The 115,343-nt window shown below is 64.1% G+C and carries 85 protein-coding genes, 2 tRNA genes, 3 rRNA genes and 2 pseudogenes (2 of these 92 running past the window's edge); 59 read left to right on the top strand and 33 right to left on the bottom strand.

The features are described 5' to 3' along the window. The 7 genes from ACTYOL_RS24340 to ACTYOL_RS24310 form a co-directional block, all read right to left on the bottom strand. Nucleotides 1–1,834, bottom strand: the 5' portion of a protein-coding gene (locus ACTYOL_RS24340) for a pilus assembly protein TadG-related protein (RefSeq protein WP_444757222.1). It extends 131 nt beyond the left edge of the window; only the first 1,834 of its 1,965 coding nucleotides appear in the window; it begins with the start codon at nucleotides 1,832–1,834; its stop codon lies beyond the left edge, outside the window. 204 nt (nucleotides 1,835–2,038) lie between these two features. Continuing rightward, nucleotides 2,039–2,599: a DUF4136 domain-containing protein gene (locus ACTYOL_RS24335; RefSeq protein ID WP_054895201.1), complete on the bottom strand. Its 561-nt coding sequence runs from the start codon at nucleotides 2,597–2,599 to the stop codon at nucleotides 2,039–2,041. Nucleotides 2,600–2,617: 18 nt separating this feature from the next. After that, nucleotides 2,618–3,250: a DUF4136 domain-containing protein gene (locus tag ACTYOL_RS24330; protein ID WP_063546260.1), complete on the bottom strand. Its 633-nt coding sequence runs from the start codon at nucleotides 3,248–3,250 to the stop codon at nucleotides 2,618–2,620. Nucleotides 3,251–3,272: 22 nt separating this feature from the next. Then, nucleotides 3,273–4,022, bottom strand: a complete 750-nt coding sequence (locus ACTYOL_RS24325) for a methyltransferase domain-containing protein (RefSeq protein ID WP_197892393.1) — start codon at nucleotides 4,020–4,022, stop codon at nucleotides 3,273–3,275. Continuing rightward, nucleotides 4,019–4,324, bottom strand: coding sequence for a MazG-like family protein (locus ACTYOL_RS24320; protein ID WP_054895198.1), 306 nt, complete (start codon nucleotides 4,322–4,324; stop codon nucleotides 4,019–4,021). The genes ACTYOL_RS24325 and ACTYOL_RS24320 overlap by 4 nt, the downstream gene beginning before the upstream one ends. Before the next feature lie 110 nt (nucleotides 4,325–4,434). Next, complete coding sequence (locus ACTYOL_RS24315; protein ID WP_200604004.1) at nucleotides 4,435–5,286, bottom strand: MaoC family dehydratase; 852 nt, start codon at nucleotides 5,284–5,286, stop codon at nucleotides 4,435–4,437. A gap of 2 nt (nucleotides 5,287–5,288) precedes the next feature. Further along, nucleotides 5,289–6,641 carry a 3-oxoacyl-ACP reductase gene (locus ACTYOL_RS24310; protein ID WP_054895197.1) on the bottom strand — a complete coding sequence of 451 codons (1,353 nt, stop codon included), beginning with the start codon at nucleotides 6,639–6,641 and terminating at the stop codon, nucleotides 5,289–5,291. 162 nt (nucleotides 6,642–6,803) lie between these two features. Here ACTYOL_RS24310 and ACTYOL_RS24305 point away from each other — a divergent pair, with 162 nt between their 5' ends. The 3 genes from ACTYOL_RS24305 (at nucleotide 6,804) to ACTYOL_RS24295 (ending at nucleotide 11,195) form a co-directional block, all read left to right on the top strand. After that, nucleotides 6,804–8,081, top strand: a complete 1,278-nt coding sequence (locus ACTYOL_RS24305; protein ID WP_444757221.1) for an acetyl-CoA C-acetyltransferase — start codon at nucleotides 6,804–6,806, stop codon at nucleotides 8,079–8,081. Between the two features lie 39 nt (nucleotides 8,082–8,120). Beyond that, nucleotides 8,121–8,909 (top strand): AraC family transcriptional regulator, encoded by a 789-nt coding sequence (locus tag ACTYOL_RS24300; protein WP_153774057.1) that lies wholly within the window; start codon nucleotides 8,121–8,123, stop codon nucleotides 8,907–8,909. A gap of 150 nt (nucleotides 8,910–9,059) precedes the next feature. Then, nucleotides 9,060–11,195, top strand: coding sequence for an autotransporter outer membrane beta-barrel domain-containing protein (locus ACTYOL_RS24295; protein WP_444757220.1), 2,136 nt, complete (start codon nucleotides 9,060–9,062; stop codon nucleotides 11,193–11,195). A 43-nt stretch (nucleotides 11,196–11,238) separates the two neighbouring features. On the opposite strand, the gene ACTYOL_RS24290 is transcribed toward ACTYOL_RS24295, so the two are convergent. The 5 genes and pseudogenes from ACTYOL_RS24290 to ACTYOL_RS24270 form a co-directional block, all read right to left on the bottom strand. Next, nucleotides 11,239–11,967 carry a methyl-accepting chemotaxis protein gene (locus tag ACTYOL_RS24290; RefSeq protein ID WP_371105613.1) on the bottom strand — a complete coding sequence of 243 codons (729 nt, stop codon included), beginning with the start codon at nucleotides 11,965–11,967 and terminating at the stop codon, nucleotides 11,239–11,241. A 129-nt stretch (nucleotides 11,968–12,096) separates the two neighbouring features. Beyond that, nucleotides 12,097–13,029, bottom strand: a pseudogene (locus ACTYOL_RS24285) (HAMP domain-containing protein); the annotation flags it as partial. 346 nt (nucleotides 13,030–13,375) lie between these two features. Beyond that, nucleotides 13,376–13,780 (bottom strand): Cu(I)-responsive transcriptional regulator, encoded by a 405-nt coding sequence (cueR, locus tag ACTYOL_RS24280; RefSeq protein WP_054895192.1) that lies wholly within the window; start codon nucleotides 13,778–13,780, stop codon nucleotides 13,376–13,378. After that, nucleotides 13,777–16,179, bottom strand: coding sequence for a heavy metal translocating P-type ATPase (locus tag ACTYOL_RS24275; protein ID WP_200604000.1), 2,403 nt, complete (start codon nucleotides 16,177–16,179; stop codon nucleotides 13,777–13,779). Before ACTYOL_RS24275 ends, cueR begins: the two co-directional genes overlap by 4 nt. Before the next feature lie 53 nt (nucleotides 16,180–16,232). Then, a complete protein-coding gene (locus ACTYOL_RS24270) occupies nucleotides 16,233–16,619 on the bottom strand; it encodes a hypothetical protein (protein ID WP_054895190.1) in 387 nt (128 codons plus the stop codon). Between the two features lie 147 nt (nucleotides 16,620–16,766). Here ACTYOL_RS24270 and ACTYOL_RS24265 point away from each other — a divergent pair, with 147 nt between their 5' ends. Then, the gene (locus ACTYOL_RS24265; RefSeq protein WP_153774053.1) at nucleotides 16,767–16,964 is read left to right on the top strand and encodes a heavy-metal-associated domain-containing protein; all 198 of its coding nucleotides are present in this window, start codon (nucleotides 16,767–16,769) and stop codon (nucleotides 16,962–16,964) included. 128 nt (nucleotides 16,965–17,092) lie between these two features. Next, a complete protein-coding gene (locus ACTYOL_RS24260) occupies nucleotides 17,093–18,274 on the top strand; it encodes a multidrug effflux MFS transporter (RefSeq protein WP_054895188.1) in 1,182 nt (393 codons plus the stop codon). Here the strand turns inward: ACTYOL_RS24260 and ACTYOL_RS24255 are convergent. After that, entirely contained in the window at nucleotides 18,225–18,422 is a 198-nt protein-coding gene (locus tag ACTYOL_RS24255; protein WP_081255318.1) for a hypothetical protein, read from the bottom strand. The two genes, ACTYOL_RS24260 and ACTYOL_RS24255, sit on opposite strands and share 50 nt — an antisense overlap. 510 nt (nucleotides 18,423–18,932) lie before the next feature. Here ACTYOL_RS24255 and ACTYOL_RS24250 point away from each other — a divergent pair. Next, nucleotides 18,933–19,646 (top strand): ArsR/SmtB family transcription factor, encoded by a 714-nt coding sequence (locus ACTYOL_RS24250; protein ID WP_063546244.1) that lies wholly within the window; start codon nucleotides 18,933–18,935, stop codon nucleotides 19,644–19,646. Nucleotides 19,647–19,678: 32 nt separating this feature from the next. Here ACTYOL_RS24250 and ACTYOL_RS24245 read toward each other — a convergent pair whose 3' ends face one another. From ACTYOL_RS24245 to ACTYOL_RS24220, 6 genes are all read right to left on the bottom strand, one after another. Beyond that, nucleotides 19,679–20,626, bottom strand: coding sequence for an adenosine deaminase (locus ACTYOL_RS24245; RefSeq protein ID WP_063546242.1), 948 nt, complete (start codon nucleotides 20,624–20,626; stop codon nucleotides 19,679–19,681). Between the two features lie 94 nt (nucleotides 20,627–20,720). Next, nucleotides 20,721–22,076, bottom strand: coding sequence for an 8-oxoguanine deaminase (locus ACTYOL_RS24240; protein ID WP_125931350.1), 1,356 nt, complete (start codon nucleotides 22,074–22,076; stop codon nucleotides 20,721–20,723). A 120-nt stretch (nucleotides 22,077–22,196) separates the two neighbouring features. Next, nucleotides 22,197–22,883 carry an SDR family oxidoreductase gene (locus tag ACTYOL_RS24235; RefSeq protein WP_153774049.1) on the bottom strand — a complete coding sequence of 229 codons (687 nt, stop codon included), beginning with the start codon at nucleotides 22,881–22,883 and terminating at the stop codon, nucleotides 22,197–22,199. Nucleotides 22,884–23,248: 365 nt separating this feature from the next. Continuing rightward, a complete protein-coding gene (locus ACTYOL_RS24230) occupies nucleotides 23,249–23,833 on the bottom strand; it encodes an IMPACT family protein (protein ID WP_197892375.1) in 585 nt (194 codons plus the stop codon). Between the two features lie 9 nt (nucleotides 23,834–23,842). Next, nucleotides 23,843–24,505 carry a TetR/AcrR family transcriptional regulator gene (locus tag ACTYOL_RS24225; RefSeq protein ID WP_054895183.1) on the bottom strand — a complete coding sequence of 221 codons (663 nt, stop codon included), beginning with the start codon at nucleotides 24,503–24,505 and terminating at the stop codon, nucleotides 23,843–23,845. A 72-nt stretch (nucleotides 24,506–24,577) separates the two neighbouring features. Continuing rightward, nucleotides 24,578–25,495, bottom strand: a complete 918-nt coding sequence (locus ACTYOL_RS24220) for a LysR family transcriptional regulator (protein ID WP_054895182.1) — start codon at nucleotides 25,493–25,495, stop codon at nucleotides 24,578–24,580. A gap of 118 nt (nucleotides 25,496–25,613) precedes the next feature. Here ACTYOL_RS24220 and ACTYOL_RS24215 point away from each other — a divergent pair, with 118 nt between their 5' ends. From ACTYOL_RS24215 to ACTYOL_RS24155, 13 genes are all read left to right on the top strand, one after another. Then, a complete protein-coding gene (locus tag ACTYOL_RS24215; protein WP_125931351.1) occupies nucleotides 25,614–26,960 on the top strand; it encodes an aspartate aminotransferase family protein in 1,347 nt (448 codons plus the stop codon). Between the two features lie 66 nt (nucleotides 26,961–27,026). Beyond that, nucleotides 27,027–28,520, top strand: a complete 1,494-nt coding sequence (locus ACTYOL_RS24210) for a CoA-acylating methylmalonate-semialdehyde dehydrogenase (RefSeq protein ID WP_063546230.1) — start codon at nucleotides 27,027–27,029, stop codon at nucleotides 28,518–28,520. Nucleotides 28,521–29,455: 935 nt separating this feature from the next. Next, nucleotides 29,456–30,992 (top strand): 16S ribosomal RNA (locus ACTYOL_RS24205). Nucleotides 30,993–31,079: 87 nt separating this feature from the next. Next, nucleotides 31,080–31,156, top strand: a tRNA-Ile gene (locus tag ACTYOL_RS24200). 96 nt (nucleotides 31,157–31,252) lie between these two features. Beyond that, nucleotides 31,253–31,328: transfer RNA gene (locus tag ACTYOL_RS24195), tRNA-Ala, on the top strand. 222 nt (nucleotides 31,329–31,550) lie between these two features. Further along, nucleotides 31,551–34,443, top strand: a 23S ribosomal RNA gene (locus ACTYOL_RS24190). 133 nt (nucleotides 34,444–34,576) lie between these two features. Continuing rightward, nucleotides 34,577–34,692, top strand: a 5S ribosomal RNA gene (gene rrf, locus ACTYOL_RS24185). The 16S, 23S and 5S rRNA genes sit together here with 2 tRNA genes alongside, the layout of an rRNA operon. A gap of 166 nt (nucleotides 34,693–34,858) precedes the next feature. Then, a complete protein-coding gene (gene recC / locus ACTYOL_RS24180) occupies nucleotides 34,859–38,341 on the top strand; it encodes an exodeoxyribonuclease V subunit gamma (protein WP_444757219.1) in 3,483 nt (1,160 codons plus the stop codon). Next, a complete protein-coding gene (recB, locus tag ACTYOL_RS24175; protein WP_444757218.1) occupies nucleotides 38,338–42,015 on the top strand; it encodes an exodeoxyribonuclease V subunit beta in 3,678 nt (1,225 codons plus the stop codon). The genes recC and recB overlap by 4 nt, the downstream gene beginning before the upstream one ends. Beyond that, nucleotides 42,012–44,087 carry an exodeoxyribonuclease V subunit alpha gene (gene recD / locus ACTYOL_RS24170; RefSeq protein ID WP_444757217.1) on the top strand — a complete coding sequence of 692 codons (2,076 nt, stop codon included), beginning with the start codon at nucleotides 42,012–42,014 and terminating at the stop codon, nucleotides 44,085–44,087. Before recB ends, recD begins: the two co-directional genes overlap by 4 nt. Nucleotides 44,088–44,163: 76 nt before the next feature. Further along, entirely contained in the window at nucleotides 44,164–44,739 is a 576-nt protein-coding gene (locus ACTYOL_RS24165; protein WP_232233629.1) for a YfiR family protein, read from the top strand. Further along, nucleotides 44,736–45,980, top strand: a complete 1,245-nt coding sequence (locus tag ACTYOL_RS24160) for a diguanylate cyclase domain-containing protein (protein ID WP_444757216.1) — start codon at nucleotides 44,736–44,738, stop codon at nucleotides 45,978–45,980. The genes ACTYOL_RS24165 and ACTYOL_RS24160 overlap by 4 nt, the downstream gene beginning before the upstream one ends. A 72-nt stretch (nucleotides 45,981–46,052) precedes the next feature. Continuing rightward, on the top strand, nucleotides 46,053–46,511 hold the full coding sequence (locus ACTYOL_RS24155; RefSeq protein WP_197893298.1) for an OmpA family protein: 459 nt from the start codon (nucleotides 46,053–46,055) through the stop codon (nucleotides 46,509–46,511). A 32-nt stretch (nucleotides 46,512–46,543) separates the two neighbouring features. Here the strand turns inward: ACTYOL_RS24155 and ACTYOL_RS24150 are convergent, their stop codons facing one another. After that, nucleotides 46,544–47,494, bottom strand: coding sequence for a LysR family transcriptional regulator (locus ACTYOL_RS24150; RefSeq protein WP_054894277.1), 951 nt, complete (start codon nucleotides 47,492–47,494; stop codon nucleotides 46,544–46,546). Between the two features lie 131 nt (nucleotides 47,495–47,625). Between ACTYOL_RS24150 and ACTYOL_RS24145 the strand changes: the two genes are divergently transcribed. Both ACTYOL_RS24145 and mmsB read left to right on the top strand, forming a co-directional pair. Beyond that, entirely contained in the window at nucleotides 47,626–49,149 is a 1,524-nt protein-coding gene (locus tag ACTYOL_RS24145) for a CoA-acylating methylmalonate-semialdehyde dehydrogenase (RefSeq protein WP_402766881.1), read from the top strand. A gap of 10 nt (nucleotides 49,150–49,159) precedes the next feature. Further along, on the top strand, nucleotides 49,160–50,047 hold the full coding sequence (gene mmsB, locus ACTYOL_RS24140) for a 3-hydroxyisobutyrate dehydrogenase (protein ID WP_054894279.1): 888 nt from the start codon (nucleotides 49,160–49,162) through the stop codon (nucleotides 50,045–50,047). Between the two features lie 103 nt (nucleotides 50,048–50,150). Here the strand turns inward: mmsB and ACTYOL_RS24135 are convergent, their stop codons facing one another. Continuing rightward, nucleotides 50,151–50,834 (bottom strand): FadR/GntR family transcriptional regulator, encoded by a 684-nt coding sequence (locus ACTYOL_RS24135; protein WP_444757215.1) that lies wholly within the window; start codon nucleotides 50,832–50,834, stop codon nucleotides 50,151–50,153. A 341-nt stretch (nucleotides 50,835–51,175) separates the two neighbouring features. Between ACTYOL_RS24135 and ACTYOL_RS24130 the strand changes: the two genes are divergently transcribed. Together ACTYOL_RS24130 and gudD are read left to right on the top strand one after the other, a co-directional pair. Then, nucleotides 51,176–52,528, top strand: coding sequence for an MFS transporter (locus ACTYOL_RS24130; RefSeq protein WP_444757214.1), 1,353 nt, complete (start codon nucleotides 51,176–51,178; stop codon nucleotides 52,526–52,528). Nucleotides 52,529–52,548: 20 nt separating this feature from the next. Further along, nucleotides 52,549–53,898, top strand: a complete 1,350-nt coding sequence (gene gudD, locus ACTYOL_RS24125; protein WP_197893271.1) for a glucarate dehydratase — start codon at nucleotides 52,549–52,551, stop codon at nucleotides 53,896–53,898. Between the two features lie 97 nt (nucleotides 53,899–53,995). On the opposite strand, the gene ACTYOL_RS24120 is transcribed toward gudD, so the two are convergent. Beyond that, nucleotides 53,996–55,102, bottom strand: coding sequence for a peptidase C39 family protein (locus tag ACTYOL_RS24120; protein ID WP_444757213.1), 1,107 nt, complete (start codon nucleotides 55,100–55,102; stop codon nucleotides 53,996–53,998). 200 nt (nucleotides 55,103–55,302) lie between these two features. On the opposite strand from ACTYOL_RS24120, the gene ACTYOL_RS24115 reads away from it, so the two are divergent. The 16 genes from ACTYOL_RS24115 to ACTYOL_RS24040 all read left to right on the top strand — a co-directional run bounded on the left by ACTYOL_RS24115 (nucleotide 55,303) and on the right by ACTYOL_RS24040 (nucleotide 74,432). Next, the gene (locus ACTYOL_RS24115) at nucleotides 55,303–56,781 is read left to right on the top strand and encodes a RimK family protein (protein ID WP_231100340.1); all 1,479 of its coding nucleotides are present in this window, start codon (nucleotides 55,303–55,305) and stop codon (nucleotides 56,779–56,781) included. Nucleotides 56,782–56,793: 12 nt separating this feature from the next. Then, the gene (locus ACTYOL_RS24110) at nucleotides 56,794–57,726 is read left to right on the top strand and encodes a magnesium transporter CorA family protein (protein WP_054894285.1); all 933 of its coding nucleotides are present in this window, start codon (nucleotides 56,794–56,796) and stop codon (nucleotides 57,724–57,726) included. 418 nt (nucleotides 57,727–58,144) lie between these two features. Then, nucleotides 58,145–59,536, top strand: a complete 1,392-nt coding sequence (gene gabP / locus ACTYOL_RS24105; RefSeq protein WP_444757212.1) for a GABA permease — start codon at nucleotides 58,145–58,147, stop codon at nucleotides 59,534–59,536. Between the two features lie 290 nt (nucleotides 59,537–59,826). Next, nucleotides 59,827–60,852 carry a PDDEXK nuclease domain-containing protein gene (locus tag ACTYOL_RS24100; RefSeq protein WP_444757211.1) on the top strand — a complete coding sequence of 342 codons (1,026 nt, stop codon included), beginning with the start codon at nucleotides 59,827–59,829 and terminating at the stop codon, nucleotides 60,850–60,852. A 249-nt stretch (nucleotides 60,853–61,101) separates the two neighbouring features. After that, nucleotides 61,102–62,451 (top strand): NAD(P)/FAD-dependent oxidoreductase, encoded by a 1,350-nt coding sequence (locus ACTYOL_RS24095; protein WP_153774147.1) that lies wholly within the window; start codon nucleotides 61,102–61,104, stop codon nucleotides 62,449–62,451. A 12-nt stretch (nucleotides 62,452–62,463) separates the two neighbouring features. Beyond that, nucleotides 62,464–63,894 (top strand): gamma-aminobutyraldehyde dehydrogenase, encoded by a 1,431-nt coding sequence (locus tag ACTYOL_RS24090; protein ID WP_234465104.1) that lies wholly within the window; start codon nucleotides 62,464–62,466, stop codon nucleotides 63,892–63,894. A 114-nt stretch (nucleotides 63,895–64,008) separates the two neighbouring features. Further along, complete coding sequence (locus ACTYOL_RS24085; RefSeq protein ID WP_197893275.1) at nucleotides 64,009–65,037, top strand: ABC transporter substrate-binding protein; 1,029 nt, start codon at nucleotides 64,009–64,011, stop codon at nucleotides 65,035–65,037. A 50-nt stretch (nucleotides 65,038–65,087) separates the two neighbouring features. Further along, nucleotides 65,088–66,119 (top strand): ABC transporter substrate-binding protein, encoded by a 1,032-nt coding sequence (locus ACTYOL_RS24080; RefSeq protein ID WP_151925017.1) that lies wholly within the window; start codon nucleotides 65,088–65,090, stop codon nucleotides 66,117–66,119. A 69-nt stretch (nucleotides 66,120–66,188) separates the two neighbouring features. After that, nucleotides 66,189–67,271 (top strand): ABC transporter ATP-binding protein, encoded by a 1,083-nt coding sequence (locus ACTYOL_RS24075; protein WP_063546196.1) that lies wholly within the window; start codon nucleotides 66,189–66,191, stop codon nucleotides 67,269–67,271. Then, nucleotides 67,268–68,152 carry an ABC transporter permease gene (locus ACTYOL_RS24070; RefSeq protein ID WP_153774146.1) on the top strand — a complete coding sequence of 295 codons (885 nt, stop codon included), beginning with the start codon at nucleotides 67,268–67,270 and terminating at the stop codon, nucleotides 68,150–68,152. Before ACTYOL_RS24075 ends, ACTYOL_RS24070 begins: the two co-directional genes overlap by 4 nt. A 4-nt stretch (nucleotides 68,153–68,156) precedes the next feature. Further along, nucleotides 68,157–68,978, top strand: coding sequence for an ABC transporter permease (locus ACTYOL_RS24065; protein WP_054894290.1), 822 nt, complete (start codon nucleotides 68,157–68,159; stop codon nucleotides 68,976–68,978). Further along, nucleotides 68,975–70,438, top strand: a complete 1,464-nt coding sequence (locus ACTYOL_RS24060) for a 2Fe-2S iron-sulfur cluster-binding protein (protein ID WP_197893276.1) — start codon at nucleotides 68,975–68,977, stop codon at nucleotides 70,436–70,438. Before ACTYOL_RS24065 ends, ACTYOL_RS24060 begins: the two co-directional genes overlap by 4 nt. After that, nucleotides 70,435–71,604 (top strand): NAD(P)/FAD-dependent oxidoreductase, encoded by a 1,170-nt coding sequence (locus tag ACTYOL_RS24055; protein WP_054894292.1) that lies wholly within the window; start codon nucleotides 70,435–70,437, stop codon nucleotides 71,602–71,604. Before ACTYOL_RS24060 ends, ACTYOL_RS24055 begins: the two co-directional genes overlap by 4 nt. A gap of 89 nt (nucleotides 71,605–71,693) precedes the next feature. Continuing rightward, nucleotides 71,694–72,485 carry an IclR family transcriptional regulator gene (locus tag ACTYOL_RS24050; protein ID WP_054894293.1) on the top strand — a complete coding sequence of 264 codons (792 nt, stop codon included), beginning with the start codon at nucleotides 71,694–71,696 and terminating at the stop codon, nucleotides 72,483–72,485. Nucleotides 72,486–72,574: 89 nt separating this feature from the next. Further along, complete coding sequence (locus tag ACTYOL_RS24045) at nucleotides 72,575–72,934, top strand: RidA family protein (RefSeq protein WP_054894294.1); 360 nt, start codon at nucleotides 72,575–72,577, stop codon at nucleotides 72,932–72,934. Nucleotides 72,935–72,938: 4 nt separating this feature from the next. Further along, the gene (locus tag ACTYOL_RS24040; protein WP_444757210.1) at nucleotides 72,939–74,432 is read left to right on the top strand and encodes a CoA-acylating methylmalonate-semialdehyde dehydrogenase; all 1,494 of its coding nucleotides are present in this window, start codon (nucleotides 72,939–72,941) and stop codon (nucleotides 74,430–74,432) included. 150 nt (nucleotides 74,433–74,582) lie between these two features. Here ACTYOL_RS24040 and ACTYOL_RS24035 read toward each other — a convergent pair whose 3' ends face one another. Genes ACTYOL_RS24035 through ACTYOL_RS24020 form a run of 4 tightly spaced genes read right to left on the bottom strand, consistent with a single transcriptional unit; the run spans nucleotide 74,583 to nucleotide 84,368 of the window. Continuing rightward, nucleotides 74,583–76,424 (bottom strand): peptide transporter, encoded by a 1,842-nt coding sequence (locus ACTYOL_RS24035; RefSeq protein ID WP_444757209.1) that lies wholly within the window; start codon nucleotides 76,422–76,424, stop codon nucleotides 74,583–74,585. Between the two features lie 8 nt (nucleotides 76,425–76,432). Continuing rightward, the gene (locus ACTYOL_RS24030; RefSeq protein WP_444757208.1) at nucleotides 76,433–80,266 is read right to left on the bottom strand and encodes a two-partner secretion domain-containing protein; all 3,834 of its coding nucleotides are present in this window, start codon (nucleotides 80,264–80,266) and stop codon (nucleotides 76,433–76,435) included. A 10-nt stretch (nucleotides 80,267–80,276) separates the two neighbouring features. After that, a complete protein-coding gene (locus ACTYOL_RS24025; protein ID WP_444757207.1) occupies nucleotides 80,277–83,309 on the bottom strand; it encodes a porin in 3,033 nt (1,010 codons plus the stop codon). A gap of 42 nt (nucleotides 83,310–83,351) precedes the next feature. Beyond that, entirely contained in the window at nucleotides 83,352–84,368 is a 1,017-nt protein-coding gene (locus ACTYOL_RS24020) for an alpha/beta fold hydrolase (RefSeq protein WP_234465103.1), read from the bottom strand. Nucleotides 84,369–84,653: 285 nt separating this feature from the next. Here ACTYOL_RS24020 and ACTYOL_RS24015 point away from each other — a divergent pair, with 285 nt between their 5' ends. From ACTYOL_RS24015 to ACTYOL_RS24000, 4 genes are all read left to right on the top strand, one after another. Beyond that, nucleotides 84,654–86,246 (top strand): argininosuccinate lyase, encoded by a 1,593-nt coding sequence (locus ACTYOL_RS24015; RefSeq protein WP_414154303.1) that lies wholly within the window; start codon nucleotides 84,654–84,656, stop codon nucleotides 86,244–86,246. A gap of 1,147 nt (nucleotides 86,247–87,393) precedes the next feature. Then, complete coding sequence (locus tag ACTYOL_RS24010) at nucleotides 87,394–87,642, top strand: hypothetical protein (RefSeq protein ID WP_200603058.1); 249 nt, start codon at nucleotides 87,394–87,396, stop codon at nucleotides 87,640–87,642. Nucleotides 87,643–87,766: 124 nt separating this feature from the next. Next, nucleotides 87,767–87,898: a hypothetical protein gene (locus ACTYOL_RS24005; RefSeq protein ID WP_444757206.1), complete on the top strand. Its 132-nt coding sequence runs from the start codon at nucleotides 87,767–87,769 to the stop codon at nucleotides 87,896–87,898. A gap of 172 nt (nucleotides 87,899–88,070) precedes the next feature. Then, the gene (locus tag ACTYOL_RS24000; RefSeq protein WP_444757205.1) at nucleotides 88,071–90,977 is read left to right on the top strand and encodes an RHS repeat-associated core domain-containing protein; all 2,907 of its coding nucleotides are present in this window, start codon (nucleotides 88,071–88,073) and stop codon (nucleotides 90,975–90,977) included. A gap of 93 nt (nucleotides 90,978–91,070) precedes the next feature. Here ACTYOL_RS24000 and ACTYOL_RS23995 read toward each other — a convergent pair whose 3' ends face one another. Beyond that, nucleotides 91,071–92,285 (bottom strand): cation:dicarboxylate symporter family transporter, encoded by a 1,215-nt coding sequence (locus ACTYOL_RS23995; protein ID WP_444757204.1) that lies wholly within the window; start codon nucleotides 92,283–92,285, stop codon nucleotides 91,071–91,073. A gap of 101 nt (nucleotides 92,286–92,386) precedes the next feature. Between ACTYOL_RS23995 and ACTYOL_RS23990 the strand changes: the two genes are divergently transcribed. The 11 genes and pseudogenes from ACTYOL_RS23990 to ACTYOL_RS23940 all read left to right on the top strand — a co-directional run bounded on the left by ACTYOL_RS23990 (nucleotide 92,387) and on the right by ACTYOL_RS23940 (nucleotide 105,144). Then, nucleotides 92,387–93,334, top strand: a complete 948-nt coding sequence (locus tag ACTYOL_RS23990; protein ID WP_063546177.1) for a LysR substrate-binding domain-containing protein — start codon at nucleotides 92,387–92,389, stop codon at nucleotides 93,332–93,334. 242 nt (nucleotides 93,335–93,576) lie between these two features. Continuing rightward, complete coding sequence (locus tag ACTYOL_RS23985; protein WP_444757203.1) at nucleotides 93,577–95,100, top strand: MFS transporter; 1,524 nt, start codon at nucleotides 93,577–93,579, stop codon at nucleotides 95,098–95,100. 95 nt (nucleotides 95,101–95,195) lie between these two features. Beyond that, a pseudogene (locus tag ACTYOL_RS23980) lies at nucleotides 95,196–95,732 on the top strand (MCP four helix bundle domain-containing protein); the annotation flags it as partial. Nucleotides 95,733–95,798: 66 nt separating this feature from the next. Next, a complete protein-coding gene (locus ACTYOL_RS23975) occupies nucleotides 95,799–96,860 on the top strand; it encodes a methyl-accepting chemotaxis protein (RefSeq protein ID WP_371926312.1) in 1,062 nt (353 codons plus the stop codon). Between the two features lie 179 nt (nucleotides 96,861–97,039). Next, a complete protein-coding gene (locus ACTYOL_RS23970) occupies nucleotides 97,040–97,951 on the top strand; it encodes a LysR family transcriptional regulator (RefSeq protein WP_054895270.1) in 912 nt (303 codons plus the stop codon). A gap of 131 nt (nucleotides 97,952–98,082) precedes the next feature. Beyond that, complete coding sequence (locus tag ACTYOL_RS23965; RefSeq protein ID WP_232233634.1) at nucleotides 98,083–99,540, top strand: gamma-aminobutyraldehyde dehydrogenase; 1,458 nt, start codon at nucleotides 98,083–98,085, stop codon at nucleotides 99,538–99,540. Between the two features lie 83 nt (nucleotides 99,541–99,623). Beyond that, nucleotides 99,624–100,769, top strand: a complete 1,146-nt coding sequence (gene ydcS / locus ACTYOL_RS23960) for a putative ABC transporter substrate-binding protein YdcS (RefSeq protein WP_054895268.1) — start codon at nucleotides 99,624–99,626, stop codon at nucleotides 100,767–100,769. A gap of 141 nt (nucleotides 100,770–100,910) precedes the next feature. Then, nucleotides 100,911–101,936, top strand: a complete 1,026-nt coding sequence (locus tag ACTYOL_RS23955) for an ABC transporter ATP-binding protein (protein ID WP_444757202.1) — start codon at nucleotides 100,911–100,913, stop codon at nucleotides 101,934–101,936. A gap of 1 nt (nucleotide 101,937) precedes the next feature. Continuing rightward, a complete protein-coding gene (locus tag ACTYOL_RS23950) occupies nucleotides 101,938–102,888 on the top strand; it encodes an ABC transporter permease (protein ID WP_054895266.1) in 951 nt (316 codons plus the stop codon). Continuing rightward, nucleotides 102,878–103,684: an ABC transporter permease gene (locus tag ACTYOL_RS23945; protein WP_063546171.1), complete on the top strand. Its 807-nt coding sequence runs from the start codon at nucleotides 102,878–102,880 to the stop codon at nucleotides 103,682–103,684. Before ACTYOL_RS23950 ends, ACTYOL_RS23945 begins: the two co-directional genes overlap by 11 nt. Before the next feature lie 35 nt (nucleotides 103,685–103,719). Then, complete coding sequence (locus ACTYOL_RS23940) at nucleotides 103,720–105,144, top strand: gamma-aminobutyraldehyde dehydrogenase (protein ID WP_444757201.1); 1,425 nt, start codon at nucleotides 103,720–103,722, stop codon at nucleotides 105,142–105,144. Nucleotides 105,145–105,338: 194 nt separating this feature from the next. Here ACTYOL_RS23940 and ACTYOL_RS23935 read toward each other — a convergent pair whose 3' ends face one another. The 3 genes from ACTYOL_RS23935 to ACTYOL_RS23925 form a co-directional block, all read right to left on the bottom strand. After that, complete coding sequence (locus tag ACTYOL_RS23935) at nucleotides 105,339–106,727, bottom strand: class II fumarate hydratase (RefSeq protein ID WP_444757200.1); 1,389 nt, start codon at nucleotides 106,725–106,727, stop codon at nucleotides 105,339–105,341. A 15-nt stretch (nucleotides 106,728–106,742) separates the two neighbouring features. Beyond that, nucleotides 106,743–108,044, bottom strand: a complete 1,302-nt coding sequence (gene dctA / locus ACTYOL_RS23930) for a C4-dicarboxylate transporter DctA (RefSeq protein WP_054895262.1) — start codon at nucleotides 108,042–108,044, stop codon at nucleotides 106,743–106,745. Nucleotides 108,045–108,110: 66 nt separating this feature from the next. Continuing rightward, nucleotides 108,111–109,466 (bottom strand): class-II fumarase/aspartase family protein, encoded by a 1,356-nt coding sequence (locus tag ACTYOL_RS23925; protein WP_444757199.1) that lies wholly within the window; start codon nucleotides 109,464–109,466, stop codon nucleotides 108,111–108,113. Nucleotides 109,467–109,590: 124 nt separating this feature from the next. Here ACTYOL_RS23925 and ACTYOL_RS23920 point away from each other — a divergent pair, with 124 nt between their 5' ends. Beyond that, nucleotides 109,591–110,325 (top strand): GntR family transcriptional regulator, encoded by a 735-nt coding sequence (locus tag ACTYOL_RS23920; RefSeq protein ID WP_197893292.1) that lies wholly within the window; start codon nucleotides 109,591–109,593, stop codon nucleotides 110,323–110,325. A 172-nt stretch (nucleotides 110,326–110,497) separates the two neighbouring features. Here ACTYOL_RS23920 and ACTYOL_RS23915 read toward each other — a convergent pair whose 3' ends face one another. Both ACTYOL_RS23915 and ACTYOL_RS23910 read right to left on the bottom strand, forming a co-directional pair. Then, nucleotides 110,498–110,959, bottom strand: a complete 462-nt coding sequence (locus ACTYOL_RS23915; RefSeq protein ID WP_054895259.1) for a hypothetical protein — start codon at nucleotides 110,957–110,959, stop codon at nucleotides 110,498–110,500. Between the two features lie 132 nt (nucleotides 110,960–111,091). Then, nucleotides 111,092–112,036, bottom strand: coding sequence for a helix-turn-helix transcriptional regulator (locus ACTYOL_RS23910; protein WP_125931386.1), 945 nt, complete (start codon nucleotides 112,034–112,036; stop codon nucleotides 111,092–111,094). A gap of 177 nt (nucleotides 112,037–112,213) precedes the next feature. On the opposite strand from ACTYOL_RS23910, the gene ACTYOL_RS23905 reads away from it, so the two are divergent. Genes ACTYOL_RS23905 through ACTYOL_RS23895 form a run of 3 tightly spaced genes read left to right on the top strand, consistent with a single transcriptional unit; the run spans nucleotide 112,214 to nucleotide 113,939 of the window. Next, entirely contained in the window at nucleotides 112,214–112,660 is a 447-nt protein-coding gene (locus tag ACTYOL_RS23905) for a hypothetical protein (protein WP_200603047.1), read from the top strand. Nucleotides 112,661–112,663: 3 nt separating this feature from the next. Further along, nucleotides 112,664–113,314, top strand: a complete 651-nt coding sequence (locus ACTYOL_RS23900) for a hypothetical protein (protein ID WP_151925041.1) — start codon at nucleotides 112,664–112,666, stop codon at nucleotides 113,312–113,314. After that, entirely contained in the window at nucleotides 113,307–113,939 is a 633-nt protein-coding gene (locus ACTYOL_RS23895; RefSeq protein ID WP_444757198.1) for a hypothetical protein, read from the top strand. The genes ACTYOL_RS23900 and ACTYOL_RS23895 overlap by 8 nt, the downstream gene beginning before the upstream one ends. Before the next feature lie 141 nt (nucleotides 113,940–114,080). Here the strand turns inward: ACTYOL_RS23895 and ACTYOL_RS23890 are convergent, their stop codons facing one another. Continuing rightward, entirely contained in the window at nucleotides 114,081–114,986 is a 906-nt protein-coding gene (locus ACTYOL_RS23890; protein ID WP_444757197.1) for a LysR family transcriptional regulator, read from the bottom strand. A gap of 127 nt (nucleotides 114,987–115,113) precedes the next feature. On the opposite strand from ACTYOL_RS23890, the gene ACTYOL_RS23885 reads away from it, so the two are divergent. Then, nucleotides 115,114–115,343 carry the 5' portion of an FAS1-like dehydratase domain-containing protein gene (locus ACTYOL_RS23885; protein ID WP_054895271.1) on the top strand. Its footprint extends 610 nt past the window's final position, so 230 of the gene's 840 nt are visible here — the first part of the coding sequence; its start codon is at nucleotides 115,114–115,116; its stop codon lies beyond the right edge, outside the window.

The following is a 115,343-nucleotide window of genomic DNA, read 5'->3' as shown; positions in this document are numbered from 1 at the left end:
TGATCAGCGGCTCGAGTATCGCCTTGACGCCATCAAGCACCCCGCCCACCAGCACCAGCACCTGGCCCAGGCCGCTGTTGTTGGCGGTCGGCCGGTAGGCTTCCAGGTGAATGCCCAGCAGGGTATCGCTGAGGCTGCCGACCACGTTGTCGTTGGCGGTTCTCATGGGTAGAAAGGCAGGCTTGAGGCCGATGTTCGGCGGTACGCTGTCGGGGGCCTGGAAGGTCAGCGCGCGCTCCAGTGCGCCGCTACCCAGCACCTTGCTGTCCACCCGCAGGCCGATGCCGCCGCCGACGAAGGGGATGCGCTCCTCGCACTGTCCGAGCGGCAGGATCAACAGCCGGGTGCAGCGCTTGGTGCCGATGTCGATCAGGGGCAACGCCTTCACCGCAGTGGTGCCGTTGGTGAAGAACTCATCCGGTGAGGCGAACTGGCCTACCGCGATCTTGACCGCCGAGCTCTGGTTGCGGGTGGTCAGGCGCTTGGGTGAGCAACTGAAGGTATCGGGGGCTGCAGGATTGAGGCGGGTGCTGGCTTCGGCGACTTCCAGGCCGATGTCCAGGTGCAGCTTGCCGGGCACCAGGACGATATCGCTGACCGTACAGGGCACGCCGAGCAGGCAGAGCACCGATTGCACGGTGGCGGCGAGGTTCAGGCTGAGCAGGTTGTTGATCACGTTGGTCAGCGGCGCGGCGAGGTCGAGCACGGCGTTGACCAGGCCGAAGATGCCATCGAGCAAGGGCAGGTCGAGGGAGATCATCGCCCGCACCTGGGCAGTGTGCACACGCAGTTCGTCGGTACGCGGGTCGCCGACCGAGGAGATCTGCTGCGGCTCGATGACCTTCAGGCGAACTCGTCCGTTGACCAGGCCGAGCACGTTGAGCGGCAGGTCGACGTTGGCGGCGCTTTCGCTGGCGGCCAGCTGGATCACCCCTTGCACCAGTTGCAGCAACTGGATGCTGGCATCCAGGCCAGCCTGGGCGGTGCCGTTCTGGATGTCGAGGATATCGCCCAGGCGCACCAGCGTGCCGTTGCCGGCCCCCAGGGCGACCTTGCCCAGGTTGGTCACCACCTCCAGCGCCGCACCGCTTTGTTGCAACACCTTGACCGCCGCCTGCAGCAGTTGGGTGGCGGTGGCGTTGGCGTTGAGCAACTGCTTGTAGTCGCCGACCGTGAGGTTGAGATCGACTGCCAGTTGATCGAGATAGCTGAGCAACTTGATGTCGGTGGCGGCGATGCCTTTCCAGCCGGCGAGGTCCAACTGCACACCACCACCGAGGGCGCCGAGCAGGGCGTTGAGCAGTACCGACTGGCGCGAATCGACCGTGGCCAGGGTGGTGCGGATGCTAAGCATCGCCTGCGGCGGCAGTGGCGCGGAGGCGACAGCGTGGGCCTGCAAGGTTGTGGTCAGCGGCACGCCGTTGCCCTGGACCAGGGCATACACCCCCGCCGCGACGCTGGTGGTGACGGTGTTGCTGACATCGACCCGGATCGCTTCGTTGCGGTTGTCGTCACGGGTAAAGCTGCGCAGGCTGTTGGCGCCGGTCTGCACGTAGCCGCAACTGGCCTGCAGCGGGTTGCCGGGGGCGTGCCCGTTGCGGGTGGCGGCATTGCGGGCGATGGCATTGGCCTGTGGGCCGGTGCCGATGCACACGGCGAACTGCCCGGCGGCTTCCAGCGCAGCCATGTCGGCGATGCGCTGCAGCTTGCGTTGTTCGAGGTAGAGCCGCCCACTGTCGATTGCCAGCAACAGGAACAGCAGGGCCATACCGAGGGTGATCACGGCCATCAGGCCGATCGCGCCGCGTTGGCGCGCAGCGGAAGAGGAAACCACGGGCACTCCTTTGCAGGCCGAAGGCCAGGCATCGCGGCTGCGGTCAAAGGAGTGTAGTCAGGATGATGGCATCTTGCCTCTTCTCAGCCTTCACGCCACCTGGTTGTAGGAGCGGGCTTGCCCGCGAAAAAAACACCGCGCTGCCTGGCACGGGCTACGCCCGTGTTCGCGGGCAAGCCCGCTCCTACAGATAGGCGTTGGGTCTCAACGCGGTGGGTAGTTGCTCATCACCTGGGTCACTGTCTTCTGGATCGCGGCATTGCGCTCCTGCGGGCTTGGCGGGTAGCTGTTCATGATCTGCTCGGCACTGCCGCGCCAGACCAACTTGCCGTCACGGCCATCGAACAGGTCGACCTGGATGGTCGCCACCTTGTAGTCGACGCTGCGGGTCTCGTTGTACATCGGCCCACCCCAGTAACCGCCCCAGTAGCCACCCCAAGCCCCGCCATAGTTGGTGGTGACCTGCTGCTGGCGGTCTTCGACGATCAGGTAGGCGCGCACTTTCACATCGGGCCGGGCGCTGCCTTGTGCCGGACGCAGGCCGCGTTGGTCGAGCTGGTCGGCCACGGCCTGGCGGATGCGCTGCTCGGTGAGATCGCTCTTGATCCGCGGATCGTCCGGGCGGTATTGCAGGGCCGGTTCCTGCCAGGCCCAGCTGCGGTAGGCGGCGAAGTCACGGCTGGCATCGAAATCCTGGGTGACGTTGTTGCTGGAGCAGGCGGCGACCAGCAGCGCGAAGGACAGCAGAACGAGGCGGCGCAACATGATGATTCTCCTGACGCGTTAACTGGGAGGGTAGCCACTGAGGGCCTTGCGCACCGACTCGCGCAAGGCATTTTCACGGTCGCGCGGCGAACCTTTTTCGCTGCCGCTTTCGGCGCTGGCACTCCACACTGGCTGGCCGTTGCGAGCATCGAACAGGTCGATGCGCACCACCATCACCTCGACTTCGTAGGTGCGCACGATCGGTACACTGCCGTAGGCACCATAGCCGTTGCGGTAGCCGCCATAGCCGATGCCGCCGTAGGGAGCGGGGCCGTAGTAGGGATCGTAGTCGTAATCGCGGACCTGGCGCAGGCGACGTTCCAGACGCAGGTTCGCGCTGACCAGCAGATCGCCGCTGGCGCCGCGTGCCGGGCGCAGGCCATGCTGGTCGAGCGCACCGCTGATGGCATCGGCCAGTTGCGCAGGATCGGCATTGGCACTGCCGCTGGGTAACTGGCCGTTGCGCCAGCTCCAGCTGCGATAGCGCCCATAGTCGCGTGGCGCGGCCGGGTAGGCGCTGGCATCGAAGGTGGTCGCAGCCTGGGGCGGCGCCGGTGGCAGTGGCCGGGAACTGGCGACATAGGGATTGCTGCTCTGGCACGCCGCCAGGGCGAAGGGAAGCAAGGCCAGGCACAACAGACGGTAAGGCATGTATTCCTCCCGGCAGGCGAGATCAGCGTGGGCGACAGGTCCAGTGCAGGTAACGGCCGAGCCCGGCGAAGCTCGGATGACGGCGGTGGGCCAATTCCATTTCCAGCAGGTCGAGCAGCTCGGCCTTGTCCTGGAATTCCTTGGGCATGTAGTCGTGGAAAACCCTGACCCCACTCTCGCTTTCGACCTGCCACATGGGTTCAAGTTGCGCGCGCAGTTCTCGCGGATCAAGAGGTTTTTGCGGGGTGAGACTCTGTTTTTCGCCGGCCAGGCGGTCGCTGCGCAGCTTGCGGAAGTGACCCTTGAGCAAGTTGCGGTAGACCAGCGCATCGCGGTTGTAGAACGCCAGCGACAGCCAGCCGCCCGGTGTGGTCAGCTGGTGCAGCACCGGCAGGATGCTGTGTGGTTCGGCCAGCCATTCGAGCACGGCGTGGCACAGCACTACATCGAAGGGCTCGGTGAGCTGACCGAGCAGGTCCTGCCAGGGGGCCTGGATGAAGGTGGCGGCTTGGTTGGCCTCGGCGAAGCGCGCGCGGGCGCCGTCGAGCATCGGCGCGGCGGGCTCGGCCAGGGTCACCTGGTGCCCCCGCTGTGCCAGCCACAGCGCCATGTGGCCCAGGCCCGCGCCGATGTCGAGGATGCGCAGGGGGCGGTCGGGCAGGCTTTCGGCGAGGTCCGCCTGCAGCACCGCCAGGCGGATCGCGCCTTTGGCACCGCCGTAGATCTTCTCGGCGAAGCGGCTGGCCAGCTCATCGAAATGACGGTCGTTCATCGGGCGAAGCGCCTCTCGCTGTCGGCGAGCTTGGCCCGCACCACGGTTTCCATGTCCAGCCCCAGCTCGCTGCACAGCAGCAACAGATAGAGCACCACGTCGCCGACTTCCTGGCCGGCGTGGGCGAGCTGCTCGGGAGCGAGCTGGCGTGACTGGTCTTCACTCAGCCACTGGAAGATTTCCACCAGCTCGGCCATCTCGACGCTGGCGGCCATGGCCAGGTTCTTCGGGCTGTGGAAGCCGCGCCAGTCGTTGTTGTCGCGGATCCGGTGCAGGCGGTCGGTCAGTTCTTGCAGGTTCATCGAGGGCTCTCCTTCTGGCGCATAGCTTCGGGTGCGCCAGGGAGCAAATCAAGTGAATTGGCGGCCATTGTTGAAGCCGAGGGAGCGGCCCTGGCGCGTGCTTGATTTGGTTACAGGGCGCTCCATTTGCCGGTCATGTGCAGCAGGCCCCCGTGCCCGGTCAGATTCAGTTGCCCTTGCGGCCCAGCGGCAGTCGCGCCGAGTATCACCTCCGAGGGCAGGCGCACCGGCTTGTGGAAGTCCACCGCGAACCCATAGCCCGCCACCGGCAGGTGCCCGCGCAGTGCCGCCAGCGCCATGGCCTTGTTCCACATGCCGTGGGCGATGGCCTTGGGGAAGCCGAACAGCCGGGCACTCGCCGCGCTCAGGTGGATGGGGTTGTAGTCGCCGCACACCTTGGCGTAGCGGCGGCCGATATCGCTGTCGGCATACCAGCGCGTCACTTCCGGCGTTTCGATGGCTGGCTCATCGTTGGCCCCGTGCGTTTCGCCTTCGAGCTTCAGCCCCCGCACCAGCATGCGGCTGGTTTCGCGCCAGAGCAGACCCAGCCCGTCCTGGGCCTCGGTGACCAGGTCGAAGGTGCCACCCTTGGGATGTGCCTGCAGGTTGTCGGCATGCACGGCAAAACGCAGGCCTTCGATGGCGCCCAACGGGCGCAGCACCTGGATCTCGTTGTGCAGGTGCACCAGCCCGAGCAGGGGGAAGGGGAAGTCGCTGGCGGTCAGCAGTTGCAACTGCAGGTTGAACGCGATCACGTGCGGATAGGTGGGCGGCAGGCGACCATCGTCGCTGAAGTGGCACAGGCGACGATAAGCCGCAAGGTTTGTCGGGTCGACCCGCAGGAAACAACGCAGGCCACCAGTGGGCAGGCGGTCGCCACTGATCTTGCGCTTGCCGAGCGCTCGCAGGTAAAGCCGGGTGCGGGTATCGGGGGTGTGCAGGTCCTGCCATGTCCGGTTCATGTTCATGCCCCCATCAGTGCTTGCCCACAGACGCGCAGGTACTGGCCGCTGACCGCACCAGTGCCGGGCTGGGCGAGCCAGGCGACAGCCTCGGCGACGTCTTGTGGGCGTCCGCCCTGGCCCAGCGAACTCAGGCGACGGCCAGCCTCGCGCAGTCCCATGGGCATGGCGGCGGTCATGTGGGTTTCGATGAAGCCGGGTGCCACTGCGTTGATGCTGATGCCGTGCGCGCCGAGTTTAGGCGCCCATGCCTGGGCGAAACCGATCAGGCCGGCCTTGCTCGCGGCGTAGTTGGCCTGGCCCCGGTTACCGGCGATGCCACTGACCGATGCGAGCAACACGATGCGCGCGTTGTCGTGCAACTGGCCGGCGTCGAGCAGGGCCTGGGTCAGCACCTGGGGAGCCTTGAGGTTCACTGCCATGACCGCGTCCCAGTATTCCGGGGTCATGTTGGCGAGGGTTTTGTCGCGGGTGATGCCGGCGTTGTGCACCACGATGTCGATGCCCTCAGGTAACCCTTCGAGCAGTTTGGCCGAGGCATCGCTGGCGCAAATGTCTAGGGCCAGGGCGTGGCCGCCGATACGTGCGGCGAGGGCATCGAGGTCCTTCTGCGCTGGCGGCACGTCCAGCAGGATCACCTCGGCGCCGTCACGGGCGAGGGTTTCGGCGATGGATGCACCAATGCCGCGGGCAGCTCCGGTGACCAATGCGCGTTTGCCTGCCAGCGGTCGCGTCCAGTCCTGCACCTGGCTTGCACAGGCTTCAAGACGTAGCACCTGGCCGGAAATGAACGCGCTCTTGGGTGAAAGGAAGAACCGCAGCGCGCCTTCGAGCTGATCCTCTGCGCCGGACGCGACGTACAGCAGTTGCGCCGTTGCGCCGTTGCGCAGCTCCTTGGCCAGCGAGCGGCTGAAGCCTTCGAGGGCGCGCTGGGCGACGCTGGCCTGGGGCGCTTCGACCTGTTCAGGGGGGCGCCCGAGGATCACCACGTGGGCACAGGGTGCCAGGCTGCGCAGCAGCGGCTGGAAGAATTCGCGCAACTGCCGAAGCTCGTCGCTGTCGGACAGATGACTGGCATCGAACACCACTGCCTTGAGTTTCGGGCCGAGCCCGGCGACCCAGGCGGGAGCCTCGAGGTCCTCGCCGGCAAAGCTGTAGCGCTCGTCGGTGAGTGCCGGGGCGATGGCTTCGACTTTGCGTACCAGCGGCCCGCCGCCCAGCACCAGCGCGCCTTCGATCGGGCGCAGGCGTCCGGCCTGCCAGCGCTCCAGCGGCGCCGGCCGCGGCAGGCCGAGGGCGTCGACCAGGCGGCGGCCGAGGTTGGAGTTGGCAAAGCCGAGATAGCGGTCACTCATGGTGCGGGTCTCCCTGAAGGCAAGCATGCAAGTGTGGACCATGTTTGTGGCAAGGTCGTTCGAATGCGGCAAAAACGCCTAGGCTGTAGCCAACCTAGCCGAAGTGACAGGGCTTGAGCCCGTCATCCAATCGGATCAAATTGTTTCAGGAGGAATCAGCGCATGCATTCACCTCGACGGGTCGCGATCCTGGGGGGCAACCGTATCCCCTTCGCCCGCTCCAATGGCGCCTACGCCACTGCCAGTAACCAAGCGATGCTCACTGCCACCCTGGAAGGCCTGGTGGAGCGTTATCGCCTGCATGGCCAGCGACTGGGCGAGGTGGTGGCGGGGGCGGTGCTCAAGCATTCGCGGGACATGAACCTGACCCGCGAGTGTGTGCTCGGTTCACGCCTGTCGCCGCACACCCCTGCCTACGATATCCAGCAAGCCTGTGGCACGGGCCTTGAGGCAGCACTGCTGGTGGCCAACAAGATCGCCCTAGGGCAGATCGACAGCGGCATTGCTGGCGGCGTGGATACCACCTCGGACGCGCCGATCGCCATCAATGAAGGGCTGCGCCGAGTCTTGCTGCAGGCGAACCGGGGCAAGCAGTTGAGCGAGCGCCTGAAGCCCTTCCTGAAGGTGCGTCCGAGCTTCCTGAAACCTGAGTTTCCACGCAACGGCGAGCCACGCACTGGGCTGTCGATGGGCGAGCACTGCGAGCGCATGGCGCAGACCTGGCAGATCGGTCGTGCCGAACAGGACGAACTGGCACTGCTCAGTCATCGCCATCTGGCTGCGTCCTACACCGAAGGCTGGCACGACGACCTGCTCACGCCCTACCTCGGCCTGACCCGCGACAATAACCTGCGCCCGGACCTCACCCCTGAGCAGTTGGCCAAGCTCAGACCGGTGTTCGACAAGGGCGCTCAAGGCACCCTGACCGCCGGCAACTCCACGCCGCTGACCGATGGCGCCTCGCTGGTGTTGCTGGGCAGCGAGGCCTGGGCCGAGGCGCGCGGGTTACCCGTACTCGCCTATCTGGTCGATGGCGAGACCGCGGCGGTGGACTTCGTCAAAGGCCAGGAGGGGCTGCTGATGGCGCCGGTTCATGCCATGCCGCGGCTGCTGGCGCGCAATGGCCTGAGCCTGCAGGACTTCGATTACTACGAAATCCACGAGGCCTTCGCGGCCCAGGTGCTCTGTACACTCAAGGCCTGGGAGGACGAGCGCTACTGTCGCGACACCCTGGGGCTGGAGGGCGCGCTAGGCTCGATCGATCGCAGCAAACTCAACGTCAAGGGCAGCTCGCTTGCGGCAGGGCATCCGTTTGCCGCTACCGGCGGGCGCATTCTGGCCAACATGGCCAAGCTGCTGGCCACGGCGGGCAAGGGGCGTGGGCTGATCTCGATCTGCGCGGCGAGCGGGCAGGGGGTGACTGCGATCGTCGAGCGTTGAGGTGTTAACCTTGTCGGACCCACGACAATAAACAGTGCCATGCAGACCCTCGGACAGATTTCCGCCCCCCGCGCCATCCCCGACCTCGAGCAACTGCCCAGGCCACTTTACGCCCGTGCCGAAAGCCTCGGCGCGGGTTCCTGGACCACGCGTCACCGACATGATTGGGTGCAGTTTTCCTATGCGATCAGCGGTGTGCTGGGGGTCTACACCAGCGATGGCAGCTACTTCGCGCCACCGCAGTGGGGGGTGTGGATCCCGGCCGGTCTCGAACACGAAGTGGTGACCTCGATGCAGGCCGAGATGCGCAGCCTGTATGTGCGTCGCGATGCCTGTACCTGGGCTGCCGACGAATGCCGGGTACTCGAAGTGACTCCGCTGGCTCGGGAGCTGATCAAGCAGTTCTGCCAGATGCCAGCGTCGTATCCCGAAGGCGACAGCGCCGAGGCGCGCCTGGTAGCCGTCTTGCTCGACCAGTTGCAGGCGTTGCCGCAGGTGGGATTTTCGCTGCCGCTGCCGCGTCATGCCGGGTTGCTTGCGCTGTGCAATCAGTTGATCGCCGCGCCCGACCAGGCGCAGACCCTGCAGCAATGGGCACTGCAGTTGGGCTGCTCGGAGAAGACCCTGATGCGCCTGTTCCAGCGCGAAACGGGGCTGAGCTTCCGTAACTGGCGCCAGCGCATGCGGCTGTTGTCATCGCTGGCGTTGCTGGAGGCGGGGGAGAGCGTGACCGATGCAGCACTAGGCTGCGGGTATGACTCGACATCGGCCTATATCGCGGCGTTCAAGCAACTGTTCGGTGCGACGCCTGGGGAGCTTCGTTTCTAGCGACGACCGACCCAGTCTTATCCGACGTTATTTCGAACGGTCAATGCGAACAACTCGCTTCTCACGATCCATACGGAACTGTCTGACCGATCTTCTTTTTGCTCCAACGTAACGTCCGCCTCTCGAGCCAATATCCTGAGAGGCATTTCCATGACTGGATCACTGATTTTACTGCGGCGCCATCCGCTGGCGGTAACCCTGACGTTCACTTTGGCCGCAAGTCTGGCTGCCAATGCCGCGGACTTGGGGCCTGGCGAGTTTGCGCTGGTCTCCCCTGGAGACCCTGTCGAGGATTGGCACCTGGGCAGCGGAGCGCGTCTTGACGTGCGCCCGGGCGCCGAGACCGGGCGTATCACTGGATTCGACGGCGGTCAGGTCAACGTCGAGGGAGCCAAGGTGAGTTCGACCGACAGGGCTGCGATCAGCATCGTGGATGGTGCGGTCAACCTGACCAATGCCACGGTAGTCAGCACAGGCTCCATCGGTATGGCCCTTGGAACGCTGGGCGATGGCACTTTGACGTCTACGGCAATCTTGAGCGGCAGCAGTGTGCGCGGTGCCACCACTGGGGTGGAGTTGGACTCGGCTGATCTGCACGCGCGCAGTTCGCGCATCCACGGTGACAGAGCAGGTGTTGTACTCAAGGGCGGAACACTTGCGTTGCATGAAGGGACCGTGGTGTCGGGGGGCGTCGGCCTGGAAGTCGGTACACCGGAGTTCTGGCAAAAGGATCTGTCCAATCAGGTCGTTGTTCAAGCAAGTCTGATCGAGGGTCTGCAGGGTAGTGCGGTAGTGGTTCGTGACGCACAGGTGGACATCCGGGTGGCCGAGGGAGGCCAACTCAAAGGCGCTAACGGCGTGCTGCTTGAGGTCATCGAGGGGGGCGAGGCCTCGCTTCACGTGAGCAACAGTCGCCTGGAAGGCGACATCCGCGTCGAGCAGGGTGCCAGTGCTGATATCACCCTGGACAATGCGGCGCAGTTACGAGGCCAGCTACATAATGTCCAGCAGTTGCAGATTGGCGCGCAGTCCAGGTGGGAGACGGTAGCGGACGCTCAGGTCGGGACTCTCGACTTGCGCCAGGGTTCGGTGGTCGTGCAGTCAGGCAGTAGCCTGCGAGCCGACACCTTGCAAGGAGAAGGTACGTTCTGGCTCGACTATAGCCGCTTGCAGATAGACAGTCATGCGAGCGGCAGCTTTGCCTTGCACCTGGCAAGTTCTGGCCATGAGCCACAAGGGCCGGTGGTCGGAATCGGCAGTGGTGATGCGACGTTCGATCTGGCATCCGGCCCGGTCGATGCAGGGGCCTTTGCTCACGAGTTGGTCCGCGAAGGTGACCAGTGGAGTTTGCGGCCACAGGTCGACATGCGGGGCAAGGCGAGACTGAGCAATGCCGGTGAGACGGCGATGGCGTTCGACAGTTCGCTTGAAGCCGCGTCGCAGGTCGAGTCCCGATGGGTTGTCGGACGCCTCGAAAAACTGCGGACCAATGGTGGTTCAGCCGGGTTGTGGATGCATACCGGCACGACCGGCTTTGATGTCGACAGTGCAGTCGGCACCCGCTATACCCAGCGCGTTGGTGGCTTTGCCCTGGGCGCTGATACTTTGCTCGATGATACTTGGCGGGTCGGTGCGGCAGTGGGGCTCAGTCATTCGGCGATTGGCCTGCAGCGCGGCTCATCTGCAACACTGAACAGCTACTTCTCCGCGTTGTATGCCGGTTGGGGCGACAACTCCGGTTACTACGCCGATGCTGCGCTCAAGCTCAACCTGTTCGATGGCACCCTCGATGCCCGGGCTCACGATGGACGCAAGGTGTCCGGCAATCGCCGTCAGGGGGGGTATGGGCTCACGCTGGAGACTGGTCGTCGCTTGAGCCTTGATCAAGGTTGGTATGTGCAGCCTTTTGTACAACTGAGTGCCGCGATCGTGCAGGGGCAGCGCAGCAGCTTGAGTAATGGGCTTGAGGTCGAGTCATCCAACCAACACCTGAATATGGGGACGCTCGGTATCAAGGGGGGGCGCGCCATCGTCTTGAACAATGGTCTGGAACTGTCGACCCATGGCCGCATCGCGGTGATGGACAACCTGGGCGGCACGCGCAGGGTCAGCCTCAACGGTCATGAACTCGACAACAGGTTCAGCAGCGGGCGCACCGAGATGGCATTGGGCGTATCGTCCGAGGTGCTGTCAGGCTGGACAATCAGCACGGAGGTTGAGGCTGCCCGCGGGCGCAATGTTGATCAGCGTTATGGGATCAACCTCGGCCTGAGCCACTCATTCTGAGTGAGGCGCGCCACACCGAGGGTTGCGGTGTGGCGCGTGAACTTCAGGTCCTGAACCGCCGCACCAACGCATCCAGCTCGTTGGACAACCCTTCCAGGCTCTGGGAGTCCTGCCGCGCCGCTTGTGCAAGCTCGGCCACCAACTGCGCATCGCCGTGAATCTGGCTGATATGCCGATTGATGTCCTCGGCCACCTGGTGCTGCTCTTCGGCGGCGGTGGCGATCTGGGTGTTCATGTCACGGATGATGTCTACCGACTCGCGGATCTGCCCGAAGCTGTCGCGCGCCAGGCCGATGCGGTTGACCGACTGCTGCGACACCTCAAGGCTGGCATGCATCTGCTCGGCCACCTCGGCGGTACGGTTGGCGAGGTTGCCCAGCAGCCCGTCGATCTCGGCGGTGGAGTCGGCGGTGCGCTTGGCCAGGGCGCGGACTTCGTCGGCTACCACGGCAAAGCCACGGCCCTGCTCTCCGGCGCGGGCCGCTTCTATGGCGGCGTTGAGGGCCAGCAGGTTGGTCTGCTCGGCGATCGAGCGGATGGTGCCGAGGATCGACTGGATCGCGTTGCTGTCGCGCTCCAGTTGCTGGATCGACTGCGCCGATTGCTCGATCTCCTGGCTCAGGCGGTCGACGCTCTGCACGGCCGCATCTATCTGCTGTTGCCCTTCGCGTGCCTGTTGCTGACCGCTGTCGGCCGACTGCGCGGCCTGACTGCAGGAGCGCGCCACTTCGTTGGCGGTGGCGACCATTTCATGGAAAGCAGTGGACACCATGTCCACCGCCTCGCGCTGACGGCCGGCGGCTTCGGCCATGTCGCCGGATACCCGGGTGGAGCTGGCCGAGGTGCTGAGGATCTTGCCGGCGGCGCCGCCGATATGCTGGATCAGGCTGCGGATCGCCCCCAGGAACTGGTTGAACCAGTTGGCCAGTTGCGCGGTTTCGTCGCTGCCTCGCACTTCGAGATTACGGGTCAGGTCGCCTTCGCCCTGGGCGATGTCTTCCAGGCCGCTGGTGACGCTGTTGATCGGCCGTACGATGAGCTTGGCGAAGGCAGCGCCAGCCACGGCGAAGACTGCCGCCAGCACCAGTGCGAGGGTGCCGATCAGCCAGGTCAGGCGGGTGGTGGTCTGCATCACCTCGTCCTGGCGGATGAGGCCGATGAAAGTCCAGCCCAGGCGCTCGTCGGGGTAGATGTTGGCCATGTAGCGCTCGCCGTCGAGTGTCACTTCGGCCAGGCCCTTGCCGGCCTTGGCCAGCTCGGCGTAGCCGCCGCCGAAGCTTTCCAGCTGCTTGAAGTTGTGGCTGGCGTCACGTGGGTCGACCATGACGTTGCCGTTGTTCTCCATCAGGATGAGGTAGCCGCTGTCACCCAGCTTGATCTGCTTGACGATCTCGGTCAGCCCCTTGAGCGAGACGTCGATGTTGACCACGCCGCCCGGGCTACCGAGCTGGTTGGCCACGGTGCGCACGGTGCTGACCAGCACGGCGTCGTCGCCGGCCCAGTAGTAGGGCGCGGTGCGCAGGGTCTTGCCGGGGCTGGCCATGGCAGCCTGGAACCAGGGGCGGGTGCGTGGGTCGTAGCTGGCCATCTTCGGATCGCCCGGCCAGAACGCATAGCCGCCGTCTTTCACGCCGTAGGACACGTACGCGTAGTCGGGGTGGCTCTGGGCCAGGCGGGTGAACTGGTCGTACAGCGCCTTGTCCTGCTCGCCCAGGGGAATCTGCGCGGCGTCGGCGGCAATGTACTTCTTGAGGTTGTCGGCGCTGGCGGTGACCAAGGGCTGGCTGGCGAGGTACTCGACGTTCTGCGCAATGCCCTGGAAGAAGATGTTCATCGCGTTGCCGACCTGGCGGATCTCCCGGCTGCTGCCATCCAGGAAGTCGTCCTGCGCTTCTTCACGCAGGTTCAGCACCACTACGGTGGCGACCAGAACGATAGGCAGGCCGGCAATGACGGCGAAGGCCCAGGTCAATTTTTGCTTGATGTTCATCCACGCTCCCGGATTTTTTCTTGTCGACGCATGAAACTGGTATACAGGGCATCGGCAGGGCGCAGGAATTTCTGAGTGAAACTCCCGTATTTATTGGATGAAACTTGATATTGAGGTCGGTTCGGCCAGGGATGGCTAATATGGCATACCAAAATGCTGCTGCGGGCCGCCGAGCAGCCCCCGGCAGCGCTCAGTGGCAGCATTCACCTTCGTTCGCCAGGTCCCTGAGAATCGGGCAGTCGGGCCGATCATCGCCCTGGCAGTGTGCGACCAGCTCGCTCAAGGTGTCGCGCAGGCTCACCATCTCTTCGATCCGCCGGTTCAGTTCGTCGATATGCTGTGTCGCCAGCGCCTTGACGTCGGCGCTGGCGCGCTGGCGGTCCTGCCAGAGCGTCAGCAGCCGGGACACTTCTTCCAGGGAAAATCCCAGGTCGCGCGAGCGCTTGATGAACGCCAGGCTGTGCAGGTCTTCCTGCTGGTACAGCCGATAGCCGCTGTCGCTGCGCAGCGCCGGCTTGAGCAATCCGATGGACTCGTAGTAGCGGATCATCTTGGCGCTGAGCCCGCTGCGCCGGGCGGCTTGGCCGATGTTCATGGCGTCTCCTTCGAAGCGATGCCGGTGGGCTTCCAGGTCTTGAGCCACAGGGCGTTGCTCACCACGCTGACGCTGGAGAGCGCCATGGCCGCGCCAGCCAGAACCGGGTTGAGGAAGCCAAAGGCGGCAAGCGGGATACCGATCAGGTTGTAGATGAACGCCCAGAACAGATTCTGACGGATCTTGGCGTAGGTCTTGTTGCTGATTTCCAGGGCCGCAGGTACCAGGCGAGGGTCGCCGCGCATCAGGGTGATGCCGGCGGCCTGCATTGCTACGTCCGTGCCGCCTCCCATGGCGATGCCGATGTCGGCGGCGGCCAGGGCCGGGGCATCGTTGATGCCGTCGCCGACCATGGCCACCACGGCGTTCTCCTTGAGTGCGTTGACGGTGGCCGCTTTGTCGGCTGGCAAGACTTCGGCGTGCACATCGTCGATGCCCAGCGCCTCGGCGACCACCTTGGCGCTGCCGCGGTTGTCGCCGGTCAACAGGTGACTGCTGATGCCCTGTGCGTGCAGTGCCGCGATCGCTTGCTCGGCGCCGGGCTTGAGGCTGTCACCAAAAGCGAACAACCCGAGCACGCGGGCATGCGGTGTGCGCTCGATCAACCACGACAACGTGCGACCTTCGGCTTCCCAGGCCTGGGCCTTATCGAGCAGGGCGCCGGGCTCGAGGCCGCTTTCGTCGAACAGGCGCCGGTTGCCCAGGGCCAATACCCGGCCTTCGACCGTACCGGCGATACCACGCCCGGTGAGCGACTGGCTATCGCTCACCAGGGGAATCTGCAGAGCGTGCTCGGCGCCGGCATCCAGCACGGCCTTGGCCAGCGGATGCTCGCTGCCGCGTTGCAGGGCTCCGGCCAGGCGCAGCAGGTCGTGTGCATCGCCGACGGCGGCTTCGCTGTGGACGATGCGGGGGCTGCCGGAGGTCAGGGTGCCGGTCTTGTCGAAGACCACGCGATTGACCGCATGGGCTCGCTCCAATGCTTCGGCGTCCTTGATCAGGATGCCATGGCTGGCTGCCACACCCGTGCCGGCCATGATCGCCGCTGGTGTGGCCAGGCCCAGAGCGCAAGGGCAGGCGATCACCAGCACGGCCACGGCGTTGATCAGTGCGCTTTCCAGCGGTGCGCCGGCCAGCCACCAGCCGACCAGGGTGATCAAAGCCAGCACCAGCACTGCCGGGACGAACACTTGGCTGACCCGGTCGACCAGCTTCTGGATCGGTGCCTTGGCGGCCTGGGCGTCTTCGACCAGGCGAATGATCCGCGCAAGTACGGTTTCGGTGCCCAGGGCCAGGGTGCGCACCAGCAGGCGTCCTTCACCGTTGATCGCACCGCCGGTGACCTTGTCGCCGGGCTGTTTGGGCACTGGCAGGCTTTCGCCGCTGATCAGCGCTTCGTCGGCGTGACTGCTGCCTTCGATCACCTCGCCGTCGACCGGGAAGCGCTCGCCGGGCTTGACCAGCACCAGGTCGTCCAGGCGCAACTGGCTGATCGCTACGTCTTCCTCTCGGCCTTCCACCACGCGCAATGCGCGTTCGGGGCGCAGGGCTTCCAGGGCGCGAATGGCACTGGCGGTCTGGCGCTTGGCACGGCTTTCCAGGTATTTGCCCAGCAACACCAGGGCGATTACCACGGCCGAGGCTTCGAAGTAGAGGTGAGGCTCCATGCCCACATGGGCCTGGGACCATTCGTACAGGCTCAGGCCATAGCCAGCGCTGGTGCCGAGCGCTACCAGCAGGTCCATGTTGCCTGCGCCGGCACGCACGGCTTTCCAGGCGGCCTTGTAGAAGCGTGCGCCGAGGATGAACTGCACCGGTGTCGCCAGTACGAACTGAGCCCAGGCCGGCAGCATCCAATGCAAGCCGAACGGCTGCACCAGCATTGGCAGTACCAGGGGCAAGGCCAGCAGCAGGGCGGCGATCACCGCGAGGCGTTCGTTGCGCAGGCGTCGCTGCGCGTCATGGCGATCGTCCTGGGCGGTACGTGGCAGGCTGGCGCTGTAGCCGGCCTTTTCCACGGCGCTGATCAAGGCGTTGTCGCTGACGCCCTCGAGTACCCTGAGGTGAGCGCGTTCGCTCGCCAGGTTCACGCTGACCTGCTCGACGCCGGACACCTTGCCCAGGGCGCGCTCGACGCGGCCGACACAGCTGGCGCAGGTCATGCCGCCCACCTGAAGTTCAAGGGTGCGGCTCGGCACGCTGTAGCCGGCCTTGCGCACGGCCTCGAGCAGGTCCGGCAGGCTTTCGGCCGGAGCCTGGACCCTGGCCTGTTCGGTGGCAAGGTTGACGCTGACCTGTTCGGCGCCGTTGACCTTACGCAGCGCGCGCTCGACGCGGCCGACGCAACTGGCGCAGGTCATGCCGCTGATCGGCAGGTCGAAGGTGGTTGATGCGGACATGGGCTTTCCTCCGTGATCGAGCCTGCAGCATCAAGCTTGCCATGTTGGTAAGGTCAATACCCCAGGCCGGCTCGCTTCAATTCCAGTCCATTCTGGCCCACGGCGATCCGGTATTTGTTGATCTGGCCCGCCTGCAGGTTGAGGCGGGTGCTGCGCTGGTCTTCGACGCCGGGTGCACAACCGGGCACCTGCCCGGGCAGCAGGCGCAGGCGCACGTCCACCGGTCCAGGCGGCAGGTTGAACGAGGTCGATTGTTCCTGGAACACACGGCCGGAAAGCTGGTCGTTGAGATACACACCGATTTCGCAGCTGGTGGCCACTTCCAGGCGTTCCCGGGAAATGATCAGCACGCTGTAGTCCGAATTGCCCTCGGCGCTGACCGGTGGCACGACGGCCACGGCACTCAGCAGTCCGACGAGGCCCAATGCTGCCCTGATCATGAAACTTCTCCTGGTTGGCGAGTCGTCAAAAGCGCAGCTTGGCCGAGCCGCTCGCGGATTTCCAGCCCGGCCGTTTTGTGGAGAACTTGACCTTGCCATGATGGCAAGCTTGAAACTCTCCGCAAAACCCAGATGGAGGTAGTTCCAATGCAAGTCTTCAATGTGCAGGGCATGAGCTGCGGTCATTGCGTCAAGGCAGTGACCCGTGCGGTTCAGGAGCAGGATGCGACGGCGCAGGTGGAAGTCGACCTGGGCGCCAAACAGGTGCGGGTGCAGAGCCAGCTCGGGGCGCAGCAGATCCTGGAGGCGATCCGTGAAGAGGGTTACCAGGCTGAGCCGGCCTGACGACGATGAACGGTGGTACCTGCTGCGGGTATCACCGTTTTCGCGCGTAACTGTTACAAAGCTTTTCATACCAGGCCGACCCCAGTGCAGTTAGACTAGTCCGTTGCTTAGCCTGCTATGGATTCCCGATGAACCTGCGCATTTTGTTGATCCTCGGCGCTCTCTCGGCCTTCGCGCCATTGGCGATCGACTTCTATCTCCCCGCGTTCCCTGCCATGGCCCAGGCCTTCGGCACCGATGAACAGCACGTCCAGACGACCCTGGCTGCCTATTTCCTTGGTTTGTCGCTTGGCCAACTGGCCTATGGTCCGATCGCCGACCGTTTCGGCCGACGCAAGCCACTGTTGTTCGGTATCAGCCTTTTCACCCTGGCGTCGCTCGCCTGCGCCTACGCCCCGGACCTCGACACTCTTGTGGTGGCGCGGTTCATCCAGGCATTGGGTGGGTGTGCGGGCATGGTGTTGTCGCGTGCCATCGTCGTCGACAAATGTGACGCGGTGGGGGCAGCCAAAGCGTTCTCGCAACTGATGCTGGTGATGGGGCTCGCGCCGATTCTCGCGCCAATGCTCGGTGGCGTGCTGATCAATGTGTCTGGCTGGCAGTCGATCTTCCTGGTGCTCAGCCTGTTCAGCGCCGCCTGCCTGCTGGCCGTGAGCCTGGGGCTGCCGGAAAGCCTGCCAGCTCATGTGCCCCGCCAGCCGCTGTCGGGTGCCTTGCGTCAGTACCTGCGGCTGCTGGGCGATCGGGTGTTCCTGGGGCATGCGCTGACGGGCGGCATCGCCATCGCCGGCATGTTCGCCTATATCGCCGGATCCCCGTTCGTGTTCATCAAGCTCTATGGTGTGCCGGCCGAACATTACGGCTGGCTGTTTGGCACCAATGCTGCCGGTTTCATCCTCTGCGCCCAGGTCAACGCCCGACTGCTGGCCAAGCGCGGCCCCGCCTTCCTGCTGGCCCGAGCGGTATGGCTCTACCTGGCTGCCGGGTTGGTACTGCTGGGGGTGGCGCTGTTGCGTCCGACGCAGTTGTGGCCATTGCTGGTGCCGCTGTTCGTGTGCATCGCCAGCTTGGGTTGCATCATTCCCAACGCCTCGGCCTGTGCCATGAACGGGCAAGGGGCCAGGGCCGGCAGCGCATCGGCATTGATGGGCAGCCTGCAGTTCAGCGTCGCCGCAGGGGCGGCAGCGCTGGTGGGGGTTCTGCATGATGGCAGCGCAGTGCCGATGGCCTTGGTGATCAGCTTGTGCGGTGTGCTGGTAGTCAATGTCGCGATGCTGACTCGACGCCTCCAGTCCAGGCAGGCTGCATGAGGGGGTGAGGGGCCTTCAGGCGTGTCTCCAGAACGGCGACGAATGCCCGGGCCTCCGCCTCGCTGCGAAAACTCACCACATGTTGATCGAGCTGTACCTGCCAGGGGCAGTTGGGGTGGCGGTTCGATGTACTGACGACAATCTTCATCGCGGCATCCTCCAGTCGGGGTGAGAGCGGAATCAGTGTAGCGCCGTCCCTATTGCCCGCCAGGTGCCGGGGTGACGTTCTGACTGACGGTCACCCGAGGGACGAAAGGCTGATTCAACCAAGATGCGAACCTTCGCTTTTTCTTGCCCTACTTGTGGAACTCGACTGTCGGCATTGTTCCTCTATTGTGGCCTTTATCTGGCAAGGAATCTGGCCAGGTCCGGGATGTTAGAGGGGATGCTGATAGCGCTTGTCATTTACCGGCTTTTTTCGATTTCGCGAAGGGTGCTACTACCCTCGGTCTTGTGTCGCGAAACGTTGGCCAAACCCAGCTAGTACAGGGCTTTCAGCGGCTTATACTTGCCCCCAGGAGCGGTTTCCCCACCAGGCGGTGCTTCCCACACTGCCTGACAGGCTGCAACCCACACTATCTGCTGCAACCTCTGGCCATTCCCACTGCCATGATGGCCATTGGATAAAAAACGGACCTTGCAATGGAGTTGATAGAGTATGAAAGCAGTCAGCAGTATCAGTCAGATCGCCGGTCTGATGGCCGAGCCCAAGCGCAGTGCCATGCTCTGGGCCCTGATCGATGGATCTTCTCGGCACGCTGACGAGTTGGCACTCATGATTGGCGTTACGCCGTCATCGGCCTGCGCGCACTTGTCCTTGTTGTCGGCTGCCGGCCTGCTGCGCCTCGAGGCACGTGGGCGCAAGCGCTATTTTCGACTGGCCACCCCCGAGGTGATCGCCGCGGTCGAGGCACTGGCCAGCGTGCAGCTTGGCGGTCGTGGCGAATGCCAGGGATCGGTCAGGCCGTTGCAGGTGCCGCTGTCGTTGCGCAGGGCGCGACGTTGTGGCGATCACCTGGGTGGCGAAATTGCGGTAGACCTGTATCGGCGCATGGTGTCCGCTGGTTGGTTGGAGGGCAATGACCTGCACCCTACCGTGAGCCTGGAAGGGCGTGTGCAACTGGCCGCGATTGGCGTCTACATCGATGCGCTGGCGCCGCGCCAGCGCGGTGCCTGTGTGGTCTGCCACAGCAGCGAGTGGAGTGACAACGGCCCCCACCTGGGCGGTGGTGTTGGGCAAGCGATGCTCAGGTTGTTCATGCAGTCTGGCTGGATACGCGAGCAGGAGGGGTCCCGCGTGATGCAGATTTCTTCCCTGGGTATTCAAGAGATCAACCGTATCGCGCGGGTGCCGGCATTGCAGGTGGGCTGAAGTGCCCCTGTAATGCCGGCTGTGCTCGTCACTCAAACCAGACGTGCATCCAGGCTGTTCTGTGCCAGGCGCATTGCCTGCTCTTGGGACATGCCCAGATGCTGGTACAAGGCGTGGAAGTTTTCCGTGACATATCCGCCGAAGTAGGCCGGATCATCGGAGTTCACCGTGACTTTGACCCCACGCTCGAGCATGTCGAGGATGTTGTGCTGGCTCATATGATCGAACACGCAGAGCTTGGTGTTCGACAGCGGGCAGACGGTCAGCGGAATCTGCTCGTCGATGATGCGTTGCATCAGCCGCTCATCTTCGATAGCTCGCACGCCGTGGTCAATGCGCTTGATTTTCAGCAGGTCGAGGGCTTCCCAGATGTACTCGGGCGGCCCTTCCTCGCCGGCGTGGGCAACGGCGACCAGGCCTTCGTTGCGGGCTCGGTCGAAGACGCGCTGGAACTTGCTTGGTGGATGGCCTTTCTCGGAGCTGTCCAGGCCCACGGCAATGAAGGCATCGCGGAATGGCAGGGCCTGGTCGAGGGTCTTCTCGGCCTCCGCCTCGCTGAGGTGACGCAGGAAGCTCAGGATCAGGCCGCTGCTGATACCCAACTGCTCGCGACCATCCTTGAGCGCCTGGTTGATTCCGCCGAGCACCACCTCGAAGGGGATACCCCTGTCGGTATGGGTCTGTGGGTCGAAGAAGGGTTCGGTGTGAATGACGTTCTGCGCCTTGCAGCGTTGCAGGTAGGCCCAGGTCAGGTCGTAGAAGTCCTGCTCGGTGCGCAGTACATCAGCGCCCTGGTAGTAGAGGTCGAGAAACTCCTGCAGGTTGTTGAACGCGTAGGCGCTGCGCAGCGTCTCCACGTCGGCCCAGGGCAGGGCGACCTTGTTGCGTTCGGCCAGGGCGAACAGCAGTTCCGGCTCCAGCGAACCTTCCAGGTGCATATGCAGTTCGGCCTTGGGCAAGGCATTGAGCCAGTCATACATAGGGTGTGATCTCGAATCAGGTACGGTTGGCCGACATTCTACAGGGCTATGCGCTATTCGGTAGGGCGGGGCTGACCGACAGCCCCGCTGTGCTTCAACCGGCGATCAGTGCGGCTGCCGCCTGACGATGGTCGGCGATCAGGCCCTGGACATCGAGTCCCTCGATCTGGCCATCGATCACGCGCCAGTGACCGCCGACCATGACTCGGTCAGCCCGGTCCGCCGCGCACAGCAGCAGCGCCGACAGCGGATCGTGGCTTCCGGAGAAACGCAGTTCGTCGAGCTTGAACAACGCCAGATCCGCCTGCTTGCCCACCGCCAGCTCCCCAATGTCGCTACGGCCCAGCAGTTGCGCCGAGCCACGGGTTGCCCAGCCCAGCGCGCGCTCGGGCGTGATCTGCTCGGCGCCGTAGCGCAGGCGTTGCAGGTAGAGGGCCTGGCGCGCTTCGAGGATCATGTTCGAGGCATCGTTGGACGCCGAGCCGTCTACACCCAGGCCGACTGCGGCCCCGGCAGCTTCGAGCTCGATGGTCGGGCAGATTCCCGAGGCCAGGCGCATGTTCGAGCTCGGGCAATGGCAGATGCCGGTACCGGCAGCGCCCAGGCGCGTGATTTCGTCGGGGTTGAAATGGATACCATGTGCCAGCCAGGTGCGTGGGCCGAGCCAGCCGACACTGTCCAGATAGTCCACGGTGCGCAGGCCGAAGCGCTGCAGGCAGAAGTCTTCCTCATCGAGTGTTTCGGCCAGGTGGGTATGCAGGCGCACGTCCAGCTCTTCGGCCAGGCTGGCGCTGGCGCGCATGATCTCTGGCGTGACCGAGAAGGGTGAGCAGGGCGCCAAGGCTATCTGGATGCGCGCGCCTTCGCCACGCTCATGATAACTGTGGATAAGTCGCTGACTGTCGGCCAGGATCACTTCGCCTTGTTGCACTGTCTGCTGCGGGGGCAAGCCGCCGTCCGCTTCACCCAGGCTCATCGAGCCGCGGGTCAGCATGGCGCGCATGCCGAGCTTGCGTACGACCTCTACCTGTACGTCGATGGCGTGGTCCAGACCTTCCGGGAACAGGTAATGGTGATCGGCGGCGGTGGTGCAACCCGACAGCAGCAGTTCGGCCAGTGCAACCTCGCTGGCGAGCGCCAGTTTGGCCGGCGTCAGCCGTGCCCACACCGGGTAGAGGGTCTTGAGCCAGGGAAACAGTGGTTGGTTGACCACAGGAGCCCATGCGCGGGTAAGGGTCTGGTAGAAGTGGTGGTGAGTGTTGATCAGGCCAGGCAGCACAACGTGCTCACGGGCATCGAACACTTGGTCACAGGCGGTGTTGGGTTGTTCGCCGAGGGCGAGCAGTTGGCTGATGCGGCCGTTTTCAATGACCAGGCCACCGCGGGCATCGGTGCCGTTGGCAGTGAAGATGGCAAGGGGTGATTTCAACCAGATACGGGTCGCAGGCATGGTGCCGGCTCCTCTGAAAGTGGGTTCAGGGTTAGCCAGCTCAGTGTTGCCCTGTCTGCTGATCCAGGTCCGCCGCGAGGCGAGGCATCGAGTCTACTGCCTCGCCACGTGGCTTTCAATTCACCAGGTCAGGGCGTCACCCTTGTAGTTGATAAAGCGCAGGCCGCCCTGGCCGCTTTGCTCGTTGATCCGGTCGAGCATGCCGCGTGTGCTGGTGAACACGTCGATTTCCGCGTTCTCGCCGCCCATGTCGGTCTTCACCCAGCCTGGGTGCATGGCCAGCACGCTCAGGTCGGACCGCTGCAACTCAATCACGAAGCTGTTGATCATCGAGTTGAGTGCGGCCTTGCTGGCCTTGTACAGGCAGATCTCGTTGCCATCCGGGCTGGTCACGCTACCCAGGCCCGAGCTCATGAACGCCAGCACCCCGGTGTTTTCGCGGATCTGCCCGACCAGGCGACGCGCCACACGGATGGGCGCAACGGCATTGGTCATGAACAGGTCGCCGATCTGCGTGTCTTGCACGGTTTCCAGGTCTTGTGGCAACGGTCCCATGACTCCGGCATTGACGAAGACCAGGTCGAAAATCTCGCCTTGCACACGCTGCTTGAGGTCGTCGAGCAAGGCGGTATCGTTCATTTCCAGGGATTCGATGCGCACACCTGCGACATCTTTCAGGGCACCCGGCTTGCTTGCATCGCGCACGGTGGCTGTCACGTTCCAGCCGTCTTCACGCAGACGTTGTACCAAGCCCAGTCCCAATCCGCGGGAGGCGCCGATGATGAGGGCGTTTTTGCTTGTGGACATGTGGATGCTCCGAGGTCGCTTGAAGAAGGGTATCGAGGATACTCCAGGCGGGGGCGACTCGCCTGCGTTGCGTTTGTACAAAAAATGATCAGACGCTCCGCGCCGTGTGCTGGTGGGCGCCCTGCCTGTTGGCGCACGGGTTATCCACAGGCTGTTCCACAGTTATTGTGTGCAAGCGTGTGGGCAGCGGGAAAGCTCGTGAAAACCGGGCGATGGGGATAACTCTCCGGGTTTCAGTAGTTTGCGGGTGTCATCAAACAGTGATCAAAATATGCTCAATCGGCTGAAAGCCATACGTGGCAAGGCTTGCCAAAGAATGCCCCAAGCTTATCCACAGGCAGGCCCACAGTAGTTGTGGGCACCTTTCAGCGAGGTTCGAGACGAATCCGGCCACGGCTGAGGTCGGCCAATTGCTGCTGGAAGGTCTGTACGTGCTCTTCGCCCAGCGCCAGGAGTAGATCGACGCCGTTTGCCGTGAACTGTTCGTCCAGCACCAGCCCGTCGGCCTCGGCCAGGCGCAGCTTGAGCAAGGCCAGTTCGCTGAACGTGCAACTGCAGGTGAATTCGCTGCGCTGTACCAGCAGCCGTTTCGGCGCCTGTTGCAAGCACTTGTTGGCACCCCCGCCATAGGCACGGGCCAGGCCTCCGGTGCCGAGCTGGATACCGCCATACCAGCGGATGACCAGCACCACCACCTGATCGCAGTCCTGGGCTTCGATCGCCGCAAGAATTGGACGTCCGGCGGTGCCGCCCGGCTCGCCATCATCGCTGCTGCGGTATTGCGCGCCTATTTTCCAGGCCCAGCAATTGTGGGTGGCGGCCAGGTCGCTGTGACGTTCGATGAAGCTCATCGCCTCGGCGGCACTGCTGACAGGGCCGGCGAGGGTTATGAAACGGCTCTTGCGGATGTCTTCGCGGAACTCGCAGAGCTCAAGCAGGGTAGAGGGCATAGGTCCGGGTCAGGCGGGCGGGGTGATGCCGCAGCCTTTGAGAATGATGTGGATAAGGTTGTTGCTGGCGTCTTCCATGTCCTGCTTGGTCAGGCGGCTGCGGCCGGTGACCTGGCAAATCTGGGTGGCGAAGTCGGCGTAGTGCTGGGTGCTCCCCCAGAGCAGGAAGATCAGGTGCACAGGGTCTACCCGGTCCATCTTGCCGGCCTCGATCCAGGCCTGGAACACTGCGGCTCGGCCGCGGAACCACTCGCGGTAGTCGGCGCTGAAGTATTCGCTCAGGCACTGGCCGCCGCTGATCACCTCCATGGCGAAGATCCGCGATGCCTGCGGGTTGCGCCGGGAGAACTCCATCTTGGTGCGAATGTACTGGCTCAACGCCACGGCTGGGTCGTCCTCGACGCTCAAGGCGTTGAAGGTGCTGTCCCACAATTCGATGATGTTGCTGAGCACGGCAATATAAAGGCCGAGCTTGTTGGTGAAGTAGTAGTGCAGGTTGGCTTTGGGCAGGTTAGCCTTCAGCGCGATGGTGTTCATGCTGGTGCCCTTGAAGCCATGGCGGGCAAATTCGTCCTCGGCGGCTTGGATGATGGCCTGTTCGTTCTTTTGGCGAATGCGGCCGGCGGGCTTGCCCGAGGCGGAGAGGCGATGCGCAGGGACTTCAAAGGTCATGGACGTTTCCGTACGGGGTCTGTGGGCAACGGATGTCGGACAGATTACCTGCCTGTGCCGAAGTGACAAGCATTAGCGCGTTGCCGCGAGGCTTTCGAGAAAACTTTCCAGCACCAGATTCGGACGCCGTCCCTTGCGCGTCACCCAGCTCAGGCTCAGGTCATAGAAGCGTTGCGTCGGTTTCAGTGCCCGCAGGCGGCCCTGTTGGACCCAGAACATGGCGTAATGATCGGGCAGGTAGCCGATGTAGCGCCCGGTGAGGATGAGAAAGGCCATGCCCTCGCGGTCCGAGGCGCTGGCGGTGCAGTTCAGTGCCTGGTAGTGCGCCTGGATATCGGCTGGCAAGCGGAAGGTCGGGGCGATGGCTTCCTGGCTGTTGAGGCGCTGATCGTCGATTTTCTGGTCCTCGGCATAGAACAGGGGGTGGCCGACTGCGCAGTAGAGCAATGAACGTTCGCTGTACAGGGGCTGGTATTCCAGGCCCGAGAGCGGGCTGGTCTGCGGCACGACGCCGACATGCAGGCTGCCGTCCAGCACCCCTTGTTCGACCTGGCTCGGGGCGATCATGCGAATCTGAATGCGCACATCCGGCCCACGATCCTTGAGCTCAGCCAGCGCGTGGGTGATGCGCATGTGAGGCAAGGTAACCAGATTGTCGGTCAGGCCGATATTGAGTTCGCCACGCAGGTGCTGGTGCAGTCCGTTGACCTCGGTGCGAAAGCTCTCAAGGGCGCTGAGCAGTTGCAGCGCCGAGTGGTAGACCTCGCGGCCTTCTTCGGTGAGCGAAAAGCCTGCCCGGCCACGCTGGCACAAGCGCAAGCCCAGGCGCTGTTCCAGGTCGTTCATCTGCTGGCTGATGGCAGAGCGCCCGATACCCAGTACGTTTTCCGCCGCCGAAAAGCCGCCGCACTCGACGACACTGCGGTAAATCTTCAGCAGACGAATATCGAAATCGCTGACTTGCGCGAGAGGATCTGGGCGACGACTCATAAGTTTAGTCCGCTGCTAACTGAAGATTAGAAATGTTGGCTTTTTCAGACTTTATCCCCGTGACAATTTAGCTGCAACAACACCCATCGTTGCCTAGTCGTCTTCCGAGGAACCGCCGATGAACATGCCCGAAACCGCCCCGTCCGGCCTGGCCAGCCAGCTCAAGCTGGATGCTCACTGGATGCCCTACACCGCCAACCGCAACTTCCAGCGTGATCCACGCCTGATCGTGGCCGCCGAAGGCAATCACCTGGTTGACGACAAGGGGCGCAAGATCTTCGACGCACTGTCGGGCCTGTGGACCTGCGGCGCCGGGCATACCCGCAAGGAAATCACCGACGCGGTGACGCGCCAGCTGAGCACACTGGATTATTCGCCGGCCTTCCAGTTCGGCCATCCGCTGTCGTTCCAGCTGGCCGAGAAGATCGCCGAGCTGACGCCTGGCGACCTCAACCATGTCTTCTATACCAACTCCGGCTCCGAGTGCGCCGACACCGCGCTGAAGATGGTGCGTGCCTACTGGCGCCTGAAAGGCCAGGCAACCAAGACCAAGATCATCGGTCGTGCCCGTGGTTACCACGGCGTGAACATCGCTGGCACCAGCCTGGGTGGGGTCAATGGCAACCGCAAGATGTTCGGCCAACTGCTGGATGTCGACCATCTGCCTCACACCGTACTTCCGGTGAACGCTTTCTCCCGCGGCATGCCGGAAGAGGGCGGTATCGCCCTGGCCGAAGAGATGCTCAAGCTGATCGAATTGCATGACGCTTCGAACATCGCCGCTGTGATCGTCGAGCCGCTGGCCGGCTCCGCTGGCGTGCTGCCTCCGCCGAAGGGTTATCTGAAGCGTCTGCGTGAAATCTGCACCCAGCACAACATCCTGCTGATCTTCGACGAAGTGATCACCGGCTTCGGTCGTATGGGTGCGATGACCGGCTCCGAAGCCTTCGGCGTCACTCCGGATCTGATGTGCATCGCCAAGCAGGTGACCAACGGCGCCATCCCGATGGGGGCCGTGATCGCCAGCAGCGAGATCTACCAGACCTTCATGAACCAACCGACGCCGGAGTACGCCGTGGAATTCCCCCATGGCTACACCTATTCGGCTCACCCTGTGGCCTGTGCTGCCGGTATCGCTGCGCTGGACCTGCTGCAGAAGGAAAACCTGGTGCAATCCGCCGCCGAACTGGCGCCGCACTTCGAGAACCTGCTGCACGGCGTCAAGGGCACCAAGAATGTCGTCGATATCCGTAACTACGGCCTGGCTGGCGCGATCCAGATCGCAGCGCGCGATGGCGATGCGATCGTGCGTCCATACGAGGCGGCCATGAAACTGTGGAAGGCCGGCTTCTATGTTCGCTTCGGGGGTGACACCCTGCAGTTCGGCCCAACCTTCAATACCAAGCCGCAGGAACTGGATCGCCTGTTCGACGCGGTAGGCGAAGCCCTGAACCAGATCGACTGATCTTTCCGACGCTGACGACAGGCGCCTGACCGCGCCTGTTCCAACCTTCTTTATCTGGAGTTCTGCATGAGCATCGTTCAGCACCTGATCAATGGTGAGCTGGTTTCCAAGGGCGGTCGTACCGCCGATGTCTTCAACCCGTCGACCGGCCAAGCTACGCGCAAGGTCGAACTCGCCAGCCGCGCCACCATCCAGGAAGCCATCGACTCGGCCAAGGCTGCATTCCCGGCCTGGCGCAACACGCCACCGGCCAAGCGCGCGCAGGTGATGTTCCGCTTCAAGCAATTGCTGGAGCAGAACGAGGCGCGCATTTCGCAGATGATCAGCGAAGAGCACGGCAAGACCCTCGAGGATGCCGCCGGCGAGTTGAAGCGCGGTATCGAGAACGTAGAGTTCGCCTGTGCTGCGCCCGAGATTCTCAAGGGTGAATACAGCCGCAACGTCGGCCCGAACATCGACGCCTGGTCGGACTTCCAGCCGCTGGGCGTAGTGGCCGGCATCACCCCGTTCAACTTCCCGGCGATGGTTCCGCTGTGGATGTACCCACTGGCGATCGTCTGTGGCAACGCCTTCATCCTCAAGCCGTCGGAGCGTGACCCGAGCTCGACCCTGTTCATTGCCCAACTGTTGCTGGAGGCCGGCCTGCCCAAGGGCATCCTCAACGTGGTGCACGGTGACAAGGAAGCGGTGGACGCGCTGATCGAAGCACCTGAAGTCAAGGCCCTGAGCTTCGTGGGTTCGACGCCGATCGCCGAATACATCTATGCCGAAGGCACCAAGCGCGGCAAGCGCGTGCAGGCGTTGGGCGGTGCGAAGAACCACGCAGTGCTGATGCCCGATGCCGAGCTGGACAATGCGGTGAGCGCCCTGATGGGCGCGGCCTATGGTTCGTGCGGCGAGCGCTGCATGGCGATCTCGGTGGCGGTGTGCGTAGGTGACCAGGTTGCCGATGCGCTGATCGCCAAGCTGGAGCCACAGATCAAGGCGCTGAAGATTGGTGCCGGCACTTCTTGCGGGCTGGACATGGGGCCGTTGGTCACTGCTGCTGCACGTGACAAAGTCGTAGGCTATATCGACGATGGCGTGGCTGCGGGTGCCAAGCTGGTGGTGGATGGCCGTGGCTTCCGCGTTGCGGGCAATGAAGACGGTTACTTCGTTGGGGGGACGCTGTTCGACAACGTCACTCCGGAGATGCGCATCTATAAAGAGGAGATCTTCGGGCCGGTGCTGTGTGTGGTTCGGGTGCAGAGCCTGGAAGAGGCGATGCAGCTGATCAACGATCACGAATACGGCAACGGCACTTGCATCTTCACCCGTGACGGTGAAGCGGCGCGTTTGTTCTGCGACGAGATCGAAGTGGGCATGGTGGGGGTGAACGTGCCGCTGCCAGTGCCGGTGAGCTATCACAGCTTTGGCGGCTGGAAGCGTTCGCTGTTTGGTGACCTGCACGCCTATGGGCCGGATGGGGTGCGCTTCTATACCCGTCGCAAGGCGATTACCCAGCGTTGGCCGCAGCGCAAGAGCCATGAAGCGTCGCAGTTTGCGTTCCCGAGCTTGTAAGGTTGTGGTGATGTGAGAAGCGGGGAGGCCGACAGGCCTCCCCGTTTTGGTTTGTGGGCGGTAGGGTAGGCTTGGGAGTGTTGTTGCTGGCTTGGGGGCGGGCTGGGGGCTGAGAGGGGCCTGCCTTGATGTTTCTGGCGCCCTTGAGATCGAGCGCCGCCCGCGCGGCGCTTCGCGGGCAAGCCCGCTCCTACAGTTTGTTTCGGGCCATTGAGTCCTGTGGCATTTTCGCGCGACCCCTTTGGCGCACGGCGCGTTACCGAGTCGTACACACCAGGCGTCGAGCGCCTATGGCACAGGCATAACTGGCCCGAAACAAATGTGGGAGCGGGCTTGCCCGCGAAGCGCCGCGCGGGCGGCGCTCGATCTTGTAGGCGCAGCAGAGTTTGAGGCAGGCACTTGGTGGCCTATATAAGGTCTGCGCCGAGGGTCTTTCAAATATCTGAAATAAAAGGTTGACGCCCTCTCAGATCCCCTTATAATGCGCCCCACTTCCGCAGCAAACGGAACGCAAAACTTCTTGTTAATCAACGAGTTAAGCGAATTCGGTGAAGTGTGAAGGGCTTCGATCACCTGATCGGCAGCGGTGAAAAAGGCAGTTGACAGCATCTTTGAGTGCTGTATGATTCGCCTCCCGCTACGAGAGATCGCAGCGAGTCAAGTGTTTGAAGCTAAACGAGTTTCTCGCGAAAAACTTCAAAATAAACGCTTGACAGCAAGTGAGGAAAGCGTAGAATGCGCGCCTCGGTTGAGACGAAAAGCTCTTAGCCAACCGCTCTTTAACAAATCGAATCAAGCAATTCGTGTGGGTGCTTGTGAGTACGGACTGATAGTCGCCAAGATTATCAGCATCACAAGTGGCCATGCGAGAAATCACATAGTCATTTGAGATTGCTGAGCCAAGTTTAGGGTTTCTTAAAAACCCAAGCAGTATTGAACTGAAGAGTTTGATCATGGCTCAGATTGAACGCTGGCGGCAGGCCTAACACATGCAAGTCGAGCGGATGACGGGAGCTTGCTCCTTGATTCAGCGGCGGACGGGTGAGTAATGCCTAGGAATCTGCCTGGTAGTGGGGGACAACGTTTCGAAAGGAACGCTAATACCGCATACGTCCTACGGGAGAAAGCAGGGGACCTTCGGGCCTTGCGCTATCAGATGAGCCTAGGTCGGATTAGCTAGTTGGTGAGGTAATGGCTCACCAAGGCGACGATCCGTAACTGGTCTGAGAGGATGATCAGTCACACTGGAACTGAGACACGGTCCAGACTCCTACGGGAGGCAGCAGTGGGGAATATTGGACAATGGGCGAAAGCCTGATCCAGCCATGCCGCGTGTGTGAAGAAGGTCTTCGGATTGTAAAGCACTTTAAGTTGGGAGGAAGGGCAGTAAGTTAATACCTTGCTGTTTTGACGTTACCGACAGAATAAGCACCGGCTAACTCTGTGCCAGCAGCCGCGGTAATACAGAGGGTGCAAGCGTTAATCGGAATTACTGGGCGTAAAGCGCGCGTAGGTGGTTCGTTAAGTTGGATGTGAAAGCCCCGGGCTCAACCTGGGAACTGCATCCAAAACTGGCGAGCTAGAGTATGGTAGAGGGTGGTGGAATTTCCTGTGTAGCGGTGAAATGCGTAGATATAGGAAGGAACACCAGTGGCGAAGGCGACCACCTGGACTGATACTGACACTGAGGTGCGAAAGCGTGGGGAGCAAACAGGATTAGATACCCTGGTAGTCCACGCCGTAAACGATGTCAACTAGCCGTTGGAATCCTTGAGATTTTAGTGGCGCAGCTAACGCATTAAGTTGACCGCCTGGGGAGTACGGCCGCAAGGTTAAAACTCAAATGAATTGACGGGGGCCCGCACAAGCGGTGGAGCATGTGGTTTAATTCGAAGCAACGCGAAGAACCTTACCAGGCCTTGACATGCAGAGAACTTTCCAGAGATGGATGGGTGCCTTCGGGAACTCTGACACAGGTGCTGCATGGCTGTCGTCAGCTCGTGTCGTGAGATGTTGGGTTAAGTCCCGTAACGAGCGCAACCCTTGTCCTTAGTTACCAGCACGTTATGGTGGGCACTCTAAGGAGACTGCCGGTGACAAACCGGAGGAAGGTGGGGATGACGTCAAGTCATCATGGCCCTTACGGCCTGGGCTACACACGTGCTACAATGGTCGGTACAGAGGGTTGCCAAGCCGCGAGGTGGAGCTAATCTCACAAAACCGATCGTAGTCCGGATCGCAGTCTGCAACTCGACTGCGTGAAGTCGGAATCGCTAGTAATCGCGAATCAGAATGTCGCGGTGAATACGTTCCCGGGCCTTGTACACACCGCCCGTCACACCATGGGAGTGGGTTGCACCAGAAGTAGCTAGTCTAACCTTCGGGAGGACGGTTACCACGGTGTGATTCATGACTGGGGTGAAGTCGTAACAAGGTAGCCGTAGGGGAACCTGCGGCTGGATCACCTCCTTAATCGAAGACATCAGCCTGCTGATGAGCTCCCACACGAATTGCTTGATTCATTGTATAAAGACGATCAAGACCCAAAGTTTTACCCTTAGGTCTGTAGCTCAGTTGGTTAGAGCGCACCCCTGATAAGGGTGAGGTCGGCAGTTCAAATCTGCCCAGACCTACCAATTTTGGTTGGAATGATGAGCACCCCATGCCTCTGGATAAAGGGCGGTGAGGACGGCTCTTCTGCAGTTCAAATCTGCCCAGACCTACCAATATGCGGGGCCATAGCTCAGCTGGGAGAGCGCCTGCCTTGCACGCAGGAGGTCAGCGGTTCGATCCCGCTTGGCTCCACCACTTACGCTGTACCTTGATCAGAACCTAGAAATGAACATTCGTTGATGAATGTTGATTTCTGGCTTTTGTCAGATCGTTCTTTAAAAATTCGGATATGTGATAGAAATAGACTGAATGCCAGTTTCACTGCTGGTAGTTCAGGCTAAGGTAAAATTTGTGAGTTCTCACGAATTTTCGGCGAATGTCGTCTTCACAGTATAACCAGATTGCTTGGGGTTATATGGTCAAGTGAAGAAGCGCATACGGTGGATGCCTTGGCAGTCAGAGGCGATGAAAGACGTGGTAGCCTGCGATAAGCTTTGGGGAGTCGGCAAACAGACTGTGATCCAGAGATCTCTGAATGGGGGAACCCACTCAGCATAAGCTGAGTATCTTGTACTGAATCCATAGGTGCAAGAGGCGAACCAGGGGAACTGAAACATCTAAGTACCCTGAGGAAAAGAAATCAACCGAGATTCCCTTAGTAGTGGCGAGCGAACGGGGACCAGCCCTTAAGTTGATTTGAGATTAGTGGAACGCTCTGGAAAGTGCGGCCATAGTGGGTGATAGCCCCGTACACGAAAGTCTCTTTTCAATGAAATCGAGTAGGACGGAGCACGAGAAACTTTGTCTGAACATGGGGGGACCATCCTCCAAGGCTAAATACTACTGACTGACCGATAGTGAACCAGTACCGTGAGGGAAAGGCGAAAAGAACCCCGGAGAGGGGAGTGAAATAGAACCTGAAACCGTATGCGTACAAGCAGTGGGAGCCTACTTTGTTAGGTGACTGCGTACCTTTTGTATAATGGGTCAGCGACTTATATTCAGTGGCGAGCTTAACCGAATAGGGGAGGCGTAGCGAAAGCGAGTCTTAATAGGGCGCTTTAGTCGCTGGGTATAGACCCGAAACCGGGCGATCTATCCATGGGCAGGTTGAAGGTTAGGTAACACTGACTGGAGGACCGAACCGACTACCGTTGAAAAGTTAGCGGATGACCTGTGGATCGGAGTGAAAGGCTAATCAAGCTCGGAGATAGCTGGTTCTCCTCGAAAGCTATTTAGGTAGCGCCTCATGTATCACTGCTGGGGGTAGAGCACTGTTTCGGCTAGGGGGTCATCCCGACTTACCAAACCGATGCAAACTCCGAATACCAGCAAGTGCCGAGCATGGGAGACACACGGCGGGTGCTAACGTCCGTCGTGAAAAGGGAAACAACCCAGACCGTCAGCTAAGGTCCCAAAGTCATGGTTAAGTGGGAAACGATGTGGGAAGGCTTAGACAGCTAGGAGGTTGGCTTAGAAGCAGCCACCCTTTAAAGAAAGCGTAATAGCTCACTAGTCGAGTCGGCCTGCGCGGAAGATGTAACGGGGCTCAAACCATGCACCGAAGCTACGGGTATCACCTTTGGTGATGCGGTAGAGGAGCGTTCTGTAAGCCTGTGAAGGTGAGTTGAGAAGCTTGCTGGAGGTATCAGAAGTGCGAATGCTGACATGAGTAACGACAATGCGAGTGAAAAACTCGCACGCCGAAAGACCAAGGTTTCCTGCGCAACGTTAATCGACGCAGGGTTAGTCGGTCCCTAAGGCGAGGCTGAAAAGCGTAGTCGATGGAAAACAGGTTAATATTCCTGTACTTCCAGTTATTGCGATGGAGGGACGGAGAAGGTTAGGCCAGCCTGGCGTTGGTTGTCCAGGTTTAAGGTGGTAGGCTGAAATCTTAGGCAAATCCGGGATTTCAAGGCCGAGAGCTGATGACGAGCGCTCTTTAGAGTGCGAAGTGGTTGATACCATGCTTCCAAGAAAAGCTCCTAAGCTTCAGATAACTGGGAACCGTACCCCAAACCGACACAGGTGGTTAGGTAGAGAATACCAAGGCGCTTGAGAGAACTCGGGTGAAGGAACTAGGCAAAATGGCACCGTAACTTCGGGAGAAGGTGCGCCGGCGAGGGTGAAGGACTTGCTCCGTAAGCCCATGCCGGTCGAAGATACCAGGCCGCTGCGACTGTTTATTAAAAACACAGCACTCTGCAAACACGAAAGTGGACGTATAGGGTGTGACGCCTGCCCGGTGCCGGAAGGTTAATTGATGGGGTTAGCGCAAGCGAAGCTCTTGATCGAAGCCCCGGTAAACGGCGGCCGTAACTATAACGGTCCTAAGGTAGCGAAATTCCTTGTCGGGTAAGTTCCGACCTGCACGAATGGCGTAACGATGGCGGCGCTGTCTCCACCCGAGACTCAGTGAAATTGAAATCGCTGTGAAGATGCAGTGTATCCGCGGCTAGACGGAAAGACCCCGTGAACCTTTACTATAGCTTTGCACTGGACTTTGAGCTTGCTTGTGTAGGATAGGTGGGAGGCTTTGAAGTGGGGACGCCAGTTCTCATGGAGCCATCCTTGAAATACCACCCTGGCAACCTTGAGGTTCTAACTCAGGTCCGTGATCCGGATCGAGGACAGTGTATGGTGGGTAGTTTGACTGGGGCGGTCTCCTCCCAAAGAGTAACGGAGGAGTACGAAGGTGCGCTCAGACCGGTCGGAAATCGGTCGTAGAGTATAAAGGCAAAAGCGCGCTTGACTGCGAGACACACACGTCGAGCAGGTACGAAAGTAGGTCTTAGTGATCCGGTGGTTCTGTATGGAAGGGCCATCGCTCAACGGATAAAAGGTACTCCGGGGATAACAGGCTGATACCGCCCAAGAGTTCATATCGACGGCGGTGTTTGGCACCTCGATGTCGGCTCATCACATCCTGGGGCTGAAGCCGGTCCCAAGGGTATGGCTGTTCGCCATTTAAAGTGGTACGCGAGCTGGGTTTAGAACGTCGTGAGACAGTTCGGTCCCTATCTGCCGTGGACGTTTGAGATTTGAGAGGGGCTGCTCCTAGTACGAGAGGACCGGAGTGGACGAACCTCTGGTGTTCCGGTTGTCACGCCAGTGGCATTGCCGGGTAGCTATGTTCGGAAGAGATAACCGCTGAAAGCATCTAAGCGGGAAACTTGCCTCAAGATGAGATCTCACTGGGATCTTGAATCCCCTGAAGGGCCGTCGAAGACTACGACGTTGATAGGTTGGGTGTGTAAGCGCTGTGAGGCGTTGAGCTAACCAATACTAATTGCCCGTGAGGCTTGACCATATAACACCCAAGCAATTTGCCTTGCAGATTGTGGTGGTGAAGACGAAACGAACCGAAAGTTCGAAGCGACTCACAAAGATCACATATCCGAATTGGCTGGCGTGTCTGCAAAGACGCACTGGCAACCGAATTTCTTGACGACCATAGAGCATTGGAACCACCTGATCCCATCCCGAACTCAGCAGTGAAACGATGCATCGCCGATGGTAGTGTGGGGTTTCCCCATGTGAGAGTAGGTCATCGTCAAGATTCATTTCGCAAAACCCCTATCTGCGCGAGCAGGTAGGGGTTTTGTCTTTCTGGCGTTCGCCAGGTCGCATCGCTCCCCCACGCCGACACCATGCACGCCACGGGACAAGCCTGCCTCTACAGGGTATGGTTCCGTCAGCGCACACCGTCTTCCAGAGAGCACCCAATGACCAACACCACGCCACTGCATCCAGGTTTCATGATCGTCCAAGGCAACCGCCTAGACGATTTGCGCAACCTGGTCGTGAGCGTGATGCGCAACTATCCCCTGGCGCCTCTGGAGAACGAAATCGCCCTGGTGCAGAGCAACGGTATTGCCCAATGGCTCAAGCTCGCACTGGCCGAAGATCCGCAGGACGATGATCAAGGCGGCTGCGGTATCGCGGCGGCCATCGACGTCCAGTTGCCCGGCACTTTCATGTGGCAGCTCTATCGCCTCGTGCTGGGCCGCGACGAGATTCCCGAGGTGTCGCTGCTCGACAAGACACCGCTGACCTGGCGCCTGGTGCGCTTGCTGCCAGCACTGATCGAGCGACCGCACTTCGAGCCACTCAAGCGCTTTCTCACCGACGACAACGACCTGCGCAAGCGCTACCAGCTCGCCGAACGTCTGGCTGACTTGTTCGACCAATACCAGGTGTACCGCGCCGACTGGCTCAAGGACTGGGCCGCTGGAGAGCACGTGCTCAACACCGCCCGCGGCGAGCGCAAGCCCCTGGCGGATGGCAACCGCTGGCAGGCCGAGTTGTGGCGTGCATTGCTCGACGATGTCGGTGCAGAGGGGATGGCGCAGAGCCGTGCCGGCGTCCATCAGCGTTTCATCGCGCGCATCGATACCCTTGAGCAAGCTCCCGCGGGCCTACCGTCGCGGGTAATCGTCTTTGGTATCTCGTCGCTGCCCGCCCAGGCCCTTGAAGCCCTGGCCGGGCTGGCCCGCTTCAGCCAGGTATTGCTGTGCGTGCACAACCCTTGCCGCCATCATTGGGGGGATATCGTCGCGGACAAAGACCTGCTCCGGCACCAGTACAAGCGCCAACAGCGCAAGCACGGCATGCCCCTGCAACTGGACGACGAATCGATGCACCAGCACGCTCATCCGCTGCTGGCCGCCTGGGGCAAGCAGGGCCGTGACTACATCAACCTGCTCGATAGCTACGATGATCCCAGCAGTTACCGTGGTGTCTTCAGCGACGGGCGCATCGACCTGTTCAGCGACGCCCAGCCCACCACGCTGCTCAACCAGTTGCAGGACGACATCCTCGAACTGCGTCCCCTGGCTGAAACCCGTGAGGCCTGGCCTGCCATCGATGCCACCCGCGACCGTTCGGTACGTTTCCACATCGCCCATAGTCCGCAGCGCGAAGTGGAGATCCTCCACGACCAGTTGCTTGCGCGCTTCAGCAGCGATCCAACCCTGCGGCCGCGCGATGTCATCGTCATGCTTCCGGCCATCGATGACTACGCCCCGCATATCCGCGCTGTCTTCGGCCAACTCGACCGCCATGATCCGCGCTACATCCCCTTCACCCTCACCGACCAGGGCCAGCGCGGCCGCGATCCATTGCTGATCGCCCTGGAGCATCTGCTCAAGCTCCCCGACAGCCGTTTCGCCGTGAGCGAGATCCTCGACCTGCTCGACGTCCCCGCCGTGCGCGCCCGCTTCGGGATCAAGGAGAGTGACCTGCCGACCCTGCACCGCTGGATCGAGGGGGCCGGCATCCGTTGGGGCCTGAGCGGTGAACAACGTGCCCGCCTCGGGTTGCCCGAAGGCCTGGAGCAGAACAGTTGGCGGTTCGGCCTGCGTCGGATGCTGCTGGGTTACGCCGTCGGTGTCGGCGAGGCCTGTGACGGCATCGAGCCCTATGACGAGATCGGTGGCCTCGACGCGGCCCTTATCGGCCCGCTGGTGGCCCTGCTCGATGCCCTGGACGTCGCGTTCCAGACGCTCGCCGAGCCGGCCAGCCCCGTGGCATGGGGCGCGCGCCTGCATGCGCTGTTGCAGGTGTTCTTCCTCGCCGAGGAGGAGCACGACGAGCTGCTGCTGGTGCAGTTGCAGGACCTGCGTGATACCTGGCTGGAAACCTGCGAGACCGTTGGCCTGCACGATCCATTGCCGCTCACGGTCGTGCGCGAGGCCTGGCTGTCGGGGCTGGACCAGGGCAAGCTGTCCCAGCGTTTCCTGGCCGGCTCGGTGAACTTCTGCACCTTGATGCCCATGCGCGCCATCCCATTCCGCGTAGTCTGCCTGCTGGGCATGAACGACGGCGACTATCCTCGCGCCCAGCCGCCGTTGGACTTCGATCTGATGGCCAGCGATTACCGTCCTGGCGATCGTTCGCGCCGCGAAGATGACCGCTACCTGCTGCTCGAGGCGCTGCTGTCTGCCCGCGACCAACTCTATGTGAGTTGGGTCGGACGCAGTATTCGCGACAACAGCGAACGCCCCGCCTCGGTGCTGGTCGGCCAGTTGCGCGACCATCTTGCCGCCGGTTGGCAGCTGGCCGGTGCCCAGCAAGGCCAGCGTGATGACCCCGGCCAGCAGTTGTTGCATGCCCTGACCCAGGAGCATCCCCTGCAACCCTTCAGCCAGCGCTACTTCCAGAAGGGCAGCGCACTGTTCAGCTACGCCCACGAATGGCAGGTCTTGCATCAGCCCGTCGAGCCGGCCTCGGAGGTCGATCAGGCGTTGCCGCCCTATGACAGCGATGAGCCACTGAACCTGACGCAACTGCAGGATTTTCTCCGCCATCCGGTCCGGCATTTCTTCAGCCAGCGCCTCAAGGTGTTTTTCGAAGCGCTGGAGGCGCCAACGCCGGACGAGGAGCCTTTCGTGCTCGATGCCCTGCAACGCTACAGCCTCAGCGAGCGCCTGCTGGGCGCTGCATTGGCCGTACCCGACGACGCCGAACAGGCGCTGCGTACCCAGGCCCGACGCCTGCAGGCATGCGGGCTGCTGCCATTGGCGGGCTTCGGCGAGTCGCTGCAGGCGGAACTGATCCAGCCCTTGCCAGACCTGCTGCAGCGCCATCGCCAGCTGTTGGAGCGCTGGCATACCGTGGTAGAGGGCGCTCTGCCGCTGCACTTCGAGCGCGGCTCGCAGCGCCTGGAAGGCTGGCTTGGGCGCGTCTATCAGGATGATGAACAGAGCCTTCTGAGCATCACCACCGTGCCCAACAGCCTGGGTGCCGGACGCAACAGCCTCAAATGGCATCGGCTGATTCCGGCGTGGGTCATGCACCTTGCGGCCTGCGCTGCCGGTTATCCGCTGCACACCGCCCTGGTCGCCAGTGACCGCACCCTGCTACTCGCACCGATGCCCTCGGCACAGGCAGGTGATCTGCTTGCCGATCTGCTGGTGGCGCGCCAGGCAGCAATGAATGCGCCCCTGCCGGTAGCGCCCAAGACTGCTTTCGCCTGGCTGGCCCAGCCAGACCCGGAAAAAGCCCAGGCTGCCGCCGAGCGCGCCTATGAAGGCGACGGCCAGAACAGCTTCGGCGAGCGCAGCGAGAGCCTTGCACTGATGCGTCAGTACCGCGACTTTGCTGCGCTCACGGCTGACGAGACCTTCGAAGGCTGGTGCGAATCCCTCTACCGACCCCTGTTTGCCGCCGCCTGGCAGACCCAAGGCAATCCGGAGACCGCCGCATGACCCAGGCCCGTCCCCTGGCCCTGAGCTTTCCCCTGCACGGCAGCCAGCTGATCGAAGCCAGTGCCGGCACCGGCAAGACTTTCACCATCTCGGCGCTCTACCTGCGTCTGATCCTCGGCCATGGTGGGGAGCAATGCTTTACCCGTGAACTGCTGCCGCCGCAGATTCTCGTCGTGACCTTCACCGACGCTGCGACCAAGGAGCTGCGCGAGCGGATTCGCGCGCGCCTGGCCGAGGCTGCACGTTTCTTCAGGGGCGAGCTGGACGACGCCGACCCCTTGCTGCACCTGCTGCGCGACGATTATCCACAGGAGCACTGGGCCCGTTGTGCCAGTCGCCTGGAAGTCGCAGTGCAGTGGATGGACGAAGCGGCGGTCTCGACCATTCACGGTTGGTGCCAGCGCATGCTGCGCGAGCATGCCTTTGACAGCGGCAGCCTCTTCACCCAGAGCCTGGAGACCGATCACAGCGAGCTGCTCGGCCAGGTCATGCGCGATTACTGGCGGCGCTTCTGCTACGGCATGCAGGGCGAAGCGCTGGCCTGGGTGCGCAGCCATTGGGTGAGCCCGGACGCGTTGCTACCGCGCATCCGCCCGCTGTTCGGCCGCGTCAGCAGGGAAGACGACGGAGCCGATCCACAGGCGCTGATCGAATCCGCCCTGCAGCGACGTCAGGCGCAACTGGGCGCGCTCAAGGCTCCCTGGGCCCAGTGGGCCGACGAGCTGCACGAAATCTGCCGCGCGGCGGTGGCCGCCAAGCAGGCCGATGGTCGCAAGTTGCAGGCGCGTTTCTTCGACCCCTGGTTCGACAAACTGCGCGCCTGGGCGGGTGATGAGCAGGCCATGGAGCTCGACCTGGGCACCGGCTTCACCCGCCTGACGCCTGCAGGCATGGCCGAGGCCTGGAAGTCGGGCGAGCCACCGGAGCATCCGGCATTGCACGCCATGGAGACACTGCGCGAAACGTTGCAGGGGCTGCCTGGCCCCGATTCGGCGGTGCTGGAACATGCTGCCGCGTGGGTGGCGGCGCGTTTCGAAGTGGAGAAGCGCCGGCGCGCCGAAATGGGCTTCGACGATATGCTGTTGCGCCTCGAGCAAGCGCTGCGTAGTGAGGCCGGCGAGCGCCTTGCCGCGCTGATCCGCGAGCAGTTCCCCGTGGCCTTGATCGACGAGTTCCAGGACACCGATCCGGTGCAGTACGGCATTTTCGAGCGCATCTACCGGATCGCCGAAAACCGCCCGGAAACCGGCCTGTTCATGATCGGCGATCCCAAGCAGGCGATCTACGCCTTCCGCGGCGCCGATATCTTCACCTACCTCGGTGCCCGCCGTGCCACGGCAGGGCGCCTGCACAGCCTGGACACCAACTACCGCTCCAGCCAGGCCATGGTCGAGGCGGTCAACCGCGTGTTCCTGCTGGCCGAGCAACGCCCCGAAGGCAAGGGGGCGTTCCTGTTCCGCGAGGCCAACGACAACCCGCTGCCGTTCATCGAAGTTCATGCCAAGGGCCGCAGCGAGCGTCTGCTGATCGACGGCCAGCCCTGTGCCGCCCTGCATTGCTGGCAGTTGCACAGTGACGAACCGGTTGCCAACACACTGTATCGTCAGCAACTGGCCGCCAGCTGCGCCAGCCATATCGTTGCCCTGCTCAACGGCGGCCAACGAGGTGTGACGGGGTTTGCCAATGCGCAGGGCGAAGTGCGCGGCTGCCTGCCTTCGGACATCGCCATCCTGGTGCGCGATGGCCGCGAGGCGCAGTTGGTCCGTGCCGAGCTGGCTGCCCGTGGGGTACGCAGTGTCTATCTGTCGGACAAGGATTCGGTCTTTGCCGCCCAGGAAGCCCACGACCTGCTGGCCTGGCTCAAGGCCTGCGCCGAGCCCGACGCCGAGCGCCTGCTCAAGGCCGCCCTGGCCAGCCTGACGCTGGACCTGCCGTTGCTCGAACTGGAGCGGCTTAACCAGGACGAGCGGGTCTGGGAAGACTGGGTGATGCGTTTTCGTCTGTACCGCGACACCTGGCAGCGCCAGGGCGTGCTACCCATGCTGCGCCGCCTGCTGCATGACTTCCAGCTGCCACGCACGTTGATCGCTCGCGCCGATGGCGAACGTGTGCTGACCAACCTGCTGCACCTGGCCGAACTGCTGCAACAGGCGGCCGGCGAGCTCGATGGCGAGCAAGCCCTGATCCGTCACCTGGCCGAGCACCTGGCCAACGCCGGGCAGGCCGGTGAAGAGCAGATCCTGCGCCTGGAGAGCGACGAGCAACTGGTCAAGGTCGTGACCATCCACAAATCCAAGGGCCTGGAGTACCCGCTGGTCTATCTGCCGTTCATCTGCACCAGCAAACCGGTGGATGGCCAGCGCCTGCCATTGGCCTGGCACGACGACGATGGCCAGGTGCTGCTGACGCTCACCCCCACCGACGAGCAGATCGCACTGGCCGACGATGAGCGTCTGGCCGAAGACCTGCGCCTGCTCTACGTGGCCCTGACCCGCGCCCAACATGCCTGCTGGCTGGGTGTTGCCGACCTCAAGCGCGGCAGCCAGAAAACCTCGCAATTGCACCGCTCGGGTCTGGGTTACCTGCTGGGCGGCGGCGCCCCATTGGCGGCTTCCGTGCAGTTGGCCGACTGGCTGCAGGCACTGTGTGCCGAGGGGGCGCCCATTGTCTGTACACCGCTGCCCGACGCTGACGAACAGTGTTATCGCGCGCCGCAGGACGGCGCTGAACACCTGCCTGCACGCAAGCCGCGCCGCGCCGCGGCAGAGCAGTGGTGGATCGCCTCCTACAGTGCCTTGCGCGTCGGCGACCAGAGTCTCGGCGCCGACAGCTCCCAGGCCCAGCAATTGCTCGACGATGAGAACGTCGACGCACAGCGGCTGCGTGAAGTCCCGGCGGAAAACGGCGATATCCACCGCTTCCCTCGCGGGCCGAACCCCGGCACCTTCCTTCACGGCCTGCTCGAGTGGGCCGGGCGTGAAGGGTTTGCCGACGTGGTCAGCCAGCCTGCGTTGATCGAACGCACTGTCGGCCAACGCTGCAACCGCCGCGACTGGACCGGCTGGATCCCGACCTTGGTGCCCTGGCTGCAGCAGTTGCTGACGCAGGCCATGCCGCTGTCGCCGGATGGCCCGGTCCTGACCCTGGCGCAGCTTCAGCAGTACCAGATCGAGATGGAGTTCTGGTTCGCCAGCCATCAGGTCGACGTGCTGCGCCTCGATCAGCTCGTCGTCCGCCACACCCAAGATGGCGCCGCGCGACCGGCAGCGCTGGCGACCCAGCTCAATGGCATGTTCAAGGGCTTCATCGACCTGGCGTTCGAGCTGGACGGGCGCTACTACGTGGCCGACTACAAGTCCAACTGGCTCGGCCCCGATGGCAGCGCCTACAGTGCCCTGGCCATGGAACAGGCGATCCTCGACCACCGCTACGACTTGCAGTACGTGCTCTACCTGCTGGCCCTGCATCGCCAGTTGCGCGCACGGCTGCCCGACTACGACTACGACCGCCATGTGGGCGGTGCCCTGTTCATCTTCCTGCGCGGTATCGGCAGCGCCGGTCATGGCCTGTATTTCGCCCGGCCGCCCCGTGAGCTGATCGAGCAGCTCGATGCGTTGTTTCGCGGCGCCTGTGCGCCCGAGCAGCAGGACCTGTTTGCCGGAGCCGCACCATGAGCCGCACCCTCGATGACCTGTTGCCGACACCGTTGCAGGCCGAGCACCTGGCGGCCCTTGCGCCGTTGAAACACAGCCAGGACCTGCTGGCCCTGCTCGACCGTTGGGTCGAACGCGGTTGGTTGCGTGCGCTGGACCGAGCATTCGTCAGCTTCCTCGAGGAGCGTGAGGCGGGCAGCGATCCCTTGCTGTTGCTGGCTGCGGCGCTGGCCAGTCACCAGTTGGGGCATGGGCATGTCTGCCTCGACCTCGAGCAGACCCTGGCCGAGCCCGATTTCGCCTTGTCGCTGCCGCCAGAGGGCGATGCGCTGGCGGGGCCGTTGCTGTTGCCGTCACAGTTGCTCACCACGCTCGAACCGAGCACCTGGCGCCAGCGCATCGCGGCCAGTCGGCTGGTGGCGTTGGGTGATGCCGAGGGCCAGGATGCGCGGCCCCTGGTACTCAGCGGCCAGCGTCTGTACCTGCGCCGTTACTGGAGCTATGAACGGCGTATCGACCGGTCGCTGCAGCAACGCATCGTGGCAGACGAGTCGATTCCCGCCGACCTGCCCGCGCGCCTGGCGCAGTTGTTCGAGGACGGCGCCCCGGCCGGTCAGGTGGACTGGCAGAAGCTCGCCTGTGCCCTGGCGACGCGTGCCGCGTTCAGCATCATCACCGGTGGCCCGGGCACCGGCAAGACCACCACGGTCGTACGCTTGCTGGCCTTGCTCCAAGGGCCGGCGGTGGAGCAGGGCAGGCCCTTGCGCATCCGCCTGGCGGCACCCACCGGCAAGGCTGCTGCGCGCCTGACCGAATCCATCGGCCAACAGGTCGAGCGTTTGCGGGTCAGCGCCGAGGTGCGGGCGCAGATTCCTACCGAAGTGAGCACGGTACACCGCCTGCTGGGCAGTCGCCCCGGTTCGCGGCATTTTCGGCATCACGCCGGTAACCCACTGCCGCTGGACGTGCTGGTGGTCGATGAAGCGTCGATGATCGATCTGGAAATGATGGCCAACCTGCTTGATGCCTTGCCAGCGCAGGCTCGCCTGGTGCTGCTGGGCGACAAGGACCAGTTGGCCTCGGTGGAGGCCGGCGCGGTGCTCGGCGACCTGTGTCGGTATGCCGAAGAGGGGCGTTACACGCCCGCCACCCAGGCCTGGCTCGAGCAGGTCGGTGGTCAGTCGCTGCAGGGCAGCGGTCTGCAGCCAGGTGATGCGCACCAGCATGCGCTGGCCCAGCAGGTGGTGATGTTGCGTTACTCCCGGCGTTTCGGCGAAGGCAGTGGCATTGGCCAGTTGGCGCGCCTGGTCAACCTGCAGCAAGCCCGCCAGGCGCGGGATCTGCTGAGCATGCCGCCTGAGGATGTGTTCGGCCTGTCCCTGCGCGGCGAGCATGACCGCGCCTTCGATCGTCTGCTGCTGGACGGCCTGGGCCGCGGTGAGGACGGCCCGCAGGGGTATCGCCACTATCTGCGCAGTATCGGTCGCCATCGGCCGGCGCCCGGCACCTCCGCCGATGCCCCGGTGTGGGAGCAATGGGCTGCCCTGGTGCTCAACAGCTTCGAAAGCTTCCAGCTGCTGTGCGCGGTGCGCAAAGGGCCCTGGGGGGTGGAAGGGCTGAACGAGCGTGTGGCGCGGGTGCTGCACAACGCTGGGCTGATCGACACCCGCCAGCCCTGGTACGAGGGCCGTCCGGTGCTGGTCACGCGCAATGACTACGGCCTCGGCCTGATGAACGGTGATATCGGCATCGCCCTGCGCCTGCCCGACGAGAATGGCGAGCCATTGCTGAGGGTCGCCTTCCCGCGTAACGACGGCTCGGGCGGGGTGCGCTTCGTGTTGCCCAGTCGCCTCAATGAAGTGGAAACGGTGTTCGCCATGACCGTACACAAGTCCCAGGGCTCGGAGTTCAGCCATACCGCGCTGGTGTTGCCTGATGCGCTCAATCCCGTGCTGACCAAGGAACTGGTGTACACCGGCATCACCCGTGCCAAGCACTGCTTCAGCCTGGTGGAACCACGGGGGGGGGTCTTTGAGGAGGCTGTCGAGCGCAAGGTGCGTCGGATTTCTGGCCTAATGCTCGACCAAGGGTGACATTCGTCAATACCTTGGCACTGCGGCCTTATGCTATCGTGCGGGTTATCTGAATCTAATTTGAGAGATTTCCCACATGACAGTGGTTGTCTCGCCCAGGGGGCGAGTGACGGGCTGTGTGCTTTCGCTAGTGATTGCCGCCCTGTCGCTGTTCGCCTCACCTGCCTGGGCGGACCTCCCTGCCACTGCAGCCCAGGTGCAGCAACGCGCCAAAGCGGTGACCCAGGTCGTGCTGGGTATCTTCAGCTATGCCCGCTGGCCTGCTGATCCTTCGCCGCTGCGCCTGTGCCTGGTTGGCCCCACCGAATATGCCGACGACCTGATCAAGGGCAATGTGCAGAATGCCGGCCAGCCCCTGCAGGTGCGTCGCCTGCTGGTCGGCGATTCGGGCGTTTCCGGCGCCTGCGACGCGGTGTACATCGGCAAGCTCGACGCCGGACAGCGTGACCGCCTGTTCCAGGCCCTGGTCGGGCATCCGGTCCTGAGCATCAGCGAGGCCGATGACCCGTGCACCGTCGGCAGCCTGTTCTGCCTGCACGTCGATGACGAACAGGTCAGCTTCGATGTGAACCTCGACTCGGTGGCGCGCAGTGGCGTGCGCATCCACCCCAGCGTGCTGCAGTTGTCGCGGCGCAGGGCGGCGCAACCATGAAACTTACCGGCAGCCGCAGGAAGCGGCCGACCTTGCGGTCAGTGCTGGGGCGAGGGCACCTGGGTGTCGCGCTGATTGCGGTCGGACTCGTGGGCGTCTCCCTGACCGTGCTGGGGGTAGCGGCATTGCGCGTCTATGCCAATCACAACCTGCACCTGATCGCCCGCTCGATCAGTTATACCGTGGAGGCGGCGGTGGTGTTCGACGACAGCGGGGCGGCCAGTGAAGCCCTGGCGGTGATTGCCGCCACCGAAGAGGTGGCAGATGCCAAGGTCTTCGACAGCCAGGGGGAGCTGCTGGCGCACTGGCAACGCGATGACACGGGCTTGCTGGCACCACTGCAGCGCCAGGTGGCCAAGGCCTTGCTGGGCGAGGCCATCCACCTGCCGATCGTCCGTCAGCAGCGCGCGGTCGGGCACATCGAGCTGCTGGGCCAGGGCGGCAGCCTGCTGCGTTTCCTGCTCAGCGGCCTGGCGGGCATCCTCTTTTGCAGCTTGCTCAGCGCCGCAGTCGCCATCCACCTTTCGCGCCGGCTGTTCGGCGATATCGTCCGTCCTCTGCGGGGCCTGGCCAGCGTCGCCCATGCGGCGCGGCGCGAGCGCAGCTTCGACCGGCGCGTGCCCGAGGCGCGAATTGCCGAGCTCAATGAGCTGGGCAACGACTTCAACGCCCTGCTCGACGAGCTGGAAGTCTGGCAGAGCCATTTGCAGAGCGAGAACGAGACCCTCGCGCACCAAGCCAGCCATGACAGCCTCACCGGTCTGCCCAATCGCGCCTTCTTCGAAGGGCGCCTCAACCGTTGCCTGCGCAACGCCGCCCGGCAGCAGGACCATCTGGCGCTGCTGTTCCTCGACAGTGACCACTTCAAGCAAATCAATGACAACCTCGGCCATGCCGTTGGCGACGAGGTGCTGATCAATATCGCCAGCCGCGTGCGTGCGCAGTTGCGCGAGCACGACCTGGTGGCGCGCCTTGGCGGTGACGAATTCGCGGTACTGCTGACCCCCCTTCATTCGCGCGAGGATGCCCAGCGCATCGCCGAGAAGATCGTCGCCAGCATGAAGCTGCCGATCCTGCTGGACGATGGCCAGCGCGTCAGCACCTCGCTGAGTGTCGGTATCGCCTATTACCCAGACGATGGCCAGGATTCGGCCAGTCTGCTCAATGCCGCCGATGCGGCGATGTACCAGGCCAAGCGCAATCGGCGCGGCCATTGGCAAGTGGCCCAGACGGAACGCTGAGCCACGGATATGAACAACAGGAGCTGAACCGTGAAACACCCCTTTTCCCGACTGCGTTTTCCCTTGCTGGCCATGTTGCTGGCGGTGTTGGCCTTGACCGGCTGCCAGACCGTGCCGCCCAGCGGGCTGAGCCCTGAACAGATTGCCGTGCTCAAGCGCGAAGGATTTACCCCAAGCGACGAGGGCTGGGCGTTCGACCTGTCGGGCAAGGTACTGTTCGGCAGTGACCTGGACGGACTCAACGGCCAGAGCCAGGCGATTGTCGAACGGATCGGCAAGGCATTGCTGTCGGTGGGTATCGAGCATGTACGCGTCGATGGCCATGCCGATGCCTCGGGCAAGGCGGCCTATAACCAGCAGCTCTCGGAGCGCCGGGCCCAGAGTGTGGCCAAGGCGTTGATCAACGTCGGCATGCAGCCGCACAACATCGAGACGCGCGGGTTGGGCAGCAGTCAGCCGGTGGCGGACAACCGCACCAGTGCCGGGCGTACCGAGAATCGGCGGGTGTCGATCGTGGTGGCCTCGAACTGAGGAATGGGGGAAGGGCACCGGTGCCATCCGCCTCAATCCTGCGCAAACACCATTTCCCGTGTCTGCCCCATCAACAGCGGCGCATTCGCCTCGGTCACATCGCGGATGTAATCCCAGAGCAAGGTGATCCGTTTCAACTTGCGCAGGTCCTCTCGGCAGTACATCCAGAACTGCCGCGTCACCTCCACCTCCTGCGGTAGCACCGTCACCAGCCGTTCGTCCTGCGCCGCCAGGAAGCAGGGCAGGATCGCCAGCCCGCGCCCCTGCAGGGCAGCGGTGTACTGCGCGATCACGCTGGTGCTGCGCAGGTGGGCGCTGGCGTTGGGGATCAGGTTGGCCAGGTACAGCAGCTCGGAACTGAATGCCAGGTCGTCCACGTAGCTGATGAACGGATGGCGCACCAGGTCGGCGACCTGGCGGATCGGTTCGTGGTGGTCGAGGTACTCACGGGTCGCATAGAGGCGCAGGCGGTAGTCGCACAGCTTGCAGCACACGTAGGGCCCATGCTCGGGGCGCTCCAGGGCGATGACGATGTCAGCTTCGCGCTTGGACAGGCTGATGAAGTGCGGCAGCGGCAGAATGTCCACCGAGATCGCCGGCCAGGTGTCGACGAAGCGGCTCAACTGTGGGGTGACGAAGAAGCTGCCGAAGCCCTCGGTGCACCCCATGCGTATGTGCCCCGACAGCGCAACGCCCGAGCCCGACACCTGCTCGCAGGCCATGTGCAGGGTGCTTTCGATCGACTCGGCATAGCCCAGCAGGCGCTGGCCTTCGGCGGTGAGCACGAAACCGTTGGTTCGCGATTTCTCGAACAGCAAGGTACCCATCGCCCCTTCCAGCGAGCTGATGCGCCGCGACACCGTGGTGTAGTCCACGGCCAGGCGTTTGGCTGCACTGCTGGCCTTGCGGGTGCGCGCTACCTCAAGAAAGAACTTGAGGTCGTCCCAGTTCAGCGCGCTGAGGGAGGTCAGGTCTTTTTGCATGTTGATCCGGTTTTTTTGTGCATTCTTGTTGGATGTTTGCACATCTATACTCGAACTCAGCCCCTGCACGCCACCCCGTTCGCTGCGGCGTAGGCGTCTTCGTTCCGACAATAATTCCAAGGAGAGCGCAGATGAACGCACCCCACACGCCCCACACCCAGGTCGAGCAGGTCAAGCTGCTGATCGACGGCCAATGGGTCGAGTCCAAGACCACCGAATGGCGCGACATCGTCAACCCGGCCACCCAGCAGGTACTGGCGCGCGTTCCTTTCGCCACTACCGAGGAAGTCGCCGCGGCAGTCGCTGCTGGTGAACGAGCCTTCAAGACCTGGCGTGACACGCCGATCGGCGCGCGCATGCGCATCATGCTCAAGTTGCAGGCGTTGATCCGCGAGCACAGCAAGCGCATCGCCGCGACCCTGAGCGCCGAGCAAGGCAAGACCCTGGCCGATGCCGAGGGCGATATCTTCCGTGGTCTGGAAGTGGTCGAACATGCCGCGTCCATCGGCACCCTGCAGATGGGCGAGTTCGCCGAGAACGTCGCCGGTGGCGTCGACACCTACACCCTGCGCCAGCCCATCGGTGTGTGCGCCGGCATCACCCCGTTCAACTTCCCGGCGATGATCCCGCTGTGGATGTTCCCGATGGCCATCGTCTGCGGCAACACCTTCGTCCTCAAACCCTCCGAGCAGGACCCACTGTCGACCATGATGCTGGTCGAGCTGGCGCTCGAAGCCGGCGTGCCGGCCGGTGTGCTCAACGTGGTGCACGGCGGCAAGCAGGTGGTCGATGCGATCTGCACCCACCCGGACATCAAGGCGATCTCCTTCGTCGGCTCCACCGAGGTGGGCACCCATGTCTACAACCTGGGCAGCCAGCACGGCAAGCGCGTGCAGTCGATGATGGGCGCCAAGAACCACGCCGTGGTACTGCCTGACGCCAACCGCACCCAGACCATCAACGCGTTGGTCGGCGCGGCCTTCGGTGCGGCAGGCCAGCGTTGCATGGCCACGTCAGTGGCGGTGCTGGTGGGCAAGGCGCGTGAATGGCTGCCGGATATCAAGGCGGCGGCAAGCAAGCTCAAGGTCAATGCCGGCAGCGAGCCGGGCACCGATGTCGGGCCGGTGGTTTCCAAGCGCGCCAAGGAGCGTGTGCTGGGGCTGATCGAAAGCGGCATCAAGGAAGGCGCCAAGCTCGAGCTGGATGGCCGCGACGTGAAGGTGCCGGGGTACGAGCAGGGCAACTTCGTCGGCCCGACCCTGTTCTCCGGGGTGAAGACCGACATGCAGATCTACACCCAGGAAATCTTCGGCCCGGTGCTGGTCACCCTCGAGGTCGATACCCTCGACGAGGCCATCGCCCTGGTCAACGCCAACCCGTTCGGCAATGGCACCGGCCTGTTCACCCAGAGCGGCGCGGCAGCGCGCAAGTTCCAGAGCGAGATCGACATCGGCCAGGTCGGCATCAACATCCCGATTCCGGTGCCGGTGCCGTTCTTCAGCTTCACCGGTTCGCGCGGCTCCAAGCTCGGCGACCTCGGCCCGTACGGCAAGCAGGTGGTGCAGTTCTACACTCAGACCAAGACCGTCACCGCCCGCTGGTTCGACGACGACAGCGTCAATGACGGTGTGAACACCACCATCAGCCTGCGCTAAGGAGACTGCCATGCGCATTGCATTCATCGGTCTGGGCAACATGGGCGCGCCCATGGCCCGCAACCTGATCAAGGCCGGGCATCAGCTCAACCTGTTCGACCTGAACAAGACCGTGCTGGCCGAGCTTGCCGAACTGGGCGGGCAGATCAGCACCTCGCCCAAGGATGCCGCCGCCAACAGCGAGCTGGTGATCACCATGCTGCCGGCCGCGGCCCATGTGCGCGGCGTGTACCTGAACGAGGACGGCGTGCTCGCCGGCATTCGCCCCGGCACGCCGGCGGTGGACTGCAGCACCATCGACCCGCAGACCGCCCGCGACGTGTCCAAGGCCGCAGCGGCCAAGGGCATCGACCTGGGTGATGCGCCGGTGTCCGGTGGCACCGGCGGCGCGGCGGCCGGCACCCTGACCTTCATGGTCGGCGCCAGCCCCGAACTGTTCGCCACGCTCAAGCCGGTGCTCGAACAGATGGGGCGCAACATCGTGCACTGCGGTGAGGTCGGCACTGGCCAGATCGCCAAGATCTGCAACAACCTGCTGCTGGGCATCTCGATGATCGGCGTGTCCGAGGCGATGGCCCTTGGCAACGCGCTGGGGATCGACACCCAGGTGCTGGCCGGCATCATCAACAGCTCGACGGGCCGTTGCTGGAGTTCGGATACCTACAACCCCTGGCCGGGCGTGATCGAGACCGCCCCGGCATCGCGCGGTTACACCGGTGGTTTCGGTGCGGAACTGATGCTCAAGGACCTGGGCCTGGCGACCGAGGCCGCGCGCCAGGCGCACCAGCCGGTGATCCTCGGCGCTGTGGCGCAGCAGCTGTACCAGGCCATGAGCTTGCGAGGCGAGGGCGGCAAGGATTTCTCGGCGATCGTCGAGGGGTATCGCAAGAAGGATTGATACGCGAGTGGGCTTGATCGCGGGCTGGATGGCCTTTCCCCTGTAACTGCGCACCAGGGGGAGGGCGCCGGTTCCGCGATTTTTTTTGCCCGCTGCACGCGGCTCAGTCTGGTAGCAGGCGATCGCGACTGTTGGACAAGTGCAGGCAGATCGCCGCCCTGGCCGCTTCCGGGTCCTGTCGGCGGATGGCGTTGAGAATCGCCTCGTGCTCCAGGTTGGCCAGATAAGCATGCCCCGCCAGGTTGGCCCCGGCTCGCTCGGCCTGGGCCATGCGCTTGCGCGGGATCAGGCCATCACCCAGTTGCGCCATCATCTCGCTGAAATACAGGTTGCCGGTGGCCTCGGCGATCAGCAGGTGGAAGCGCCGGTCGGCTTCGATGCAGCTGTCACCGGCGGCGGCCAGGTCCTGGTAGTCGTCCAGGGCCTGGCGCATCTGCGCCAGTTGCCGGTCGTTGCGGCGCAGGGCTGCCAGCGCGGCGGCCTGGCCCTCCAGGCCGATGCGCAGCTCCAGCAGGTCGCGCACGCTGGCCGCGTTCTCGGGGCCTACGCGCAGGCCGGAACGGGCCTGGCGCTCGATGACGAACGTACCGATCCCGTGACGTGCCTGCACCAGGCCCGCAGCCTGCAGCTTCGACAGCGCCTCGCGGACCACGGTGCGACTGACGCCGTAGTCGCGCACCAAGGTGTTTTCCGAGGGCAGCTTGTCGCCCGGCTTGAAAGTGCCCAGCAGCAATTGCTGGGTGAGGCTCGAGACCAGGTCGTGGGCGCGGCTGTGGGAGCGGGGCATGGGATGGGCTCGAAGGTAGTACCTGTGGGAGCGGCGGTTCGCCGCTGCGACTTGTCCCACCAAAGGACTCGGCTGAACGTCCTCACATTACTTGTATGACAAGTTATCCACAAAGATTTTTTCATCCAGATATTCACTCTCTCATTGCCTTGGGTAATCGACCTAATAAAAGCATTTCGCCGATTTTTACTCATTTAATCGCTTGTATTTTGCATTTTTCGCTCAACTTTCAACTTGTCGTACAACTCCGCCAGGAATATGCTCGTTTCCACCTGGATGTCAGACAACTGCCTCGTCTACCACCAGCACCCTCAATAAAAACAATGACTGGGAGATATCCCGTGAACGACACCCCCCCTGCGTCTGCCTTGCCCGGCGGCGATGCGCTGGCCAGCGCCGTGGCCAAGGTCAAGCGCCATGTCCTGCCGCTGTTCGTCATCATGTTCGTGGTCAACTACCTGGACCGCGTCAATATCGGCTTCGTCCGCCCGCACCTTGAAAGCGACCTGGGCATCAGCGCCGCCGCCTATGGTTTCGGTGCCGGTCTGTTCTTCATTGGCTATGCGTTGTTCGAGGTGCCGTCGAACATGCTGCTGCAACGGGTCGGTGCGCGTCTGTGGCTGACCCGCATCATGTTCACCTGGGGCCTGGTCGCCACCGCCATGGCCTTCGTGCAGAACGAGACCCAGTTCTACGTGCTGCGTTTTCTGCTCGGGGTCGCCGAAGCCGGCTTCTTCCCCGGGGTGATCTACTACTTCACCCGCTGGCTGCCCGCCGCTGAACGTGGCAAGGCGATTGCCATCTTTCTCAGCGGCTCGGCCCTGGCCTCGCTGATCTCCGGGCCACTGGCCGGTGCGCTGATGCAGATCCAGGGCATGGGCCTGCACGGCTGGCAATGGATGCTGTTCATCGAGGGCATGGCCTCGGTGATCCTGTGCTTCTTCGTGTTCTTCTGGCTCGACTCCCGCCCGCAGGATGCCAAGTGGCTGAGCCAGGCCGAGCAGCATGCGCTGGTCGAAGCCATCGACCGCGAGCAGCGCGAGCGAGAGGCGGACGGGGTGATCAAGACCTCGGCCTGGCGCCTGCTCAAGGACCGCCAGATCCTGCTGTTCTGCCTGATCTACTTCTGCATCCAGTTGACCATCTACGCCGCGACCTTCTGGCTGCCGAGCATCATCAAGCGCATGGGCGAGCTGAGCGACCTGCAGGTCGGCTTCTTCAACTCGATCCCCTGGCTGATCTCGATCCTGGCGATGTACGCCTTCGCCGCCGGGGCCGCACGCTGGAGATTCCAGCAAGCCTGGGTCGCCGCCGCGCTGGTGGTGGCCGCCATCGGCATGTTCATGTCGACCACGGGCGGGCCGGTGTTCGCCTTCGTTTCGGTGTGCTTCGCCGCCATCGGCTTCAAGGCCGCCTCGTCGCTGTTCTGGCCGATTCCGCAGGGGTACCTGGATGCGCGCATCGCTGCGGCGGTGATCGCACTGATCAACTCGGTGGGCAACCTTGGCGGCTTCGTTGCGCCCACCACCTTCGGCCTGCTCGAGCAGCAGACCGGCTCGATCCAGGGCGGGCTGTATGGCCTGGCGGTGACCTCGGTGCTGGCCGCCATCGCCGTGTTCTTCGTCCGCACCCGTGTCAAGGGTGCCCCTGTCCCTGACCTCAAGGCCTCATCGGCCCTGGGCCAATCCCATTGAACGCCTGCCAGACAAGGACAATGACCATGCAGACGACGCCTCACTCCTCGACCCCGGTGATCACCGACCTGCGCGTAATTCCGGTCGCCGGCCACGACAGCATGCTGCTCAACCTGAGTGGCGCCCACGGCCCGTTCTTCACCCGCAACATCGTGGTGCTGCGCGACAGCGCCGGCAACACCGGCCTGGGCGAAGTGCCTGGCGGCGAGAACATCCGCCAGACCCTCGAAGACAGCCGCAGCCTGGTGGTCGGCCAGCCGATCGGCCATTACCAGCGCGTGCTCAATGCCATGCGCCAGACCTTCGCCAACCGCGATGCAGGCGGGCGCGGGCTGCAGACCTTCGACCTGCGTATCACCGTGCATGCAGTGACCGCCATCGAGTCGGCCCTGCTCGACCTGCTCGGCCAGCACCTGAACGTGCCGATGGCAGCGCTGCTGGGTGAAGGCCAGCAGCGCGAGTCGGTAAAGATGCTCGGCTACCTGTTCTACATCGGCGACCGTACCCGCACCGATCTGGCCTACCGCAACGAAGCCGAGGCCGATGACGACTGGCTACGCTTGCGCCACGAGCAAGCCCTGACGCCCGAGGCGGTGGTGCGCCTGGCCGAGGCCGCCAAGGCCCGCTACGGCTTCAACGACTTCAAGCTCAAGGGGGGCGTGCTGCGTGGCGAGGAAGAGATGGAGGCTGTCACTGCGCTGGCCGAGCGTTTCCCCGAAGCGCGCATCACCCTCGACCCCAACGGTGCCTGGTCGTTGAAGGAGGCCATTGCCCTGTGCCGCGACAAGCACGATGTGCTGGCCTACGCCGAGGATCCGTGCGGCGCGGAGAATAGTTATTCCGGCCGCGAAGTGATGGCTGAGTTCCGCCGCGCCACCGGCCTGCCCACCGCCACCAACATGATCGCCACCGACTGGCGGCAGATGGGCCACGCCATCCAGTCGCAGTCGGTGGACATCCCGTTGGCCGACCCGCATTTCTGGACCTTGCAGGGCTCGGTGCGGGTGGCGCAGATGTGCCATGACTGGGGCCTGACCTGGGGTTCGCACTCCAACAACCACTTCGATATTTCGCTGGCCATGTTCACCCAGGCGGCGGCTGCCGCGCCGGGCGAGATCACCGCAATCGACACCCACTGGATCTGGCAGGACGGCCAGCGTCTGACCCGCGAGCCGCTGCGTATCGTCGACGGCCATGTACGGGTGCCGACGCGGCCGGGGTTGGGCGTCGAACTGGATGAAGACCAGTTGATGAAAGCCCATGAGTGCTACCGCAACATGGGCCTTGGCGCGCGGGATGACAGCGTGGCGATGCAGTTCCTGGTGCCGGGGTGGACCTTCGACAACAAACGGCCTTGCCTGGTGCGTTGAGGCGATTGACCCGCCTGTGTGCAGGCTTGCCCGTGAAAAGGATCGCGCAGTGATTGGTGCCAGCAAACCGCTGCCAATCACCGCGCCCCAGCGCCCTTTACGCAGACGTTATCCCCCGCTCGAACAGCACCACCGCCGCCCGCACCTTGCGCCCACCGAACAGGCTCATGCGCTGGAACTCGCCATGGCTCACCGGCAGGTGCTGGCAGTCCAGCGCCAACCGGTGCCGGCCGTGGTCGGTGTCCGGATCGTGCAGGTAGACGAAGTCGGCATTACAGCCAGTCACCAGCACCCAGTGCGGCGCCTTGCTGCCGGTCAGGCGGTAGTTGCTGATCAGCACCAGTGCCAGGCCGCCCTCGGCCAGCAGTGGCGGCAGGTCGAGCGGGCCGTAGCCGAGTTGCACGTCGGTGCCCTGCAGTTGCATGCAGAAATCCTCGTGTACCAGGCGCATCACCTCTTTCTTGTTGGCCTGGCGCACGCCATCGAGAAACAGCGGGCCGTCGTTGCTCAGTTGCAGACGCACGCGAAAACCGCGGCGCCAGGCGGCCAGAGCCAGCCCGTGCGGGCTGCAACCGCCGTGGCCTGAGGTCATGAACACGGTGGTTGCCTCACGCCACAGCCGCACCTCTTCCTGGCGTGTCGGTTGCAACTGCGGGCGCAGCGCGGCCATGGCCATCAACAGGCATGCCGGGCCACAGGTGAAGTCGGTGGTCTGCGCGTAATAGGGCACCTTGCGTGCCTCGCTGGCCGGGCGTTGGAGGATGCGCTTCTCGTAGCGCAGGGCGCTGACGTGGTCCTCGTAGTAGTTCTCGACCTGGGCGAAGCGTCGGTAGCCGTGGCGTTCATACAGTGCGATGGCGCGCGGGTTATCGACGCGCACCTCCAGGCGCAGGTAGGCGCGATCGTGCTCCAGCGCGCAGCGCTCGGCACGCTCCAGCAGTCGCGCACCAAGCCCTTCACCGCGCGCCGCTGGGGCGATGGCGATGGAGTACAGCCGCGCCAGCGAGGTGTTGCGATGGAACAGCAGCAGCGCGTAGCCCATCAATTGCCCATCGCGCTGTGCCACCAGCAAGCTGGCGTTGGCGTGGGCAATCATCCAGCGCAGGCTGCGGGCGTTGAGCCGGTCCGAGACGAAGCACTGGTTCTCGAGGGCCAGCAAGGCCGGCAGGTCTTCAAGTGTTGCCAGGCGAAATTCGATTTGCATGGGGCCGCCGTAAAAGTTGCGTAATGAAACGAGACATTCGAAAAACATCGTGCTTAATAGAAGCGTGTGTCCCAAACACAGGGCTTCAGGCAATGTCTTCGTTTCAAGAAACCTTATCGACCGGCTCCGAGGAAAGTGCGTTATCCGTCGTGCACGCTGCGAGTTATCCGCCGACGGGCACCCCCAAGTCAAGTCAATTGATGATTATCGTGGAGCGCCGTGAAGACTGGGCTTCGTACCTTCCAAGCGAAGATATGATGACCGCTCAGGAATACCTCGAACAATCGCCAGATCCTTCGCCGGGTCAACGTGTGCAAGTTATAAACTTGTGCCGAAACTATAAGTATCTGGGCCACGGTTATTATTGTTCTTTATTGGCCGAGGCCCGGGGTCATCATGTCATTCCGTCTGTAAAAAGTATCAGCGAACTGACGCGCAAGTCGTTATATGGGTTGGCGCTGGATGAGATGGCAGGCCGCCTGGAAAGTGCGTTGGTCAATCACCCTTATGGCGAAACCGAAGGTTTCACCTTGAGCCTGTATTTCGGTCGAACCGATCTGGAACCGCTGCAGGACATCGCTCGGCAGTTGTTCGAGGCGTTTCCCTGCCCGATCCTGCTGGTGGAGTTTCGCAAGACCACTTCCTGGCACATCGCCGGGGTCAAGGCCGGGGCGTTGCACAAGTTGCGGGAAAACCAGCAGGACCAGTTCGCCAACGCCCTGGACGGTTTCAGCCGCAGGATCTGGCGCCAGCCACGCTCACGGCGGATGGCGCGCTACGACCTCGCCATCCTGCATGACCCCGACGAGGCCCTGCCACCGTCCAATGCCAAGGCGCTGGAGCAGTTCGTCAAGGCCGGCCACCGCTTGGGTATCGATGTCGAGCTGATCGAGCGCAAGGACTATGCCCGCCTGGCCGAATACGACGCCTTGCTGATCCGTGAAACCACCAGCGTCGACAATCACACCTACCGTTTCGCCAAGAAGGCCGAAAGCGAAGGGCTGGTGGTGATGGACGATCCGGCATCGATCCTGCGTTGCACCAACAAGGTCTACCTGACCGACCTGCTGCGCAGCAACCGCCTGGCCATGCCGGCCAGCGAGATTCTCTACCGCGACAACCCGCAGGACCTGGAGCGGGTCGGCGAGCGCCTCGGTTTCCCATTGGTGCTGAAGATTCCTGACGGTTGTTTTTCCCGAGGCGTGATCAAGGTCAAGGACCAGGCCGAGCTGCTCGAGGCGACCAGCGAGCTGTTCGAACACTCGGTGCTGCTGCTGGCCCAGGAGTACCTCTACACCGAATACGACTGGCGTATCGGCGTGCTCAACCGCAAGCCGATCTTTGCCTGCCAGTACTTCATGTCCAAGGGCCACTGGCAGATCTTCAACCACCAGGCCAAGCGCGACGAGGTCAACGGCGAATGCCGCACCCTGGCCGTGCACGAAGCGCCACGGGCGGTGGTGGAGTTGGCGGTCAAGGCCGCCAACCTGATCGGTGACGGGCTGTACGGGGTGGACCTCAAGCAGGTGGGCGAGCGCGTGGTGGTCATCGAGGTCAACGACAACCCCAACCTGGATGCCGGCATCGAAGACGCCTACCTGCACGAAGATCTCTACACCCTGGTACTCGAAGAGTTCATCCGCCGCCTGGAGCAGAAGCGCCGCGGCCAGGCCTGGTAACGAGGATTGAGCATGATCACCTGCTATACCCTGGCCCACGGCCAGTTGCGCGAAGGTGACGGGCTGGACAGCGAGGTGCTGCTGTTCGTCGACCCCGACAGCGCCGAGCGCGAACTGCTGCAGGCATGGTTCCACCTGGATGCCCACGCCCTGGCCTCGGCGCTGGACCCGGACGAGGTGTCGCGCATCGAGGCGCATCGCGACGGCCTGTTCCTGATCTGGAAGCGCCCACAGAACTACTCCGGTGGTGACAGCTTCGCCTTTCAGGTGTCCTCCTTCGGCCTGTTGCTGGATGATCGTCGCCTGGTACTGATCGCCCCGGACAGCTCGCCGCTGGACGGCCTGGGCAATCGCCATGCGCTCGAGCGCCCGCTGGATGTGCTGCTGGGCATCCTGCTCGACAACCTGCACCACTACCTTGGCCACCTGAAGGTGATCAAGCTGGTTGGGCGCGAGTTGCAGCAGCGCTTCGAGCAGTCGCTGGAAAACCGTCACCTGATGCAGATGTTCAACCTCAGCGAGAGCCTGATCCACTACATCAACGCTATCCACAGCAACGGCGCAGTGCTTGCCCGCCTGCGCAGCCACGGCGAGAAGCAGCATTTCGATGCCGCGGCGCTGGCGCTGATCGACGACCTGGTCATCGAGAACACCCAGTGCCACAAACAGGCCGAGATCTATTCGATGGTGTTCGCCGGGTTGATGGACGCGCGCGGCAACCTGGCCAACAACGCGATGAACGAGACCCTGCGCAAGCTCACCCTGATCAACGTGGTGTTCCTGCCGCTGAACCTGATCGCCAGCATTGGCGGGATGTCCGAGTTCAGCATGATGACGGCCGGGGTGCCGTGGTGGGCGTCCTATTCATTGCTGGTGCTGGCGATGATGCTGCTGGGGGCGGGAATGGTACTGGGGCTCAAGCGCATGGCGCGGAGGATGGCATGAGCAATCTGCAGATAGGGCTGTGCGTGGTGTCGGTGATCGTGATCTTCGCGGTGGTGAACTACTACTGGGATCACCGTCGCGACCAGTAGCAACTGTCTTGCTCGAGATCTGAAGGTCCAGCCCAATTCCTGTGGGAGCGGGCTTGCCCGCGAAAAAACCTTCGCGGTGGATAGCATCGATTTGACCCGCCTTCGCAAGACCCGGTGTCGTGATCGAACAGCTTCATGGCGCGCTGGAACAATTTGCCCTGCACCCGCGCTGTTTGAATGAAGCCGATCTCGACGCCGCCGCTCGCCCAACCCGTGAACAACGTCAATAAAATCACTTGAGCCGCGTGCAACTCATTGTCCAGAAAGGAGATAGTTTTCGCCTACGCCTGCCCGTCCTTCCTTGTGTCAGCAAAAAGAGAACAAGATCAATGAACACCGTGGGAACTGATGGCAACCTTGCACAAGGTTTCAAGCCACGTCATGTAACGATGCTGTCCATCGCCGGCATCATCGGTGCAGGACTTTTCGTCGGCTCCGGACACGCCATCGCGGCTGCCGGGCCCGCCACCATCCTCTCCTATTTCGTTGCCGGCACGCTGGTCGTGCTGGTCATGCGCATGCTCGGCGAAATGGCCGTCGCCCATCCCGACACCGGATCGTTTTCCACCTACGCCGACCAGGCCATCGGCCGTTGGGCCGGCTACACCATCGGCTGGTTGTACTGGTGGTTCTGGGTGCTGGTCATTCCCATCGAAGCGTTGGCCGCAGGCCATGTGCTCAACGCCTGGTTCCCGCAGGTCGACAGCTGGATCTTTGCCCTCGCATCGGTATTGCTGCTGGCCTGCACCAACCTGTTCAGCGTGGCCAAGTACGGCGAGTTCGAGTTCTGGTTCGCGATCCTCAAAGTCACGGCGATCCTGGGCTTCATCGGCCTGGGTTTCGCCGCGCTGATGGGCTGGTTGCCCAACCGTGAAGTCAGTGGCCTGAGCACACTGATGAGCGAGCACGGCGGCTTCGCGCCCAAGGGCTGGTCGGCGGTGATCGGCGCCTTCATCACCGTGATGTTCAGCTTCATCGGTACGGAAGCGGTGACCATCGCCGCCTCCGAATCCAACGACCCGGCGCGCAACATCGCCAAGGCCACCCGCTCGGTGATCTGGAGGATCAGCACCTTCTACATCCTGTCGATCTTCGTGATCATCTCCGTGGTGCCGTGGAACGATCCGCAGCTTGCGGTGGTGGGCTCGTACCAGCGGGCGCTGGAGATCATGAACATCCCCAACGCATCGTTCATGGTCGACCTGGTGGTGCTGATCGCCGTGACCAGTTGCATGAACTCGTCGATCTACATCGCCTCGCGCATGATGTTCTCGCTGGCCAAGCGCGGCGACGCCCCGGCCATGCTCAAGCGCACCTCGAAGGTTGGCGTGCCGCGTGCGGCGGTGTTCGGCAGCACACTGATCGGGGCGGCCATCGCCATCCTCAACTACTTCGCCCCCAAGGGCGTGTTCGAGTTCCTGCTTGCCAGTTCTGGCGCCATCGCCCTGTTGGTGTACCTGGTGATCGCCATCTCGCAGTTGCGCATGCGCCGGCGCCTGGAGCGCGAGAGCACGGAACTGAAGTTCCGCATGTGGTTGTTCCCCTGGCTGACCTGGGGAGTGATCGTGTTCATCAGCTGCGCGCTGGCAGTGATGATGTATACCGAGGAGCACCGCGCGGAAGTCAGCGCCACGCTGAGCCTGGCAATCCTCATCTCGTTCCTCGGCATCGTCACCACGCGCGGGCATGGCCGCAAGATAGCGGTGCGCTCGATGGGCTAGGGTCTGTCTGAAATGTGTCTGCACGAAGGCCAGACAAGGCGAAACGGGGGGAGGAAGCGGAGTGTACTGGAGTACATGAGCATTCCGAGCCCCGTTTCAACGCAGTATGGGCGAGTGCAGATACATTTCAGGCAGAGCCTAGGCTGGGCGTATGTAACGGGTTACGACGAAGGGCGCTTTTACCAGGCGCCCCTCTGTCGTTTATCACAGCGACCTCGGAGCGGTCCGACATCTTTAGGATGCACCCCTGGATAGGCTTCCTGGCTTCGAACCATGCCAGGAACCCTTCGATGAAAGACCCACAGCAACATGACCACGCAACCAACGCCACACCCGCCAGGGAGGAGCGCTTCGATGAGGTCGTGAACCTCATCCACTCGGCACGACAACGCTGCATGCAAGCCGTCAACACGCAGCTCATCGAGCTGTATTGGCAGGTCGGTGCCTACATCAGTCGCAAGATCGAGAATGCCGAATGGGGCGATGCCGTGGTCAGCCAACTGGCCGCCCACCTGGCGCGTACACAGCCAGGATTGCGTGGATTCACGCGGCGTAACCTCTTCCGCATGCGCCAGTTCTACGAGACCTATCGCCATGAGGAGAAAGTGTCAGCACTGCTGACACAATTGCCCTGGACCCAGAACCTGACGATTCTCAGCCAAAGCAGGCACCCTGAAGAGCGCGAGTTCTACCTGCGCATGGCAATTCAGGAGAAGTGGTCGAGTCGCGAACTGGAGCGGCAGATGAAGGCCGCCCTGTTCGAGCGCAGCGTTGCCGACCCGCTCAAGGCATCAGCCTCTCTTGCCCAGGCCCACCCGCAAGCCCTCTCGGTGTTCCGTGATGCCTACCTGCTGGACTTCCTCGACCTGCCCCAGGGGCATGTCGAAGCCGATCTGCACAAGGGCTTGCTGCAGCGCTTGAAGGACTTTCTCGTGGAGCTTGGCCGCGACTTCTGCTTCGTTGGCTCGGAGTATCCACTGCAGGTCGGTGGGCGTGACTTTGCCGTGGATCTGGTGCTGTTCCATCGCGGGCTCAACTGCCTGGTCGCGGTGGAGCTGAAGGTCGGGCGCTTCGAGCCCGAGTACATGGGCAAGCTGGATTTCTATCTCGAGGCGCTGGATCGCAACGAGCGCAAGGCGCATGAAAACCCCGCCATCGGCGTACTGCTGTGCGCCAGCAAGCATGACGAGGTGGTCGAGTATGCGCTCAACCGCAGCCTGTCACCGGCCCTCGTCGCCGAGTACCAGACCTGCCTGCCGGACAAGGCGCTGCTGCAGGCCAAGCTGCAAGAGTTCTACGCCCTCGACGCACGCTGACTCTCCCCCGAAACCGACTCGATCCCTATCTGAACGCCAGCCCAACCGTTGTAGGAGCGGGCTTGCCCGCGAACACGGGCATAGCCCGTGCCAGGCAGCGCGATGTCTTTTTCGCGGGCAGCCCGCTCCCGCAAGTGCGCCGGAGCTATCACCACTCGTCAAATAATCAATTGACGAATATCAAAATCACTATTAGCTTAACCATTAAATCGAACAATAAATATCGCACAGCGATACGTGAGGCTTGAATTGTACGATCCATTGGTTGATGCGAACCCAGGCCGGGCCCAGCCCCATGCGCCGTCCTACTGGGCCGATACCGCAGGTTCGCCGGTCGCCGACGATGGCCCGGTGCGTGGCAACGAAGACGTCGAAGTGGCGATCATCGGTGCTGGCTACACCGGCCTCAGCTGCGCCCTGCACCTGGCCCGCGAGCACGGGGTGCGGGCGGTGGTGCTGGAGGCGAACCAGACTGCCTGGGGTTGCAGCGGACGCAATGGCAGCTTCGCGCGCATTTCCGGTGGCCGCGTACCGCTGGCTGCACTGATCGAGCGCTACGGCGCCGACACCGCGCGCCAGTACTTCAACGAGATGCGCCAGGCGCTGGACACCACCCGCGGCCTGATCCGCGACGGCAACATCGACTGCGACGTGCAGCCGGATGGCGTGTACAAGGTTGCCAGCAAGGCCATTCACGTCGAGTCGCTCAAGCGCGAAATGGGCCTGTACAACGACCTGCTCGACTACCCGGCCCGCTTCGTCGAAGCCGCCGACCTGCAGGCGGTACACGCGGGTGCCGAGTCGTTCGGTGCACTGCACATGCCCGACGGTTTCAGCATGCATCCGCTGAAACTGGCCTGGGGCGTACAGCGCATGGCCCGCGAGGCTGGCGCGCGAGTGCACACCGGCTCGCCGGTGACCGCCTGGACCAGCAGCGCGCAGGGCCATCGCCTGGTCACGCCAGGCGGAGTGATCACCGCGCGCAAGGTGGTGGTTGCCACCAACGGCTACACCTCGCGGCAACTGCACCCGGCACTGACCGGGCGGATCCTGCCGGTGCATTCGCAGATCATCGTCACCCGGCCGATGAGCGCCGCCGAAAAGCAGGCCAGCCTGCCGGGTGCCGACTGCATGTTCGACACCCGCAACCTGCTGTTCTATTACCGCCGCCTGCCGGACGATCGCATTCTCTTCGGCGGTCGCAGCGCGGTGAATGGCCGCGACGCGGAAAACCCGCTGCACCGCGAACGCCTGCTGGCTGCGCTGTGTCGCAAGTTCCCCGCGCTGCAGGGCATCGACGTGGATTACAACTGGGGCGGCTGGGTCGCGGTGACCAACAACTCGCTGCCGCACTGCTACCCGATCCAGGGCGTGGCCAATGCCTACACCGGCGGCGGCTATGCCGGCAGTGGCGTGTCGTTCTCGCTGCAGACCGGCAAACGCCTGGCGCAGATGGCCTGCGGTGAAGCCCGGCCCACACCGGTGCCGTTCCTGCACCAGGCGCCCAAGCCGTTCCCGTTCCAATCCTTCCTGCGTGTCGGCCAGCGCATGGCCTACGCCTGGTATCGCTTCAAGGACGCCGAGCGCGCGTCCGTCTAACTGGAGAGCGTCATGATCTATAGCGAGTACCTTATCGACGGTGAGCTGGTGCGCGGGCAGGGCGACGAGTCGCCGATCCTGGCGCCAGCCGACGAGCGTGTGCTGCATGTGCTGGCCGATGCCTCGCCGGCCCAGTTGGATGCCGCCGTCGATGCCGCCGAGCGTGCCTTCACCGGTTGGGCGCGCACGCCACCGCGCCAGCGCGGCTACCTGCTGCTCAAGCTGGCCGAGCGCATCGAAGCCGACGCCCAGGCGCTCGGCACCCTGGAAAGCCAGAACTGCGGCAAGCCGCTGCAAAAGGCGATTGGCCACGAAGTGCCGGCGGTCGCTGATGTGTTCCGCTTCTTCGCCGGGGCTGCGCGTTGCCTGCCGGGCAGCGCCGCCGGTGAATACGTCGCCGGCAGCACCAGCATGATCCGTCGCGACCCGCTCGGCGTGGTCGGGCTGATCGCGCCGTGGAACTACCCGCTGCTGATGGCCGCCTGGAAGCTGGCCCCGGCCCTGGCCGCCGGCAACACCGTGGTGTTCAAACCGTCCGAGCTGACGCCACTGAGCGCCCTGTACCTGGCGCGGCTGTGTGCCGAGATCTTCCCGCGCGGGGTGGTCAACATTCTCTCCGGGCGCGGTGCCACCCTCGGCGCGCAGCTCAGCGCCCATCCCAAGGTGCGCATGGTCTCGGTCACCGGTGACATCGCCACCGGGCAGGCCGTGGTCCGCGCCGCTGCCGGCAACCTCAAGCGTACCCACCTGGAGCTGGGTGGCAAGGCGCCGGTGCTGGTGTTCGCCGATGCCGACATCCCGGCTGCAGTGCGCACGATGCGTACCGGCGGCTACTACAACGCCGGGCAGGACTGCACCGCAGCCTGCCGCGTGTATGTCGCCGAGTCGGTGCGCGAGCAGTTCCTCGAACAACTGGCTGCCGAGGTCTCGACCCTGCGTACCGGGCACCCGGAAGATCCGGCCAGCGACTTCGGCCCGCTGATCAGCCGTCGCCAGCAAGAGCGCGTGCAGGGCTTCGTCGAGCGTGCCGCGGCGCTGGCGCACAGCGAAGTGCTGGTCGGCGGCAAGGTTGTCGATGGCCCGGGTTTCTTCTTCCAGCCGACCGTCATCGCCGGTGTGCGCCAGGACGACGAGATCGTGCAGAAGGAAGTGTTCGGGCCGGTGGTGTCGGTCACGGCGTTCGACGATGAAGAGCAGGTGCTCACCTGGGCCAACGAAAGCGAATACGGCCTGTCGGCCTCGGTATGGACGCGCGATGTGAAGAAGGCCATGCGCACCGCCAGCCAACTGCAGTACGGTTGTGTCTGGGTCAACCAGCACATGACCCTGGCCACCGAGATGCCCCATGGCGGGCTGCGCCAGTCGGGCTACGGCAAGGACCTGAGCCTGTACGGTCTGGAGGATTACACCAGCGTGCGGCACATCATGATCGACATCGGCTGAGGCCGGGCAACTACACAAGAACACAAGAACACAACAACAAGCAGGGATGACTGCAGGACTGGATGTCCAGACGTTTCGCCAACTGTCTAACTACAACAAATGCAGGGGTTGAACATGAAACGATTCGAATGGCGTGCAGGCACCGTGGCGGTATTGCTGGGGCTGTGCACCTGGCAGGCCCACGCGGCCGAAAGCGTGACCTTCGCCGGCTGGGGTGGCGCCTTGCAGGACGCCGAACGCAAGGCCTACCTGGAGCCCGCGGCGAAGAACCTGGGCATCGCCGTCAAGGAAGACAACATGGACGGCCTGGCGGCGGTACGCGCCCAGGTGATGTCCGGCAAGCCCAAGTGGGATGTGGTTGAGCTGGCCTCCAACGACTGCATGGTGGCCGAGAAGGAAGGCCTGACCGAGCCGCTGGACTTCTCGGTCATCAAGACCGAGGGCGTCGATCCCAGGTTCTACGGCAAGAACTGGATCGCCAGCCATGCCTACTCGACGGTCCTGGCCTGGAGCACCGACGGCGATGCCGCCAAGGCCCAGACCTGGAAAGACTTCTTCGATCCGTCCGTGAAGGGGCCGCGCGCCCTGTACCGCAACCCGTTCACCACGCTCGAAGTGGCCCTGCTGGCCGACGGCGTGGCGCCCAAGGATCTTTACCCGCTGGACGTCGAGCGCGCCTTCAAGGTGCTCGAGCGGATCAAGCCGCAGGTGGTCAACTGGTGGAGCAGCGGCACCGATTCGGCGCAGCTGCTGCGCAGCCATGAGGTGGATTTCCTGGCCATCTGGGCCTCGCGTGTCGAAGACCTGAAGAAGGCCGGCCAGCCGGTGGACTACACCTACGACAAGGCGCTGCTCGACTATGACTGCGTAGTAGTGCCCAAGGGCGCGCCGAACAAGGCCCAGGCCATGAAGCTGATCGCGCAGATCATGTCGCCGCAAAGCCAGGCCATGCTTGCCACGCTGATCCCCAATCCGCCGGTCAACAGCAAAGCCTTCGACACCGGCATCATCCCGGCGGAGCTGGCCAGCAAGCTGCCCACGGCACCTGCCAACGTCGACAAGGTGGCCTTCTTCGACCCGGCCTGGTGGCAAGGTCGCCAGGCCGAACTCCAGCAACGTTTCGACCTGTTCATCCAGAACTGATCGACCTTTCCGCGCCCGCTGCGAACGGGCGCGCACCTGGAGAAAAGCACATGCACAAACACATGATCAAAGGCGCTGCGTTCAGCCTGCTGGCCAGCGCACTGTTCGCTGCCACCGCACATGCCGACGGCGGTATCACCTTCGCCGGCTGGGGTGGCGCCCTGCAGGACGCCGAGCGCAAGGCGTACCTGGAACCTGCCGCCAAGGCGCTGAACATTGCCATCCGCGAAGACAACATGAACGGCCTGGCCGCCGTGCGCGCCCAGGTGATGTCGGGCAAGCCGAAGTGGGACCTGGTCGAGCTGGGCATCACCGACTGCGTGCAGGCCGAGAAAGAAGGGCTGTCCGAGCCGCTGGACAAAAGCGTGATCGACACCCGTGACATCGACCCGGCCGTGGTCGGCAACAACTGGATCGCCAGCCATGCCTACGCCTCGGTGGTGGCCTGGGCCAAAGACACCGGCAAGCCGGTGGCCCAGACCTGGCAGGCGTTCTTCGACCCCAACGTCAAAGGCGCACGGGCCATGTACACCAAGCCCTGGCAAACGCTGGAGGCCGCGCTGATCGGCGATGGCGTGGCCCCGGCGCAGCTGTATCCCCTGGACATCGACCGCGCGTTCAAGGCCCTGGAGCGGATCAAGCCGCAGGTCGTCAACTGGTGGAGCGCCGGTGCCGATTCGGCGCAATTGCTGCGCAGCCGCGAGGTGGACTTCCTGGCGATCTGGAACGGGCGCGTGGCCGAGGTGGCCAAGTCCGACGATGCGGTCGACTACAGTTTCGATGGCGCCATCCTCAGCTACGACTGCCTGATCGTGCCGCGCGGTGCGCAGAACAAGGACCTGGCCATGCGCGTGATCAACCAGATCATGCAGCCGACCAGCCAGGCGACGCTGGCGACCTTGATCCCCTACGCGCCGGTCAACAGCCGCGCCTACGAGATCGGCCTGATCAGCGCCGAGCAGGCCAGCCGTCTGCCGACCTCGCCGCAGAACATTGCCAAGGTGGCGAAGATCGACCCGCATTGGTGGGTGCAGAACCAGCAGGCGGTGCAGCAGCGTTTCGAGTTGTTCATCGCCCACTAGGACGAGGCGGGTCGTGCTGGCCCGCGTCATAACCCGTGTTCCGTGCCGCTTGCGGCCCCGAGTCTGACCATGTCTGAAGATACGAAGCTCTCGACCTCCATCGACATCGAGCATGTCACCAAGACCTACGGCAGTTTTGCCGCGCTCGATGACGTCTCCCTGAACATCCGCAGTGGCGAGTTCCTGTCGCTGCTGGGCTCGTCCGGTTCGGGCAAGACCACCTTGCTGATGGCCCTGGCCGGCTTCGTGCGCCCGGACGCCGGCAGCATCCGCTTCGGCGGGCGGGAAATGGTGTTCGAGCCGCCGCACAAGCGCGACCTGGGCATGATGTTCCAGAACTACGCACTGTTCCCGCACATGAACGTGTTCCAGAACGTCGCCTACCCGCTGAAGCTGCGCGGCTACAGCCGTGACGAGATCCGCAAGCGGGTCGGCGAGGCGCTGGAGATGGTCGAACTGGACAAGCTGGTCGGGCGGCGCATCGACGAGATGTCCGGTGGTCAGCGCCAGCGTATCGCCCTGGCCCGGGCGATCGTCTTCGAGCCGAAGATCCTGCTGATGGACGAGCCGCTGTCGGCGCTGGACAAACGCCTGCGCGAAACCATGCAGCTGGAGATCCGCCGCCTGCACGAGCGCCTGGGCATGACCGTGGTCTACGTCACCCACGACCAGCGCGAGGCACTGACCATGTCCGACCGCATCGCGGTGATGAGCCAAGGCCGGATCCAGCAGATCGACACCCCCGAGAGCCTCTATGAACGCCCGGCCAACCGCTTCATCGCCGAGTTCGTCGGCGAGTCGTCGTTCCTGCCGGTGGCCATGCGCGAGGGCAGGGCGTGGTTCCGCGACCAGCCGTTGCAGGCGGTGTTCAGCGAAGGCTGCCTGAATAACCCGAGCATCCTCCTGCGCCCCGAGAAACTGCGCTTCGTCGATGACGGCCAGCAGGGCCTGAACCTGTTCCGTGGGCAGGTCCACGACGTCATCTACCAGGGCGAAAGCCAGTTGCTGCAAGTGGACCTGGGCGAGGGCACGCAGGTGTCGATCCGCCGCCCCTCGCGCAGCTCCTCCGGTGACCGCCTGCCAACGCGTGGCGATCGCGTGGTGCTCGGCCTGCACCCGCAGGACAGCCTGATCGTGGGGGACTCGGCATGACTGCGCTCAACCTGCAAGGCGCGCTGCATGGCCAGGCCCTGCAACGCGCGGGCAAGCGCCACGGCTGGTTCCTGCTCTCTCCAATGCTGCCCGCGCTGCTGTTGGTGCTGGTGACCTTCGTGCTGCCGATCGGCTGGCTGTTCGGCCTGTCACTGTTCGATGCCGACGGCAACCTCAGCGCCGAGAACTACACGCGCCTGCTGCAACCGATCTACGTGCTGGCGTTCACCCAGACCTTCAAGATCGCCCTGATCGTCACCGTGGTCTGCGTGTTGCTCGGCTACCCCTACGCCTACTTCATGGTCCACGCACCGCGCCGCCTGGCGGGCCTGGCGATGGCGCTGCTGCTGATCTCGCTGTGGACCTCGCTGCTGGTGCGCACCTACGCCTGGCTGGTGCTGCTGCAGCGGCGCGGCCTGGTCAACGACGTGCTGACCTCGCTGGGCATCGTCGACACGCCGCTGGCGCTGGTGCACAACCTCACCGGCACAGTGATCGGCATGACCCACATCATGCTGCCGTACATGGTGCTGCCGCTGTATGCGGCGATGAAGAGCATCAACCCGCTGTACCTGCAGGCGGCCTCGACCTTCGGCGCATCGCCGGTGCGGGCGTTTCGCGATGTGTTCCTGCCGCTGTCGCTGCCGGGCCTGGCTGCGGGCGCGACCTTGGTGTTCGTGCTCAGCCTGGGCTTCTACGTGACCCCGGCGCTGCTCGGTGGCGGCAAGGTGCAGATGCTGTCGATGCGCATCGAGAGCGATGTGTCGATGTACGCCAACTGGGGCGCCGCCTCGTCGCTGGGCGTGGTGCTGCTGGTGGCCACCCTGCTGATCCTGTTCATCGTCAAGAAGATCGCCGGCCTGGGCCGGCGTAGCGAGTGAAGCCATGAACCGACCCCTGAACCACTGGCTGGGCCTGGCCGCCCGCCGCGCCTGGCTGTACTTGCTGGTGCTGGCGATCATGGTGTTCCTGCTGACGCCAACCCTGATCGTGCTGCCGATGTCGCTGTCGGATGCGCGCTACCTGAGCTTTCCGCCCAAGTCGCTGAGCCTGCAGCCGTTCTTCAGCTATTTCGCCTCGATCGAGTGGCAGAGCGCTACGCGCATCTCGCTGATCACCGCGACCCTGACCATGATCCTGGCCACCACCCTGGGCACCGCGGCGGCCTACGCCCTGCACAACAGCCAGCAACGCTACCTGGGTGTGCTGCGCGGGTTGATGATGGCGCCGATGATCGTACCGTCGATCTTCATCGCTATCGGCCTGTTCTTCGTCTATGCGCGGCTCGACCTGAACAACAGCATTCCGGGGCTGGTGCTGGCGCACACGTTGTTGGCACTGCCCTACGTGATCATCAACGTCGGCGCCGGGCTCAAGAGCTACGACATGACCCAGGAACACGCCGCCTGCATTCTTGGCGCCAGCCGCCTGCGTGCATTCTTCGACGTGACCCTGCCGCAGATCCGCTTCTCGGTGGTGTCTGCGGCCATGCTGGCATTCGCCGTGTCGCTGGATGAGGCGGTGATCTCGCTGTTCATCAGTGGCGGCGACAGCGCCACCCTGACCAAGCGCATGTTCAGCTCGCTGCGTTCGGAGATCGATCCGTTGATCGCCGTGGTCGCTACCTTGATGACGCTGTTGTCGATCATCATGCTGGCGGTCAGCCTCACTGCGCAGCGTCGCGCCCAGCGCCGGAGCGAGTCATGAGCCTGCGCCTGCCAGGCGCCAGTGGCGCGCCGCTGAGCTTCAGCTGGAATGGCCGCCGGCTGCAGGCCCTGGCTGGCGACAGCGTCGCCCAGGCACTGCTGGCCAACGGCATTCGCGGCCTGGCCTGGACGCGCAAGGCGCACCGGCCCATGGGCCTGTCGGGGCTCTACACCACGGGCGTGCTGGCGCGTGTCGATGGCGTACCCAACGTGCGCCTGGACCAGTGCCTGGTGCGCGAAGGCATGCAGGTCAGTCGGCAGAACAGCTGGCCGAGCCCACGCTTCGACCTGCTGCGCCTGGCGCGGCTGGTGCCGTCCGGCTGGATCAAGGGCGGTTTCGAACAGAGCAACCTGGTGCCCAGTGGCGGCCGACTGTTCCAGCACTGGGAGGCGTTGCTGGCGTTCCTGGCCGGGGTGGCCGAGCCCGCCGACCAGGGCTTCGCCGGCCCACCTCCGCCAGGCCAGCGGCTGCAAGCCGAGGTGTTGGTGATCGGTGCCGGGCCTGCTGGCTGCGCAGCGGCCAACCGGGCTGTGCAGGAGGGGCGCGAGGTGCTGCTGGTGTCCCGTGGCGAGTCGCCCGCGCGCTATGCTCGGCAAGCCGGTGCAGCGCTGCCGACGCTCGATCCGCGCGTGCGCTGCCTGTTCGGGGTGGAGGTGTTCGGTGCCTACCGTGAAGGTCGGCTGCTGCTCGGCGCACCGATCGATTCTGCACGCGGCGCCGTGGCGCTGGAGGCCGGCGAGGTGATCCTGGCCACCGGGCGCAGGGTGGTGCCGACCTTGGTCGCCGGTGCCTGGCTGCCCGGGGTGATGGATGCGCGCACGGCCCTGGCACTGGCCAGCGACCGCCGCATTGCGCCGGGCAAATCGGTGGTCGTGCTTGGCGACGGGCAACAGCAGGCCTTGGCCAACCGCCTGCGCCAGTTGGGGGTGCAGGTGGTGGCCGTGGCCCAGGTCAGTGAGCTGCAGCGGGTCGTGGGGCACAACCGGGTCAGGGCTGTACAACTCGAGCGCCTGCAGCCCTGCGATGCGCTGGTGCTGGCCGGCCCCGGGCTGTTCGACGACAGCCTGAGCTTCCAGGCCTCGGCCAGTGGGCGGCTGCAACTGGTCGGTGCGCGTTCTTCGCTACGCCGCGCAGGCAGCGCCGCCGAACCGGACCCGGCGCTGGCGCCCGCACAGGATGCTGCCGTGTTGCTGTGTCCGTGCTTCGACGTATCCGGGCGCGAGGTCGATGAATTGCTGGAGCAAGGCATCGACGACCTGGAGGTGATCAAGCGCCTGACCTCCTGCGGCATGGGCCCGTGCCAGGGCCAACCGTGCTGGGACTCGCTGCGAGCCTACGTCGCCGGGCGCCTCGGCGTGCCCCTGCTGCAACTGGCCCGACCGACCCTGCGCCCGCCGCGCCGGGCCCTGACCGTGGCCCAGGCCGCCGGTCTTTGCGACGTCGTGGAGCCTCTGCAATGAACCTGAAAGCCCCGCTGCCCAAGCGCTGCAGCATCCTCATCGTCGGCGCCGGCATCCAAGGCCTGTCGCTGGCGTTCAACCTGGCCGAGCGCGGCGTGCGCGACATTCTCGTGCTGGATGCCGGCTACTGGCAGGGCGGTGCGTCGGGGCGCAACGGCACCCTGATCCGTGGTGCCTTCAGCTCGGTGGAGTGGACGCGCTTCTTTGCCTACTCCAACCAGCTCTGGCATGGCCTGTCGCGGCGCCTGGGCGAGAACGTCATGTACTCGATGCGCGGCTACAGCATGATCGGCGAGCGCACGGCCACCGCCGAACTGCTGCACCGTACCCGCGAAGTGCACCGCGAATGCGGCATCGATTCGCAGCTGCTCGACCCGGCACAGTTGCGCAGGGTGCTGCCGGCCCTGGCCCACGAACGGGTCAGCGCCGCCCTGCACCTGCCGGGCAGTGGCGTGGCACCGCACCATGCGGCGATGCATGCCTATCACAAGGCCTGCGAGCGCCTGGGCGTGACCCTGCGCTATCGCACGCCGGTCGCGGCCATCGACCGCAGCGCGGGCCGCGTCAGCGGCGTGCGGGTAGGGGAGCAACGCATCGATGCCGACGTCGTGGTGCTCGCCGGCGGCGCCAACAGCAATGCCCTGGCGCAGATGGCCGGCGTGCCACTGGAGGGTTATCCGATGCGCCTCGAAGCCATGGCCCTGGAGCCGACCCGCCCGCTGATCGGCCCGGCCGTGGCCCTGCTCGACCGGCTCTGCTACATGCACCAGACCGCCCGTGGCGAGGTGGTGGGCGGCGCCGAGGTGGCCGAGCGCCCGCAGGACACCCTCAATGCCGACGTCCCGGTGATGGCGGCGACCGCGAAGGCCTACATGGAGATGTTCCCGCAACTGGGCCAGGCGCGTATCCTTCGCCAGTGGGCCGGGCTGGTCCACATTTCGCCCGATTTCGGGCCATTGCTGGGGGCGCATCCCGCCTTGCCGGGGCTGTTCGTCAGTGCCGGCTGGTGCTACGGCCATGCCGGGGCGCCGGCGGCCGGCGAGCTGCTGGCCAGGGCCATCGTCGAAGGGACGGTGGACGAACGCATGAAACCCTTCGCTGTCGAGCGCTTCGTACAAGGGCGTCCGGTGGTCGAGCCGGGCATCGTGCTGAGTCATTTCGAATGAACAACCGTGAATGGGAGCATCCTTTCGCGGCGGCCGAGCCGGCCGTCCGGGTTGCCTCCCTCAGAGCTGTCAAAAAAGGATCGAACGCCATGAGCGCCGCTGAAGAATCGCCCCTGTTCGTCACCGCCCTGTCCAAGGGGCTGGCGGTCGTCACTGCGTTTCGCAGTGGCCGGCCGAGCATGAACCTGGTCGAGCTGGCCGAAGCCACGGGCCTGAACAAGAGCACGGTGCAGCGCTCGGTGTACACCCTCGAAACCCTCGGCTATCTGGCCAAGGATGCCGTGACCAAGCGCTATCGCCTGACCCCGCGCTCGCTCGACCTGGGCTCGGGCTACCTGCAGACCAGCGAGCTGGTCGAGCGCGCCAACCCCTACCTGCACGAGCTCAACCGCGACACCGGCGAGAGCTGCAACCTGCTCGAGCCCTGCGGCATGGACATGCTCTATGTGGCGCGCTTCCCCAGCCACAAGCAGATCCCGATCCACGTGCCACTGGGCCGTCACCTGCCGATGTACTGCACCGCCGCCGGCCGTGCCTACCTGGCGGCGCTGCCGGAGCGCGAGAGCGAGGCCATCCTCGATGCCTCGCAGCTGATCGCGCACACCTCCAGCACCGTGACCGACCGCGAGCGCCTGCGCGAGATCATCGCCAATGCGCGCAAGGACGGCCATGCCTTCGCCAGCGAGCAGTACTACGTCGGTGACATCAGCGTGGCGGCGGCGGTGGTCAATGCCGATGGCTACCCGCTGGGCGCGGTCAACGTCGCCGTGCCGCTGGGGCGTTGGAGCCTGGAGGAGGCCAGGAAGGACCTGGCGCCGAAGGTGATCAACACCGCGCGTTCGATTGCCAGTGCCGTGCGCAGCCTGCGCCCTTTGACCTGAAAAACCCTGTGAAGCCCTGTGGGAGCGGTGAATCCGCTCCTGCACGGCACCGCTTTGCCCAAAAACCAGCCCAACCCCAGGAGCCAACCATGTCCATCCAACGTTTCCAGCCCAACAACAACCGCCTCAGCCACGCCCTCGTGCACAACGGCATCGTCTATGTCACCGGCCAGGTCCCGGCCGACCGTACCCAGGACGTGCGTGGCCAGACCGCCCAGGTGCTGGCGCGCATCGACGAGCTGCTGGCCGAGGCCGGTTCCGACAAGTCGCACATTCTCTTCGCCCAGGTGTGGCTCAAGCATGCGGTTCAGGACTTCGCCGAAATGAACGCCGCCTGGGACGCCTGGGTACCGAAGGATGCACTGCCGGCCCGCGCTACCGTCGAGGCCAACCTTGCCGCCGAGAACATCCTCGTTGAAATCGCCGTTCAGGCCGCAGTCAAGGAGTAAGGTCATGGCGACGATCAAGCATCTGATCCACGGCGAATCGGTCGCCAGCGGCGGGCGCACTGCCGAGGTGTTCAACCCGGCCACTGGCCAGGTCATCCATCAACTCGAACTGGCCAACCGTGCCACCGTGCAGGCGGCCATCGATTCGGCCAAGGCCGCGTTCCCGGCCTGGCGCAACACGCCACCGGCCAAGCGCGCGCAGGTGATGTTCCGCTTCAAGCAATTGCTGGAGCAGAACGAGGCGCGCATCGCGCAGATGATCAGCGAAGAGCACGGCAAGACCCTCGAGGATGCCGCCGGCGAGTTGAAGCGCGGTATCGAGAACGTCGAGTTCGCCTGTGCCGCGCCCGAGATTCTCAAAGGCGAGTACAGCCGCAATGTCGGCCCGAACATCGACGCCTGGTCCGACTTCCAGCCGCTGGGCGTGGTGGCCGGCATCACCCCGTTCAACTTCCCGGCGATGGTTCCGCTGTGGATGTACCCACTGGCGATCGTCTGTGGCAACGCCTTCATCCTCAAGCCGTCGGAGCGTGATCCGAGCTCGACCCTGTTCATTGCCCAACTGCTGCTGGAGGCTGGCCTGCCCAAGGGCATTCTCAACGTGGTGCACGGCGACAAGGAAGCGGTGGACGCGTTGATCGAGGCTCCGGAAGTCAAGGCCCTGAGCTTCGTCGGCTCGACGCCGATCGCCGAGTACATCTATGCCGAAGGCACCAAGCGCGGCAAGCGCGTGCAGGCGTTGGGCGGGGCCAAGAACCATGCGGTGCTGATGCCCGATGCCGAGCTGGACAATGCGGTCAACGCGTTGATGGGCGCCGCCTACGGCTCGTGCGGCGAGCGCTGCATGGCGATCTCGGTGGCGGTGTGCGTGGGCGACCAGGTCGCCGATGCGTTGATCGCCAAGCTGCAGCCACAGATCAAGGCGTTGAAGATTGGTGCCGGCACCCAGTGTGGCCTGGACATGGGGCCTCTGGTGACGGCGGCTGCACGCGACAAGGTGCTGGGCTATATCGACGATGGTGTCGCGGCAGGGGCCGAGCTGGTGGTCGATGGTCGCGGTTTCTCGGTGGCGGGCAACGAGAACGGCTACTTCGTTGGCGGTACCTTGTTCGACCGGGTGATGCCGCAGATGCGCATCTACCAGGAAGAGATCTTCGGGCCGGTGCTGTGCGTGGTGCGAGTGCAGAGCCTGGAAGAGGCGATGCAACTGATCAACGATCACGAATACGGCAATGGCACCTGCATCTTCACCCGCGACGGCGAAGCTGCGCGGCTGTTCTGCGACGAGATCGAAGTAGGCATGGTGGGTGTGAACGTGCCGTTGCCGGTGCCGGTGAGCTACCACAGCTTTGGTGGCTGGAAGCGCTCGCTGTTTGGCGACCTGCATGCCTACGGGCCGGATGGCGTGCGCTTCTATACCCGTCGCAAGGCGATTACCCAACGCTGGCCGCAGCGCAAGAGCCACGAGGCATCGCAGTTCGCGTTCCCTAGCCTTTGAGGATGATCTGACTGGCGCTTTCGCGGGCAAGCCCGCTCCTACAGATTTATGAGCAGCCCCTCAAAATGTTGGACACCCGTCCACTTTTGGGGGGCAGCTCATGTGGGAGCGGGCTTGCCCGCGAAAGCGCCGGTCAGGCCACCACAACACTCAGCTACGGCACGCCAGTAATGCCAGCAAATGCTCGGCAAAAATCTCCGGCCTGCCCTCGAACAACCGCTGTAACGGCTTTCCACTCCCCAGATGCGCATACAGCGCGCCACGCTGCGTCGGCTCGCTCACCATGCGCACTGCCGCCTCGATGTACTGCTCCACCGTCGCGGTAATGGTCCACCCAGGCAACCCCGCCCGCCTGAACAACCCCTCGTCGATATGCTCGAACACCTCCGGCCCGGTCTTGCACACCCCCGGCAACCCCAAGGTGAAGGCGTCGATGATGCCGTTGGTGTTGCCGAACGGAAACGGACTGAGGAACAGGTCGCAACGGTCGAAGGTGTCCAGGTACTGCGCATAAGGCTGGTGTGGGTGCACTACGGCATCCGGGACATAGCGGCGGATCAGGCGCTGCAGCTGCGGATAGAGCAACCCCTGCGCCTGGCCGATGAGAAAGTGCAGGCGCACGCGGCGGCCATGGCGCTCGCGGCTGCGCTCGACGATCTGCTGGCAGGCCTGGAGAAATCTCGGGTTGAGCTTCATGGTGGTGGCCGCCACGGCAATGGCCACCTCGGGGCTTTCGAGGCGTTCGCGGGCGCCGAGCCTGACCTCGATCGCCGAGGGGCGGTACGGCTGGCCGTCGCTGGGCAACAGCAGAAGGCGCTCGCTGAAGCACGCCGGGTCGCCGACGAAGTCCTCCTCGACACTGATGTAGTCCACATGCCGCGAGCCGGTGGTCGCCGGGTGCCCGAGCGCGGCCACCTGCAACGGCGCCAGGCGCAGGTTGGCGACGAACAGGGTGAGCGGGAACATGCCGACACTGGGCATGTACAGCACCTGCGGGCGCGCTTGTTCAGCGAGGCTGCGCACCTGGCGCACGCAGGCGAGCAGGTCGTCCGGGGCCTTGAGTTCGATGAAGCGGTCGAACACCTTGCGCCCCAGTTCGTCGACATTGCTGGCATAGCCGACTGCCCACAGCTCGAAATGCTCACGGGCCGCTTCCAGGGTGCGCGAGTGGGTGCGGTAGATCGAATGAGCACCGGAAAACCATTCCAGCACTACCAGCATGCGCGGCTTGCCTTGGCGCGTGTTGGCTGGCGCAGGCAGCGAGGCGATGCCTTCGGCGTCCAGCTTGCGCTCGATCAGGCGGCAGATCGAACGCTTGATGCGGTGGCGCTGCGGCAGGTCGGCGTAGCTGCAGTGCATGTAGACGTCGTGGATGATCGCCAGCGGCAACTGATCGAGGCTGTCGAGGTTGTCCAGCCGTTCGGGCAGCCACGCCAGCAGCGCCTCGCGCTTGGAGTGCGCCGCAGGCGTGCCGAGAAAGCGCGGCGACAGCAGGGCCATGAACAGCGCCATCGCCAGTTGCGGGTTCTGCGTCCACAACAGTTCCACATCCAGCGGCAGCTGCGACTCCGGCGAGTAGAGGATGCAGAACTTCACCCGTTGTTCCGGCGCCACTTCGAAGCGCTGGCTGCCCTGGCCGTGCAGGTTGAGGGTGCGCAGGATGTGATCGGCGTTGATGAAGGCGCTGGCGGCGAACAGCGCCGACAGCCAGCGCTGGAAGTTGATCAGCTGGTCGAAGCCACCGGGGCTGATCTGGAACTGCGGATCGCTGAACAGCGCGCTGATCGCGCAGGTCAGGCGCGTCAGCACGTGGGCTTCGAGTTCGTCCTCGGGCACTGCCGGCGACACCGACAGCCTGAACTCCCCGGACAGCTTGCCGTAGTGGCGGTCGATGATCAGCAGCAGGCGCACCAGCTCGCGCGCCGCCTCCTCGTGCTGGCGCGTGTAGCAGAGCTGTTCGAAGTGTTCCAGCGCGAACGGGGTCTGGTTCATGGTGGGCCTCAGTCTTGCGCGAGCGTGTCGTCGCCGAGCAGGGCCAGGTCCAGGTGGATCTGGTCGAGCTGCGGCTGCAACGGCGTTTGCCGGTAGTCAGGGTAGAGCACCTGGCTCCAGTTGGCGTTGGCCATCTGTTTTTGCTGGTAGCCCCGCACATCGGCGCTGCTGCGCTCGAGCAGCGTGGCGTTGACCAGCCCGCCCAGGCGCTGCACCACCGCGCCGCCGTTGGCGGTGAGGGTGGTGCTGTCGCTGCCGTGGACGATATAGGCGCCGCTGTCGCTGTCGGCATCGATCAGCAGCACACCGTCGTCGACCTGTAGCAGGTTGCTCCCGCTGGCGAAGTTCAGCGCCGTGCCACTGTCGCTGCGGGCGGTAAGGGTCAGGTTGCCGTGGCCAGCGGCGATCAGGCTGTTGGCACCGCTGCCCGAGCCGTTGAAGGTGATGCCGGTGGCGCCGTTGCTGCCGGTGCCGCTCAGGCTGATATCGCCACCTGCCGACTGGATCATCACACCATTGGGCCCGGTGCGCAGGAACACGCCGTTGCCGTTGGCGCCGCCGTCGCTGCGCCCGTTCAGGCTGATGGCGCCATCCTGGGTGGCGATGGTGACCGAGCTGCTGGCGCTCGAGGGGTAGAAGTGGATGCCGTTGGCCTGCTGCGAATAGCCCTGGAGGCTGATCGAGCCGCTGCCGGTGGCGCGCAGGTCGGTCTGTCCGGTGAGCATGCTGATGCCATGGGCAGCGACCGCGCGACCGTCGAGGCTGAGGGTGCCGTTCTCGACGCTCAGGCGGTTGATGCCGCTGCTGTAGAAGTCGATGGCATCACCTGCGGCGGTAGCGCGGCCGACCAGGCTGACATTGCCGGAGCCGGTGGTCTGGATGATGTTGGTGACGCTGAGCAGGGCGATACCGTGGTCCAGTTCGTCGTTGTTGGGCGAGTGGAAGTGGCCGTCGAGCAGGATGTTGCCGCCGTTGGAACTGATGCGGTTGGTCGAGGCGGTGCCGCCGCCGCCCAGGGCGATGGCATCGGAGGTGCCGACCGAGTCGCCACGCAGGGTGATGTTGCCAGTCCCTGTGGTGATGGCTACGCCGCGCGAGCTGCCGGTGGAGTTGAGGAAGATGCCATAGCCGCCCCAGCTGTTGCTGCTGGTGCCGCTGATCAGCACATCGCCGCTGTCGCTGCCCAGGTCGATGGCGGCGCCACGGCCGGATGGCGCGATGTCGACGCCGCGCCCCGAGGCGCTGGTGCCTTCCAGCACCAGGTTGCCGCTGGCGCTGTTGACGCGGATGTTCGAGTAGTCGCCGCTGGCATCCAGGTAGAGCGCACGGAACGAGCCGGAGCCGGTGTTGATCACCGCGGTGTCGGCCCTGAGCCGCACGTCGCCGGCGCTGCTGGCGATGTTGATGCGTGAGCCCGGTGTGTTGGCGTTGCCGTTGCCCGCCGCGATCAGTGCCAGGGCCGGGGTGCTGCCGCCAGTGGTGTCGCCTTCGACGGTAATGTCGCCAGCGCTGGTCAGGTTGATCGAGGCGCTGGCGCCGGTGACGTTGAGCGCGGTGCCATAGCTGCCGCCGCTGTCGCCACCGAGCACGATGCGCCCGCCGTTGTCGCCGCGCAGGTTGACCGCGCCGGTGCCGGAGGCGGCCACATACAGGCCGCGGTTGCTGGCGCTGCTGCCCTTGAGCGTAAGCGTACCGCTGCCCACCGAAAGATTCTGCGTGGAGCCTGCGGCGGTGGAGCAGACCAGCACGCCGAAACCTGAAACGGCATTGCCGCTGAGGGTGACATTGCCCGCGCCGCGGGCGGCGATGTTGTTGCTGGTGCTGAACACCCGCGCGCCGTTGCCGCCGCCGAGGTTGTCGGCGCTGATGGCGATCGAGCCTGCGCCGTCGGTGAGCAGGTTGCTGCCGCCGGTGAGGATGAAGGCATCGCCTGTGCCGCTGGTGCTGGCCTGGCGGGCAATGATGTTTATGTTGCCGCCACCGGCATCCAGGGTACTGCCGGAGATGTTCACCGCCGTGGCGCTGGAGCCTGATGCCAGGGCGCTCGAGGTCGCGCCACGGAGGCTGATGTCGCCGCCGTTGGTGGTGATCCGCGTGCCGTTGCTGATGGCCACGCCCGTGCCGTTGCTGACGTTGGTGCTGGCGTAGCCGTTGACCGGGTCGGCCGCGCTGCCGAGGGTGAGCTTGCCGCCGTTGGTGTTGATGGTGGCGTTGTTCAGAGCGATGGAGCCGTTGCCGCTGTTGTTGAAGTTCGACAGCATCGAGACGTTCAGCGACTTGCCGTCGGCGTTGCTGATGCTGGTGCCGTTCATGTTGACGTTGCGGTGGGCGATCAGCGTCAGACTGGCATTGCCTCGGGCCTTGACGTTGTCCAGGACGTTGATGTCGCCGGAGGTACCCGCCCCGGAAGAGGTCTGCACGATGATATTGGCGCCTTCGCTGAGCGAAGCGTTGAGCGTCGCCGAGCTGAGGTTGGAGCTGCGCCCGGCGTTGGGGGTGAATGGGCTGCTGCTGGAGGTGCCATTGCTGGCACCGCTGGTGATGTTGATGTTGAACGGATCGAGCAGCCAGGTGCCGCCCTGGCCGGACGCTGCGGCCAGGTTGACCAGGCCGGTGACGTCCAGTGCGTTGCCGGAGGTCTCGACCAGCCCGCCCTTGCCGGCACCGGCGCCAGTGGCGCTGATCACTCCTTCGAAGCGGGTGCTGTCACGCGACCAGAGGATGACCTTGCCACCGTCGCCGTCGCCCAGTGCGTTGGCCTCGATGCGCGCATCCTCGCCCATGTAGGTCGCCGTGGCCTGGTGCAGCGGGCCGCTGCCCTGATAGTCGCCGCCCAGCAATACGGTGCCGCCGCCGGTGCTGCCGGAGGTGTCGATGCGGCCTTGCTCGAACAGGCCGACGTATTCGCCGCTCAGGGTCACGTTGCCGCCATGCTCGCCTGCGCCACGACCGGAGGCGCCGATCACCCCGCTATTGGCGACCACGCCATTGTCGCCGCCGTCCAGGACGATCCGGCCGTTGCGCTGTTGCAGGCTGCGCGCCTCGATCACGCCTTCGTTGTTGACCACGCTGCCGACCATTGCATCGCTGGTGCGCGCGCTCATCAGCACGGTGCCGCCGTCGGCCTGCAGCAGGCCGCGGTTGGCGACGCTGGCACCGACTGCCGCTTCATCGACCTGCAGGTTGATCAGGCCGTCGCCGTTGTAGTCGAGAGTAATCTTCTCGCCGCCACCGAGCACTACCGAGCCCATGCGCGCGATCACCGCGCCTTCGTTGCGTACCTCGGCGCCGAGCAGGGCAACGCTGCCACCGTCGGCGGCGCGCAGGGTGCCCTGGTTGATCACCGCGCCGCGCTGGCCGTCACCCTGGAAGCGCAGGCGACCGGCCTTGAAGTCGTCGTCGTGGATATCCAAGGTGCTGGCGACCAGGCCGCCGACGTTGACCGACGCACCGTTGCCGAACAGCACGCCGCTGGGGTTGATCAGGTACACCTGGCCGTTGGCATTGAGCTGGCCGAGGATCTGCGAGGCGTCGCTGGCGGTCACCCGGTTCAGCGCGACCGCCGAGGCGTTGGGCTGGTGGAAGTTGACCTGGGCGTCCTTGCCGATGTTGAAACGCTCCCAGGTGGCGATCAACTGCTGGCTGTTCTGGGTCACGTCCAGCACATTGCCGGCCTGGCTGATGCCGCCGCTGCCGGAGGTGATCTGGCCGTTCGTTGGCAGGGCGCCTGCGTCCAGCGCCATGGCGTGCTGCGGCATCAGGCCGTGCACGGCGCAAAGTACCGCGAGGGCCAGGGGTTTGAGTGTCGGTCGTTGGCGACGACGGGAAAGGGTGGCGTGCATGGTCGTCTCCTCAGAACGAATAGTTGAAGCCGGTGCCGATGGCGTTGATCGTGGTGCCCACTCCCGGTGAATAGCCGCTGGCGGCAAAGGCGCCGACCACGGCGAAGTTGTAGTTGGCCAGCGACTCGTTCTGCAGCAGCACGTAGTGGGCGAAAATCTCGCTGTTGCGGCTCAGGCGATAACCCACGCCCAGGGCGTACTGGCGTGCCCCCATGCCGCTGGTGTCGCACTGATAACCGGCCGCCGAGATCATCTTGCAATCGCCGGCCAGGGCGCGGGCGTAGCTGGCACGCAGGCGCCAGGCGCCGAGGCGGTGGCTGACGCCGAGCATGTAGGCGCGGCGCTTGTAGTCGGACAGGTCGCTGACGTTGAGGCTGTTGTTCACCACGCCATCCTCGGCGTAGTGCAGTTCGTCGGCCACCAGCGACAGCTGGGTATTGCCGATCTGGTAGCCCAGGCCCAGGCGGTAGCTGTAGTCGTTGGACGAGGTGCCGTCGGTGACATGGGTGTTGCTGCCGACCCCACGCGAGTTGCGGCCAAGGCTGGCGATGCCGAAGTAGTCGACATGGCGCTCGGCCGCAGCCACCGCAGTGAAGCCACCGTTCTGGTAGGTCAGGCTGCCGCCATAGAGGTAGCCGTTGTCGACGTCTTCGGCGGCGCGGGTGCCGTTGTTGGAGTAGGCCAGCTTGAGCGTCAGGCCGTTCCACTCCGGCGACCACCAGGCGACCATGCCGGACTGGCGCCGGTTGAACGCGGCATCGGAGCTTTCGCTGCTGTCGGCCCTGCTGGCCGGGCCGTTGACGTTGCTGGCCATGCTGACGTTGAAGCCCGGCGAGCCGATGATGTTGTAGTAGGCGCCAGCGGTCTTGCCGTTGAACGGATCGAGGCTGGTGGTGCTCTCCTTGAGCGGCATGTCCCAGACCCCGTAGAGCAGGGTGCCGTAGCGGTCGTCGTCGAAGGCCACGGCGGAGTTGCGCAGGCGGGTGTTGGGCGAAATCGACTTGGGCGCGGTTTCGTCGCCCGACAGCGTGTAGTTGACCGAGATGCCGTATTCGAGCTGCCACAGGAAGCGCGAGGTGTCGTTGATCGGGATACCGGCACGGGCACCGACATAAGAAACGTTGTCGCGGGCACGCAGGTAGCTGTTCATGTTGCGCCCGTTGGGCGTGGCCAGTTTGCTCTGGTTGGCGGGGGCGGCGCGGGTCGAGTCGCGCCGATCGACGTACTCGGGCACCAGGCCCAGCGAGCCGTAGAGGGTCAGCTCGGTGCTCTTGTCACGAAAGTCCTCGCGGGTGCCGAGGTCTTTGGCCAGGCCCGCGAAGGCCTGCGGCGAGCCACTGATCGAGAGCCAGAAACGCTTGGCGTCGCGCTCGTCGCTGGTCGGATCGTCGCCGTTGGAGAAGGCCAGGCTGGCGTTCATCACCAGGTCGCGGTGATAGATGTTCAGGCCCACCCCGTAGCCGTGGCGGCTGAGGCTGTTCTCGCTGTCGTCCCAGGGCTTCTTGTTGACCTTCACCCGCCCCGCATCGGCGAACAGCGCACCTTCGGCGATAGCGCCGTGGATGTTGCCCAGGTACTTGCGCAGCTCGACCCGGCCGAGCAGGCCTTCGTCACCGGCCGCTTCGCCGACCCCATAGGCGCGCACGCCGTTGGGGCCGCCGAGGGTGAATTTCTCCGAGCTGTCGAGGTTCTTGTCAGCCCACTGACCGCTGATGGCGGCATACAGCGAGTAACCACCGCCGAGCGCCTGCAGGCGGCTGAACGACAGGGTGCCCTTGTGGTAGGTGCCGGCGGCCTCGGCGGTCAGCGCGTCGAGGGCTGCGTCGAGCGGGGTGTTTTTGTCCAGGTGGCCGATGCCATAGCCCAGGCTCCAGCGGTTGCTGCCGGCCCAGCCGTCACGCCAGTCGCCGTACAGGGTCAGGCCTCGGAACACGGCGCTCTTGCGCACCTCGAAGGCGCCAGCGGCGTCGTCGAAGTAACGGTGTTCCTGGGCCAGGTTCAGGCCGATGTTGGCGTCGCGGCTGCGCAGCAGCGAGGCATCGACGAACAGTGCCGAAACCTCGGCGCTGCCGCTGGCGTTGGCGGTCTTCAGGCCCTTGCCGATGCTGTAGTCCATCTCGGCGTAGCTGGCGCCGACGCTGATGCCGCTGGCACCCAGCGGCAAGCGCATGCCCACGCCCTTGATATCCAGGCCCTCGAAGCTGGCCTGGTTGTTGAAGTACAGGCTCTCGCCGAAGCCGAAGGCGTCGTTGAGGCTGACGTTGGTGCTCATCCGGTTGCTGCCGGTGTAGTAGTTGCCGTAGTTGTCGAAACTGACCCGGCCGGTCCAGGCAGTCATCTCGCTCAACTTCAGCACGATATCGGCAGCGCCCGGCTGGCGCGAGGGCTGCAGAACCGCGCGCACGGAAACACCGGCAATATCGGAGAGGCGCAGCAGTACGCGCTCCATGTCCTGCTCGCGAATCACGCTGCCGCTGGGCAGTGCGTCGACGAAACGCTGCTGCATGCCGGCATTCAGGCGCACACCCGGCCCCGGCTCGGTGCGCACCGTGCCGACCTTGCCCTCACGCACCTCGAGGGTGACCACGCCGCCTTCGATTTCCTGCGGCGGCAGGTAGGCGCGGGCCACCAGGTAACCGCGGCTGCGGTACAGCGCGGTGATGCGGTCGGCGGCGGCACGCAAGCCGTTGAGGTCGAGTTCGCGGCCGAGGTCGTTCTGCAATTCCTGTTGCAGGCGCGATTCGCTGATCTCGCGGTTGCCGGTGAGCTTGAAGGCCGTGACCTTGAAGCTGAACGAGGGGCCCGGCGGATTATTGCCTTGGGCCTGGCGCTGATCGTCCTCGGCCTCGATGCGCACGCTGCCTTGGGGCTGCTGGCTGCGCTGCGCCGGGCGCAAGCTGTCGCGGTTGGTGTCGAACAGTGAGCCGGCGCTGGGCAGGGTTTCACCCTGGGCCTGGCCGGCGAGCACGGCGGCGGTGAGGAACGTCAGGGCGCGCGGGTGCAACGCCCGGCGCACGGAGGCGGCGAGATAAGTCCGGGTCATGGCAGATTCTTTTTGTTGTTTTTGTAGGAAGTGCGAACGGCGTCAGCGGGTCGGGAACAGGGTCCTGGCAACGCTTTTCGCGGCGAACAGGCGGGCGGCGTTATGGCCGACCTTACTGACCTGGAATTGCAGGTGGTCGATGGGGATGTGCCATTTCTGCGCGAGGAAGGCTTCGTAGCGCAGGTAGTTGAGCTGGCGCTCGACACGGGTATCGCCCTGCATGGCAGCGCCACAGGCGCGGTCCATCACTCGGTCGTCCGGTTTGTTGTCGAGCTCGCCGACCATGTAGGTCAGGTTGCGTGCGGCATAGCGCTGGAACACCTGGGTGGCGTTCAGGCCCTGGCGGGTGAAGTACGCCGGCGCCCGCTCCAGGCCATAGCGGTACTGGTTGTAACTTGGGCACATGACCGTGAGCACCGGCTTGAAGGCGCCGTCCTGCACGCGGTTGTCGTCCAGGTAGAGGTAGGACGAGGGGCTCGACACCACGTAGCGCACCTGGATGCCACTGGCGCGCAGGCGTTGGTCGCCGTCGCCGAGCAGGGTGTAGCGCTGCATCAACTGACCACCGGCGGAGTGACCGATGAGCACTATTTCCTTCAATGCAGGGAAATGCTGGCGGTTGCCGAGGTAGGCGAGAAGGTCGTCGAGCACGGTGAAACCGGCGATACCGGCGCGCCCGCTCTGCGACTCGGTGCCGTGCATCCATTTGTCCTTGGGCCACAGCGGCATGTCGTCGCCGGCACGGCGGTCGCTGGGGGTGAGGAAGTTGGGCGCCAGCAGCAAGGTGTCGCTGGCGCTGAAACCCGCGTTTTCCAGCAGCTTTTCGCCGCTGTCGTAATAGTCGTCGGCGTTGCGGCGCACACCATGCAGCAGCACCACGGCGCGCTGCACGGGCAGGCTGGCACGCTGCAGGTCGTTGTTGGCGAAGGCAAGGAAGTTGTAGGGGGCAGTGTCGCCCAGGCGCAGGGTCTGGGGGGCGGCGACGGCCTGGACGGCCAGCAGGCTGGCGGTCAGGAGCAGCAGGGAGCGGGCGAGTATGCGCAGAACGTGATGCGGCATGTAACCACCTCGTAAGCGTGCGGTCCGGTCGTATCCCGTGGCAGTGTGTGGGATCGGCCGGTTTGATTGGAGTTATGGCGCCGATCCTAGCAGCGGTTTTTGCCGAGATAAAATATCTTGAATCGAGTGTCTTGATATCTTGAAAGTATCAAGTTGCCATTGCCGCTCTCCATACTAGAGAGATATTGGTTGGATATTTTTAATATATTTTTAATCTTCCAAACCCGCCGCTAGCATCCCGCCATGTTCGCCCCTCCTGAGCGACACACTCGCGGAACCGAAACCATGACAACAAGAAAGACCCCGCTCTACCTGGCCATTGCCTACGCCCTGTTCGCCGCTGCCACGGCCCAGGCCGCCAACACCGCCGACCTGCCGTGCAAGACCACCGCTGAATGCGCCGAGCAGGCGCGCAAGATCGGCGCCACCGTCGACAAGTCCGCGCTCAAGGGGGGCCAGCAGGAAAGCCAGTTCGACTGGCTGAACCGCATCAACAAGGCCTCCATCGTCATGCTCACCGAGCAGGGCATCGTGCCAGCCGACCAGGGCAAGGTGATCGCCGGCGGCGTGCGCTATGCCATCGACCAGGCCAAGCAGCCCGACGGCAAGCGCCCCAGCGATGTGTTGCAGCTCGAGCAGGTGATGATCGACAAGATTGGCCCGCAGGCTTCGTTGATCCACTCCGGGCGCAGCCGCCAGGACATGTACGCCACCTATCGCCTGGCCTCGCTGCGCGCCGAAGTGCTGGACTACAGCGACGCCCTGAACGCCACCCGCCAGCGTCTGCTCAAGCTGGCCTCGGTCAACGTCGACACTCTGGTGCCGGCCTACACCAACGGCGTGCAGGCCATGCCGATCAGCTACGCCCACTACCTGCTGGCCTATGAGGCGTCGTTCCAGCGCGATGCCCAGCGCATTCACGACCTCTATGCGCGCCTGAACCTGAGCCCGATGGGCACCGCGGTGCTGGCCAATTCCGGTTACCCGCTCAACCGCGAGCGCCTGGCAACGCTCTTGGGCTTCGATGGCCTGCGTGAGAACTCGCTGGATGCCAGCCAGGTGTCGACCTACGACATTCCGCTGGAGGCTGCGAGCATTGCCTCGTCGTCGGCCATTCGCGTGGGCGCGATCATTGGCGATATCCACACCCAGTACCACCAGACCCGCCCGTGGCTGCTGCTCGACGAGGGTTCGACCTACACCAGCAGCGCCATGCCGCAGAAGCGCAATCCAGGCTTGCTGATGCGCACCCGCGAGTCGGCTTCCGATGTGGTCGGCTTGGCCAACGCCACCACCGTGCGAGCGCATAACGTCACTACCGGTATGACCGACTACAAGGCCGCGTTCGACGACCTGGGGCTGTTCAAGTCGGCCAACGAAATGTTCGAGCGCATGGACCTGGTGCTCGATGCCCTGCAGATCAACGCTGCTCGGGCCGAAGAGGAACTGGACGCAGACTGGACCACGTCGATGGAGCTGGCCGACACCCTGGAGCGCCAGCACCACGTGCCGTTCCGCATCGGCCACAGCTTTGCCTCGCTGATCGTCGAGAAGGCCCGTGCCGAGGGCACGCTGCCCAAGGACTTCGCCTACGCCGATGCCCAGGCGCTCTATACCCAGGCGGCGAAGAAGTACAAATGGCAGGACGACCAGCTACCGCTGAGCGAGGCCGCCTTCCGCGCCAGCCTGTCGCCACGGGCGATGGTCGAGAGCCGCCAGGGCACTGGCGGGCCACAGCCGAACGAAGTGCGGCGCATGCTGATGGAAGCGGGCAAGCGCCTGGCGGCGGACCAGGACTGGATGAAGCTGCACCGGCAGAAGCTGGTGGATGCCGATGCGGCGCTGGACAAGGCCTTCGACAAGCTTGCCGGGCAGTAAAGCCGCCTTGGAGAAACTGGCCTGCTCAAAATCCAAAGGCCAGCCCGACCCCTGTGGGAGCGGGCTTGCCCGCGAAAAGCACGCCGCGGTGCATGGCACCGGCTGTGCCGGTGTTCGCGGGGGGGGGCAAGATTGCTTGGGAATTATCCTGCGCGTCACACAGCCGTTTCTCTGTTGTTGAAGATAAGCATCGGGACTAACTTCCCGGGGTCGCCATAGGGTGAACCGGGTTTGAGAGCCGTGGCTTTCAAGATGTTTGCGTAGAGGCTGGCAGGTGCTTGCCGAAAGCTTTTCAGCGCCTATGAGATCGAGCGCCGCCCGCGCGGCGCTTCGCGGGCAAGCCCGCTCCTACAGTTTGTTTCGGGCCAATGAATCCTGTGGCATTTTCGCGCGACCCCTTTGGCGCACGGCACGTTACCGAGTCGTACACACCAGGCGGTCGCGCGCCTATGGCACAGGCATAACTGGCCCGAAACAAACTGTAGGAGCGGGCTTGCCCGCGAAGCGCCGCGTGGGCGGCGCTCGATCTCACAGGCGCTGAAAAACTTCAGGCAAGCACCTGTCAGCCCTCACGCAATCACATGCGAACACCTTGAAACAGAAGGGTGTGAGAACCCGCTATCTATTTGCAGTTCAACGCTGTCATGGCAGCTGTGCGTGGGCAGGCTTACGCCTGGCCGGCTGATTGATCTCTATGGACCGGTCTCTCACCCCACGTAACAGCTGCCACCCATCTGGCAGCGGGCTTGCCCGCGAAAAGTACACCACGGTGTATGGCACCGGCTGTGCCGGTATTCGGGGCGGTTCGACGCCCCGCCGAGCGACCTCAGAAAATTCCGAATCTCGCCGGCATCCCTTCAGTTCAAGGTTGCTTGGGAATTATCCTACGCGTCACGCAGCCGTTTCTCTGTTGTTGAAGATAAGCATCGGGACTAACTTCCCCGGGTCGCCCATATGGCGACCGGGTGTGAGAGCCCGCTATACAACACCGAGTAACGCTGTCATGGCAGCTGTGCGTGGGCAGGCTTTATGCCTGGCCGGTTTTTGCTCTGTGTTGGTCCGGTCTCTCACCCCACCACAGCTGCCACCCTATCCTGTGAGAGGGATGGAGTAGTCGGCTTTCGACAACTCAACACAGGGCAACACCATGAAAAAGATCGTCCCCGATCCACCCCGCCTCAAGCTCATCAATACTCCCTACTTCTCCATCCACGCCGACCTGATTCCCCCGGACGCCTTGGCTCACGCCAGCGAGCTGCTGCGGGGCGTCAGCGAGACCCTCGACGAACACTGTCGCTCCGTGGCCGGTGCTCCCGGTCTGAACATGCTCGCCAACGCCGCGCATGCCGCCGAAACAGCGCGCGCCTTGATCGAACACGCCCTCAAACGGATGTGATGGAGGTTTGTCCATGAACGAAAACACCACGCCAGGCACCGCCACTGCCCTCGGGATGTTCCGCGTACAACCCGGCATTCCCGTGGATCAGGCATTCGACGAAGTGTAGTTGTTGCTGGGATGCGTGCGCGATCTGAGCCAGGGCAGTGACGAGGAAATCGCCCCTGCTGCCCTGATGACGGCATTGAGGTATCTCAGCGCGATGGCCAAGGCTTTGCTGAACGACCTTGAGGTGGCCAGAAACCAGGAGGTCTGACTGCAGGCCTGCTCCCACTGGGAGGGTTGCTGACCGGCCCGCTTGTTGACCCATCACCTGATAAATCTGTCAGTTTCGCGGACAGTGAGGCGTCTCTAATATCACCGAACAGCTTGCGAAGCATGGCTCAAGGCGGCTCGTATTTCCCGCATCACAGATAATGGTGGGCAACATGGATGCGCCAGTGGTGCACGCAGGTACTCCTGGGGGCCGGGTGATCGATAGTCGCGGTTTGGATGTACGCGATATCGCTGGCTATCGCCATCCGACGCTGGCGCAGGCCTTGGCCTGGCGTATCACCCGTCACAGGCATGATGCCGTCAGCCGTATCAGCGAAAGTCGTGATCCGCGCCTGCATGCCGAGGGGCGGGTGAACTTCGCGTGGCAGTCCTCGTTGGGCGGTGTCATTGTGCGCACCCAGAGTGTCGACGCCGGTATTTGCCTGCGCCTGAATGATGTGCAAGGCCGACCGCTGTTGGCGCTGAGCCGGATCCGGCTGGGCGAACGGGGTGACGAAGGTGTTGGCGAGGCGGTGGTGGACCGCTTTCATTACGAGCCTGCGAATCTGCCCGGCCGTCTGCTGGGCGTCACCGAGCAGATCATTGCGGGGGCCGTGCGTTGCAGCGAACGGCTGACTTATGCAGAGCCAACCCAGGACAGTAGAGACCGCAACCTGGCGGGGCTATGCAACCGTCACTACGACCCGGCTGGATTGTTGCAGTTGGACGAGGTCGCGTTGACGGGCGACCCCCTGGTTTCTCGTCGACGCTTGCTGGCATTCGCGGATGATGCAAACGCACAGGCCGACTGGCAGGGCGAAGACGCCTCGGTGTGGGAGGTGCTGCTGGCGCCGCCGGGCCAGGCTTATGTCAGCCACACGACGCGGGACGCGACAGGCCTTCCCGTGAGTGCGACAGATGCCTGCGGCCACAGGCAGCGTCTGGCGTATGACTTGGCCGGGCATTTACTGGGCAGCTGGCTCACGCTGCAAGGCAGACCTGAGCAGCCGATTGTCGCGGCGTTGCACTACTCGGCTGGCGGACACAAGCTGCATGAAGCGCATGGCAACGGCATCAGCACCAGGTTCACATTCGATCCCCGCAGCCTGCGCCTGACGGGGATTCTGGTGCAGCGTCCGGCCACTTCTCCTTCCGGTGCTCGTACCCTGCAGCACCTGCGTTACAGCCATGACCCAGTGGGCAATGTGCTGCGTGTGCGCAACGAGGCCGAGGCCGCACGCTACTGGCGCAACCAGAAAGTCATGGCCGAGGGCACCTACGTCTACGACAGCCTGTATCAATTGGTCGAGGCCAGTGGCCGGGAAATGGCAGGTGCTGCTCGGCACGGCACTCGGCTGCCCGAACCTGCCGTACCGGTCGATGCGAGGGTCTACAGCCGCTACACCCGTGATTACCGCTACGACAGCGGCAACAACCTGACGCATATACACCATCGCGCGCCTGCCTCCGGCAATGGCTACAGTGTGCAACTTACCGTTTCTGACCGAAGTAACCGCGCAGTGCTGGCTCAGCCAGGACTGCTGCCCGGCGAGGTGGATGCACTGTTCGACGCTGGCGGCCACCCGTGTGCGCTGCTTCCCGGCCAACCGTTACAGTGGACTGCGCGCGGTGAGCTGTCTCGGGTTTCGCCGATTCAGCGTGACGAAGGCGCGGATGATTGCGAGTGGTACCGCTATGCGGCGAATGGCATGCGCCTGTTGAAAGTCACACAGCAGGCCTGTGCAACCCCGCGCGCAGAGCGAGTGGTGTATCTGGATGGCCTTGAGTTGCGCAGCAAGTCGGTTGCCCAGGCGGAGGTCGAGCAACTGCAGGTGATCACTGTGGCCGCTGGTGGCGGTGCCGAGGTGCGGGTATTGCACTGGTCGAGCGGCAAGCCAGCTGAGATCGAGAATGATCAACTGCGTTACAGCTATCACGACCTGATCGGTAGCAGCGGCCTGGAAGTGGATGGGCGAGGTGACGTGATCAGCCAAGAGGAGTACTACCCCTATGGCGGCACGGCGGTTTGGGCGGCGCGCAGCCGGCTCGAGGCGGGTTTGAAGACGATCCGTTATTCGGGAAAAGAGCGGGATGCGACGGGCTTGTATTATTACGGAAGTCGCTATTACCTGCCTTGGGCGGGACGTTGGTTGAGTGCCGATACGCTGGATGATGAAGGGAAAGCGGTGGATGGTTTGAATCTGTACCGGATGGTCGGGAATAACCCGATCACGCTGCATGACCCGGAGGGGCGAGAGGGGAGGACAGGATACATTTACACGCCTTTTTCGCGCGGAGATGCAGCGAAAATTGTGGCCGTTGAGAACGCCAAACGCATACAGCTGGGAAAGAGCATTCGATCAATGGCATTCGAGAATGACCAAGAACGCGAGACCTTCAAAAAATTGCTGAAAAATGAAGCCCAGCAGCTTGAGGAACTCAATGAAAGAACTCAGGGACAGATCGAACGGTTAAAGAGCAAGCGTTCGTTGACCGCTAAAGAACGTCAATATTTTGATCTATACAGTCGAAATATCATCGCTCGAAACGGGCAACTGGAAGCAATAAAATACCTGATGGCCGACCGCGGATCGAAGTTATTTAGCGAACTGGACCCTGTACGTACAAAGTTATATGTCGTGGGGCATGGCGGGCCGGGTATTAGTCGTGTTTACGCTGCTTCAAATGGCGAAAACAACAAAGGCATGTCCATGAAGAGACTGGCTCAGGAGTTTTCCGGAGGCGGATTGAACTTGAACTATGAAGATATCCGTCTAGTGCCTTGTAATAGTGCAGATATGATTGAGCCTTCGTCATTTGAAAAGGATAGTTTGGAGCAGGCGCGTCAGCCGAAACATGACGAGAGTGCGGGAGGGCCCGGCAAGCCAGGAAAGATCTACCCACCTGCTGAGTCGCTGAGCAACGAGATGCGCGGTAAAGGGTACTCCAGGCTGACTGTGAGTGGTTATCACGGTAGAGGGATTAGCAAAAGCCAAGACGGTCATTTTTACCGCTCGCTCGGTAAGGGAGGGGCTATCCAGCGACGCTCCCAGGTCAAGCAGCAGTGGAAGAGCTACTGATCAATGTAGAGCGCTCGGGAGTTACTGCAACACAGAGTGCGGTTGATATGACTGGCCTGTGATTTTCGTGGGCGGGGCCAGGCTCAGTAGCGACTAACCCAACACCTCGCGCAACCGCCCTCGATCCACCTTCCCGTGCCACCAGGCAATCGCCAGGCACGCCACGCAATTGCCCAACACATTGGTCACCGACCGGCATTTCATCAGCCGCTCCACGCCGATCAACAAACCGATGCTCTCCAGCGGCACGATGTCCAGCACGCTCAGGGTCGCAGCCAGGGTGACGAAGGCCGAGCCGGCCACGCTGGTCGAGCCGAGCGAGGTGAACAGGCTGACCAGCACGATGGTCGCCAGCAGCGAGGGAGTCAGGTCGATATGCCCAAGCTGTGCGAGAAACAGCACCGCGACGATCAGGTACAGGCTCGAGCCATTGAGGTTGAAGCTGTAGCCGGCAGTGAGGGTCAGGCGCAGGGTCTGGCTGTCGCAACCCGCCGCTTCGAGCTTTTCTACCAGGCGCGGCAGGGCGGCCACCGACGAGCCGGTCGAGATCACCAGCAGCAATTCTTCCTTGATGTAGCCCACCAGCCGCGCCAGGCGACAGCCGAGCAGACGCATCACCAGCAGCGGCACCAGCAGCAGGTAGGCCAGGCACGCGGCGTAGGCAACAACGACGAACTTGGCCAGGGGAATGGCGGCGTCCAGGCCGTACTTGCCGATGATGAAGGCGATGGCACCAAACGCGGCCAGCGGCGCGAAGCTGACGATCAGGCGCATGATGCGGAACATCCAGGCCATGGTCCGGTCGAGCTGGCGGGTCAGGCGTCGGCCGGTTTCGCCGCTGCGCCCCAACAGCAGGCCACACACCAGTGCGGCCAGCAGCACCTTGAGGATCGGGCTTTCTTCCAGCGAGTCGAGCAGCAGGGTCGGCAGGCGCGAGAGCATCGGACCGTCGCCGGCCAGCAGCGGCACCGACCACACATGGCTGGAGCTTTCCAACCCCGCACCAGGGCGCAGCAGCAAAGCCACCGCCAGTCCAATCAGCAGCGAAAGCAACGACATCAGTTGCCAGTAGGCCATGGCCTTGAGGCCGAGGCGGGCGGTGGCGCGGTAGTCGCTCAGGGCGGCGGTGCTGGAGCAGACCAGGATGAACATCACCACCGGGGCACAGACGCCGATGATGGAAATGAACAGGTCACTGAGCGGCTTCATCTGCACCGCCAGGTCCGGCTGCCAGACGCCCAGCAGCGCACCGGCCAGCAGTGCGAGCAGGAGCAGGGCGAGGTCTGAACGAGAGCGATTGCGGATCATCGGCAGTTTTTGTTTTTTTCCGGTTTGCCGATTCTAGCGTGAATGGTGCGAGGACTGCGCATGCGCCACAATGCTCCTCGCCACCCGTCCCCGGAGCCTGCATGGAACTTCGTCACCTTCGTTACTTCGTCATGGTCGCCCAGGAAAAGCACTTCACCCGTGCCGCCGCGCGGCTGAACATGCAGCAACCGCCACTCAGCCAGCAGATCCGCGCACTGGAACAGGAACTGGGCTTCGACCTGTTCATCCGCCATGCCAAGGGTGTCGACCTTACCGCTGGCGGCGAGGTGTTCCTTCAAGAGGCACTGGACATCCTGCAACGGGTCGAGAACGGTGCGCAGAAGGCGGCGCGCACGGCCAAGGGCATAGAGGGCAACCTCAAGGTCGGCTTCACCAGCTCGGCGGCGTCCCATCCATTGATCCCCCGCATCATCCGGCGCTACCGCGACTTGTACCCGGACGTCGATATCGCCTTGCACGAAGGCAACGCCCGCGAACTGACCGACGAGGTGAGCGACGACAGTGTCGATATCGGCATCCTTCGCGCGCCGGTCGACCGCCCACGCGGCATCGCCTATCACCGGTTGCTCAACGAAGAACTGGTGCTGACCCTGCCGGTTGGCCATCGCCTGCTCGACAGCGGTGCGGCCATTGCGCTCAAGGACCTGGCCGACGAGCCGTTCATCCTGGTGCGCCGCCCGGGGGCGCCGGGGATGTACGCCAATTTGCTGCAGGCGTGTCGCAATGCCGGGTTCGAGCCGAAGGTGGCGTTCGAGGTCGAGCGCATGCTGACCAACGTCAGCCTGGTGGCCGCAGGTGCCGGGGTGTCGGTGGTGCCGACCTCGATGCGCGGCTTTCACGAGCACAGCGTGGCCTACCGGCCGATTCGCGATGCCCGGCCCCGGCTGGCGGCGCCGATTACCCTGCTGTGCCGGCAGGACAACCCGTCGCCGCAGGCGGTGAATTTTGTGGCGTTGGCGCGGGAGCTGGGCAGCGAGTTGCGCCGTGAACGACGGGAGGCCGGTGGTGCTGCGTTAGCTACAGGCTAATGACAACGCGGCGCCAGGCTAACAAGGGCTGGGCGCTGGAAGGGTAGGGTGGTAGCAACACTGCAAGGCCTGCGGCGAAGCGATTTTGGCCGACAGGCTTGTGGTGGCTGTTCCGGCCTCATCGCGGGACAAGCCCGCTCCCACAGGTGCCCCGACGACTCCGAAACCTGCGGAACACCTGTGGGAGCGGGCTTGTCCCGCGATGAGGCCCTGAAGATCACCCCCCCTTCGAGAGCCTCAACATGTCATCCGCCCGCTTCACCCTGTTCACTGCCTCGGCGGTGTGCGCACTGATCATCCTCGACACCAATATCGTCGCGGTCAGCCTGCCCAGCATCGCTCGTGACCTGTCCGGCTCGTTCGCCGACATCGAATGGGTAGTCAGCGCCTACCTGCTGGCCTTCGCCGCAGCCCTGCTACCGGCCGGCAGCCTGGCCGATCGTTTCGGCCGACGGCGCATGCTGCAACTGGGGCTGGGCCTGTTCGGCCTGGCCTCGCTGGCCTGCGGCGCCGCGCCGACACTGATGTTTCTCGACCTGGCCCGGGCCGCCAAGGGCCTTGGTGCGGCGCTGCTGCTTACCGCCGCGCTGGCGGCCATCGGTCACCGCTTCCACGAACCCGAGGAGCGCCTGCGCGCCTGGGCGTTCTGGGGCGCGTGCATGGGCGCGACCATCACCTTCGCACCGCTGCTTGGCGGCCTGATCGCCAGCACCTTGGGCTGGCGCTGGATCTTCTACATCAACCTGCCACTGGTGGTGGTGCTGGCGTTCATGGTCCGGCGCAGCATCGAGGAATCACGCGACAGCGCTGCCGCGCGCCTGGATCCGTTCGGCAGCCTGACCTTCGCGGGTGCGCTGGGCTACCTGATCTGGGCGCTGATCGATGCCAACCGCGTCGGCTGGGACAGCGCCCCCACCCTCGGCCGCCTGGTAATCGCGGCGTTCCTGTTCTTCCTCTTCGTGCTGGTCGAGCGCAACCAGTCGCGGCCGATGATCGACCTGCAACTGATGCGCAGCGGGCGCTTCATCGGTGCTCTGCTCGGCATGTTCGCCTATGCCGCCTGCGCCCAAGTGATGATGACCCTGCTGCCGCTGTACTTGCAGAACGGCCTGCAACTGCCAGCGCTGGCCGCAGGTGCAGGCATGCTGCCGTTCGCCCTGGCGATGCTGCTGACACCCCGCCTGGGCATGCGCCTGTCGGCACGGCTCGGCTCGGCGCGCGTGTTCGCCCTGGGGTTGCTGCTGGTGGGGCTGGGCAACCTCTTGTGTTCGGCGGCAGCCGCGTACGGCGGTTATACCCCCTTCGCCCTGGCCAGCCTGGTGCTTGGCGCCGGGGCTGGGCTGCTCAATGGCGATACGCAGAAGAACATCATGGCCTGCGTACCGCGCGAGCGCACCGGCATGGCTTCGGGGTTGAGCACCACCACCCGCTTCGGCGCAATCGTGCTGGCCATCGGTGTGCTGGGCGGGATTCTGGCCAGCCGCAGCGGGCAGTTGTTGCGTGAGGCGGTGGCGGGCGTGGCGCCGGGGCAGCTGGACAAGGTCGGCGACATGGCGACCCGGGTCGCGGCGGGCGATCTGCCGGCGGCGCTGGCGGTGGTCGATCCGAGTCTGCGCGACACCCTCGCGCCGCTGGCACGCCAAGCCTTCGTCGGCGGTTTCGAAGCGGTGCTGACCAGTGCCGGGGTGGCCGCGCTGGTGTTCGCCGTGGTGGTCGGGCTGCTGCTGAACCGGCCACTTCCCGTGCCAGTCACGCAGCCGACCTGATGATTTAATTTCATGGTCGTTATCAATCAACGCGATTAGAAGGCTTCACATTCTCTGGGTATAAAGCATGCAAAAAATGATGGCAAAAAGCTTTTATGCACTCGGGGGAGGACACCATGTTCAGAGGAATCAGCATCACCATGAGGTTGGCGCTGGGGTTTGCATTGGTCGTTGGGTTGATGCTGGTCATCACCGCCATCGGCGTGCATCGGGTGGGCGGGATCGACGCGTTGCTCACCGAAGTCAGCAGCAACACCACGGTCAAGCAGCGCTATGCGATCAACCTGCGCGGCAGCGTGCATGACCGCGCCATCGCCATCCGCGATGCCGTGCTGACCCACGATGATGGCCAGCTTTCGGGCTTCCTCCAGGACATCAAGCGCCTGGACGACTTCTACCAGACCTCCGCCGTGCCGCTGGCCAAGATGCTCGGCGAGCCCAAGGCTGGTGCTGACGAGCAACGCCTGCAGCAGCAGATCCAGGGTATCGAGCGTACCGCCCAGGCCGCCACCGCGCAGTTGCTGGAGCTGCGCCACAAGGGCGATTTCGAGCAGGCACAGGCGCTGTTGCTGGCCCAGGTCGCGCCGGCGTACAAGGAATGGCTGCGCAGTATCAACGCCTTCATCGACCTGCAGGAGAAGGATGTAGTGCGCGACATCGGCATCGTGCGTGACAGCGCTTCGGGCTTTGCCGGTTTGATGCTCTGGGCCGCGGCCCTGGCTGCGCTGCTCAGCGTCGCCGCCTCGCTGCTGATCATCCGCAGCATTCGCTCGACCCTGGGCGCCGAGCCCGAGGAAGTGGCGCAACTGCTGCGTGGCCTGGCCCGTGGCGAGATCGACCAGAGCGTACGCAGCCAGCATCCGGACAGCGTGATGGGCGCGCTGGGCACCACCAACCGTCACCTCACCGAGATCATCGCCCAGGTCAACCAGGTGGCGACCGACCTGGTCGCCTCGTCCAGCCGCATGAGCCAGGGCGCTGCCGCCAACCAGGGGCGCATGCAGCAGCAGAGCGACGATACTCAGCACATGGCCAGCGCCGTGTCGCAACTGGTGGCCGCGATCAACGAGATCGCCGGTTACGCCGCCGCGGCCGCGCGGGCCTCCGAGGCGGCCGACCAGGAAGTGGATGCTGGCAAGACCGTGGTCGAAGGTACCGCCAGCTCCATGCACGAGCTGGCCCAGGTGCTGGAGTCGGCCACCGAGGCGGTGTTGCAGGTCGCCTCTGACAGCCAGGCCATCGAGAGCATCATCGAGGTGATCAACTCCATCGCCGAGCGCACCAACCTGCTGGCGCTCAATGCCGCGATCGAGGCGGCGCGTGCCGGCGAGTTCGGCCGGGGCTTCGCGGTGGTCGCCGACGAGGTGCGCTCGCTGGCCAACCGCACCCAGGAGTCGACTCGCGAGATCCGCGGCATGATCGGCAAGCTGCAGGAGGGTGCCGGCAAGACTGCGCAGATCGTCGGCGACAGCCGCGAGCTGGCGCAGGGCACGGTGGAGCGTACCCAGGTCGCACAGCGTTCGCTGAACGAGATCCGTCGCGAGGTGGCAGCGATCAGCCAGATGAACAACCAGATCGCCGCGGCTTCGTCGCAGCAGGATGTGGCAGCGAGCATGCTCAGCCAGGACATCAATCGCATCCACGCCTCCTCGCGTGATGCCCACGCAGGTTCCACGCGCCTGGCCGGGGACAGCCAGGAGCTGCTGGAGCTGGCGGATGCGCTGGGCAGCCGCATGGGCTTCTTCAAGACTGCCGGGTAGTCCCTGCAGGCCCGGCCTCTTCGCGGGTAAACCCGCTCCTACAGGGATTGTGAGCTCCTGTGGGAGCGGGTTTACCCGCGAAAAGGCCAACACAGCCCTAAACCCTGTTCGATAAAAAAGAACGCTCAACCACCCCTTCGATAAACCATACTGCGGAAAAACAACAGGTGTTTTTCCGCATGATGACCCTGCGTCAGATTCGCCACTTCATCGCCGTCGCCGAAACCGGCTCGATCTCCGCCGCCGCGCAGGCGGTGTTCATCTCCCAGTCGACCCTCACCCAGGCGATCCAGCAACTGGAAGACGAGATCGGCGTGACCCTGTTCACCCGCCACGCCAAAGGCATGAGCCTGACCCACCAGGGCCACCAGTTCCTGCGCCAGGCGCACCTGATCCTGGCCACCGTGGAAAACGCCAAGCGCAGCCTGCAGCAGAGCACCGACCAGGTCGATGGCCTGCTCACCATCGGCGTCACCAGCCTGGTCGCCGGCTATTACCTGGCCGACCTGATCACCCGCTTCCAGCACGCCTATCCCAATGTCCAAACCCGCGTGGTGGAGGACGAGCGTCCCTACATCGAGCATCTGCTGGTGGCCGGCGAGATCGATGTCGGCGTGCTGATCCTGTCCAATCTCGAAGATCGCCACGCCCTGCAGACCGAAGTGCTCACCCACTCGCCACACCGCCTGTGGCTGCCGCCGCGCCATCCGCTGCTCGAGCGCGACAGCATCAGCCTGGCCGATGTCGCGGGCGAGCCGCTGATCCAGCTCAACGCCGATGAAATGGGCCTGCACACCCAGCGCATCTGGAGCCGTGCCGGGCTTACGCCCAAGGTCACCTTGCGCACCGCGTCGGTGGAAGCGGTGCGCAGCCTGGTGGCGGCGGGGCTTGGGCTGTCGATCCAGGCCGACATGACCTACCGCCCGTGGTCGCTGGAAGGCGACATCATCGAAGCCCGCCCGCTGGCCGACCTCAACGAGACGCTCGACGTGGGCCTGGCCTGGCGCCGGGGCACGGCGCGCACGCCGCTGGTGGACCCGTTCCTGACATTGGCCAGGGGGCAGGGCAGCCAGCGCAAGGTATCGCTTTAATCGAACGAGACTTTCTATATTTAGAATTTGTGAAGCTGCCTGTCGGGCCCTAGTCTCGTTTCTAGTGGACGCGCCCGACCCACAGCGGAGGCGCCATGCACGACGACACGAAAAAAAGAAGAAGTCCGAAAATGCCCACCAGTCTTCCGCTGTACAGCGCGCAGTTGATCGATGGCCACCTGGTTGCCGGGGAAGGGCTGGTCGAGCCCATCGTCAACCCGGCGACCGGCGAGTTGCTGCTGAATGTCGGCGAAGCCTCCCTCGAACAACTTGAGCGCGCGGTACAGGCGGCCCAGCGCGCCTTTGCCGGCTGGTCGCGCACGACCCCTGCGCAACGCGCTGCCATCTTGCTCGCCATTGCCGACGCCATCGACGCCAATGCCGACCTGCTCGCCCGTCTCGAGGCGCTGAACTGCGGCAAGCCCCTGCACCTGGCGCGCCAGGACGATATTCCCGCCACTGCCGATGTGTTCCGTTTCTTTGCCGGGGCCGTGCGCTGTCAGCAGGGTCAGCTCACTGGCGAGTACGTCGCTGGGCACACCAGCATGGTGCGCCGCGACCCGGTGGGTGTGGTGGCGTCGATCGCGCCGTGGAACTACCCACTGATGATGGCGGCGTGGAAGATCGCCCCCGCCCTGGCCGCAGGCAACACCCTGGTGTTCAAGCCGTCCGAACACACGCCGCTTTCGATCCTGGCCTTGGCGCCGTTGCTGGTCGACATCCTGCCGCCTGGCGTACTGAACATCGTCTGCGGAGGCGGCGAGGCGGTCGGCAGCCATCTGGTCGGCCACCCCAAGGTGCGCATGGTGTCGCTGACCGGCGATATCGTCACCGGCCAGAAGATCCTCCAGGCCGCTTCGCGCACGCTCAAGCGCACCCACCTGGAACTCGGCGGCAAGGCCCCGGTGATCGTCTGCGACGATGCCGACCTGGAGGCCGTGGTGCAGGGCATTCGCACCCATGGTTACTACAACGCCGGGCAAGACTGCACCGCCGCCTGCCGCATCTACGCCCAGGCTGGCATCCACGACCGGCTGGTGGCCGCACTGGGCGACGCGGTGGGCAATATCCGCTTCGCCCGCAAGAAAGACGCCGACAACGAGATCGGCCCGCTGATCAGCGCCCGCCAGCGCGACCGCGTGGCCAGCTTCGTCGAGCGCGCCCTGGGCCAGCCACACATCGAGCGGGTGACCGGTGCCGCGGTGCATTCGGGCCCCGGCTTCTACTACCAGCCTACGCTGCTGGCCGGCTGCCGCCAGCAGGACGAGATCGTCCAGCGCGAGGTGTTCGGGCCGGTGGTCACCGTGACCCGCTTCGAACACCTGTCCCAGGCGCTGGACTGGGCCAACGACTCCGAATACGGCCTGGCCTCCTCGGTGTGGACGCAGAACCTCGACAAGGCCTTCCAGATCGCCAACCGCCTGCAATACGGCTGCACCTGGATCAACACCCATTTCATGCTGGCCAGCGAGATGCCCCATGGCGGGCTCAAGCGCTCCGGCTACGGCAAGGACCTCTCTAGCGACTCGCTGCAGGACTACAGCGTGGTGCGCCACATCATGGCGCGTCACGGCGAGCTGCTCGACTGACACAAGAATCCGCTGGCGCCGCCAGGGACGTTGTTCGCTTGATACTGCCCCGACAATAGAAAGAACAATTTGGGAGATGAACGATGTACAAGACAGCGTTGCTCAGCGGGCTCGCCACCGCGCTCCTGGCCAGTGGCAGCCTCCAGGCCGCCGAAGCCCTGAAGGAAGTCGGCAAGGGCGAGGGCCAGCTCGATATCGTCGCCTGGCCGGGTTATATCGAACGTGGCGAGTCGGACAAGGCCTATGACTGGGTCAGCAAGTTCGAGCAGGACACGGGTTGCAAGGTCAACGTCAAGACCGCTGCCACCTCCGACGAGATGGTCAGCCTGATGGCCAAGGGTGGCTACGACCTGGTCACCGCTTCGGGCGATGCCTCGCTGCGGTTGATCTATGGCAAGCGTGTACAGCCGATCGACCCGAAACTGATCCCCAACTGGAAGAACCTCGACCCGCGCCTGCACGACGCACCCTGGTACACCGTCGATGGCAAGACCTACGGCACGCCCTACCAGTGGGGCCCGAACCTGCTGATGTACAACACCAAGGTGTTCCCCGCCGCACCGGATAGCTGGAAAGCCGTATTCGAGGCCGAGAACCTGCCCGATGGCAAGCCGAACAAGGGCCGTGTGCAAGCCTACGACGGCCCGATCTACATTGCTGACGCCGCGCTCTACCTCAAGGCGACCCAGCCGGCGCTGGGCATCAGCGACCCGTACCAACTCGATGAAAAGCAGTACGCCGCCGTGCTCGACCTGCTGCGCAAGCAGCACGCCTTGATCCACCGTTACTGGCACGACACCACGGTGCAGATGAGCGACTTCAAGAACGAAGGCGTCGCCGCTTCCAGTGCCTGGCCTTACCAGGCCAACGCGCTCAAGGCCGAGGGCCAGCCGATCGCTACGGTATTCCCGAAGGAGGGCGTCACCGGGTGGGCCGACACCACCATGCTGCATGTCGAGGCCAAGCATCCCAACTGCGCCTACAAGTGGATGGACTGGTCGCTGCAGGACAAGGTGCAGGGTGACGTGGCGGCCTGGTTCGGTTCGTTGCCAGCGGTGCCGCAGGGCTGCAAGGCCAGCGAATTGCTGGGCGCCGAGGGCTGCAAGACCAACGGCTTCGACCAGTTCGACAAGATCGCCTTCTGGAAGACCCCGCAGGCCGAGGGTGGCAAGTTCGTGCCCTATAGCCGCTGGACCCAGGACTACATCGCGATCATGGGCGGGCGCTAGGCCGGGCGCTTGCCTGGGCCGGCCTCATCGCGGGGCAAGCCCGCTCCCACAGGATACTTGCAGCCCTGTGGGAGCGGGCTTGTCCCGCGATGAGGGCGGCAGAGACACCACAAAACCACCCTTCACCCCGGAGCCTCCACCATGCCCCCAGCCGTCCAGTTCACCCAGGTCTCCCGTCAGTTCGGCGAGGTGAAGGCCGTCGACCAGGTGTCGATCGACATCCAGGACGGCGAATTCTTTTCCATGCTCGGCCCCTCGGGCTCGGGCAAGACCACCTGCCTGCGCCTGATCGCAGGTTTCGAGCAGCCCAGCGCAGGCTCCATCCGCATCCATGGCTTCGAAGCCGCCGGTCTGCCGCCCTACCAGCGTGACGTCAACACGGTGTTCCAGGACTATGCGCTGTTCCCGCACATGAACGTGCTGGACAACGTCGCCTATGGCCTGAAGGTCAAGGGCGTGGCCCGCACCGAGCGCTTGCAGCGTGCCGAGCAGGCGCTGGAGATGGTCGCCCTCGGCGGCTATGGCACGCGCAAGCCGGTACAGCTTTCCGGCGGGCAGCGCCAGCGCGTGGCCCTGGCCCGCGCGCTGGTCAACCGTCCGCGGGTGCTGCTGCTCGACGAGCCGCTGGGGGCGCTCGACCTCAAGCTGCGCGAGCAGATGCAGGGCGAACTCAAGCGCCTGCAACGCCAACTGGGCATTACCTTCATCTTCGTCACCCACGACCAGAGCGAAGCGCTGTCGATGTCCGACCGCGTCGCGGTATTCAACAAAGGGCGCATCGAACAGGTCGACACCCCACGCAACCTGTACATGAAACCGGCCACCGCCTTTGTCGCCGAATTCGTCGGCACCTCCAACGTGTTGCGTGGCGAACTCGCCAGCCAACTGATCGGTGATGCCCGGCCGTTCTCCATTCGCCCCGAGCACATTCGCTTCGCCTTGGGCGAACGGGGAGCCAGCGACGTGGAGGTCAGCGGCCTGCTGCACGATATCCAGTACCAGGGCGCCGCAACGCGCTATGAGATCCGCCTGGACAATGGCCAGCACCTGAGCCTGAGCCAGGCCAACAGCCAGTGGGGCGACGGCCCGGCCAGCCACCAGCCGGGCCAGCGCGTCACCGCCCGCTGGGCGCGCGAGGCCATGGTGGCGCTGAGCGAGGGCGTGTGAGATGAGCCTGACCCTCGATGCCACGGCGCCGGTAGTCCGCCACGGCGCCCTGCGCGGGCTGTCCAACCTGCTGTACCGCAAGCCGACGCTGTACCTGTCGCTGCTGCTGGTGCCGCCGCTGCTGTGGTTCGGCGCGATCTACCTGGGCTCGTTGCTGACGTTGTTGTGGCAGGGCTTCTACACCTTCGACGATTTCACCATGACGGTGACGCCGAGCCTGACCTGGGCCAACTTTGCCGCGCTGTTCACCCCGGCCAACTTCGACATCATCCAGCGCACCGTGCTGATGGCCGTGGCGGTGTCCATCGCCAGTGCTGCGCTGGCGTTTCCTATCGCCTACTACATGGCGCGTTACACCAGCGGCAAGACCAAGGCGTTCTTCTACATCGCGGTGATGCTGCCGATGTGGGCCAGCTACATCGTCAAGGCCTATGCCTGGACCCTGCTGCTGGCCAAGGGCGGGGTGGCCATGTGGTTCGTACAACACCTGGGGCTGGAGCCGTTGCTGAACCTGCTGCTGGGCGTGCCCGGTGTGGGCGGCAACACCTTGTCGACCTCGAACCTGGGGCGCTTCCTGGTGTTCGTCTACATCTGGCTGCCGTTCATGATCCTGCCGATCCAGGCCTCGCTGGAGCGCCTGCCGCCGTCGCTGCTGCAGGCCTCGGCCGACCTCGGGGCGCAACCGCGCCAGACCTTCATGCAGGTGATCCTGCCGCTGTCGGTGCCCGGCATCGCCGCGGGCTCGATCTTCACCTTCAGCCTCACCCTTGGTGACTTCATCGTGCCGTCGCTGGTCGGGCCGCCGGGCTACTTCATCGGCGGCATGGTCTACGCCCAGCAGGGCGCCATCGGCAACATGCCCATGGCTGCGGCCTTCACCCTGGTGCCGATCGTGCTGATCGCCGTCTACCTGTCCATCGTCAAACGCCTGGGGGCCTTCGATGCACTCTGAAAAAGCGTCCTGGGGGCTGAAGCTTGCGGCCTGGGGAGGGCTGGTGTTCCTGCACTTCCCGATCCTGATCATCTTCCTGTACGCCTTCAACACCGAAGAGGCCGCGTTCAGCTTTCCACCGCAGGGCTTCACCCTGCATTGGTTCAGTGTGGCGTTTGCCCGCCAGGACGTGCTCGATGCCGTGACCCTGTCGGTGAAGATCGCCGCCCTGGCCACGCTGATCGCCATGGTGCTGGGCACGCTGGCGGCGGCTGCGTTGTACCGGCGTGATTTCTTCGGCAAGGAAAGCATCTCGCTGATGCTGATCCTGCCGATCGCCTTGCCCGGCATCATCACCGGCATTGCGTTGCTGTCGGCATTCAAGACCCTGGGCATCGAGCCCGGTTTCATGACCATCGTCGTCGGGCACGCGACCTTTTGCGTGGTGATCGTCTACAACAACGTCATCGCCCGCTTCAGGCGCACCTCGCACAGCCTGATCGAAGCCTCGATGGACCTGGGCGCCGACGGCTGGCAGACCTTCCGCTACGTGATCCTGCCTAACCTCGGCTCGGCGCTGCTGGCTGGCGGCATGCTGGCGTTCGCCCTGTCGTTCGACGAAATCATCGTCACCACTTTCACCGCCGGTCATGAACGCACCTTGCCGATCTGGCTGCTCAACCAGCTCGGTCGCCCGCGCGATGTGCCGGTGACCAATGTGGTGGCGATGCTGGTCATGCTGGTGACCATGCTGCCGATCCTGGGCGCCTACTACCTGACCAAAGGTGGCGAAGGCGTTGCCGGCAGCGGCAAGTGAACACGCGAACAAGAACCTGAGAAAAGGAGCGCTTCATGCAAACCAAACTGCTCATCAACGGCCAACTGGTCGCCGGTGAAGGCGAGTCGCTCGCCGTGCTCAACCCGGCGCTCGGCACCACCCTGGTGGAAATTGCCGAAGCCACGCCGGCCCAGGTCGACATCGCCGTGCGTGCAGCCGATGCGGCGTTCGAAGGCTGGTCCCAGACCGCCCCCAAGGATCGCTCGCTGCTGTTGCTCAAGCTGGCCGATGCCATCGATGCGCACGCCGAGGAACTGGCGCGGCTGGAGTCGAACAACTGTGGCAAACCCTATCAGGCTGCGTTGAACGACGAACTGCCGGCAGTCGCCGATGTGTTCCGCTTCTTCGCCGGCGCCAGCCGTGTGCTGCAGGGCTCGGCGGCGGGTGAGTACCTGCCGGGGCACACCTCGATGATCCGCCGCGACCCGGTGGGTGTGGTGGCGTCGATCGCACCATGGAACTACCCGTTGATGATGGCCGCCTGGAAGCTTGGCCCGGCCTTGGCGGCGGGCAATACCGTGGTGCTCAAGCCGTCCGAGCAGACGCCGCTGACGGCCCTGCGCCTGGGCGAGCTGATGGCGGGCATCTTCCCGGCGGGTGTGGTCAACCTGGTGTTCGGCCGAGGCCCGAGCGTGGGCGAGCCGCTGACGACCCATCCCAAGGTGCGCATGGTCTCGCTGACCGGCTCCGTGGCGACCGGCAGCCGCATCATCGCCGGCACCGCCGATACCGTGAAGCGTATGCACATGGAGTTGGGCGGCAAGGCGCCGGTGATCATCTTCGACGATGCCGACATCGATGCCGCCGTCGAAGGTATCCGTGCGTTCGGCTTCTACAACGCCGGGCAGGACTGCACGGCGGCCTGCCGGTTGTATGTGCAGAAGGGTGTATACCAGGCCTTCGTCGACAAGCTCACGGCTGCGGTGGCGAGCATTCGTATTGGCGAGCAGAACGATCCCGAGACCGAGCTGGGGCCGCTGATTACCCAGCAGCACCTGGAGCGTGTCAGCGGTTTCGTCGAGCGGGCGCGGCAGGTGCCGCATATCCAGGTCACCACTGGCGGCAAGCGAGCCGACCGGGCGGGGTTCTTCTTCGAACCGACGGTATTGGCCGGCGCGCAGCAGGACGATGAAGTGGTGCGGCGCGAGATCTTCGGGCCGGTGGTGTCGGTGACCGAGTTCAGCGACGAGGCCCAGGCGCTGGAGTGGGCCAACGACTCGGACTATGGGCTGGCGTCGTCGGTTTGGACCCAGGACATTGGCCGCGCGCACCGGCTGGCGGCGCGCTTGCAGTATGGCTGCACCTGGGTGAACACCCATTTCATGCTGGTCAGCGAGATGCCCCATGGCGGGGTGAAGTTGTCCGGGTATGGCAAGGACATGTCGATGTATGGGCTGGAGGATTACACGGCCATTCGGCATGTGATGATCAAGCACTGATCGGCGTTGGGTTCATCGCTGTTCTCAAAGCCTGCGGTTTACTGTGGGTGTGGCAACGCGCCGTTGTCGAAAGCAGTGATGAACCTGTGGGAGCGGATTCACCCGCGAACCAGGGCGAAGCCCTGGCCGATACACCGTGGTGAATTCATCGCGGGGCAAGCCCGCTCCTACAGGGTGCGGGCTTGCCCCGCACCTCAGCCTCCCACCATCTCCTGCGGCCTGACGTACGCGTCGTACTCCTGCGCCGTCAACAGCCCCAGCGCCACCGCCGCTTCCTTGGGCGTCAGCCCCTCGTCCGCCGCCTTGCGGGTAATGCGCGCCACCTGGTCGTAACCCAGCACCGGGTTCAAGGCCGTGGCCAGCAGCAGCGAGCCTTCCACATTGCGCGCGAGCACCGCGTGATTCACCTCCAGCCCCGCCAGCAGCTTGTCGGTGAAGATCGTCACGCTCTCGGCCAGCACGCTGATCGACTGCAGCACGTTGTGGATGATCACCGGTTTGGCGACGTTCAACTCGAACAGGCTCGAGGCCCCGGCCACCGACACCGTGGTGTGGTTGCCCATCACCTGCATGCAGGCCTGGGCCAGGACCTCGGCGATGGTCGGATTACGCTTGCCGGGCATGATCGAAGACGTCAGCCCGTCATCAGGCACCACCAGCTCGCCCAGCCCGCAGCGCGGGCCGGAGCTGAGCAGGCGGATGTCATTGGCCTGCTTGGTCAACGACACCGCCAGCACGTTCAGCACTCCCGATACCTCGACGAACACGTCGTGGGTGCCCATGCCCTCGAACTTGCACGGGTTGGCGGTGAAGCGGGTCTGGGTGATCAGCGACAGCTCTTCGCAAAAAGCCTCGGCAAAGCCTGGCGGCGTGTTGAGCCCGGTCCCTACCGCCGTGCCGCCCTGGGGCAGGCTGTCGAGCCGTGGCAGGCAGCCTTGCACGCGCTCGATGCCGTGGGCGATCTGCGCGGCGAAACTGGCGAAGGCCTGGCCCATGGTCATCGGTACCGCGTCCATCAGGTGGGTACGGCCGATCTTCAGCACGTCATGCCACTGTCGGGCCTTGGCCTGCAGCTCGGCGTGCAGGTGAGCAAGCGCCGGCAGCAGGTCGCGACCGAGGGCAACGCGGGTGGCCAGGTGCATCACCGTCGGGAAGGTGTCGTTGGACGACTGCGAAGCATTGACGTGATCGTTCGGGTGCACCGGCGCCTTGGTGCCCAGCGCCTGCCCTAGCAACTGGTTGGCACGGTTGGCGATCACCTCGTTGGCGTTCATGTTGGTCTGGGTGCCAGAGCCGGTCTGCCACAGTGTCAGCGGGAAATGGCGGTCGAAGTGGCCGTCGGCGAGTTCTTGCGCGGCCTGCTCGATCACCTTGGCCAGCCCCGCATCCAGCGCGCCCAGGCGCCGGTTGGCACGGGCGCTGGCCAGTTTCTGCTGGCCGAAGGCGTGCAGCAGGACCGGCGGGAACTGCTCGCGGCCGGCACCGAACACGCCGATGGCGCGTTGGGTCTGGGCACCCCAGTACTTGTCTTCGGGGATCTGCACCGGGCCGAAGGCGTCGTGTTCGATACGAACGTTCTGCATGTCGTTCTCCATGGCTCAGAGTGGCGCCGCAGCGCTGCGCCCGAGCACTCGCTGGTACTCGCCCTGGGCCTGCTGCTCGGAGAATTCGCCCGACCATTTGGCGACCACCACGGTAGCGATGCTGTTGCCGATGGTGTTGCAGGTGGCGATGGCCATGGACATGAAGCGGTACACGCCGAACAGCAATGCCAGGCCCTCGACCGGCAGGTGGCCGATGGCGGTCACGGTGGCGGCGAACACCACGAAGCTGCCGCCGGACACTGCCGCCGCGCCCTTGGAGGTCACCAGCATGATGGCGATGATGCCCAGTTGCTGCTCCCAGCTCAGCGGCACGCCATAGGCGTTGGCGATGAACAGCACGCACAGCGACATGTAGATCGAGGTGCCATCGAGGTTGAAGGCATAGCCGGTGGGCAGCACCAGCCCCACGCTCTGCTTGGAGCAGCCGAACTTCTCGAGCTTCTGCAGCAGGCGCGGCAGGGCGCTTTCCGACGAGGCGGTGCCCAGCACGATGAACACTTCATCCTTGATGTAGGTGAGGAAGCGCCACAGGCTGAACCCGCTGATCCGGCACACCGCGCCCAGCACCACGAAGATGAAGAACAGCACCGCGACGTAGAACATCAGCACCAGGTTGGCCAGCGACATCAGCACCGCGGTGCCATTGCTGCCCACGGCGTAGGCGACCGAGCCGAAGGCGCCCAGCGGGGCGAGTTTCATGATCAGGTTGATGAACTCGAAGAAACACTCCGAGACGCGATTCAGCCCGTCCTCGACCACTGCCCGGCGCTCGGCCTTGAGGGCCAGCAGGGCGAAGCCGAACAGCACCGAGATCACCAGCACTTGCAGCAGTTGGCCACCGGCGAAGGCCCCGACGAAGTTGTCAGGAAAGATGCCGTAGATGAAGTCCAGGGTCGATTGCGGCGCGTGGCCCTTGGCAACGGCTGCCGCTGCGGCCGCCGAGGTGGCGCTGTTGGGGTGGGCATCGTGCATTCCCGAGCCGATGTCGATCAGGTTGCCCCAGCCAAGGCCGATGGCCAGGGCGAGGGTGGAGACCACCTCGAAGTAGATCAGCGCGCGGATGCCGACCTTGCCGACGCGGCGGATATCACCGGCCGAGGCGATGCCGTGGACCACGGTGAAGAACACCAGTGGCGCCACGGCGGTCTTGATCAGCTTGAGAAAGATGTCGCCGAGGATCTTGAACTTGGCCGCAAGCTCCGGGGCGATGAAGCCGAAGGCGATGCCGATCAGCATGGCAGCGACGACCTGGAAGGTCAGGTCGCGGTAGAACGGTTTTGCGGGTGCAGATGACATGGTCGAATTCTCATTGTTGTCGTTGTCGAGAAAACCCCGCGGGCCCGGGTGAGCCCGCGTCTTGCATCAACGTGGCACGCGGCCGGGGCGTTCCAGGGCGCGGTCGACCATCTGCGGTGCCAGGCCCAGGTAATTGGCCGGATCGGTCAGGCGCTCGAGTTCGGCACGCGGCAGGCGGGCGCGGACCTCGGCATCGCGCAGCAGCGCATCGAGCAGGCTGACGTTCTCGTCGTTGGCCACGCGGCAGGCGGCGTACACCACATCGTGGGCCACCTGGCGGCCCAGCTCCGGCGCGAGGCCCATCATCACCGCCTCGGCAACGATCAGGCCGCGGGTCATGTCGAGGTTCTGGCGCATGCGTTCGGTGCGCACTTCAAGGCCGGCAAGCATAAATTTCGCCTGGCCCAGCGAGGCGGCGGTGAGGGCGAACGCTTCGGGAATGGCGATCCACTCGGCCTGCCAAGGACCGGTGGAGCGTTCGAAGTCCTGGATCATCGCATCGAGCATCAGTCCGGCTTGCTGGCGTACACCCTTGGCGGCGGCGTACATCAGTTCGCAGGAGATCGGGTTGCGCTTCTGCGGCATGGTGCTGCTGGCGCCACGCCCTTTGACGAAGGGCTCGTAGGCCTCGCCCAGCTCGCTGGTCATCATCATCATCACGTCCAGCGCGACCTTGCCCAGCGAACCGGTGACCAACCCCAGGAAGTTAAGGGCCTCGGCCAGGCCATCGCGGGCCACGTGCCAGGTGGCCTGCGGCACGTTCAGGCCAAGCTCGGCCATCAGCGCCTCCTGCACTTCCAGGCCTTTGTCGCCGAGGGAGGCGAGGGTGCCTGCGGCGCCCGCGAACTGACCCACTTCAACCCGTGGACGCAGCTCGACCAGGCGTTCGGCATGGCGGTCGAACATGCTCAGCCAGACCGCGCACTTGTAGCCGAAGGTGATCGGCAGGGCATGCTGCAGGTGGGTGCGGCCGGCCATGGGGGTGTCGCGATAGCGCTGCGCGAGCCCGGCGAGCAGGCCGCGCACGGCGAGGATGTCGCGCTCGACGATGGCCAGTGCGGCGCGCACCTGCAGCACCACGGCGGTGTCCATGATGTCCTGGGTGGTGGCGCCCCAGTGCAGGTAGCGCCCGGCTTCGCCGCAGGTCTTCGACAGTTGTTCGACCAGAGGCAGGATCGGGTAGCCGACGATCTCGGTCTCGTGCTGCATCAGAGCCAGGTCGAGCGAGGCGTAGGTGGCCTTGGCGGCGATCTGCTCGGCAGCGGCGGCGGGGATCACGCCACAGCGCGCCTCGGCACGGGCCAGGGCGACCTCGACTTCGATGTAACGCTCGATCAGCGCCTGGTCGGAGAACACTCCGCGCATTTCGGCGGTGCCGAACATGTCGCGGAACAGGGAGGAGTCGAAGACGGTGGTGGACATGGCGGATCCTTTTTGTTCGGTATTTGTTCGTTTTTAGTCGAACTTAATTAATACATCCGAACAAAATGGTCTGCCACATTTGATACACTGTCAAGCCTTCGCCTTCCGTGAACATGAGCCTTGAATGAGCACCCGCGGCCGCTACACCGATATCGCCAGAGACCTCACCGACAAGATTGCCCGGGGCGATCACCCGGTCGGCTCGCTGCTGCCCACCGAGCTTGAGCTGTGCGACCTGTATGGCGTGGGGCGGCACACCGTGCGTGCGGCGATCGATCAGTTGCAGGGTCAGGGGATGGTGTCGAGGCGACGGAAGGTCGGCACCCGGGTCGAGGCGGCAGCGCCGCGCAGCGGTTACTCACAAGCGATCGATTCGATCACCGACCTGGTTCAGGTGGCCGAATCGCATGTGCGGGAGATCCAGGGGGTGCGCCATTTCGTGGCGGACATCGCGCTGGCCAGACGACTTGGGCTGACGCCAGGGGGGCATTATTTCTGCGTGTCGAGCATCAAGGTCGAGAGTGGCGAGCATCGTTATCCGCTGTGCTGGACGGATGTATATGCCGAGCAGCGCTTCGCCGACGTGGTGTCCGAGGCCGAGGCCCATCCGGGCGAGCTGATCGCTGCCCTGATCGGCAAGGCGTTTGCCAAGAGCATCGAGGCGGTGGATCAGGAAGTGAGCCCGGTGCAGCTCACTGCGGAGCTCAGTGCGAGCCTGAAGGCGCCCAGCGGGGATCTGGGGCTGAACATCATTCGCCAGTACCGCGACCAGGATGGCGAGATCATCTCGGTGTCGGAGACGGTCTACCCGCGCGACCGTTTCAAGCTGGTGATGCACATGACCCGTGCGCAGCGGTGACAGTGTTGACCCTGTGGGAGCGGGGCTTGCCCGCGAAAAAGACAGCGCGCTGCCTGGCACGGGCTACGCCCGTGTTCGCGGGACAAGTCGCAGCGGCGAACCGCCGCTCCCACAGGGTATTGGGAGCCAATCTGGAGTGGCACTGAACGGCCAAACCACCAAAGCCCTTGAATCAGTTGCTCGGCCGCTGCTTGGTCGCATCCAGCTCGGCTTTCTTGCCTGTCGTCACTTCAGTGATCTTCGCCGACTTTTCGATCGCCAGGTCGAAGGTGTCCTGCATCTTGGCGATGGCGTCGGTCGGGGTGCCGGCCAGGCCGCCCTTGGCTGCCCAGTCGAAGTTCCACACCCCGGACAGGTTGTCGGCGCCGGGTACGTCATGGGTTTCGATGGCAGTGAACACATCCGGGTGGCGCTGCATGTATTTCGCCGCATCCGACACATTGGCCGGCACGTTGCCTGACTTGTTGTCGGCCAGCTTGTCGAGTTCGTCCTTGGTGATGGCCGACTTGCCGGTCTGGCGCATGTAATCGGCGATCACCTGGCTCGACTTGGCGGTGTCCAGGCGGTTGTCGAAGGCTGAGCTCGAGGCTTTTGGAGTGTTGGACCCGCTACCAGCGGGGGTGATGGTAGACATTGGCGCTGCTCCCGAAACGGAAATGAAGGGGTCGTCTTGATGACGGCTCCGGACGGTAGCATGGGCAATTGGCTAGTATTGTGAGGCTTCACAACGATTCACAACAGCTCACAGCTTTCACAGCGCAGGCGATCACTCCATACCCGGCGGATGCCCGTGGTAGGCCTTGTAGGCGTTGCTGAAATTGGCCGGGTTGGCATAGCCCAGGCGATAGGCAATCTGTGCCACCTGCCATTTGCGTTGCAGCAACAACGTGCGGGCCAGCTCCATGCGCTGCTGGCGCAGGTACTGCAGCATCGACTGGCCGAACACCTTGGCGAAGGCGCGGCGCAGGGTGGTTTCGCCCACCCCTAGCTGTCGGGCCAGCGCCAGGCTGCCGGGCGGGTCGACCAGGTTCAGGTCGAGCAGGCGCCGCGCCTCATGGGCCAGGTCGCGCTGGCCGCGAACCGTCGGCGCAGGCGCCAGCGGGCGGTTGCCGAGGTGCGTGGCCAGTTCCACCAGCACGGCGAGGCTCAGGCTTTCCTGGTGCAGGCGCTTGAGCGTGCCGTGGTAGGGCGAATGGTAGAGCTGCTGCAGCAGGCGACCCAGCGCCGGGCAGCGTTCGAAATCGGTGAATTTCATGCCGTCGTCGAGCAACCCGATCAAGGATTGCAGGTGCGGATCTTCCTCGGCCAGTTCGCGCAGATAGTCGGCACCGACGCGCAACCCGGCCATGCGCGCGTGGCTGTCGGCGGGCAACTGGTCGAAGGCTTCCATGTGCTCGCTCAGGCCCAGCGCATAGGTCTTGCCGGTGAGGTAGTGGTTGAGCTGGCCGTCGACCCGGTGCTGCCATTGGCCGCTGAGCATGTGCACCAGGCACAGGCTGTCGGGCAACACCTTGTGGATGCGCAGCGGCTCGGGAAATTGCAGGTCGCAGTCGAAGTACTGCAGGTGCGCACGCACGGTGTGGGCGCGGTAATGACCGATCGCACTGCCCATGACGTGGCTGGCGGCGCTGTCGAGGACGCCCGCCTGGGCCAGCGAGCCAGGGCGGTCGAAGCTGAACTGCATGTCCAGGTAAGGGGTCCAGCGTTCCATCTGCCAAGCCTGTCCATAGGGTGTCGTGGCGGGTGGCGGAATGTTAACGCGAACACGCCTCGGGCGTCAGCCGTTGTGCGCGACGGCCTGTTTGTTGTGCGCAGCGGCCAGGCCGGTTGGCAGGCTGGCCCATGCCCCTTTCAATACAAGGCCCCAGAATTTCGAGGAGCAAGCAGTATGTCGATTCATCGCAGATGGGCGGCCGGCATGGTCGCAGCGCTGGCGCTTGTGGGCGCCATGGCCCAGGCCGAGGAGCGTCCATCGGTGGCCGAAAAGGTCGTGGCGTATGCCGGCGAGCAGGGCGTGAAGGTCTGGACCCTGCGTATCGGTGAGCGCAGCGCCAACGAGGCGCTGGTGCAGGTCGAGGGCGTCGACCACGACTGGAACATGCGCATCCAGAAGATGAAAGTCGAGAAGACCGACAAGCTGACCCGCTACTACACCACGATCGACGGCCAAAAGTTCGCTGCACTGGTGATCCAGGGTTCGGACAGCTGGAGCGCCAGCGAACTGTACCTGCCGGGCGAAGCCCAGGCGCTGAAGATCGGCTACTCGCAGTCCCTGTCCGAACAGGGTAACGCCCAGGCGTTCCTGACCGATTACCTCAATGCCCGTAACGAGTAAGCCATGACCACGCCACAACACCCTGATCCCTCCCTTTCTCCCGATGAGTACGGCCAGTCCCGAGCGGCCCAGCGCGACCGCGTGATCGCCGAACTGCGTCTGATGATCGAGCGAGTTCCTGAGCAGACCGAATTCACCAACTCCCGACGCTACAAGCTGTGGGGCCCGATCATGTTGCTGGTATCGCTGGGCATGCTGGCGATGGCCATCAACATGGGGCGAACCGGGCTGACGGTATGCGCTGGCTTCCTGGTCGTGTTTTCCCTGCTCGTCACCTGGCAGCACCGGGACGCGGGCAAGCAGGTGTTCATGCGCCTGACCCGTCGTCAGCTGTTCGTCGATACGCTCGATGCGCCGATCGAAATGGCCGAGGTGCAGGACATCCTGGTCAAGGACGAAGGGCTGCTGACCCTGCAGAAACTCACGCTCGACTCTCACGCCCATCTGCCCACGCACCATGTGGCGAGGTTGCAGGTATTCGGCAACCAGGCCATGGCGCTGAACAAACCCGAGCCGCATGTACGCATCCACTCTGCCGGGCTGATGACCGGTGGGCGCAAGCTGGACTGCGACGAAATCGCTGCGCTGCTGGGTGCCTACCGCGACGCCGCCTGTGCACAGCAGCAACTGGATGCCCTGCAGGTTCATGGCTGACACCGACCGGGAAACCTTGCTGGCCTGGCTCAGGGCTCACGCGGAGGAGTCCTGCAAGCCATGGGCGCTGCACGAATCGTCGCGTGGCAAGGCGCTGGCCTGTGCGTTGCTGGCGTTTTCGCTGGTGTTGGTCGGCGGCTGGCTGGCCAGTTTGCCTGCGCAGTGGCAGATGCAATCCGGGCACTGGTTGCTGTGGGGGCCTGGCGTGCTGTTGCTGGTTGCCGGCATGGCTGGGCTGGCGCTCGCCGAGGGGCTGCGCCGCCGACATGGCAAGTGTGTGTTGAGTGTGACTGACGACTCTGTGCTGTTCGCCAACTCGCACGCGCCGACGCCCTTGTCCTGTTTCGATGGGTTCGAAATCGACCAGCGTCACCTGAGCATGACGCTGGTGTTTTCGCTGGCAGCCATCAGCCGTGCGCCGCAGCTCGCGCCGGCCTGCTTCAAGTCACTGGTGGCGCCGGATGCGTGGCCAGTGGCCGGTGGCTTACGGGTGAAGTTGTGGCTGTGCACGCCGGTGGTGGACGGGCGACGCGTCGATCTGCAGGCGCTGACCGACCGGCTGTATGTCTGCATGGAAGCGGCGCAGGCGCGGCGTACGCTGGGGCAGTTGGGTGAGCTTCCCTGACTGCCCAATCCCGGTGGGAGCGGCGGTTCGCCGCTGCGACTTGTCCCGCGATCACCGGCGTAGCCGGTGCCATGCAGCGCGGTGTTGCTTTCGCGGGCAAGTCGGGGCGCCGAACCGCCGCTCCCACAGGGACCTGCGCTCCTACACAGGCTGTGTCGTTTGGCCGGCCGGCATCAAGGTCGCGATCAACGCCCGTACCGTGCCCGGTAACGCATCCAGCTCGCGCACCAGGATGCTGCGCTCACGCACCGCCCACGGCTCATCCAGCTCGATGGTCACCAGGTTCATGGTGTGGCTGTGCCGCACCGCCGAAGACTCGGGGATGATCCCGATCCCCACGCCGGCCTCGACCATCCGGCAGATCGCCTCGAAGCTCGACATCTGGATCCGCAGCGCCAGGCTCTGGCCAATACGCTCGACGTGATCGCGCAAGAAGGTCAGCAAGGTGCTGCCGTCATGCAGGCCGATGTGCTGGTAGGCCAGGGTCTGCTTGAGCGTCACCTGCTTGCGGCCCGCCAGCTCGTGACCGGCCGGCACGATCAGCACCAGCCGGTCGGTACTGAAGCGCATCACCTGCAGCCCGGCCGCCTCCACGGGCCCGGCGATGATACCCATGTCGCTGCTGCCATCGAGCACCCCGCGCACGATATCGCGTGACAGCCGCTCCTGCAGATCGACCGTCACTCCAGGCCGCTGGGCGAGAAACCCGGCCAGCACTTCGGGCAGGAACTCGGTCACCGCAGTGGTGTTGGCGAAGATGCGGATGTGCCCGGCCGAGTCGGTGCCGAACTGGGTGAACTCGGCCTTGAGGTACTCCACCTGACGCATGATCAGGCGCGCATGGGTCAGCAGTTTCTGACCGGCGGGCGTCAGCTCCACGCCACGGCTGTCGCGGTACAGCAGGCGGGTGTCGAGCTGCGCCTCGAGGGCCTTGATCCGCGCGCTGGCTGCGGCGGGGGAGAGAAACGCACGGCGCGCACCTTGGGTGAGGCTCGGCGATTCGCCGATGTGGATGAAGAGCCGCAAGTCAGCCAGGTCGAAGTGCATGGGGGAGTCCTGTCGTAGCAGAGGCGTTCGGCATTTATGAACGCTGGTTTACGCAAATGCAAATTCACAGAATGCCGGGCGCCTCGCATGATCGGCCCATAACAACAAATGCAGAGGCCCCATGCTCATGACTGCTTCGACTTCGCCCACCGACTTCAGCGCCTGGATCGGCCGCACCGAAGAGGCCTGGGATGTGCTCAGCCGCAACCTGGTCAAGCGCATTGCCGCGACCTTCGGTGAGGCCGCGCCAGGCCATGGTGATGCGCTGCCGCATCTGTGGACCTGGTGCTTCTTCCAGGAGCCGCTGCCAGAGTCGCAACTGGGCAGCGACGGTCATCCTGCCCGTGGCGGCTTCCT

It is taken from the genome of Pseudomonas sp. A014 (assembly GCF_052378495.1).
Taxonomy (GTDB): domain Bacteria; phylum Pseudomonadota; class Gammaproteobacteria; order Pseudomonadales; family Pseudomonadaceae; genus Aquipseudomonas; species Aquipseudomonas machongensis.
The sequence above is the reverse complement of the archived record's forward strand: the minus strand, read 5'-3'. Positions and strand labels throughout refer to the sequence as shown.

Bases quoted from the DNA above. Each gene is read 5' to 3' on its own strand.
- ACTYOL_RS24335 (WP_054895201.1), bottom strand. From the start codon at position 2,599: ATGTTGCGCCGCCTCGTTCTGCTGTCCTTCGCGCTGCTGGTCGCCGCC.
- ACTYOL_RS24330 (WP_063546260.1), bottom strand. From the start codon at position 3,250: ATGCCTTACCGTCTGTTGTGCCTGGCCTTGCTTCCCTTCGCCCTGGCG.
- ACTYOL_RS24325 (WP_197892393.1), bottom strand. From the start codon at position 4,022: ATGAACGACCGTCATTTCGATGAGCTGGCCAGCCGCTTCGCCGAGAAG.
- ACTYOL_RS24320 (WP_054895198.1), bottom strand. From the start codon at position 4,324: ATGAACCTGCAAGAACTGACCGACCGCCTGCACCGGATCCGCGACAAC.
- ACTYOL_RS24315 (WP_200604004.1), bottom strand. From the start codon at position 5,286: ATGAACCGGACATGGCAGGACCTGCACACCCCCGATACCCGCACCCGG.
- ACTYOL_RS24310 (WP_054895197.1), bottom strand. From the start codon at position 6,641: ATGAGTGACCGCTATCTCGGCTTTGCCAACTCCAACCTCGGCCGCCGC.
- ACTYOL_RS24305 (WP_444757221.1), top strand. From the start codon at position 6,804: ATGCATTCACCTCGACGGGTCGCGATCCTGGGGGGCAACCGTATCCCC.
- ACTYOL_RS24300 (WP_153774057.1), top strand. From the start codon at position 8,121: ATGCAGACCCTCGGACAGATTTCCGCCCCCCGCGCCATCCCCGACCTC.
- ACTYOL_RS24295 (WP_444757220.1), top strand. From the start codon at position 9,060: ATGACTGGATCACTGATTTTACTGCGGCGCCATCCGCTGGCGGTAACC.
- ACTYOL_RS24290 (WP_371105613.1), bottom strand. From the start codon at position 11,967: ATGGTGTCCACTGCTTTCCATGAAATGGTCGCCACCGCCAACGAAGTG.
- cueR (WP_054895192.1), bottom strand. From the start codon at position 13,780: ATGAACATCGGCCAAGCCGCCCGGCGCAGCGGGCTCAGCGCCAAGATG.
- ACTYOL_RS24275 (WP_200604000.1), bottom strand. From the start codon at position 16,179: ATGTCCGCATCAACCACCTTCGACCTGCCGATCAGCGGCATGACCTGC.
- ACTYOL_RS24270 (WP_054895190.1), bottom strand. From the start codon at position 16,619: ATGATCAGGGCAGCATTGGGCCTCGTCGGACTGCTGAGTGCCGTGGCC.
- ACTYOL_RS24265 (WP_153774053.1), top strand. From the start codon at position 16,767: ATGCAAGTCTTCAATGTGCAGGGCATGAGCTGCGGTCATTGCGTCAAG.
- ACTYOL_RS24260 (WP_054895188.1), top strand. From the start codon at position 17,093: ATGAACCTGCGCATTTTGTTGATCCTCGGCGCTCTCTCGGCCTTCGCG.
- ACTYOL_RS24255 (WP_081255318.1), bottom strand. From the start codon at position 18,422: ATGAAGATTGTCGTCAGTACATCGAACCGCCACCCCAACTGCCCCTGG.
- ACTYOL_RS24250 (WP_063546244.1), top strand. From the start codon at position 18,933: ATGAAAGCAGTCAGCAGTATCAGTCAGATCGCCGGTCTGATGGCCGAG.
- ACTYOL_RS24245 (WP_063546242.1), bottom strand. From the start codon at position 20,626: ATGTATGACTGGCTCAATGCCTTGCCCAAGGCCGAACTGCATATGCAC.
- ACTYOL_RS24240 (WP_125931350.1), bottom strand. From the start codon at position 22,076: ATGCCTGCGACCCGTATCTGGTTGAAATCACCCCTTGCCATCTTCACT.
- ACTYOL_RS24235 (WP_153774049.1), bottom strand. From the start codon at position 22,883: ATGTCCACAAGCAAAAACGCCCTCATCATCGGCGCCTCCCGCGGATTG.
- ACTYOL_RS24230 (WP_197892375.1), bottom strand. From the start codon at position 23,833: ATGCCCTCTACCCTGCTTGAGCTCTGCGAGTTCCGCGAAGACATCCGC.
- ACTYOL_RS24225 (WP_054895183.1), bottom strand. From the start codon at position 24,505: ATGACCTTTGAAGTCCCTGCGCATCGCCTCTCCGCCTCGGGCAAGCCC.
- ACTYOL_RS24220 (WP_054895182.1), bottom strand. From the start codon at position 25,495: ATGAGTCGTCGCCCAGATCCTCTCGCGCAAGTCAGCGATTTCGATATT.
- ACTYOL_RS24215 (WP_125931351.1), top strand. From the start codon at position 25,614: ATGAACATGCCCGAAACCGCCCCGTCCGGCCTGGCCAGCCAGCTCAAG.
- ACTYOL_RS24210 (WP_063546230.1), top strand. From the start codon at position 27,027: ATGAGCATCGTTCAGCACCTGATCAATGGTGAGCTGGTTTCCAAGGGC.
- recC (WP_444757219.1), top strand. From the start codon at position 34,859: ATGACCAACACCACGCCACTGCATCCAGGTTTCATGATCGTCCAAGGC.
- recB (WP_444757218.1), top strand. From the start codon at position 38,338: ATGACCCAGGCCCGTCCCCTGGCCCTGAGCTTTCCCCTGCACGGCAGC.
- recD (WP_444757217.1), top strand. From the start codon at position 42,012: ATGAGCCGCACCCTCGATGACCTGTTGCCGACACCGTTGCAGGCCGAG.
- ACTYOL_RS24165 (WP_232233629.1), top strand. From the start codon at position 44,164: ATGACAGTGGTTGTCTCGCCCAGGGGGCGAGTGACGGGCTGTGTGCTT.
- ACTYOL_RS24160 (WP_444757216.1), top strand. From the start codon at position 44,736: ATGAAACTTACCGGCAGCCGCAGGAAGCGGCCGACCTTGCGGTCAGTG.
- ACTYOL_RS24155 (WP_197893298.1), top strand. From the start codon at position 46,053: ATGTTGCTGGCGGTGTTGGCCTTGACCGGCTGCCAGACCGTGCCGCCC.
- ACTYOL_RS24150 (WP_054894277.1), bottom strand. From the start codon at position 47,494: ATGCAAAAAGACCTGACCTCCCTCAGCGCGCTGAACTGGGACGACCTC.
- ACTYOL_RS24145 (WP_402766881.1), top strand. From the start codon at position 47,626: ATGAACGCACCCCACACGCCCCACACCCAGGTCGAGCAGGTCAAGCTG.
- mmsB (WP_054894279.1), top strand. From the start codon at position 49,160: ATGCGCATTGCATTCATCGGTCTGGGCAACATGGGCGCGCCCATGGCC.
- ACTYOL_RS24135 (WP_444757215.1), bottom strand. From the start codon at position 50,834: ATGCCCCGCTCCCACAGCCGCGCCCACGACCTGGTCTCGAGCCTCACC.
- gudD (WP_197893271.1), top strand. From the start codon at position 52,549: ATGACCATGCAGACGACGCCTCACTCCTCGACCCCGGTGATCACCGAC.
- ACTYOL_RS24120 (WP_444757213.1), bottom strand. From the start codon at position 55,102: ATGCAAATCGAATTTCGCCTGGCAACACTTGAAGACCTGCCGGCCTTG.
- ACTYOL_RS24115 (WP_231100340.1), top strand. From the start codon at position 55,303: ATGATTATCGTGGAGCGCCGTGAAGACTGGGCTTCGTACCTTCCAAGC.
- ACTYOL_RS24110 (WP_054894285.1), top strand. From the start codon at position 56,794: ATGATCACCTGCTATACCCTGGCCCACGGCCAGTTGCGCGAAGGTGAC.
- gabP (WP_444757212.1), top strand. From the start codon at position 58,145: ATGAACACCGTGGGAACTGATGGCAACCTTGCACAAGGTTTCAAGCCA.
- ACTYOL_RS24100 (WP_444757211.1), top strand. From the start codon at position 59,827: ATGAAAGACCCACAGCAACATGACCACGCAACCAACGCCACACCCGCC.
- ACTYOL_RS24090 (WP_234465104.1), top strand. From the start codon at position 62,464: ATGATCTATAGCGAGTACCTTATCGACGGTGAGCTGGTGCGCGGGCAG.
- ACTYOL_RS24085 (WP_197893275.1), top strand. From the start codon at position 64,009: ATGAAACGATTCGAATGGCGTGCAGGCACCGTGGCGGTATTGCTGGGG.
- ACTYOL_RS24080 (WP_151925017.1), top strand. From the start codon at position 65,088: ATGCACAAACACATGATCAAAGGCGCTGCGTTCAGCCTGCTGGCCAGC.
- ACTYOL_RS24075 (WP_063546196.1), top strand. From the start codon at position 66,189: ATGTCTGAAGATACGAAGCTCTCGACCTCCATCGACATCGAGCATGTC.
- ACTYOL_RS24070 (WP_153774146.1), top strand. From the start codon at position 67,268: ATGACTGCGCTCAACCTGCAAGGCGCGCTGCATGGCCAGGCCCTGCAA.
- ACTYOL_RS24065 (WP_054894290.1), top strand. From the start codon at position 68,157: ATGAACCGACCCCTGAACCACTGGCTGGGCCTGGCCGCCCGCCGCGCC.
- ACTYOL_RS24060 (WP_197893276.1), top strand. From the start codon at position 68,975: ATGAGCCTGCGCCTGCCAGGCGCCAGTGGCGCGCCGCTGAGCTTCAGC.
- ACTYOL_RS24055 (WP_054894292.1), top strand. From the start codon at position 70,435: ATGAACCTGAAAGCCCCGCTGCCCAAGCGCTGCAGCATCCTCATCGTC.
- ACTYOL_RS24050 (WP_054894293.1), top strand. From the start codon at position 71,694: ATGAGCGCCGCTGAAGAATCGCCCCTGTTCGTCACCGCCCTGTCCAAG.
- ACTYOL_RS24045 (WP_054894294.1), top strand. From the start codon at position 72,575: ATGTCCATCCAACGTTTCCAGCCCAACAACAACCGCCTCAGCCACGCC.
- ACTYOL_RS24040 (WP_444757210.1), top strand. From the start codon at position 72,939: ATGGCGACGATCAAGCATCTGATCCACGGCGAATCGGTCGCCAGCGGC.
- ACTYOL_RS24035 (WP_444757209.1), bottom strand. From the start codon at position 76,424: ATGAACCAGACCCCGTTCGCGCTGGAACACTTCGAACAGCTCTGCTAC.
- ACTYOL_RS24030 (WP_444757208.1), bottom strand. From the start codon at position 80,266: ATGCACGCCACCCTTTCCCGTCGTCGCCAACGACCGACACTCAAACCC.
- ACTYOL_RS24025 (WP_444757207.1), bottom strand. From the start codon at position 83,309: ATGACCCGGACTTATCTCGCCGCCTCCGTGCGCCGGGCGTTGCACCCG.
- ACTYOL_RS24020 (WP_234465103.1), bottom strand. From the start codon at position 84,368: ATGCCGCATCACGTTCTGCGCATACTCGCCCGCTCCCTGCTGCTCCTG.
- ACTYOL_RS24015 (WP_414154303.1), top strand. From the start codon at position 84,654: ATGACAACAAGAAAGACCCCGCTCTACCTGGCCATTGCCTACGCCCTG.
- ACTYOL_RS24010 (WP_200603058.1), top strand. From the start codon at position 87,394: ATGAAAAAGATCGTCCCCGATCCACCCCGCCTCAAGCTCATCAATACT.
- ACTYOL_RS24000 (WP_444757205.1), top strand. From the start codon at position 88,071: ATGGATGCGCCAGTGGTGCACGCAGGTACTCCTGGGGGCCGGGTGATC.
- ACTYOL_RS23995 (WP_444757204.1), bottom strand. From the start codon at position 92,285: ATGATCCGCAATCGCTCTCGTTCAGACCTCGCCCTGCTCCTGCTCGCA.
- ACTYOL_RS23990 (WP_063546177.1), top strand. From the start codon at position 92,387: ATGGAACTTCGTCACCTTCGTTACTTCGTCATGGTCGCCCAGGAAAAG.
- ACTYOL_RS23985 (WP_444757203.1), top strand. From the start codon at position 93,577: ATGTCATCCGCCCGCTTCACCCTGTTCACTGCCTCGGCGGTGTGCGCA.
- ACTYOL_RS23975 (WP_371926312.1), top strand. From the start codon at position 95,799: ATGCTCTGGGCCGCGGCCCTGGCTGCGCTGCTCAGCGTCGCCGCCTCG.
- ACTYOL_RS23970 (WP_054895270.1), top strand. From the start codon at position 97,040: ATGATGACCCTGCGTCAGATTCGCCACTTCATCGCCGTCGCCGAAACC.
- ACTYOL_RS23965 (WP_232233634.1), top strand. From the start codon at position 98,083: ATGCCCACCAGTCTTCCGCTGTACAGCGCGCAGTTGATCGATGGCCAC.
- ydcS (WP_054895268.1), top strand. From the start codon at position 99,624: ATGTACAAGACAGCGTTGCTCAGCGGGCTCGCCACCGCGCTCCTGGCC.
- ACTYOL_RS23955 (WP_444757202.1), top strand. From the start codon at position 100,911: ATGCCCCCAGCCGTCCAGTTCACCCAGGTCTCCCGTCAGTTCGGCGAG.
- ACTYOL_RS23950 (WP_054895266.1), top strand. From the start codon at position 101,938: ATGAGCCTGACCCTCGATGCCACGGCGCCGGTAGTCCGCCACGGCGCC.
- ACTYOL_RS23945 (WP_063546171.1), top strand. From the start codon at position 102,878: ATGCACTCTGAAAAAGCGTCCTGGGGGCTGAAGCTTGCGGCCTGGGGA.
- ACTYOL_RS23940 (WP_444757201.1), top strand. From the start codon at position 103,720: ATGCAAACCAAACTGCTCATCAACGGCCAACTGGTCGCCGGTGAAGGC.
- ACTYOL_RS23935 (WP_444757200.1), bottom strand. From the start codon at position 106,727: ATGCAGAACGTTCGTATCGAACACGACGCCTTCGGCCCGGTGCAGATC.
- dctA (WP_054895262.1), bottom strand. From the start codon at position 108,044: ATGTCATCTGCACCCGCAAAACCGTTCTACCGCGACCTGACCTTCCAG.
- ACTYOL_RS23925 (WP_444757199.1), bottom strand. From the start codon at position 109,466: ATGTCCACCACCGTCTTCGACTCCTCCCTGTTCCGCGACATGTTCGGC.
- ACTYOL_RS23920 (WP_197893292.1), top strand. From the start codon at position 109,591: ATGAGCACCCGCGGCCGCTACACCGATATCGCCAGAGACCTCACCGAC.
- ACTYOL_RS23915 (WP_054895259.1), bottom strand. From the start codon at position 110,959: ATGTCTACCATCACCCCCGCTGGTAGCGGGTCCAACACTCCAAAAGCC.
- ACTYOL_RS23910 (WP_125931386.1), bottom strand. From the start codon at position 112,036: ATGGAACGCTGGACCCCTTACCTGGACATGCAGTTCAGCTTCGACCGC.
- ACTYOL_RS23905 (WP_200603047.1), top strand. From the start codon at position 112,214: ATGTCGATTCATCGCAGATGGGCGGCCGGCATGGTCGCAGCGCTGGCG.
- ACTYOL_RS23900 (WP_151925041.1), top strand. From the start codon at position 112,664: ATGACCACGCCACAACACCCTGATCCCTCCCTTTCTCCCGATGAGTAC.
- ACTYOL_RS23895 (WP_444757198.1), top strand. From the start codon at position 113,307: ATGGCTGACACCGACCGGGAAACCTTGCTGGCCTGGCTCAGGGCTCAC.
- ACTYOL_RS23890 (WP_444757197.1), bottom strand. From the start codon at position 114,986: ATGCACTTCGACCTGGCTGACTTGCGGCTCTTCATCCACATCGGCGAA.